The sequence below is a fragment of the Tardiphaga sp. 285_C5_N1_2 genome (assembly GCF_052076065.1).
In the GTDB taxonomy this organism is placed as follows: domain Bacteria; phylum Pseudomonadota; class Alphaproteobacteria; order Rhizobiales; family Xanthobacteraceae; genus Tardiphaga; species Tardiphaga robiniae.
Window position 1 is genome coordinate 3,628,764 of the sequence record NZ_CP197241.1, and the last position, 115,343, is coordinate 3,744,106.

The window sequence follows — 115,343 nt, forward strand, 5'->3', positions numbered from 1 at the left end:
GCCGACGATATCTCGCTGCCCATGCTGGCCGAGCAGGCCGGCATGAGCGAGCGCAGCTTCAGCCGGCACTATGCGGACGCCACCGGCATCACGCCCGCCCGCGCCGTCGAGCAGTTGCGCGTCGAAGCCGCACGGCGGCTGCTCTCGGAAACGAAACTGCCGGTGAAACGCATTTCGCAACGCTGCGGCTTCGGTTCCGAAGAAACCATGCGACGCAGCTTCCTGCGATTGCTTTCTGCTACGCCGCAGGATTATCGCGCGCGTTTCAGTTCCTGAATGTCGCGATCGGGCCTTCTACCACCCTGGTAAGCATGTCTGCCGCGCAAACCGTCCGGCTTGCTGCCGCAACAGGGCGGGATTAGGCTGGCATCAGCCAAACGCCAAAACACTGCCAGTCAATCCGGGAGCACTCACCATGTCACCAGCCGAAGCCCGCCTCAAGGAAGTGCCATCGCATATGAGCGAGGGTGAATGGGCCCAGCGCGTCAATCTCGCCGCTGCCTATCGCCTCGTTGCGCTCTACGGCTGGGACGATCTCATCGACACCCACATCTCCGCCCGCGTGCCCGGCCCCGACCATCACTTCCTGATCAATCCCTATGGCCTGATCTTCGAAGAGATCACGGCATCGTCGCTGGTCAAGGTCGATCTCGACGGCAACCAGCTCTCCGAAAGCGAATACAGCATCAACCCGGCCGGCTTCACCATCCATTCGGCAATCCACGAAGTCCGCGAAGACGCCGGCTGCGTGATGCATCTGCACACCCCGGACGGCACCGCAGTGGCCTCCTGCATGGAGGGCCTGCAGCCGCTGAACCAGACTGCTCAGCTCGTGATCCCCGAACTCGCCTATCACGACTATGAAGGCGTCGCGCTCGATCACGACGAACGCCCCCGCCTGCAGAAGGATCTCGGCACCAAGAACGCCATGCTGCTGCGCAATCACGGCACGCTGACCGTCGGCCGCTCGGTCGCCTCGGCGTTCGAGCGCATGTATTACCTGGAACGCGCCTGCACCATGCAGGTCCGCACCCGGATGCTCGGCCCGACCGCCTATCCGGTCGACCAGATCGTCATCGACAAGAACGCCGCGCTGGTGGGCAACCCCGACAAGGCCGAATTGCGCTCGACCAAGCTGGTCTGGCCGCCGATGCTGCGCAAGCTCGACCGCCGCGATCCGTCTTACAAGACCTGAGATTTGGTGCTATAGAGAGGTTACATACCTCTACACAGTGATTCAAAACGCCGTCCAATTCCGGACGGCGTTTTTTATGTTTGGTGCAGGCTGTCATTCCGGGGCGCGTGCGACGCCGCAGGCGAACCTCAGCCATTCCACTTGGAATGGCGGGGAATGACGAGCCTGGGATCACGGCCGCATGAACGCAAAATCCGTGTCGGGATCGCAATTATCGGCAACGAAACGCAGCTCCGATTGAACGTCAGCCGTGGTCCTTGTCTCCAGATACTTCGAGACCACGAGATTCACGAGGGAGCGACAGACGCTGTCCTGATCGACCCCGGCGGTCTGTGCTGCCACCATCGCGGCAGAGAAATGAGTATTGGCGATTTCGGCTGCGGACATTGCATCCTCCCTTTTTTGTCTTTCGATCAGGAAAGCCTGACGCAAGCCTTGATGTGGGTCAACGCGAAGGCAGTCGTCATCCCAACACTCCGTCATGGCCGGGCTAAAACGCGAAGCGCAGCTTCGCTAGATGTCCCGGCCATCCGCGCCTCAGCTCGCGGCCAAGACGTGGATGCCCGGCATATGCCGGGCATGACGGCTATTGCCAGCTTACTTCTTCACATCCGCCAGCGCCGCAATGATCCGCGCCCACGACCGGATGCCCTTGTGGAAGCTCTTGAGGTCGTACTTCTCGTTCGGCGAATGGATATTGTCGTCATCGAGGCCGAAGCCGATCAGGAGCGAGTCCAGACCGAGCGTGCGCTTGAAATCCGCGACGATGGGAATCGACGCACCTGAGCCGATCAGCAGCGCCTGCTTGCCCCATTCGTCGGTCAGCGCATCGCGCGCAGCGGCGAGCGGCTTCATGTTCCAGTCGAGCGCGATGGCCGGCGCATTGGAATGATCGAGAAACTCCGCCGTGCAATCGCCGGGCAATTGCGACGTGACGAAAGCCCGGAACGCATCGCGGATCTTGCCGGGGTCCTGACCCTCGACGATGCGGAACGAAACTTTCGCCGACGCATGCGAGGCGATCACCGTCTTGGAGCCCTCGCCCGTGTACCCACCGACGATGCCGTTGATATCGCAGGTCGGACGCGACGTGATCTGTTCGATCAGTTCGCGGCCCCGCTCGCCGGCCGGAATAGAGAGACCGATCGGCTTGAGGAAGCTCTCCGCGGTGAGACCGAGACCCTTCCACTGCGCCAGAATATCGGCAGGCAAATCCTTCACGCCATCATAAAAGCCGGGAATGGTGATGCGGCCATTGTCGTCATGCAGCTTGCCGAGAATATTGGTCAGCACGCGGATCGGATTGCGCGCACCGCCGCCATAGATGCCGGAATGCAGATCGCGGTTGGCTGCAGTGATCTTCACCTCTTCATAGACGAGGCCGCGCAGCGACGTGGTGATCGCCGGGGTCGACGGGTCCCACATGCCGGTGTCGCAGACCACCGCGAAATCGGCGGCGAGATCCTTCTTGTTGGCTTCGAGGAACGGCACGAAATTCTTCGAGCCGACCTCCTCCTCGCCTTCGATGCAGATGGTGAGATCGATCGGCAGCGAGCCCGTGACATTCACCCAGGCCCGGCAGGCTTCCACGAAGGTCGAAAGCTGGCCCTTGTCGTCCTGCGCACCGCGCGCAACGATGATGTCGCGGCCATCGGCATGTTTGGTGACGACCGGCTCAAACGGCGGACGATGCCACAGGTTCAGCGGATCGACCGGCTGAACGTCATAATGACCATAGAACAGAACATGCGGCCGCTTGCCGGTGTTGCCCTTGGCGGTCGCGACGATGGCGGGATGGCCCGCCGTCGGCCGTACCTCGGCGTTGAAGCCCAGGCTCTCGATCTCGCCGGCCAGATGCTTTGCCGCCGCCTTGCAGTCCTCGGCGTAAGCCGGATCGGCGGAAATCGACTGGATCCGCAACAGCGCGAACAACCGCTCCAGGGCCTTGTCGAAATCGGCATCGACGCGATCGAGAACGGATGCAAGCTGCGTATTGGACATGAGCGAATTTCCTTAAGCGTGGTGGTCCGGAATTTCGGTGGAATCTAGCAGCACCGGCGGGTGGTGCATATGCCAGATCAATCCGCCTGCGAGGATGGCCGTTGCCAGCAGATTATTGCCCCAGGCCTGCAGCATGGCCGGGAATACCGGGATCGACAGCGCCATCAGCATGCCAATGATGCCAAGCAGCCACCATGTCCCGGTCCGTACATTCGGCCTGGGATCATCGGCGGCGCGATGCATCAACACAGTGAGCGGCAGGAACAGCCACATGAAGTAATATTGCCGCGCCAGCGGCGATGCCACCGTCATCAGGCAGAACAGGATGCCGAGTTCTTCGGCACGTGAGCGCGGCGTGAGTTTCGATCGCGGCAGCAGCGACCAGATGAAGCCGAGGCCGATCAGACCGGAGACCGCGAGCACGATCAGGTTCGCGGTTTTATAGCTGACATCGATCACGTTCATCGTGGCCGATCCACGCTTGCGATCGTCCTGGAAATAATCGATCGGCCGCACCAGGCGATGCGTCATCGCGATGATCGATTGATTGACCCAGGACCAGTTCTGTTCGTCGCGCTGGCCGAAGCCTTTCTCGGAGCTGGAGCCGACCATTTCCGTGTACCAGGTCTTCACCTCGGCCGCATTGCGCTCGAAGCCGCGAAACGGCGCCGGCACGACATAGAGCAACAGCAGCGTGCAGATGATCATGCTGGCCGAGGCCGCCCAGTGCCGCCGCCAGATCAGATAGGGTAGCACCGCCACCGGAAACACCTTGATGGCCGTGGCGAGCGCAAACATGCTGCCGCCGAGCCACGGCCGATCCTTCTGCATCCACCAGAAGCCGAGCAGCATCATCGCCAGCAGCACGAGATTGGGCTGGCCGAGATCGTACATGTCGAACACGAAGGTGATGGTCGCAAAGCCCGGCAGCGCCGCAAGCCACGCCGCCGGAATTTTCTTCGAGCCGGTCATGGCATTGGACAGCTGGCTGGTGATCGCCCAGGCCGCCGAATTCAGGATCGAGAGCAAGAGATAAAGCGGGACCTTGCCGAACCAGCTCGGGAGCGCCAGCAAGACCGCGGACAGCGGTGGATAGATGAAGTCCAGCGCCCCATTGGTCTTCGCCTCATAGAGCGGCGCACCATGCAGCACCTGCCGCCCAGCCCAGAACCACAGCGCGTAGTCCTTGGTCTTGCCGTTGCCGAAGATTTCCGGAACGAGCACATCCGCCGTCAGCAGGACGCAGGTGATCAGGAACAGCACGTCGAGCGGCTGCCGCAAGGACGGCCACCGCAAAACCGGCATTTCGCCGTCACTTTTCGTCACTTCGCAGTCCCGCTTCAAAGACGCGCCAAGGCAGCGCGTTCAGACCGCGGTGGGTAGCAGATGGCGCCGGACCTGCAAAGGCGCAGGCCGGCGTATACCGACGTGGTGAATGGCACTTACCGCTTCAAAATCCCGCCCAGCGTCCCGCGTACGATCTCGCGGCCGATCGAACTGCCCAGCGAGCCGCCCACCTGCTTGCCGATATTGGCGACGATGCCGCCGACGACCTTGTTGGTCACGCTGCGGGTGACGCTGCGCGCAATCACCTGGCCGGTGGAGAGCCTGTTGCGGCCGGTATTGGTGCCGAAGATGGTGCCGACGATCGCACCGAGCTGGCCCAAAAATCCACCACCGCCGCCGCCACCCGCCGCGTCGCCAGCCTCAGCGGGCGTCGCCGCCGTCCCGGCGATGCGCTTCTGCAGCGTCTCGTAGGCGGATTCGGAATCGATCGCGGTGTCGTATTTGCCCTTCACCGGGCTGGCATTCATGATCGCCTTGCGCTCCTCAGGCGTGATCGGCCCGATACGTGCGGTCGGCGGACGCACCATGATGCGTTCGACCATCGCAGGCGTGCCGTTGCCTTCCAGGAACGAGACCAGTGCCTCGCCCTTGCCGAGTTCGGTAATGACCGTGGCCGTATCGAGTTTCGGATTGGCGCGGAAGGTCTGTGCTGCCGCCTGCACCGCCTTCTGGTCCCGCGGCGTGAAGGCGCGCAGAGCGTGCTGAACGCGGTTGCCGAGCTGGGCGAGTACGCGATCGGGCACATCGATCGGGTTCTGGGTGACGAAATAGACGCCGACGCCCTTGGAGCGGATCAGGCGCACCACCTGTTCGATCTTGTCGAGCAGCGCCTTCGGCGCATCGTTGAACAAGAGATGCGCTTCGTCGAAGAAGAACACCAGTTTGGGCTTCGGCAGATCGCCGACTTCGGGCAATTCCTCGAACAATTCCGAGAGCAGCCACAGCAGGAAGGTTGCGTAAAGCCGCGGGCTCGACATCAGCTTGTCGGCGACCAGGATATTGACCATGCCGCGGCCGTCGCGATCGGTCTTGAGAAAATCTTTCAGCTCCAGTGCCGGCTCGCCGAAGAATTTATCGGCGCCCTGGTTCTCCAGCACGAGCAATTGGCGCTGGATGGTGCCGATTGTCGCCTTGGTGACGTTTCCGAAGCTCAAGGCCGACTTGCGGACATCGGCAAGCGGATCGACCTCGTCCTTCTTGGCGGTCATCGGCACGATGGCATCGAGCAGCGCGCGCAGATCCTTCATGTCGAGCAGCGTCAGGCCGTTCTCGTCGGCGACGCGGAAGGCGACGTTGAGCACGCCTTCCTGCACATCGTTGAGATCGAGCAGCCGCGCCAGCAGCAGTGGCCCCATTTCCGAAATGGTCGCGCGCACCGGATGACCCTGTTCGCCGAACACGTCCCAGAACACGGTCGAGAACTGATCGGGCTGGAACGTCAGCGCCATCTCCTTGGCGCGCTGCAAAATGAAGTCCTTGCCCTCGCCGACTTCGGCGATACCCGAGAGGTCGCCCTTGATGTCCGCAGCGAAGACAGGCACACCGGCACGTGCAAAGCCCTCCGCCATCACCTGCAGCGATACGGTTTTACCTGTTCCCGTCGCACCCGTGACGAGACCGTGGCGATTGCCGAGGGCCAGCGTCAGCCATGCCGGTTGGTCGCCCTTGCCGATGAAGATCTTGCCGTCGGTATCGCCTGACTTCAGTTCGGTGGTCGCCATCGGATCGCCTCTGTCGCGCGCATCAAGAAAAAGATTTCAAAAAAATTTGCGGCTCACCATGATCTTACCGCATCTTGGCGAGCGATTGAAACGCAAAGCGTTCCCGCCACACCTGAAACCCGTCCGTCGTTCCCACGGACGAAACACAAGCCGTATCTTTTTGCTCTTTCCAAAGTACGGCGCTGTCGCATCTGCGAACAATTGACCAAAATTTCACGTTTGCTCTTGCATTGGTGCAACACTCGATACGCGATCACACTGAATCGCACGTCGGGCGAGTTGGCGCGCTTGTAATTCGAATCACAGCGGCTCAAGATCACTTTTCAACATAAGGGCATCGGCACTCAACCGATGTGAGGCGGGGCATCATGGACGAATTGATCAAAGCGCTGACCGCAAAGGTCGGCATCGACGAAGCTGTGGCTGAAAAGGCTGTCGGCATTATCTTGGGGTTCCTGCGCAAGGAAGCACCGGCCGCGCCGGTCAATGCGCTCATCGAAAAAATTCCGGGTGCGGATGCAGCCATCGCATCGTCAGAGGGCGGTGGTGGATTGAGCAGCCTGATGGGCGGCGGCATCATGGCCCTGGGCAGCAAGCTGATGGGTCTTGGCCTCGGCATGGGCGAGATCCAGAGCGTCGCGCGCGAACTGTTCAAGTTCGGCCGCGAGAAGATCGGCGCGGATGCCATGGACGAGATCGTTGCCGGCACACCTGGCCTGAGCCAGTTCTCCTGACCGTCTGTTACGTCAGCAGCCGCGCGTAAGCGTCCAGCATCTTCATACGTCCGATCTTCATACGTCTGAGTACCATGACATATCCCATCTCCAAGATTGACGGTTTGACGGCCTTCGCCGCGACCAAACTGAAAAAAGCAGGCATCCGCACCATGGAAGGGCTGCTGGACGCCGCTCACTCCGCGAAGTGCCGCAAGGAACTCGCTGCCAAGACCGGGTTCAGCGAACAGCAACTGCTCGAATGGGCGAACCTCGCCGACTACCTGCGCATCCCCGGTATGGGCAAGGCCAAGGCCGAACTGCTCCGCGCCTCCGGCGTCAACACGGTACGCGAATTGACCCACCGCAATCCCGCCCGCCTGGCTCAGGCGATGCGCGACGCCAACGACAAGCGCAAGCTGGTCCGGGTGATGCCCTCGGAGAAGTCGGTCGGCGACCTGATCGAAAAGGCGCGCCAGCTGCCGCTGAAGATTTCCTATTGAGACAACCCATTCTGTCAGCGAAGGCGCGGCAGCGCTCCCTCTCCCCGCGCTTTGCGGGGAGAGGGGTGGGGTGAGGGGCGAGGCACACGATCAACCTCTGCAAAGATCTCTCGGATCGATAAGGCGTTTATTCAAACCGACCCGATGGTGCGGCCCCTGCTCTTTCTATCGAGCATGGCCCCTCACCCGCCGCGAAGGCGCGGCGACCTCTCCCCGCGCAGTGCGGGGAGAGGTTGGGCATCGCCCCATCTTGACTCCCTCCCCCCGACCGCGCAAAGCGACCTCATGATCGCGCGTCCGACAACGTCTGCTCCGACGGTCCACCCGGTGCTGGCCGCGCTGCTGGCATCGCCGGTGCCTGCCGTGATGGGCATCCTGAACGTCACCCCGGATTCCTTCTCCGATGGCGGCCAGTTCGATGCCCCCGAGCGTGCGCTGGCACAGGCCAGGCGCATGATCGCCGAGGGCGCGGGGATCATCGACATCGGCGCCGAGTCCACACGGCCCTATGGGTCCCGACCGGTCACTGCCGATGAAGAGTGGGCGCGGCTCGTGCCGGTGCTGGCCGACGTCGTCGCGCTCGGCACGCCGGTGTCGATCGACAGCATGAAGGCGTCCGTCGTCGCCAAAGCGCTCGCCGCCGGCGTCGCCATCGCCAATGACATCTGGGGACTGCAGCGCGATCCCGACATGGCACGCGTCATCGCCGAGCACAGTGCGCCTGTGGTCGTCATGCATAACCGCGACACCGTCGATGGCAGCATCGATATCGTCGCCGACATCAAAGACTTTTTCGCGCGCTCGCTGGAGATCGCCGCCAGGGCCGGCATCCCCGCGGGCCACATCGTGCTCGACCCCGGCATCGGCTTCGGCAAGACACCTGAGCAGAGCATGATCGCGCTGGCGCGGTTCGACGCGCTAACCAGTTTCGGCCTGCCGGTGCTGATCGCCGCCTCGCGCAAGAAATTCATATCGACCGTCGTGCCGTCGGAACCGCAGCAGCGCATCGGCGGATCGCTCGCCGCGCATCTGCTGGCGGTGCGGCACGGCGCCAAAATCGTCCGCGCCCATGACGTCGCGGAAACCGTACAGGCCCTGCGCGTCACCGCAGCCATCGAGGACTTAAGATGACCGATATGATCTTCATCAAGGGCGTATCTGTGCATGCCCATCACGGCGTGCTCGATTACGAAGGCGTCGTCGGGCAGCGCTTCGTCATCGATCTCGAACTCGATGCCGATATCGACCTTGCCTCGCGCACCGACCGCCTTGCCGATACCGTGTCCTATGCCAATGTCGTCGCCACCGCGATCGCCGCTTTCAAGGACACCAATTACAAGCTGCTGGAGCGCGCCGCCGGAGCGGTGGCCGATGCGGTGCTCGCGGATTTTCCGCGCATCAGCTCCGTCAAGGTCACCGTGCACAAGCCGCACGCGCCGATCGCCGCGATCTTCGACGATGTCGGCGTGGTGCTGCGCAGATCGCGGGCGTAACCGATGGCCAGCGTCCTCATCGCGCTCGGCGGCAATGTCGGCGATGTCCGCACGACGTTCCGCAAGGCGATCGGCAATATCTGCGGCATGACGCAGGCCGCGTTGATCGAACGCTCGGCAGACTACAGCACGCCGCCGGTGGGCGACGTGCCGCAGGACCACTTCGTCAATGCGGCAATCGAGATCGAGACCGAACTCGATCCGCACGCACTGTTGTTCACGTTGCACAGGATCGAACACAAATTCGGCCGCAACCGCGTTGCCGAGGGGCACTGGGGTCCGCGGCCGCTCGATCTCGACATGATCGCCTATGACGACGTCGTCATCGCCACGCCGGAACTGCACCTGCCGCATCCCCGCGCCACGGAACGCACCTTCGTCCTGGTGCCGCTGGCCGAGATCGCCCCGGACCGGGTGATATCAGGCAAGACCGTTGCCGAGCATCTGAAAGCGCTTTCAACCGCCGGCATCGAGAAGCTGCCGGACCTCGATTGAGCGCCAACACGCCGGAACTATCCTCACAAGATCACTCGCAGATCCCACGGCGCGACCAGCTCGGACCAGATTGGTTTAGCTCTGTGCCCCGCCCCTCGCCCGTCGCGGACTTCGTCCGCGCCACCCTCTCCCCGCGCATTGCGGGGAGAGGGAAACGGCCGCGCTCCCCGGCTCCACGCGCCAATTCCGCGCATCCCCATGCTCGAACAGCCATTGGCAACCCCTTCTCGGCATGGCATTTTCCGGCTCAACCACGAAGCAATACCGGGAGTGAAGTTCCTCAATGTCGACTGCGACTGACGACCTGCGGCTGGCCGCCGATTTTGCGCCTGCGAGTTACGATGACTGGCGCAAGCTCGTCGATGGCGTGCTGAAAGGCGCGCCGTTCGAGAAGCTGATCAGCAAGACCTATGACGGCGTCAAGATCCAGCCGATCTATCCGCGCGCCCGGGATGCGGCGCCGATCGCCGGCCGCCCGCCCGCGGCGCCATGGCAGATCATGCAGCGGATCGATCACCCGGATGCCGGCAAGTCGAACAAGCAGGCCCTGCACGATCTCGAAAACGGCGCCACTGGTCTCACGCTGGTGTTCGAAGGCGCTAATGGCGCGCGTGGCTTCGGCCTCGTCGCCTCGCCCGACACCATCGAGACGCTGTTCGACGGCATCTATCTCGACGCCGGCATCGGCATCGAACTCCATGCCGGCCCGCAGTCGCGCATGGCCGTGACGCATCTGGCCGATTACATCAAGACGAAGGGCATCGATCCCGCCACATGCGATATCCGCTTTGGCCTCGATCCCATCGGCGCCACCGCGGTGTGGGGCACCAGCGCCTATAACTGGTGGGAGATGGCGCCGGCCGTCACCGACGCCATCAAGAAGCTCGCCGCGCAAGGCTTCAAGGGCCCGTTCGCCGTCGCCGACGGCCGCATCATCCACGATGCCGGCGGCTCCGAAGCGCAGGAACTGTCCTACGTCCTGGCGGTGATGGTGTCCTATCTGCGCGCGATGGAAGACCATAACATTCCGCTCGAGACGGCCCGCAGCATGGTCTATGCGCGTCTCGCAGCCGATGCCGATCAATTTCTCACCATGGCGAAATTCCGCGCACTGCGCCTGCTGTGGGCGCGCGTCGAGGAAAGCTGCGGCCTCGCGCCGAAGCCGCTGTTCATCGCCGCCGACACCGCATGGCGCATGCTCACCCAGCGCGATCCCTATGTGAACATGTTGCGCGCCACCATGGCGACTTTCGCGGCTGGCCTCGGCGGCGCCAACTCCATCTGCGTGCTACCGCATACGCTGGCGCTCGGCCTGCCCGATGGCTTTGCGCGCCGCGCTGCGCGCAACACCCAACTGGTGCTGCTGGAAGAGTCCAATCTCGCCAAGGTCACCGATCCCGCCGCCGGTGCCGGCGGCATCGAGGCGCTGACGCGCGAACTGTGCGACGCCGCATGGGCGCAGTTCCAGGACATCGAAAAAGCTGGCGGCGCCTTCCCGGCGCTTGGCAACAATGTGATCCAGCCGAAGGTCGCCGCCACCCGCGCTGCACGTCAGGCCAGCGTCGCCAAGCGCCGCGAAGTGCTCACCGGCGCCAGCGAATTCCCGAACCTGCATGAGGCCCGCGCCACCGTGCTGAAGGTCAAGCCGATCCCCGGCAAGCCCTATGGCAAGGACAAGATCAAGTTCAACCCGCTGGAACCGATCCGGCTGGCCTCGCCCTTCGAGGCGCTGCGCGACAAGTCGGATCACCTGCTGGCGCGCAAGGGTGCCCGTCCGAAGGTGTTCCTGGCCAATCTCGGCACGCCCGCCGATTTCACGGCCCGCGCGACCTTCGCCAAGAGCTTCTTCGAGACCGGCGGCATCGAAGCCCTCGACAGCGACGGTTTCTCCGATCCAGCCGTACTCGCCAAGGCCTGGAAGGCCTCCGATGCCGCGCTGGTATGTATCTGCTCGTCCGACAAGCTCTATGCCGGCCAGGCCGCGCCCGCAGCAAAAGCGCTTCAGGCCGCCGGCGCGAAGCATATCTATCTGGCAGGCCGCCCCGGCGACCTCGAGGCGCCCTTGCGCGACGCAGGCGTTAGGGATTTTATCATTGCCGGCGGCGATGCGCTGGCGATGCTGGTGCAGGCCCATGATCTACTAAATTCGGCCTGATGGAGTAAGCCATGACGGCAACGGCGAGCAAACCCGCGCTGACCGGCGGCTGCCAATGCGGCGCGATCCGCTTTGCGCTGTCGGCTGCGCCGACCCGGGTCAGCATCTGCCATTGCCGGATGTGCCAGAAGGCCACCGGCGCGCCATTCGCCTCGCTCGCCGATATCCCGAACGAGAACTTTGCGTGGACCCGCGGCAAGCCGGCGGCGTTCAAGTCATCTTCGATTGCGGAACGCGACTTCTGCGCCAAATGCGGCACGCCGCTGAGCTATCGCGCGATCGGCGGCTCCAAGATCGAGATCATGACCGGCGCCTTCGACCGCCCGGACCGCGTGGTGCCGACGCAGCAATTCGGCACGGAGTCACGCCTGGGCTGGGTCGGCAACGTGTCGAACCTGCCGAGCAAGACAACGATGCAGAATTTTGGCCCGGAGAAATGCGCTGAAGTGTTCAGCTATCAGCATCCGGATCATGATTGAGATCGATACTCTAATAGGTGCAGTGTGATGAGAGTTACCCCTGACGATCTCGACTTTCACCGCATTCACGAGCACTACAAGAATCGCCTTTCGACGAGCAAGAAACTGCGCAGTTTTATGAAGAAGGGAGACGCGAAGAATTACGTGAGACTCGCAATTGGTATTGCTGATCTGTCAGGGAACTATAGTGCGTCAGAACACAATTTAGGCCCTAAAATTTTAGCCGAAACCTCCAATGAAAGTGTTTTTAGCCTGGCGGAGCAGTTAAACGCTTGCCAATCAGCGCTTCGAATTCCTGAACTGATCTACCAAGCGGCCATTCGATATCTCAAAATAAGTGTAGGCTCAGAGATGGCAATGATGCTGCAGCCCGATCAATTTTGGGTCGCTAACACAAGATCTGTTTGGGCGCACTTCCTAGTCGAATACAACTTCGATTATCGCGCAGCGAAGGACGTGCTTCTCGCATATAGAGAAACTCAGACGCCAGAAATGAACTACAGCATGTGGAAAAAAATTTATTCCGATATGCGCTCAAATCTCTCGACTCTTGGGAAATTGGGTGATGAGGCATCCATGCGGGCTGGGCTAAAAACTGACGGTATGATTCAATATCTTTGGTATGACGCAATAGCCAACGAACTCTACGATCGGTTTCATAAATAAGTTCGAAAGAAACGTATGAGCAAGATTCCCGACTTCACCGACATCGCCTTCGCACCGATTTCCGCTGGCGCGCCATCGCAGGGCGAGCCATGGCTGACGCCCGAAGGCATTCTGGTGAAGCCGGGTTATGGCGAGGATGACGTCAAGGGCATCGACTTCCTCGACACCTATCCGGGCATCGCGCCGTTCCTGCGCGGGCCCTACCCGACCATGTATGTCAACCAGCCCTGGACTATCCGGCAATATGCCGGGTTCTCCACCGCGGAAGATTCCAACGCCTTCTATCGGCGCAATCTCGCCGCCGGCCAGAAGGGCCTCTCGGTCGCCTTCGATCTCGCCACCCATCGCGGCTATGACTCGGATCATCCGCGCGTGTCAGGCGATGTCGGCATGGCCGGCGTGGCGATCGATTCTATCTACGACATGCGCACGCTGTTCGCCGGCATTCCGCTCGACCAGATGAGCGTGTCGATGACCATGAACGGCGCGGTGCTGCCGATCCTCGCACTCTATGTCGCCGCCGCCGAAGAACAGGGCGTGCCGCCGGAGAAGCTGACGGGCACCATTCAGAATGACATTCTGAAAGAGTTTATGGTGCGCAACACCTATATCTATCCGCCGACACCCTCGATGCGGATCATCTCCGACATCTTCGCCTACACCTCGCAGAAGATGCCGAAATATAATTCGATCTCGATCTCCGGCTATCACATGCAGGAAGCCGGCGCGACGCAGGATCTCGAACTCGCTTATACGCTCGCCGACGGCGTCGAATATCTGCGCGCGGGTCTTGCCGCCGGCATCGATGTCGACCGCTTCGCGCCGCGGCTGTCGTTCTTCTGGGCGATCGGCATGAACTTCTTCATGGAAGTCGCCAAGATGCGCGCCGCGCGGCTGCTGTGGGCCAAGCTCCTGACGCAGTTCAATCCGAAGGACCCGAAATCGCTTTCGCTGCGCACCCATTGCCAGACCTCGGGCTGGTCGCTGACCGCGCAGGACGTCTACAACAACGTGATGCGCACCACCATCGAGGCGATGGCGGCGACGCAGGGCCACACCCAGTCGCTGCACACCAATGCGCTCGACGAGGCGCTAGCGCTGCCCACCGACTTCTCGGCGCGCATCGCCCGTAACACGCAGCTATTTTTGCAGCAGGAAACCGGCACCAACCGCATCATCGATCCGTGGGGCGGCTCCTATTACGTCGAGCGCCTGACCCACGACCTCGCGACCAAGGCCTGGGCGCATATCCAGGAAGTGGAAGAGCTCGGCGGCATGGCCAAGGCCATCGAGGCCGGCGTGCCGAAGCTGCGCATCGAGGAAGCTTCGGCCAAGACGCAGGCACGCATCGATGCCGGCCGTCAGGCGGTGATCGGTGTCAACAAATACAAGCCGGAGAATGAAGAAGCGCTCGACGTGCTCAAGGTGGAAAACTCCACCGTGCGCCGGCTGCAGATCGACAAATTGAAGAGGCTTCGTGGCGAGCGCAGCCAGGCCGACGTGGATGCCGCGCTGGCGGCGTTGACGCGCTCGGCAAAGGACGGCAACGGCAACCTGCTGGCGCTGGCGATCGACGCCGCCCGCGCCAAGGCCACCGTCGGCGAAATTTCGGACGCGATGGAGAAAGTGTTCGGCCGCCACCGCGCCGAGATCAAATCCATTACCGGTGTCTACAAGCGCGAGGCGTCCACCATGAACGACAAGGTCCAGAAGGTTCAGGCGCTGATCGACGCTTTCGAGGACGCCGAGGGTCGCCGCCCGCGTATTCTCGTCGCCAAAATTGGCCAGGACGGCCACGACCGCGGCCAGAAGGTGATCGCCTCGGCCTTCGCCGATGTCGGCTTCGACGTCGATATCGGGCCGCTCTTCGCTACCGCCGATGAAGCCGCGCGGCAGGCCGTCGAAAACGACGTGCACATCCTCGGCCTCTCCTCGCTGGCCGCCGCCCATCTGACCGCGGTGCCCGAACTCAAGGCCGCGCTCAAGAAGCAGGGTCGCGAGGACATCATGATCATCATCGGCGGCGTCGTCCCCCCGCAGGATTACGACGAACTCTACAAGGCCGGCGCGGAGGCGATCTTCCCGCCCGGCACAGTGATCTCCGAGGCCGCCGAAGAGCTGATCCACAAGCTCAATGCACGGCTGGGCCATAGCGAGGCGGCGGAGTAATCAAGACCACAATCAACCAATCGGGTGCCTGATGAGCTGGTCCATGGAAACTGGCACAATTCCGCCACCGTCCGTTGCAGAGCGTTTCTCGCATATCTACGAGAAAATTGCGCTGGTCAAAGAAGCTATCGCTGGTCGCACGTCGGCAGACCTCGCCAAGGACATGAGGACTTGCGTGGCCATGGAGCGATTTTTCGAGATTATCGGAATTGCTTCGGATCACATCCCGAATGAGATAAAGAAGCGCGAAGCTGAAGTAGACTGGACAGCGGTTGCCGAGATGAGTGATCGTCTCGGCAACGTCGCAATCAGAGTTGAGCCAGACACTCTTCTACATTGGGCTCACGATTTGATGCCTCCTCTCGAACGGTGCGCCGCGCGGCTCAGGTCTCCAGAATGAAACTTGCTTATATCCGTAATACTTCTCGTCTCGCAGGCTTGGCCTGTGCCTTCCTAATCACTTCCATAGCGATCTCCCTCGCCGCCGAGCCGACACCCGACATCCAGCTCAAGGCCAAATACACCGAGGTCGCCGTCTTCTTCGATGCCGCGATCAAGTCCGATGCGCCGCTGCTGACGAACCTCACGGCCGGCAGCAAGGCCTGGGCTACGAAGACGCTCAAGGAGCTTGCCGCGCAGCGCAAGGAGATGAACGATCTCCCTGCCGACATCCGCAACCGGCCCTGGGAATCGGAGCGTAGCTATACGCAGAGCTCGCTCGTCTCCGGCCGCTATGTCAGCATCATCCGCGCGGACTACAACTACACCGGCGGCGCGCATCCCAATCGTGCCAACGACACGCTGCTGTGGGACAGGCAGGTCGGCAAGATGATCAGCATTCGTCCTTTCTTCACCGAGCTCGCCGATAGCGGGCCGGCGATGACGGCGATCCGCGATGCGGTCGTCGCCGATCTGAAAATCGAGAAGAAAAAGCGCGACAACGACAATCCCGACATGAGCCTCGTCGATGCGCTGGAGCCGAAGCTGCTCAAGATCGGGCCGGTATCGCTGGCGCCGTCGACATCGGCCGGCAAGAGCTCCGGCCTCAGCTTCCATTACGGCCCCTATGCGGTCGGCTCCTATGCCGAAGGCGATTACGACGCCTTCGTGCCGTGGGAGACACTCAAGCCCTATCTGTCCGCCGAGGGCAGCGCGATCTTCGCCGGCGAGCGGCCGAAGGACGACGACAAGGGGCCGCAGTGACGAAAGCCCCCATCGACATCGACGCGCTCGCCAAAGACCTCCGCGCCGGCAGCCGCGCCGCGCTGGCGCGGGCGATCACGCTGGTGGAAAGCCGCCGTGCCGATCATCAGGCGGCCGCGCGCGAACTCGTACAGGCGCTGTTGCCCGACACCGGCCGTGCGTTTCGCGTCGGCATCACCGGCTCGCCCGGCGTCGGCAAATCGACCACCATCGACGTGCTCGGCATGTATCTGATCGAGCGCGGCCACAAGGTCGCGGTGCTGGCCGTCGACCCCTCCTCGGCACGCACCGGCGGTTCGATCCTCGGCGACAAGACGCGGATGAACGATCTCTCCGCCCATCCGAACGCCTTCATCCGCCCCTCGCCGTCCTCCGGCACGCTCGGCGGCGTCGCGGCGAAAACGCGCGAGGCCATGTTACTGTGTGAAGCCGCCGGCTTCGACGTGGTGCTGGTGGAAACCGTCGGCATTGGCCAGTCGGAAACCGCGGTCTGCGACATGACCGATTTCTTTCTTGCGCTGATGCTGCCCGGCGGCGGCGATGAATTGCAGGGGATCAAGAAAGGCCTGATCGAACTCGCCGATATGATCGCCATCAACAAGGCTGACGGCGACAACCTGAAGCGCGCCAATATCACCGCTGGGGACTATCGCGGCGCGCTGCATATCCTCGCGCCGCGCTCGGAGCACTGGCATCCGCCGGTCGTGACCTATTCGGCATTGACCAAGACGGGTATCGCCGAGCTCTGGGACAAAGTCGTCGCGCATCGCACCGCCATGAATGCCTCCGGCGATTTCGCCGCCCGCCGCCGCGAGCAGCAGGTAAGATGGATGTGGACCATGCTGGAGGATCGTTTGAAGGCGCGGCTGCGTAGCGATCCCGGCATTCGCGGCAAGGTCAAACAGGTCGAACGCGACGTCGCCGACGGCACGATGACGCCTGCCGTTGCGGCGGAGGCGATCGTCACGCTGTTGAAGGATTGAGATGGGCAGCGCCCCCCGCATCCTCATCACCGGCTTCGGCCCGTTCCCTGGCGCGCCGTTCAATCCAACGCAGGCGCTGGTGCGAAAACTCGCAACGCTGCGCCGCCCCGCTTTCGCTGACGTCACCCGTATCGCGCATATTTTCGACGTCACCTATGCCACCGTCGATCGCGAACTGCCCGAACTGATCGCACGCCATCGTCCGGATGCACTGCTGATGTTCGGCCTCGCCGCACGCACGCCCTATATCCGGATCGAGACGCGCGCACGCAACGCAGTGTCGATGCTGTGGCCCGATGCCGGCCACACAACGATACGCCGCGCCTGCATCGTGCCTGGCGCCGGTGCGCAGATGTTCGGCCCGCACACGGCGCGTCTGTTCCGGGCCGCCCTCGCCAGCGGTGCCCACGTGCGGTCCTCACGCGATGCCGGCCGCTATCTCTGCAATTACCTGTCCTGGCGCAGCATCGAGGCCACCCGCGCGCCGAACGGGCCACGTCTCGCGGCCTTCGTCCATGTGCCGCTGCTGGCGCAAGACACCGCCTCGCACCGCATGACCTCCGACGAACTCACCGATACCGGTGAAGCGATCCTGCTGGAAATGATCCACATGACCCGGGTCAAGCTGCGTGACGCAGCCCGGAATTCCAGGGTTTGAGACCGTTAAGACGACGCCCCGAGCCATTTTCTGAACATTAATTCACAAAATGGGGAAATTCCGCCGGTTTCCGCGACGCAGCCATGCCGAAAGTCAACTTGTGCATCGCAGCATGAAGACCCTAATGGCGGGAATGCTTTCAGGGACAGCTTTGTGACCGACATCAACGCCGACGCCCCCCTCGCGGTGTCATCGACCCATAGCCCAATGAAATTTGGCGAATTCGTCGTCGTGATCGCTTCGATCATGGCGCTGAATCCGCTTGCCATGGACATCATGCTGCCGGCGCTGCCGCATATCGGTGCAGCCTTCAAGGTTCCTGATGCCAACCACCTTCAGACCGTCCTCTCGGTCTTCCTGCTCGGCTTCGGCGTGGCCCAGTTCGCCATGGGCCCGCTGTCGGACCGCTACGGCCGGCGCCCCATCCTGCTCGGCGGCATGGCCGTCTATTGCGCCGCGAGCGTGCTCGCGCTGTTCGCACCGTCGTTCGAAATCCTGCTGCTTGCCCGCCTGCTGCAGGGCGTCGGCACCGCGGCGACGCGTGTGATCGCGGTGTCGATCGTCCGGGACTGCTATGCCGGCGGCCGCATGGCCAGCGTCATGTCACTGGCCATCATGGTTTTCATTTCCGTGCCGGTCATCGCCCCGTCTTTCGGGCAGGCCCTGATGGTGCTCACGGAATGGCGCGGCATCTTTGTCGTGCTGATGCTATACGGCCTGCTGACGCTGGCCTGGAGTGCCTGGCGAATGCCGGAGACGCTGCCGGTCGCCAAACGCCGCTCGCTCGCCATTCGTGATGTGCTCTATGCCTATCGGCAAACCGTCAGCCATCGGCAAACGCTCGGTTACGGCCTCGCTGCCGGCATCCTGCAGGGCGCACTGTTCGCTTTCGTGTTCACCTCGCAGCAGGTGTTCACCGAGATTTTCCATCTCGGGCCATATTTCCCGCTTGCCTTTGCTTCCATCGCTTTCGGCGTCGCCGCGGCCAGCTTCTTCAACTCGCGCGTAGTCCATCGCCTTGGCATGCGCGCAATCTCCCACGGCGCCCTGCTCGGTTTCGTCACTGCTGGCGCGGCGATGTTATTGGCCGTGGCGATGGGCTTCATGCCGCTATGGTTGTTCATCGCGCTGTCGATGCTCATGATGTTTGCCTTCGGCCTGATGTTCTCGAATTTCACCGCACTGGCGATGGAGCCGCAGGGCCACATCGCTGGCACGGCCTCCTCGCTCTACGGGACGCTGACCACGCTGCTGGGTATCGCCATCGGCACGGTTATCGGCCAGCACTATGACGGCACTCTGCTGCCGTTCGCGACCGGCCTTTTTCTTTGCACCCTCACTGCATTCGCGGTGATCCTCGTGGTGGAAAAGGGCCGCTTGTTCAGGTCTCACAAGATGGTGAGCTGAACGCTCTCGCGACGCAGCCAATGGCCGTCGCGCAATTTTGAAATGTCTGGGAATACGTCGGGGCGAACCCGGCGCCGCCATGAACGTTATCAATTTTTACCGGAGCAATCCGATGCCCTACGCACTGTTCTGTGACGACGCGAAACTGAGCAAATCCTATCCGACCGAGGCCGACGTGTGGAAACTTGCCGCCGAGAGCGGCCTTGTCACCGATGTCGAAGCCAAGAATTCGAAGCCGACACCGCGCCGCGTGCTCGACAACGACTATGAGATCCGTCCCTGCCAGGCGGAGCCCGGCGAATGCCCGGAAAAGAACGAGCGTGACGCCCAGGCCGAGAAGGATTTCCAGCTCGCGCTGACGGGACGATAGCGCGGGGGCGCCCTTGGGGCGCCCAGCGAAGCGACGTCCGAAATTATGCGCCTGCACGCTCCCCCGTTGGCCCAAACTCCGGGGGCGCGGTCTTAGCAAAGCCGACAGAACGCAAACCTCAGCCGGGGAATCCCGATCCACACTTGTCATTCCGGGGCGCACGCAAGCGGCGAAGCCGCTGAAGTGCGAACCCGGAATCTCGATGTGTTTGGCACGATCGGAGACTCCCATGCTGAGATTCCGGGTTCGCGTCCGGCAAGTGCCGGCCGCGCCCCGGAATGACAATTTGTGGCAGGGACTCGCTAAACATTTTTTCCTATCTAGTGTTGACAATATCCCGACATGGATTATATTCCCCTCCGTCCTGCCCCACCGAGAGGGGCGATCGCGATCGTCACGTTCGCGGGGTGGGATGCGGTGGACGCCGGAGATGCGGCGTCACGCGGTTCATGGGGGAACGTCTGTCTTCGGGCAGGACGGATCTGCGCCAGCACTGCCACTGGCAAGGAGACGGCCGGCCTTCGGATGGACAGACCCCTGGACAGTGTGACGGACGACCAAGTCGAAACGCGTTCGGCTTACTCGCTTGAGGCTCCCTTCCCATCGCCTTGGGACTTTAATTCGCGATCGGAGCGTTCGTCGAGGCAAAGTGCAAGCAACCGAAAAAACACCGCAGGCGGAACGTCGGGCAATCGCTCGGCGCCTCCGAAAGTCCTGATGCCCTCTAGATTGCGGAAGACCGCATTCGCATCAGGCCCAAGGGTGCAACGGGCACCCGGCGTTCCGCACGCCCTCTCACAAGGGGGCGGGAATGCAAGCGACGACGGCGCCCCCGCGCCGCAAACAATGGGGGCGATGACGCATGTCTGAAGAGCAGTGGCTGTTTGACAGTTGAATCTGAACTAGCGTGACGCGCGCACGCTCAAACCAAACGCCGTCATGCCCGGCGCATGCCGGGTATCCACGCCTTGGCGATATCCACAGCAAGGCGTGGATGGCCGGAACAAGTCCGGCCATGACGTGGGAGAGGCCTGGGTCATTGCGAAGCTGGCTTGGCGCTGTCCGCGCATGACGACCGAGAGCGTTACGCGAGATCGTAGGATTGGTAGAGCACGGGCGCATCGCTCCGGAGCGAGCCCATGCTGCGTTCCAGCGCGCAGGTGAGCGCATCATTAACCCTACCCTGCACATTCATCGCAGCCGCTCTCGCCTGGCAACGTCACACGCATCATCTTGCGTTACGTCATCAGCGGACATCCACCGGGACCTTGAACCATGGACCTGCATCGCCGCCATCTGCTGACTGCGTCCGGCGCGGGTCTCGCCGCCGGCGCATTCGCCGCATCGAGCGATGCGGCACGCGCCGCCACGCTCACCTCGACGCTCGGACGCGACGCCACGCAATATGGCGTGCGTGCCAATAGCCAGGACGATCAGACCCGCGCATTGCAACGCGCCATCGACGAGGCAGCGCGCGTGCAGGCGCCGCTCGCATTGCCGCCCGGCACCTATCGCACCGGCATGCTCAGGCTCGCGCGCGGCTCGCAGATCATCGGTGTGCGCGGCGCAACGACCCTCACCTTCAGCGGCGGCGCGTCACTGCTGTCAGGCGAAGGCGCGGACTATGTCAGCCTCAGCGGCCTCATGCTGGACGGCAACTTCGCCAAACTGCCGCCGCGGCGCGGGCTGCTGCACATGGTGCAGGCACGCGAACTCCGCATCAGCGATTGCACCGTCACCAATAGCGGCGGCGCAGGCATCTGGCTGGAGAGTTCGGCGGGCGCCATCACCGGCAATACACTCAGCAATATCGCCACCACGGCGATTGTCTCGTTCGATGCGCAGGGATTGATCGTCGCGCAAAACATCATTTCCGGAACCAGCAGCAACGGCATCGAGATCCTGCGCACCGCCATCGGCGATGACGGCACGCAAGTGATCGACAATCGTATCGAGGACATCAAGGCCGGCCCCGGCGGCTCCGGTCAGTATGGCAACGCCATCAACGCTTTTCGTGCGGGCAATGTCATCGTCTCCGGCAATCGCATCCGCAATTGCGATTACTCGGCGGTGCGCGGCAACTCCGCATCGAACATCCACATCACCGGCAACAGCGTGTCGAGCGTGCGCGAAGTCGCGCTCTATTCGGAATTCGCCTTCGAGGCCGCGGTGATCGCCAACAACACCGTCGATGGTGCGGCGCTCGGTGTCTCCGTCTGCAACTTCAACGAGGGCGGCCGCATCGCAGTGGTTCAGGGCAATATCATCCGCAACCTGCTCCCGAAGCGGCCGATCGGCACAGCGCCCGACGACGATGCCGGCATCGGCATCTATATCGAGGCGGACGCCAGCGTCAGCGGCAATGTCGTCGAGAACGCGCCGTCCTTCGGCATGATCGCGGGCTGGGGCAAGTATCTGCGCGACGTCGCCATCACCGGCAACGTGGTGCGCAACAGCTTTATCGGCATCGGTGTATCGATCGCACCGGGAGCCGGCACCGCGCTGGTCAGCAACAACATGATTTCAGGCGCGCCACGCGGCGCTGTCGTCGGCCTCGATCATGCAAAGCCGGTGACACCGGACCTCACCGCCGATGGCGCACAGCGCTATCAGCAGGTCGCGGTGTCCGGGAACACGGTGCGCTAAAGCACTGTCCGCAGCATCGGATAGCGCGCGCTCATCACCAGAGGATCAAGCGCCTTCTGCCAATCCAGATCTGCCGGCGTCACCGCCGCTTGGCGTGGCGGTGCCTGCCGCAACAAGGTTTCGATCGGGATCAGGACGGGCGAAGCCGCTTCAGCCACCGGCTCGATGTCGGGCTGCAAGGGCGCAACCGCTGCAATGGCAGGAGCCGCGACGGCAGCAGGCCGTGGTGGTTCAGGGGCGCGCGGCGCCCGGTAGATCACGCCTTCCGAAGACAGCACGCGCCTCACGGCGGCGGTCTCGCCCTCGACCATCAGCCGCCAGCGTTCAACCGCTTCCTTGGCTTCCTGAATGTTGTCGAGAAACTCGGCTTCGCTGTGAAAACGGCGCCACCGCCCGCTCTCGAACAGTTCTGTCAGGTAATCCAGTCGACTCTCGGCAAGAGCGCACCAGCGCTGGGCCAGTGGCCGACCGATGCCGGCATGCGGGTAAGGAAAATTCAGGTGAGATGACATGGAAATGTCCGCAAGAGAAAAAACGGACGCAAAGCAACAAACGAATCACTCACCAATACTTGGAGAGTTTCTGTGGAAAAGTTTTCGGGGTCCAGCGCAATGTGGTCAAACTTGGACAATTGCGTTGGAAACACGTGAGAAAGCCCCGTCAAACCTGAGGTATTGCAGTCAAGCCTTGCTTGAGCCTTGCTCGACGCCGGGCCATGCACCGGCAATCTATGACCTGAAGGTTAAAATTTTTGGTTAACAAAAACGAAAGACCCGTCCGGGGGGACAACCGGACGGGTCAAGCTATACCGGCGCGAATGTTTGGGCGCATGCGCCGGATATGGCCTCGTTGGGGAGGGAATGCCGCTCCCACATCCATATGTCCGGTCCACCCGGCCAAACGTTCAACGATCAGGAGATTATTTTTGGACGTCTGACGCCATCGACGGCGACGATGCCTCGACCGCACGCGTCGTCGGCGCCGGCGCGGTGACGAGAACAGGCGTGACAGGCGCAGGCGCTGTCGCCACGGGTTGCTGAGCGCCCTGCACTGCCGATACCGCACTATAGGCATCCGCCGCGCCGGCACCGAACAGGTCGTCACGGCCGGGCGCACCAAGATCACGCGCGGTTGTCATCAGGATGCTGCGGATTTCGTTCGGCCGCAGTTGCGGATTGCGCTCGATCATCAATGCGGCGAGCCCGCTGATATAGGCGGCCGAGAACGAGGTGCCCGACGTCATCTGATATTTGTTGTCCGGCGCGGGCAGGAAAATATCGACGCCCGGTGCAGCCACGGCGATATGGCTGCCACGGTTCGACGCAGTGAACAGCCTGTCATAGGCATCTGTGGCGCTGACTGCGATCACGCTGGGGCTTGCGGCGGGATAAAGCGGCGGCGATTTCGGGCCGGCATTGCCTGATGCCGCGACCATCACGATGCCCTTGCTGGCTGACGCCGCAATACCGCGCTCGATCAGCGGATCCTGCGGGCCGGCGAAGCTCATATTGATGACCTGGGCGCCATTCAATGCCGCGTGGTTGATGCCCTTAAGGATGATGAAAGACGAACTCTCGGCACCGCCCTGCGACACACCAAAAGCGCGAATGGCCAAGATGCGCGCGCGCGGCGCGCTGCCCATCAGCCGCGCATGCGATACGATCGCACCCGCAATGCCAGTGCCGTGGACATGCGCACCTTCCTTGCTGCCAAGCGCATCGAACGAACCCACGACGGCATCGGCGAGTTCGGGATGCGCGACGTCGATGCCAGAGTCGATCACAGCAACTGTGACATTGGCACCGGCGGACAGCTTGTGCGCCTCGGGCAGACGCAGCTTCGCCAGCGCATATTGCGCGGGATCGCCCTCGCCCAGTGCCGGCGTTGTCACCTGATCCTGCAGCACATAGCGGAAGTTGGGTTGCACAGCGCGCACGTCAGCCTCAGCGCGCATCTGGGACTCGACGGTCTCGACCGAGCGATTGTCGGTGATGCGGAACAGGCTGATATTGGCGCCGATCAGCGGAAAGTCCTGCGACGACAGACGCTCCAGGCGCAGACGGCGCGCCAGCGCATCCGTCTGGTCGGGCGTCAGCGCGCTGTCGAGTTCGGCGACAATCTGCCGGGGGACATAGCGCGTATTGAGGGCCGCCTGCGGGCCATTGCTGCGCGGTCCACCACCCGCATTCTGACTGCGCGGCGTCGGGCCACCGCCGCCCAGATCAGCAACGAATGGCTTCTCGTTGCATTCGCCGGATGCCGCGCGATTGGCATAGGCGCAGCTCGGATAGGTGTTGGGGGAATAGCGCACATAAGGAATGGTTGGCAGCACGCCCACGATCTTCGGCGGCGGCGTACGCCCTGGCCGCGAGGATATCGGCGGTGTCCGGCTGGCTGTCGTCCCGATCGCCGCACCGCGCGGACCGACGCTGGTAATACCGACGCGACCAGCAATGGGTCCGCGGCTCGCGATACTCGGACCGCGGCCGGCGATGCGACCTGCCCCGGCAGCGATGTTCGGATTGATGCGCGGCGTTGTGCTGGGTGCGATCGTGGGAACGCGCGATCCGATATTGAGGCTCGGCGAGCGCATCATGCTCTGCGCGCCAGCGACCGAAAGGCTGAACGGCCATGCGACGGCGAGCGAAAGCACAGCGGCCGTGCATTTCATTATCGGTCCGGAGGCACCACGATCATGTCTCATGGAACAGGCCTCGCACGCACAATGCGGATCGGATCAACCGACGGCGCCTATTGCGCCTGAACCGCCATGCTGACGATCTTCTCGTTCTCCAGCCGGCGGATTAGCCCGGCGATCTGGTCCTTGGTCATCACCCGATTGCCGAACTGCAGCCGGAACAGCCCGTCCTTGCCACTGTCAACAATCGTGCTCTGATAGCCGTCGAGCAACGCTGTGATGTCCGACACCCGCGCAGTCGGCGCAAAACGGACGAACAGGCGCGTCGGAGCTTCTACCGAGGCCGGTGCCGGCGCGAGCGACCGGGTGACAGTGGTCGGTGCACTCGCGGGCGACGGCGCAGCTTCATAGGACGCGGTCTGGAATGAGTGTGTATCGCGCTGCATCAGCACAGTGCCGATGACACCTGCCTGCAGCATGATCGCAAGCGCGCCAACAGCGGCCGAAGCCGCCAGCGTCCGCGGCGAAAGCGATGCGAAAAATCCGGAAATCCGCGCCGACAGACCGACCGACGTCGATCCGCTGCGCACCGGCTCGGCGTCAATCGCAGCAAACAGCTTCTGCATTGCCCGTGAGGACGGCGCACCGAGGCTCTCATTGAGGCCAATGGTCTCCGCGTATTCTTCCTGGATCACGGCATATTGCTTCGCCAGTTCCGGATCCTTGGCCAGTGCATCATCGACGCGGCGAGCATCACGCGCGTTGAGCGTGCCCGCGGCGTGCCAAGGCAGCAATGCCTCGATCTCGCCTGGCTCCTGGGTCGGCACTTTGTTGCTCATCGCCATCATGGCCAGCCTCGTTCAATGCCGGCTGCCTTGAGCAGATCGGCTAATTTCTTGCGCGCATAAAACAGGCGCGTCTTGACGGTGTTCTCGGGAATTCCGACGATCTCGGCCACCTCTTCCACGGACTTCTCGTGGTAGTAGACGAGATCGACGATTTCCCGATGCTCGGGCGAAAGGGATGTCAGGCACTTTCGCAACGCGTCACTGGTATCCTTTTTCTGAACCGACACTTCGGGATTATCGGACGTATCCTCGATCGCGTTGGCCGTCTCGTCGTCCAGTTCGGCGTCCTTGCGCTTGCGCAGCGCGGACAGCGCCTTGAACCTCGTAATCGCCAGGAGCCAGGTCGAGACCGCGGAACGGCCCTCGAATTTGCCTGCCTGCCGCCACACATCCAGGAACACTTCGCTGATAAGATCCTCAGCAATCTGTTCGTTCCGCACCAGCCGAAGGCCGAAGCGAAACACCCGGACGTGGTGCCTGCCATAAAGCACCTGCATGGCAAGACGGTCGCCTTGCGCAATCCGGGCGATCAGAATCTCATCCGATGCCGCCTGTGTTGCACTCACTGCCCGTCTCGCAAAGTTGGTCTGAATGAGGATGTAAGAGGTTCGATTGACAAGATAAAATCTTCTCGAATGGGCAGGAATATACCGGTCGCGGCTGTTTTAACCGCGCCGAACGGGCTTTTACCGCCCTTTTCTTGGGCGGAACGGGTAACAGGTAGCATAATGCTGGGGCATTTCCGACCCGAACGCCAGCGATTCACACGGCAACCTTACCAAGTCGTGGCTTCCGGAACAGCCTTGAGACGGCGGAACCTGCATTTTGCAGCCATATCCCGAAACCCTCGTCAATGAATACCGTAACTTGTCCCGGCGGCTTGTCCGCCACATCAAGTCAACTCGCCCGGGCCCGTCATCGGTCCGGGCATTTTTACTTAAACAACAAAGCTATGCTTGAAACCTTCTGGCAGTCCCGCAGTAAGCGATCTGTCGACAGATGTCGCCGGGAGCAGCTAATGAGTAGCCGGTTACCAGATTTGACTTGCGGCAATAGATACCAAACCTAAAGGCTTTGAGCACTAGAGTTCCATCAGCAAAACCCATCGATGGGCTCAATGACCGCAGCCGCTTCATCAGTCTTGAATCCAGTCAACGGCGACTTCGAAGCCGTCGATGGAGAGTTGCGGTCTGATATGCTGGCACGTCGCCTGAAGCGGCGACGGCAGATGCTCGCACTCGCGGCTGCCAGTCATGCCGTCAATGTCGTGCTGCTTTTCGTCTTCCTTGCAGCAGGCACTATCGATGGCACCATCGTCGCGGCCTATGCCGGCTGCGCTTTTGCCTCTGTCCTGATCTTCCTCGCGATCTCCGAGAGCGGCCTGACGGATGACTGGCGCGATCATTTCTTCGCGGCGCCCTACACGGCTGTCACTTACGCACTTCTGCTCGCCTTCGTTTACACCGCGCCCAATGTCGCCGTCGTGTTTCTCTGCGCATTGTTTCTTGTGGCCAATGTCATCGCCTTGCGTACCTCGCCCCGTGAAGGTGTCGGCGCCTGGACCGTCATGACCGGCGGCCTCGCGCTGCTGTATTTCTTCGTCGATCTGCCCTTGACGCTCCCCTCCGGCAACTCGATCGAACGCTTCGGCACCTTGCTGACATTCTCGATGACCATCGCCCGCAGTATGTTCATTGGCATTTTCTCCAGCTCACTACGCGACGCGCTGTTTCGGCGCCGCGTTGAACTCGAGGCCGCCTACAAGCGCATCGAAGAGCTCGCAGAACTTGATGAACTGACGGGGTCGTTCAATCGCCGCTGCATCATGCGGCTGCTTGACGATGAAATCATCCGCGCACAGCGCAGCAACACACCCTGCACCGCCGCGCTGATCGACCTCGACTGGTTCAAGCGGATTAACGACAATTTCGGACACCCAACCGGCGACGAAGTACTGCGGACCTTCGCCATCACCATTTTCGCCAATATCCGCAGCATCGACAAATTCGGCCGCTATGGCGGCGAGGAATTCCTTTTGGTGCTGCCGGACACGCCGCATGACAAGGCCGTGCAAATGCTCGACCGTTTGCGGGGGATTGTCGAAGCCCTGGATTGGAGCGCATTTTCCGACGGCTTGACCGTGACGATTTCGGGCGGCGTTGCCACATTGGGTCCGAACGACACGCCAGACACCTTACTCGCACGCGCCGACAGCGCACTCTATGCCGCCAAGGAGCGCGGACGAAATCGAATTGCAAGCGCCTGAACGAATTTTACGACCCCTGGCCGCAACATATTAGCGGCAGGACACGATTAGAATTACGGGATTTGATTTATGTCTTCGAAGTCACCGTTATCGGCAAATTTACTCGACGAACTTGACGCCGCACTGGCCCACGGAACGGTCGCACGGCGCGTGGAAACGCTGCGCCGCGTCACGGATCTGTTCGTCAACAATGCCGTGGATTACTCCGACGCGCAGATCGCAGTGTTCGACGACATCTTCGATTGCCTGCTGACGCATATGGAAGCGTCTGCAAGGGCCCTTCTGGCCGAGCGACTGGCACCCGTCTCTATTGCACCGCCCCGGGTCATCCGGACCCTCGCATTCGACGATTTGATCGAGGTCGCCGCACCCGTGCTCTCTCAATCGGAGCAGCTCGACGACCATGCCCTGATCGAGAATGCACGCACCAAAAGCCAGGACCATCTGCTGGCGATTTCGACGCGCAAGGTCCTGAGCGGCGCCCTGACGGATATTCTCGTCGAACGCGGCAACGACGCCGTCGTCACCAGCACCGTCAACAACCGCGGCGCCGACATTTCAGAGCGCGGTTACAATACCCTGCTCTCCCGCGCTGACGGCAACGATACGATTGCGACGTGTGTTGGCCTGCGTCCCTCCATTCCGCGCCACCATTATCTGAAGCTCGTCGCCAAGGCATCGGCCTCGGTCCGGGCGAAGCTGGAAGCCGCCCACGTCCACCACACCGCCGACATATCTCTGGTGGTTCAGCAGGTTGCCCGGCGGGCTCGTTCCGCACCAGGCAGCATCAGTCAGCAGACCGTCATCGCCCATGGTCTCGTACGCTCCCTGTTTGAAGACGGTCGGCTGGATGAAAACGAAGTGGCGAAATTCGCCGAAGCCGGCAAGTTCGACGAGGCTAACGCCGCGCTCGCGTGCCTGGCCAACGTGCCAATCTCCGTCGCGGAAACCATGATGGTCGAATCCCGCAGCGAGGGCATTTTCATTCTGTGCAAGGTCGCGAATTTTTCGTGGAAGACCGTCAAGACCATCATCAACATGCGCGAGCAACTCGCTGGAACACAGCTGTCTGACAGCGCGACCGACCGCGAGACCTATGAACGTCTGCGCATCTCCGCGGCACAACAGGTCCTGCGCTTCCACCGTATGCAGCAGGCGACGTCCGACCTACCTGCCGCCTGACGTTTGTCAGTCGACATGTTTCCACGCGAATGGCCGCAGTCTGGCCATTGAGACCGAGCGCCGCAACGCCAATTGCGCTGAGCAGCCATTCCGTCAGCAGGCATCGACTTGCCGGTGAAGGCGCTGATAGTGATGCCTCGATCACGGCGAATAACGCCGGAACGGGTTGGCATCAAGCAGGGCGGGATTCATGCGCGTCTTGATTACAGGCGCCGGTGGCTTCATCGGCAGAACGCTCACTTCTGCGCTGCTTCAAGCAGGCGCGCTCACCAATGCTACAGGCACAAGCGAAACAATCGAGGAGCTCCTCCTTCTCGACATGCATTTGCCGCCTGCATCCGACCCACATGTGAGGCACTTGCAAGCCGACATCGACGCACCCGATACGCTGAAGAAAATCGCTGCATGGAAACCCCATAGCGTGTTTCATCTCGCCGCTGTGCTGACCAGCGCCGCAGAACAGGACCCGGCGCGCGCGCTGGCGGTGAATGTTTCGGCGCTGGCGGAATTGATCGACGCCATTGGCACGAAGGATGCTCCGCCCCGCCTGATCTTTCCAAGTTCGATCGCGGTCTTCGGCGGGTTATTGCCTGATCACGTCGATGACGATCATTTGCAGCGTCCACAAACCTCCTATGGCACGCACAAGGCCATCGCCGAATTGATGCTGGCGGACGCCACGCGTCACGGAATGGTCGATGCACGTGCCCTGCGCCTGCCGATCGTGCTGGTGCACCCCGGCCCGCCAACACAGTCGGTATCCGACCGGATCGCGGGCATCGTTCGTGATGGCGTCGCCGGAAAGCCGTCGATTTGCCCATTGCGCGCGGACACGAAAGTGCCGATCGTTTCGGTGGAGACCGTTGCGCAGAATTTGATCACGCTTCACAATGCCGATCCAGCCAAGATGCGCGGCAAACGCGCGCTCAATCAGCCTGCTTTGACGATCAGCATGGACGACATCATTGAATCGATTGCACGTGTCACCAACACCACGCCGAACGTGACATATGCCCTCGATCCCGATCTCAAGAAGATCGTCGATAGCTGGCCGAAAGGTTTCATCTCCACCCGCGCGCCATCCCTCGGCGTCGTCGCCGACAAGAGTTTCGAGGACATCGTGAGCCAGTATCGCCAGCGTCTTGCCGAAAAATCTGCTGCATGACCGAGCCCGTGGCCGACATCTGCATCATTGGCGCCGGCTCATCCGGTATTGCCGTTGCCAAGGCCCTGCACGACAAGGGGCTCAGTTTCGACATCTACGAGAAGGGCTCAAATATCGGCGGGATGTGGCGCTACGGCAATGACAATGGCCTGTCCTGCGCCTATCGCAGTCTGCATATCGACACCAGCCGTAACAATCTCGGCTATTCCGATTTTCCGATTCCAGCCGACAAGCCCGATTTCCTGTCTCACCAACAATTGCTGAATTATCTGGAAGCCTATGCTGACCGGTTTGGCGCACGAACCCGCATCCGCTTCAACTGCGAAGTGACCTCGGTCGAAAAGAGCGACGACGGCTGGCACGTGACGACGAAGGAAGGCACCCGCGAATACAAGACGGTGATCGTCGCCAACGGCCATCTCTGGGATGCGCGTTGGCCGACCTTCTCTGGCACATTCAACGGCACGGCGATTCATTCCAGCCAGTATCGCACTGCGCAGCCCTTCGAAGACCAGAAGGTGCTAGTCGTCGGCATCGGAAATTCGGCCGTCGATATCGCCGTCGATCTCTGCAAGCGTGCCAGCAGCGTCGTGCTGTCCACGCGAACCGGCGCCCATATCATGCCGAAATACATGATGGGCATCCCGATCGATCGCTGGTCGGCCTTCTTCGCGCGCAAACTGAAGTTCCCGACACTGCTGACGCGCATGATCATGGCACGGCTGATCTATCTCGCCGTCGGCGATCAGACCCGCTTCGGCGTGTCAAAGCCGAAACATCCCATGTGGCGCGAACATGCGACGTTGAGCCAGGAGTTGCTGCCTTACATCGGCCATGGCTGGATCAGCATCAAGCCGAACGTCACCTCGTTGGAGGGGGACGCCATCGCCTTCGCCGATGGCACGCTGGAGAGCTTCGACGCAGTGATCTACGCGACCGGTTACAAGAGCAGCTTCCCGTTCCTCGCGCCCGAGATCTTCTCGGTGCCGGAAGACGGTGGCATGGTTGATCTCTATCGGCGCATTACACCGCCAAACCGACCAGGCCTGTTCTTTGCCGGATTAGTGCAGCCCATCGGACCGACCATTCCGCTGGTCGAAATCCAGGCTCGGTGGATCGCAGCTGTGCTGACCGGAAAGGTCGCCCTGCCCAGCCCTGGCGATATGGCGCTGGAGGTCCGCGACTTTCACCAGAAGAAGATCAGCACCTGGCTGAATTCCCCGCGCTACACGCTGGAAGTCGACTTCAAAGACTATACCGGCGAGCTAAACAGAGACATCGCGAAGGCGGCAAGCGGCCGTCCTGCGGCCGTGGCATCGGCCTGACCGGATTCATTTTCGCGGAGCGCGTGGCTCACGCGCCGCTCAATAGCGCAGCACTTTCGAACCGATAGCTGCACCCAGCGCCGCCACGACGAGGGCTGCGAGCGTGTACCAGGTCGCCACAAACAGCGGCGAGTCGTCTGCGCAATGCGCGGCGTAAAACGTCGCCCCTAGCCCGGCTGACATCAATCCCGCGAGCGCGCCGGCAACGGCGGGACGTGACGGCGCGCCGTGGCGCAGCGCAATCATCGCGCCGCCGAGGATCGGCAGCGACAGCAACGTGATCGCCGCCGAACACAGCGACGAGTTTCTGCCGATAATGCGCACCATCATCGGCGCGCGCTGCGGCATCGTCATTTCGACGATCAATGCGATGATGAGAATGAACGGCGACAATAGCAGCAGCCAGATCCAGCGCCCCAACGACGCCTCGGGCCGGGACAGATGGACACTGATCACAATGGCTGGAATGGCGAGCGCCAAGGTCACCAGAAACTTCGTATCGAAGAACGGATTGCGCATCGCCGACATGAAGTCCGGGCGAATGCCAAGCGTCACCAGCAACATCGCCGCCACCACCGGCAGCGTGACCAACAAGGCCATCGCGAGCTGCGTGCTCACGGGACGCGGCCTCTGATCATTGTCGGCGGCGAGCGTTTGAATCAGGCGATCGGTATCCATGGTCAATCCTTTCGCAGCTTGGCTGCGAGGCTCGCGAGCCCACGATGCAACGCCACGCGCACGGCGCCTTCGGTCATCGACAATTTCGACGCCGTGGTCTTGATGGATGCGCTTTCCACCGCGATCGATCGCAACACGTCGCGCTGCCGCGGCGGAAGATCGGCGAGATGATTGGATATCTCGACGGTGGGCAATGTTTCGGCGGGCGCTTCGCTCGGAATCGTCTCGGCAAAATCGTCGATATTGACGAAGGTCCGACGCCCGCGCCGGCGCAGCGCATCGATCAATTTGTTGCGAGCGATCGCAAACAGCCACGGCGCGAACGGCGCGTTCGCGTCCCAGGTCTGCCGCTTCAAATGCACCGCCAGCAAAATGTCCTGCACAATATCCTCGGCCTGATCGGGCGGCTGGCCAGCCCGTGACAGGCCCTGCCGCGCTCCGGCGCGCAGCACGGGCGTAACCGACTTCAGCAGGCGATGATAAGCAACGCTATCCCCCGCATTGGCCGACCGCATCAGATCGGTCCATTCGTCGTCACGTCCGCGCACGCGCGCTCCTAAAGCCAATTCGGCGGATAGTTCAATTTGTTACGTCAGCTGAGAGAAAAATCACGGAACCGTGAAGCCCCTCACCTGCGCCCCAATCCCGAGCCGCAGATTTCAAAGACATTCGGCTCATAACATCGAACCGTCAGAGTGACATCCGTCGCCTTGATTTCAAAGGCAGATTTTTGCCGACGTCTGTGGAGACGATGGCTGCGGCGGTGTTCATGCCCCGTTTTTGCCGGACTCGTCCGAAGATTCCCTTTTTTTGCCCCGGTGTGAACACCTGCGCAGTTTCCCTTGCGGCCATTGGGGGCCGGTATTTTGGGGAGATTTCCATGAACATCAGAGCCAGCGGGCGTGCGGCATTGGTCATCGCAGCCGGATTGTGGATCTGCACATCGGCACCGCTTCACGCGACCGAAAACGATGCCCCGGCATCCGAGCAGGCCGCAGCGGTCGGCAGCGCCGCAGACACATCCGCCGAACCTGCAGCGAAGGCCACCAAGCACCGCAGTGCCAGGAAGAGCGAAACGAAATCGCGCAAGTCCGACCGGCAGGCCACTAAGGCGTCGAAAAAGCCCGCTGAGGAGGACACTGCCAAGACGGAAGACGCGAAGCCGGGAAGCAGCGATACTGCCATCCCGTCATTGGTCGCCAATGCCAATGCGCAATGGCCCTCTGAGACCGCAGCAACCAACACCTACAACATGTCATCGCAAGCCGGCGGCGCGCTCGGCCAAATCGGCGGCCAGCAGGAACAGCCCGCAACGACGTCGCCGGATTCCGGCGCCAGCAACGCGCAGCTCGTTGCCGCTGACCAGCTCAACGAACTCGATCGTGCCATCAGCAACGACAAGCCGCCGCTGACGCTCGCAAAGGCCACCATCGATACGCCGGCACCGGAAGTCGCCAGCGAGAGCAGCACGACCTGGGACAAGACCTCCCTTGTTGGCAAGATCTTCATCGCATTTGGCGGTTTGCTGACCATGGCCTCTGCGGCCCGTATGTTTATGGCTTGAACCCCATCCCCCGAGCGGGCAAATTGCGCGGGGCCGCCGATCCTGGCGGCTTCGGCAAAAAATCCGCGGGATGGAACATGAGCAGCTACGAACACCTCATCGTTGAGCGCAAAGGCGCGGTCGGCATCATCACGCTGAATCGCCCGAAGATGCTCAATGCCCTTTCTTTCGGTGTGTTCAGCGAAATCAAGATCGCCATCGACGAGCTGGAAGCCGACATCGCCGTGGGCTGCATCATCGTGACCGGCAGCGAGAAGGCATTTGCCGCCGGCGCCGATATTAAGGAGATGCAGCCAAAGAGCTTCATCGACATGTTCTCCAGCGACTTCACGTCAATCGGCGGCGACCGTGTCGCCACCTGTACCAAACCGACCATTGCTGCCGTCTCAGGCTATGCGCTCGGCGGCGGCTGCGAACTCGCCATGATGTGCGACATCATGATCGCCGCAGACACCGCGAAGTTCGGCCAGCCGGAAATCACTCTTGGCACCATTCCCGGCATCGGTGGCACCCAACGCCTCACCCGCGCCATCGGCAAATCAAAGGCGATGGACCTCTGCCTGACGGGCCGCATGATGGATGCGGCGGAAGCCGAGCGCTCTGGCCTCGTCAGCCGCATTGTCCCAGCCGACAAGCTGATGGAAGAAGCCATCGCTATGGCGGAAAAGATCGCCGCCATGTCGCGCCCGGTGGCAACGATGGCAAAGAACGCCGTCAATCGCGCCTTCGAGACGCCGCTCACCGAAGGCCTCAAGGTTGAACGCGATCTGTTTCACGCGACATTCGCGCTGGAAGACCGTTCAGAAGGCATGGCCGCCTTCATCGAGAAGCGGAAGCCGGTCAACAAGAATCGCTAGGCTGAGCCGCTGCGCGCGAGCGCGGCGGAAACCAGCAGACGATAGGCGCGTTCGGCCCATGTGGCCGGACGATCGAGCCCGAGCCGCGCCAGCGCCGATTCATCTGACGCACTCGGTGCGTGTGTCATGCCCTGCCAGAACAGGCCTGCGAGTTGTTGTGGCGACACCGATGCGGCGCTCAGGACCTGCAGCGCAGGGATCAGGCGCTCCTCCACGTCAGTGAAATCGCTGCCAAACGGGAACATGGGCAGAAGACCGGCGTCCCGCGCCGGCTTGAGAGCAGCGGAGATTCGCTCGGGCACGTTGTCGCGATACCCGGCGGGAATGTCATAGCTCCTGGGAAGCTTTCCAGCATCCTTGGCCTGCTTCATCAGCTCCGACTGAAAGCGCGAGTCTGACACCTGAAGCATGGCCGCGATCACGTCGGCGTCCGATTTCCCGCGCAGATCGGCGACACCATACTCTGTCACGATGATATCGCGCAGGTGTCGCGGGATCGTGGTGTGACCGTAGCTCCAGCGAATATTGGAGGCAGGCTTCTTGCCGGCGCGCGTCGCTTCGAGAGTCAGGATCGAGCGTGCCCCCTCCAGAGCAAAAGCCTGTGAGACGAAATTGTACTGTCCGCCGACCCCGCTTACGACCTGGCCGTTCTCGAGACCGTCGGAGATCGCGGCGCCCATCAGCGTCGCCATCATCGTGTTGTTGACGAAGCGCGCATCGACGCGCGCACGGCGCTTGGCATCTTCGTCACCGTAGAGTTCGTTGGTGAATGACACCGGCATCATCTGGATTTTCGCCAGACGCTCCGGCGTCATGTCGCGCAGCGCCTGATAGAATGCCTTCGGCCCAAGAAAGAACGCGCCATGCACGATGGTGCCATCCACCTCGCGCTTGAGAATGCCCGCGTCGATCAAACCGAGAAATGCTTCGAACAGCATCTCGCTCACGCCATAGAGACCACGTTCGAAGGTCGCGACTTCCTTCGGAGGCGCATCGGGGGCAAGACGCTGCATCAGACTGCGGAACGCCGCATTGTCGTGGTGGCGAACGATCAGGCCCTGCGCCAGCGCATCGCCCACTTGCCCAATGCCGATCTGCAGCGTGCCGCCATCGCGCACCAGGCCTGCAGCGTGTAATCCAATCGCATATTTGGTGTCGTTGACCGGTTCGGACGGTGGCGCAAACAGCGGAAATTCAGCCTCCGGACTTTCGAGCACCGCCTGAAACTCATCGCCGGTGAGATCACCCTGCCCCGGCATGAAGGGCAATTCCGAATTGACCTGACCGATCAACTTGAACGAGACGCGCCCTTCGTTGCGCGCCCGCATCAGATCGAGCGTGGTGTCCGTATTGCAGCTCAGACTGTAGCGCGCCGCGCCATCGACCACACGCTTCGACACCAATTGCGTGATCACGTTAAGCCCGCGCGTCAGAAGATAGGACGACGCATGAGTGTAGTTCGCCGAAATATAGTGCTGCTGCGCGTCGGCAACCCGCAGCCATTTTCCCGCAAGGAAGAAGAATTCGTTGACCTGAATGTTTGGCGGGAGTTCGCCTTTGTGCAGCGCGTTTGCATAAGCGAGATCGGGATAGCCCCCGAACAACCGTTCGATCACCGGATTGATGAAGCGCTTCTCCAGCTCGCTGGATGGTCTCGGCTTCTCCAGTGTCAGGGCAGAGAAGAACGTCAGTCTGACATTGCGATCGGCCAGCGCGCGCTGATAGAGCGCATTGATGATATGGTTGGCCTTGCCAAGCCCGAGCGGCAGCCCGACCACGAGCGTCGTCCCAACGTCGCGAATGATGTCTTCGGCGATGGCGTCGGGATCAGTGAAGATCTTGGGCATAGGCATTCCGGCTGGGCAGGATCGGCAGCTCCTCAGCGCAATCGCGCAGCAAAGCCGGACAGAGTTACCACTGCGTGCGGTTATTCAGAAATGTGCCCGACATGCAACACACGCGGCCATGTGAAGCGGGTTTATTCGTCGCATTCACGGAGCGCCCCATCCTCCCTAGAGTCCTGATCAATCAAGCAAATCGGGGCAGCCAAATGCCCTGTGGGGAAAGCGCAAAAGCCCGGAGGTTCTTCGCCGGATGGTTTGCCTGCAAAGGCAACGCCCTCTAAACATACCTAGACGTCAGCGGGGGCGGACGTCCGAAGATTGCTTTGGGATAATATGGTTCGTCACGGCATATTTGGCCTCGCCGCAAGGCGCGCGCTTCGGACAGGCATGGCCCTGAGCCTGATTGGCTATGGCATTTTTGCTGCGGTCGATGCCCGAGCCGAAACGGTGTCGGAAGCCCTTGCCAAAGCCTATCAGTCCAATCCGCAGCTGAACGGCGAACGGGCCCGCCAGCGCGCCACCGATGAGAACGTTCCGCAGGCGATGGCCGGCTACCGGCCCCAGGTGGCAGCCACACTGAGCTATGGCCTTCAGGCCGTGCGCAACCTGCTCGTAGACAACACCATCCAGGGCGCAACGCTGAAGCCATGGACCATCGGCGTCACGGTCACCCAGACGCTTTATAACGGAAACAAGACAGCCAACAGTGTCCGCGTCGCGGAATTGCAGGTCCAGTCCGGCCGGGAAGCGCTGCGCAATGTCGGCCAGGGCGTGCTGCTCGATGCTGTCGTTGCCTATACCAATGTTCTCGCCAACCAATCGCTGGTCGAAGCCCAGCGCACCAACGTCACCTCCCTGCGCGAAACCCTCGGCATCGCCCAGAAGCGGCTCAACGCTGGGGACGTCACGCCCACCGACACGTCACAGGCCGAAGCGCGACTGGCGCGTGGCCAGGCCGATCTCAATGCCGCTGAGGTCAATCTCGCCATCAGCCAGGCAACTTATACGCAGGTGATTGGTGCTGCACCCTCGCGGCTCAGTCCGGCGGAACCGATGGATCGGCTGCTGCCGCGCAACCGCGACGATGCCGTCAATCAGGCTTTCAAGGCGCACCCCGCCGTGCTGGCAGCCGGCTACGATGTCGACGTAGCGACCACGACGATCAAAGTGGCCGAGAGCAGCCTTTTGCCTACTCTGACGCTGCAGGGCAGCGCCAGCAAATCCAGCCAATCGGATCCGACGCTTGGCACTTTTGGCACCGACCAGGCTTCGATTGTCGGCCAATTGACGGCGCCGATCTATGACGGCGGCCTCGGTGCTGCTCAGACGCGCCAGGCCAAGGAACTGTCGTCGGTCAGCCGCCTGGTGCTCGAACAGGTCCGCAATCAGGCCCGCACCGCAGTCGTCGGTGCATGGGTGTCAAATGAAGGCGCCAAGACCGCTGTCAGCGCTGCGGAAGCCGAAGTACGCGCCGCTGGCGTTGCACTACAGGGCGTACAGCGCGAGGCCCAAGGCGGTCAGCGCACCACTGTCGACGTCCTGAACTCACAGCAGGATCTCGTACAGGCAAAGGCACGCCTGATTGGCGCGCAACGTGACCGGGTCATCGCATCCTATTCGCTGCTCAGCGCAATTGGCAGGCTGGATGTGAAGACGCTTGGGCTGAACACGCCAGACTATCTACCAGAAGTTCATTACCATCAGGTGCGCGATGCCTGGCACGGGCTGCGCACGCCCTCGGGGCAGTAAACTATCCGGCCGAGCTCTTCTTCGTCATCGCCGTGGTCATCGCGGCGACCAGCGATGAGAGGTCGTAGGGCTTGCGTACGATCGGCACGTCATCCATCGACGCCGGGATCAGGCTGGTTTCGCCATAACCTGTGGCGAAGACGAAGGGGATGCCTCGCTCGCACAATGCCTGGGCCACCGGCACCGAACTGCCATTGCCGAGATTGACGTCGAGGATGGCAACATCAGGCCTCATGATCGCCAGCGCGATCAATGCCTCCTTGACCGAAGATGCTGTCTCGACCGATGCCGCGCCCTCGTGGGTCAGCATGGTCTCGACGTCCATGGCAATCAGAAGCTGGTCCTCGACCATCAACACCTTCAAGCCGCGCATCGACGCCATCGGCCTGTCGTCCTCGCGTCGGGCGCGCACGTTGCGCGCCGCCGCCGGCGCGGGCCAGACAACGAAGCGCGCCGGGATGAGCAACCGCACGCGCGCGCCGGCCGGCTCATAATCGACATCACTTTCACCCCCGAGATCATAGGGAATGCTGCGACTGATCAGCATCGATCCAAAGCCCGGCCGCAATGGCGGTGTGACAAGGGGGCCGTCGCGCTCAAGCCAGTGGATTTCGCAATCGCCGATATCGGTGCGTTTCCACTGGAGCGACAAGCGCCCCGTGCTTACGGAAAGCGCACCATATTTGGCGGCATTGGTGGCCAGTTCGTGCAGCACCAATGCGAGTACCGAATAGGCCCGAGCGTCGAGCGAAACATCGGGGCCGGTCACCTCGATCGCTTTCACCGATTCGCGATACGGCGAAAATTCCGCATCGAGCAATCCCTCTAACGCACCGCCACCGGCGCCGCGGATGACCTGATCATGCGCAAGCGACAAGGCCTGAATACGTCCCTTCAGGGAGGCGACATAATCCTCGATGCTGCGGCCATCCTCGACCGGGTGGGAGACCAGCGATTTGATCAGTGCCAGGATATTCTTGACGCGATGATTGAGCTCTTCATTCAACATTTTCTGGCGTAGGTCAGCCTTGTGCCGCTCATCCGCCAGTAATTCGTTGTGGCGAAGCACCACTTCCACCAAAGCCGAGCGCACGGCCTCGGCGGTGTCGCGCTCGTTTTGCAACCATGGCTGGGACTGGCGCTGTACGGTCTCCTTCCAGATCGCGAAGCTCTTGCGCGGTGTCAGCCGATCGCCCAATGGACCGATTTCGTACGTCTTGTTGGGATCACCCGCCCAGTTCAAGGTTTGCGCAACTTCGCTACGAAAGAACAGAAGATAATCGCGCGGCAGTTGCGACAAGGGCACGGCCAGCACGCCGGAAACGGCAACGGCATAGTCTTCAGCTGCCGGTAATCGATCTGACAATGCGCTCGTCGCCCACACCCTGCCCTCGGCCACTGAATTGATGAAGCCCATCAGCGCCGGCGCTGCCGCAGCCGGCGGCGCGCTGCCATAAGACGTCCAGGTCTTGTTGAGATATAGGCCAATACCGTCACACGGCATCAGTACGCTAAAATCGCGAATGCTTTCCTTGAGCAGGTCTTCGACATCGCCGTGATGCGAAACATTGTGCAACAGCTGGTCGAGATAGCGCCGCGCGCTTTCGCTAGCAGCCAGTTTGCGTTTTTGAAGAAGCCCGGCCAGTTGCATGGAAAAGAACTCGCCAAACATCTCTGCAGCAACGCGTTTCTCCATGGAAAGCGCGCGCGGTGCATAGTGATGGCAGGCGATCAGCCCCCAGAGCACGCCGTCGTGGATGATGGAAATCGACATCGACGCACCGACGCCCATATTGCGCAGATACTCGCAGTGGATCGGCGAAACGCTGCGCAGATGTGCAAAGGACAGGTCGAGCGGTTCACCGGATGTGTCGAACTCCGGCTCGATGGCCACGCGCTCACCGCTTGCATCCGAGACGATACGCACGGTGTTCTGGACGTAGAGCACCCTCGCCTGCTGCGGGATGTCGCCGGCCGGGAAGTGCTGCCCCAGAAAGCTCTCGAGATCGCCGCGGCGCGCCTCGCTGATCACCCGGCCGGAACCATCATGAGCGAATTGATAGACCATCACCCGGTCGTAGCCGAGTCCGCCACGCAGCAGCCGCGCCGCATTGTCAAACAGCACGTCGAGATCGTTGCATTGACCGATGCGGCCGATCAGCAAGCGCGACAACTCCAGAGGCGGTGTCGCCTCGCTGGCGTCCACAGGCTCGAATTCGATGATGTTGACGCCCTTGTGCCGATGCACAGCGACGTTGAACGCGGTCTGCGAATGCGCGACCTTGAAATCAATCAGCAGTCCCGGGCGCTGCTGGTTGCCCCATTTGGCGATGGCATTGCGAATGTCGTGCGCCGGCCCCTCGCCGATCAGATCGTCCAGCCTGCGGCCATTGATGTCGCCTGATCCCACACCCAGCATCGCGCCGGCATTGACCGAATGGCGCCGGACCATCCCGACAGAGCCATCGCAGGCGAGCAGACAACCATAGGGTTGAACACTGCCGGGGATGTGGATTGGCTCGCGGTCGCAATTGGTCAGGTCGACAGAGGCGGTCTTGGTGAGCATCAAAAAATCTCTGAAAAGATGCGGCGCTCGAAACGACGGCCGCCAGCATGGCACGGCTGCATCTTTGAAAAAAGATCAGTAAATACAGCGTTCAAGAGCACCTACCGAAACGCCACGGGGGCTGGAATAGCCCGGTGGGAAACCGGTCAACGGGCAAGCGCCGGTTTCGATCCATGCCGAGGCCGGTTTTTTGGATATGGCCATTGGGCTGCCTCAGGGACAGCCCGAGCCGCTTCCGTCGCAAGCTGGTTTAACGCGCCCGGCTTGAGAAGAACGAGATCAGCACCGGCAGGGTGATCAGGATCACCAGCGGCGCCAGCATCATGCCGGTGACGACGACAACCGCGAGCGGCTTCTGGACCTGAGACCCGATTCCCTCCGACAACGCTGCCGGCAGCAGTCCAACGCCCGCTACGATGCAGGTCATGAGCACCGGCCGCAGTTGCAACTCCCCGGTCCGGATCACAGCCTTGATGCGCTCGTAGCCCTCGTCGATCAGCTGATTGTATTGCGACAGGATCAGGATGCCGTCCATGACAGCAATACCGAACAGCGCGATGAAGCCGATCGCCGCCGATACGCTGAACGGAATACCCGTGATCAGCAAACCGAGCACGCCGCCAAAGATCGCCATTGGGATCACGCTCATGGCCAGCAGTGTGTCGGCCATCGATCCAAAGTTGAACCAGAGCAGCACGCCGATCAGAGCGAGGCTGATCGGCACCACGATGGAAAGCCGTGCGATAGCGTCCTGAAGATTGCCGAACTCGCCGACCCATTCGGTCCGCGAGCCCGGTGGCAGCTGAACGAGCGCTGCGACCTTGTCCTGCGCTTCCTGAATGGCGCTGCCGAGATCGCGTTCGCGTACCGAGAACTTGATCGGCAGATAACGCTCCTGGTTCTCGCGATAGATATAGGCCGCACCGGAGACAAGATTGATCGACGCCACTTCACTTAGCGGGATCTGCGCGATCGTGCCGTTCGGACCGGGCGCGCCGATGCGCAAATTCTGAATCGCCTCAGCGCTACGGCGATATTCCGGCGCTAACCGCACCATGATCGGGAAATGCCGATCGCTGCCGGGCTCATAGAGATCGCCAGCGGAGTCGCCGCCGATGGCCACCTTGATGGTGGCGTTGATATCGCCGGGCGACAATCCGTAGCGCGCAGCCTTGGCACGGTCGACGTCGATCTGGATTGTTGGCTGCCCCAGTGATGTGAACACGGCGAGATCCGTCACGCCCTGCACCGTCGACAGTACGGCCTTGATCTCGTTAGCGGTCTTGGTAAGTGCATCCAGATCGTTGCCGTAGAGCTTGATCGAGTTCTCGCCCTTCACGCCAGAGACGGCTTCAGAGACGTTGTCCTGCAGATATTGCGAGAAGTTGAACTCGACGCCGGGAAATTTCGTCTGCAGTTCCTTGAGCAGGCGCGCCGTCAGCGCATCCTTGTCCTGCGGCGCCGGCCATTCGGAGGCAGGCTTCAGCGGGGCGAAGAATTCCGCGTTGAACAAGCCAGCCGCGTCGGTGCCGTCATCGGGACGGCCGTGCTGCGAGACGACGGATTCTACCTCGGGCTGCTGGCGGATCAGCCTGCGCATCTCGTTGACGTAAGTGTTGCCTTCCTGCAGCGAGATCGTCGGCGGCAGCGTGGCGCGGATCCAGAGATTGCCCTCTTCCAGCTTCGGCAGAAATTCCAGGCCGAGGAAACGCGCCATGAAGAAAGTCACCACGACGAGACCGATCGCAATGCCCAGTACGATCTTTCGGCTGGCGACCGCCCAGTGCAGCACCGGCATGTAGAGGCGATGTAGCTGGCGCATGATCCAGGTTTCGGTCTCCTGGACATGCGCCGGCAGAATGATCGCGCTCAGGGCAGGCGTGACGGTGAATGTCGCGATCAGGCCACCGGCGAGCGCATAAGCGTAGGTCCGCGCCATCGGTCCAAAGATATTGCCTTCAACACCGGACAGCGTGAACAGCGGCAGGAACGCGGCGATGATGATCGCGGCGGCAAAGAAGATCGAGCGCGACACGTCAGCGGATGCGCTGAGGATGCCATGCTTCTTCATCCCCATGATGGTCTCGGGCGAGATGTGGCTACGCTCCGCTTCGGAAAGCTCCGTTGTCTGGGTCAGCCGTCTGAAGATGGCCTCTACCATGATGACCGTACCATCGACGATCAGGCCGAAATCGATGGCGCCCACCGATAGCAGGTTGGCGGATTCACCGCGTAGTACCAGAATGATGACAGCGAAAAACAGGGCGAATGGAATAGTGGCGCCAACAATCAGCGCGCTGCGCAGGTTGCCGAGGAACATCCATTGCAGCAGCACGATCAGCAAGATGCCGACGACCATGTTGTGCAGCACCGTATGCGTGGTGGTGTCGATCAGGTCCTTGCGGTCATAGATACGTTCGATCCGCACGCCGGGCGGCAGGATGCCTCCGCGATTGATCTGCTGCACCAATTGTTCGACACGCGCGATGGTCGGCGAACTCTTCTCGCCGCGGCGCATCAGCACGATGCCCTGGACGATATCGTCCTCCTGATTGAGACCGGCAATGCCGAGGCGCGGCTTCTCGCCGACCGACACCGTGGCGACATCCTTGACCAGAACCGGATTGCCGTTGGTCTGGGAGATCATCGTATTGGAAAGGTCGTCGATCGAGCGAATGAGGCCGACGCCGCGCACCACGGCCGATTGCGCGCCGATATTCACGGTGTTGCCGCCGACATTGATATTGGCGTTGCCGACGGCGGTCAGCAGTTGCGGCAGCGTCAAGCCATAGGCAACGAGCTTGCTGAAGTCGACCTGGATCTCATAGGTTTTTGTCTTGCCACCCCAACCAATGACGTCGATGACCCCTGGTACCGCACGGAAGCGGCGCTGCATGATCCAATCTTGCAGGGTCTTGAGATCGAGCACGCTGTAGTTCGGCGGCCCCACCAGACGATAACGGAAGATTTCCCCTACCGCAGAGATCGGCGATATCGTCGGCTGTGCATTGCCCGGCAAGGTCCCGAGCTGCGACAACCGGTTCAGGACTTGCTGCAATGCTTCGTCATAGGTGTAGTCGAACGAAAACTGCAATTTGACGTCGGAGAGACCGTAGAGCGAGATAGTGCGGATCGTTTTGAGGTTCTTGATGCCCGCGACCTGCGCTTCGATCGGAATCGTGATGTAGCGTTCGATTTCCTCGGCAGAGAGACCGTTGCTCTGGGTCACAATATCGACCATCGGCGGGGTCGGATCGGGATAGGCCTCGATATTCAGCTGATTGAAAGCAAACAGGCCACCGATGAAAACGACGGCGAACATCGCCACCATCAGGAAGCGACGGTCGACGGCCAGAGCAACAAGACGATCCATCCAGATCGGACCTTTCAGAAGAGCCGAAGCTGGGGGTTAGCTGGCGGAGGCCGCGCGATCGATAAACAGGCTGCCTTTGGTGACGATGCGTTCACCGGCTTTCAGGTTGCCATGGACCTCGACGAGATTGCCATTGGTCATACCGGTCTTGATCGTGCGCAGCTCGATGGTCTTGTCGTCATGCGCCACCCAAACGCGGACCTGATCGCCTTCATAGATCAGCGCCGTTTTCGGGACGCCGATCGTCGGCTGGTCGCCAGGCGCGTAGATCGTCACGGTGGTGAACATTTCGGGCTTCAGCAAACCGTTGCTGTTGTCCAGCGTAGCGCGGACCAGCAGACGGCGCGTCGCGGGATCGAGCGCAGTCGCGACATAGCTGATGCGGCCAGTGAGCACACGGCCCGGCAGCGCGAGTGCGGTGAAACTCATTTCCTGGCCGATCTGTACGGCAGCAGCTTCGGTCTCGCGCACGAAGGCCGTGAGCCACACCGATGAGAGATCGCCGATCACGAAGACCGGATCGGCAGCGCCGGCGCTGATGTACTGGCCGGGACCGATCTTGCGCTGAACAACCGTGCCGGCAAGCGGCGCGTAGATCGTCGTTTCCGGATTGATGCGGCCCTTCTCTTGAAACGCCGTGATGGCATCTTCCGAGAGGCCAAGAATGCGCAGGCGATTGCGTGCGGCTTCGAGTGCCGTGTCGGCGGTGCGCAGATCGTTCTGTGCCTGCAGCAGCGTGGCCTGGCTCTGCTGATAGTCTTTCAGCGGCACAGCCTTCCCTTCGAACAGGTCGCGGGCACGCTTGTCCTGGATCTGTGCGAGGTCGACTTGCGACTTCGCCTTGTTGAGAGCCGTGGTCGCGGCAACGAAATCATTCTGCGCACCGACAGTGTCGGCCGCTTCGATGACGAAGAGCGGCTGGCCCTTTTCGACGTGGTCGCCTGGTTTGGCGAGCAGCTTGGTGACGCGGCCGGCATAGGGTGAAAAGATCGGGGTCGAGCGGTCCTCATCGACGGCAATCTTGCCCTCGGTGACGTGTTCGGCGCGGAAGGCACGCACGGTGACCGGCTCGATGGTCAGGCTGGCCCATTCCGACGGCGACGTCGTATAGCGTTGCGGATTCTTCCGCGACTGGCTCGAAACATCGGAATGCCCCTTCGACGGGGTGGACAGCCGCGCGTAGCCGATGCCTGCGGCGACCAGCATGGCAGCAATGCAACCGCCCGCAATCAGGCGCTTTCCGCTAAACAGCTGAGATCGTTGATCTAAATTCGTCACTGTCCAGTCCTTGGTAGGAAACGCACTTATTCCGCGGCGATTTGTCCCATTCACGCGCTAATAGTGCGCATCTGGGCGTTCAGACAATCTAAAAACGCGTGTGCACTTACGAATCTTCGTTAAAATTTTGAAATCCTGCGAATGGGTTTCAATTGCCGGACGGCCATACCGCCGGATGGCTGCCGAGGGGCATGGCCGGACGCGCCCACGACGCCGGGGTTCGCGATAACACGGCTGCATGACGGACCGCCGACAACTGGCCAAATCCGGACGGCATATCCTCAGTAAAGGCTTTGACCATCTCTCCCTTCAGGTCTTCGACCACGAGACCCTCCGCGATCCGTCCCATATCCCACAGCCATTGACCGGTGCGGGCAAGAGAGACCTGCACGTGCCAGCTGCCGCCTTCACGCGCCTGACGTGCACGGGCGATCATGGCGCCGAACGCCATAAAGTAGCCTGTGGCGTGATCGAGCATCTGGGCCGGTAATTCCCTGGGCCCATCGACGCCGGCCGCCTGCCCTTCGGCATGGTTGAAGCCGGTCGCGCATTGCACGAGAGAATCGAAGCCGCGGCGCCCGGCCCACGGCCCGGAGCGGCCATAGGCGGAGAGCGAGACATAGACGACACCGGGACTGACACGGGCCGCCTCCTCCGGCGAGAAGCCGAGCGCCGCGAGCGATTGCGGGCGGTAGCCCTGCGAGAAGATATCCGCCTGCGCGAGCAATCCTCGCAAGGTGTCGCGCCCCTGCCCGCTCTGAAGATCCACGAAGCTCGAGAGCTTGCCGCGGCCGGTATCGATGCTGAGCCACGGGATCGCCGGCAGATCGGGGCTGGAGACCAGCATCACATCCGCGCCATGGGCCGCAAGCGTGCGACCAGCGACAGGACCGGCGATAACGCGTGAGAGATCGAGTACGCGCAAACCGGCAAGCGGCCGGGCGCCGATCGGCCACAGCTTCGGTTCGGCGTCGCCAATCCGGGTAATCTCGACCAGCGGCAGTTCAGCAACGGCTGTGGCCTGCGGCAACCCCATCCATTCGTCATGGGATCGCATCAGCGCTACGACACCGCCGGCTGCATAGGCCGCGGTCTCGAAGGCCTCGCCGTTCCATTGCATCAGAGCCGCCTGCACCGCTTCACGCGTCGGCGCGCATGACAGCACCTGGCAGACAGCGTCGCGATGATGCGGGAAATTGGTATGCACCCGCACGAACTTGCCGTCACCGGTCTTGTAGACACCAGCGATCGCATCCCAGGCGGGCGGCGGCGGATTGCCGTCGCAGCGCAGATAGCGTTCGCTGCGGCATTCGACGATGGCATGGCGCATATCGACGGAGACAGTCTGCGTCTGCCCGCTGCGTAGCCGCCAGATTTCGGCAGCCGCCATTCCGGCCGCAGCGATGCTGACCTGAGCGGCCGCACCGACATGGAATGACGATGGCAATTGCGGCTCATTGCCGGTCAGCGTGACACGCTGGAGAGCCGCAATATCACCGCCAACCTGCCGCCAGAGGTCGGCGAGCGGTTCACGAATGCCGTACATCAACGTCCTCCCCCTTTCCCACGCCACCGATTCAGCTCACGCTTCCAGGTGACCACATCCGTCATCGCATCATCTTGTACAAGCATGGAGGAGAGACCATGGCCACCATCGATCCATTGACAGCCGGCGCCGTGGTGCTGGCCACGGCTGCCACCGACGCGGTCTATGTGATGTTCACCTCTGCGGTGGTGGCCCGTCGGCGCATCCCTGCGGCCACCTGGAGCAGCGTCTGGTATGTACTCTCGTCCTATGCCGTCATCAGCTATACCGAAAACTGGATGTATGTGGGGTTCGCCGCCGTCGGTTCATGGATCGGCGCCTATGCCACTATTACTTTCCTGCACCGGCCGCCCGGCGGACCGCCAGTCGGTGCATCACCTGAATAGGTAAGAACGGCTGAATGGTTTCTGAACGGCGCTTAATGGAAATCTCGCGAGCGCGGCAGGATCCGTACATTGCGCGGATGGCGAATGCGCTGGGCGGGATTGTCGGGATGCTCGCGGCGATCGTCATTGATCGGTTCCGGACCTGACAGCGCCTGCTGCGGTGTGCCGAGTGCATCATTGCCAAGGTGCTTCAGATCGTCCGAGCGATCGATCAGCCGTTCGGCAACCAGATGGACGACCTTTTCTGGACTGCTCTGGATGCGCCCCTCGACCAGGATGAGTCTGGAACCCATGACCTCCCTGCGAAACTGCTCCATCACCTTCGGCCAGACCACGATATTGGCGATGCCGGTCTCGTCCTCCAGTGTCATGAAGACAACGCCATTGGCGCTGCCCGGCCGCTGCCGCACCAGCACGACGCCGGCACAACGCACCCGCCGTCTGTCATTGGCATGTGTGACGCTCGCGCAGGTCACCACTTTCTCGCGAGTGAAGTTCGCCCGCAAAAACTCCATCGGATGTCCCTTCAGTGACAGCCGGATAGTCTGATAATCGGCGACCACCTGTTCGGGCAAAGGCATCTCAGGCAGAGGCTTCGCATTCTCGTCCGGCTGCTCGCGTGCGGTCGCAACTTCGAACAACGGCAACGGCACATCATCGGGCAGTCGCCTTACCGCCCATAGTGCGGCACGGCGATCGAGCCCGATCGAGCGAAATGCATCGGCATCGGCCAGCATGATCAGCGCGCGTTTTGGCAAAGCGGTATCGCGGGCGAAATCTTCCAGCGAGGTGAAAGGCTGTCGCTCTCGCGCGGCAACGATGCGCTCGCCCCAGTCTTCTCCCGGCGGCTTGCCAACTTTTTCACGTTCGCGCTTCTCATCCGGATCCGCCCATTTGAATCCATCGATCTGGCGAAAGCCGAGGCGAACGGCGCAATAGTCTCCACTGGGTTCTTCCAGCGTATTCTGCGAATGACTGAAGGATACATCGATCTGGCGCATATCGACGTCGTTGTCGCGCGCGTCGCGCACGATCTGCGAAGGTGCGTAAAATCCCATCGGTTGCGAATTCAAGAGCCCGCAGCAGAATACATCCGGATGATAATGTTTCAGCCATGACGAGACATAGACCAATTGCGCAAAACTCGCCGCATGGCTCTCGGGAAAACCGTAGCTGCCAAAGCCCTTGATCTGATCGAAGCAACTGGTGGCGAAAGCCTTGTCGTAACCACGGTCGATCATCTTGCCGACCATCTTCTCCTCGAACGTATGCATGGTGCCGACATTGCGAAACGTCGCCATGGCGCGGCGCAGACCGTTAGCCTCCTCCGGAGTGAAATGCGCCGCTTCAATCGCGATGCGCATGGCTTGTTCCTGGAACAACGGCACGCCGAGGGTTTTGTGCAGAACCTTGCGCAACTCATTTTCATCCCCCCCTTTGGGGTGTGGATATTCGATATCTTCCGGCTTCATCGCCCGTCGTTTTAGATAGGGATGCACCATGTTTCCCTGGATCGGCCCCGGACGAACGATCGCCACCTCGATGACAAGGTCGTAGAATGTCTTCGGCTTCAGCCGCGGCAGCATATTCATCTGCGCGCGGCTTTCGACCTGGAACACGCCCAGAGATTCACCGCGTTGGAGCATCGCGAAAACCGGTGGGGCATCCTTGGCCTCCGCTTTGATGTCCTTGAGTTCGTAGCGCCTCTCCTTGTGACGAAAGATCAGATCAAAACATTTGCGGATGCAGGTCAGCATGCCCAGCGCCAGCACATCCACCTTCATCATCTTCATGGTGTCGACGTCGTCCTTGTCCCATTCGATGAAGGTACGATCATCCATTGCCGCATTGCCGATCGGCACATAGGTGTCGAGCCGGTCCTGCGTCAGCACATAGCCACCGACATGCTGCGACAGATGGCGCGGGAACTCGATCAGCTCGGTGGCAAGTTCGACGGCCCGCACGATCATCGGATTGGACGGATCAAGCCCTGCCTGCTTCACCTGCATCTCGTTGAGGCCTTTGCCCCAACTGCCCCAGACAGTATCGGCCAGCGCCGAGGTGACGTCTTCGGTCAGTCCCAGCGCCTTGCCGACATCGCGGATCGCCGAGCGCGGGCGGTAATGAATAACGGTGGCGATGATCGCCGCGCGATGGCGGCCGTAGCGGCGATAGACATACTGCATCACCTCCTCGCGCCGGACGTGTTCAAAATCGACGTCGATATCCGGCGGCTCAAGTCGTTCCTTGGAGATGAAGCGCTCGAACAAAAGGTCGACCTCGGCGGGATTCACCGAGGTGATGTCCAGCATGTAGCAAACTGCTGAATTGGCAGCCGAGCCCCGCCCCTGACACAGGATCTTCTGGCTGCGCGCATAGCGGACGATATCGTGGACAGTCAGAAAATAATGCGCATAGCCGAGCTCCTTAATGAGCGCGAGTTCCTTTTCCAAGGTGGCAACAAGCTTCGGATCTTCTGTCTTAGGAAAATGCCGTTTCATTCCTTCCCAGGTCAGATCTTCAAGATGCTGCTGCGCGGTCTTTCCCGGCGGCACCGGTTCGTCGGGATATTGGTATTGGAGTTGGTTCAATGAAAACGTGATGCGATCGGCAAAACGGATGGTTTCACGGATCGCATCGGGATAATCACGAAACAGTCTGACCATCTCGGCCGCTGACTTGAGATGCCGTTCGGCATTCATTTCCAGCACGCGGCCGGCCTGCTCGATGGTGGTCTTCTCGCGAATACAACTGACCACGTCCTGCAGGATGCGGCGATTTGGCGTGTGATAGAGCACATCATTGGTAGCAATCAGGGGCACGCGCGCAGTGGCTGCGATGCGCTGCAACTTGGCCAGACGGCGTTTGTCATCACCCCGATGAAACGGACTGGCGCCGAGCCATACACCGCCCGTCGAAAATTGAGACAGTGCGTCGAACGTGCGAAGGACAAGGTTGCTCTCAATACGATAGGCCGGCATCAAAACAAGCAGCAGCCCTTCGCTAAAGTCAGCGAGATCGCCGAGCTGCAGCAGGCATTCACCCTTGTTGCCGCGCAGCTTGCCCATGCTGAGTAACCGGCACAGTCGACCATAGGCAGCACGATCGCACGGATAGGCAAGGATGTCAGGCGTGCCGTCATTGAAGACCAGCCGTGTGCCGATCAGAAGCTTCGGTTTGTAGACAAGATCCTTGTGGTCCAGCTCGGCAAAGGCACGCACCACTCCGGCCATGGTGTTGTGATCGGCAATGCCGATGGCATAAAGCCGCTCGGCACTGGCCTGATGCACATAGTTCTGCGGATGCGACGCGCCGCGCAGGAACGAAAAATTGCTGGTAACACCAATCTCGGCATAATCAGGCGCGCCGACGCCGCCCGTGCTCATGCGAACAGCCCATGCACGAACCATTGCGGCGAAACGGCTTGATCGTCCGCGTCTCTGATCTCACCATAAAGCCCGTCGCGGAAGAGCCAGAAACGTTGACCTGCCTCATCCTCGACGCGAAAGTAATCGCGCGTGGGCTTCGCTTCCTGCGAACGCCACCACTCCATCGACACACGCTCCGGACCTTCCACATGAACGACATTGTGAGAGACGCGTCGCCAGGTGAACTTCTTCGGTGGCTTGTCTGGAAACTCCGCAAGCGGGACGTCGATCAGTTCGGGCTGCTCGAACAACCGTAATGGCCGCAAAGGCGGTTCGTCTTCACGCACTGGCCATGCTGCCTGCATGGCGGCAGCCAGATGATGCTGTGCCGGCACCCCCAGCATCGCGCGTTCGGGAATGTGGCTCTCGACGGGCAGATAAACCAGCACACGCCGCGACCCGATCCGCGCAGCAATACGGTCGATCAGGTCGGCCAGTTCGTCATTGGCGTGAACATTGGCATCGAGGTCGCGCTGCTGCTGCACGACGATTTCCGTGCGGCTGGCTGACAGGCGGATCATATCGAAACCGAAGCCGGGATCGAGTGGATCTGCAATCGCGTCCAGTCGCTCGCGGAACAACCGGTCGATCACCTCGCCCTTGATCACCGGCAGGCCGGTTTCCGCGGTGATCACCCGCACCGCGCCGTCGGTGCGGAAGAACGCCGCTTCCAGCCGCCGCGCGCCCTTGCCCTGCCTGTCCATCGCATCGATCAGCGTGCGTGCCAGCTTGGCCAGTGTCAGCGTAATCACGCCATCGGTGGCAATCGGTTCGGCGAAACGTTGCTCGACGATATAATCCGGCAGCGGCTTGCGCGGCGAGATCGGCGCATCGCTGTGCCCCAGCGCCTGTTCCAGCAGTGTCGTGAATTCCGCGCCGAAACGTGCGGTGATTTCGGGGCGCGAGCGCGAGGCGACATCGCCGATGGTCTTCAAGCCGGCGCGGCGCAATCCACGGATGATCGCCTCATCGGCGCCGAGCGTGAACAGCGGCAGCGGCGTCACTGCCTTGGCCTCCTCGCCCGCGGCGATGATCCGGCCATGTGCATATCGACTGAGCGTGCGCGCGCATGTCGATGTCCCCGCAATCGCTGCACTGACAATAAAACCCTGCCGCGACAGCGCCGCGCAGAGCTGCTCCATCAGTGCGGCCTCGCCACCGAACAGATGGGCACAGCCGGTGATGTCGAGAAACAGGCCATGCGGCAGATCCAGCGCCACCAGCGGTGTGAAGCGGTCGCACCAATCGGCGATGTCGGTCAGTACCTGCGTATCGGCGACAGGATCGGCATCGAACACCTGAATGTCCGGACAGACCGCACGGGCATTGGCGAGCGGCAGACCTGGTTCAAGGCCGAGCTTCGCCGCGGCATCGTCCAACGCGGAAATCTGCAGCGCATTGCTTTGCTTGGCGACGACAATACTTGCTTGCAGATTAGCTGGCACGCCGTTGCGCGCGAGCTGACGTTTGATGCGATCGGTTGGCAGGCGCGGCAGCCACAGGCTGAGGATGCGCCGATGTGTCACGGAAAACGCACTCATCACACTTCCATTCCATGATCCATTGCCCGTTCGGGCCGTGACGATTTCGAACCAGTTGCACGTCGAGCATGGGCACGCCCCATGATTGCCAGGGCCTGAATGGCGGCGAATGCGCGGAGCGGATGATCCAGCGCGTCTCTGCCGTACTCGAGACCGGAACGCCTGCAGTCCGCAGCAACAGGCACGTGACGCCAGAGCCGCGCGCTGCCAGCGTGAGCTTGCGGCTGGCGACGAGGTCGAACTGCTTGCTGTCGCCCCAGGTTTCCAGCACGACGCTGCCCAGCGCATCGCAGGCCAGCGCATCAGCCGTGGTCCGCAATGCCGTCTCGACATCGGGCGCGCGCACGGTGACCAGCAGGCGCGGATCGAGGCCGAGCTCGCGCCAGCCGCTCATGGCCAGCGCGCCGCATTCGCGTTCGGAGAAATCCTGCCGGATCCACAGCAGCGGCCGCTTTGCCGAGACACGGTGCGCGAGGCCGGCGACAAAGCCCGTGGCCGCCGCGCTGTGCCGGCCTTCGGCGAACACCTCATGCATGGTGCCACGTGCGAGCCCGCCTTGCAGCGCCGCGTCCGCCTCGGCATGACCGAGCGACACGCGATCCGGCGCATAGGTATCGCTGTGGGTCTCGATGCGTTCGATGCTGCCGCGCAATTGCGCGAGCGTGGTCATGCGTGCGCCGGTCATGCGCCGCTCCTCGAAATTGTTTTGCCATCACGGGTTTTTAGTGAACCCATTGCCGGCCCGTTTGTTCATGATATGTTCTAATATAAAGCTAAGATGGCAAGCCGAGTCAATCGGGATCATCAGCCACTTTTTTAGCATTTGAAATCAAAGGGATTTTTGAACATGGACCTGAAGCGCAAGCTGGAGATCCTGGCAGATGCCGCGAAATACGACGCGTCCTGTGCGTCCAGCGGTACCGAGAAACGGGACTCCCGCGACGGCAAAGGCATCGGCTCGACCGATGCAGGCATGGGGATCTGTCATTCTTACGCGCCGGACGGCCGCTGCATCTCGCTGCTGAAGATCCTGCTCACCAATGCCTGCAATTACGATTGCCTTTATTGCGTCAACCGGGCCTCCAGCAATGTGACGCGCGCCCGCTTCACCGTCGACGAAGTGGTGCAACTGACGCTGGATTTCTACCGGCGCAATTACATCGAGGGACTGTTTCTTTCCTCGGGCATCATCCGCAGCGCCGATTACACGATGGAACAGGTTGTCGCCGTCGCGCGGAAACTGCGCAAGGAGCATCATTTCCGCGGCTATATCCATCTCAAGACCATTCCGGAAGCCGACGATGTACTGATTACCGAGGCCGGCCAATATGCCGACCGCCTCTCGATCAATATCGAGGTGCCCGAGGAAGACAGCCTCGCCAAGCTGGCTCCGGAAAAAGACGTTCGCGCCATACGCCGCACCATGGGCCGTTTGCGGCTGAAGCTCGACGAAGCCCGCGAAGGTCGCAAGCCGACGCCGCGCGGCAAAGTCGGGCCGCGTTTTGCGCCGGCCGGCCAGAGCACGCAGATGATCATCGGCGCCGACAGCGCCAATGATTCAACCATCATCCGCACCTCGGCCAATCTGTACGGGTCATACAATCTGAAGCGTGTCTATTATTCCGCCTTCAGCCCAATCCCCGATGCGAGCCGTTCGCTGCCGCTGCGCGCCCCGCCGCTGATCCGCGAGCATCGGCTGTATCAGGCCGATTGGCTGATGCGTTTCTATGGCTTTGATGCCGACGAGATCGTCGATGACAATGACGGCATGCTGTCGCTGGACATGGACCCGAAACTCGCCTGGGCGCTGCGACACCGCGAGCGCTTCCCGCTCGACGTCAACCGCGCCAGCCGCGAAGACCTTTTGCGCGTGCCCGGTTTCGGCGCCAAGGCCGTGCAGCGGATCATCGAAACGCGCCGCATCTCGTCGATCCGCGTTGGCGATCTCGCCCGGCTGCATATCCCGCGGAACAAGGCACTGCCTTTCATCGTTCTTCCGGATCATCGCCCGGCCGTTAATTTGCTGGACGGCGCGAGGCTGGCGGAGCGGTTCAAACCGAAGGCGACGCAATTGGGATTTGGGTTCTAGAATTTCATTTCAGGAGACCCGATGCACACCATAGTGCTGGAGAGCGACACCGACTTTGAAGGCTGGCGCAAGGCGGCACGCAAACTGGCGCTCAACGACATTGCTCCCACTGACGTGACATGGACGGTTGCAGGCGCCGAGCCTGAATTGTTCTCCGCCTCGCCGGCAACGTCGCTATCCGACGCTGCAAAAGGCACGTTCAACGTTCCGGCCAAATTCGTCGAACTCGCCGAAACTGCGATCCTGCATCGCGATCCCGAACGCTTCGCCCTGCTCTATCGCCTCCTGTGGCGGCTGCGCGACAATCCCGATCTGATCCACGTCGCGATCGATTCCGACATCGCTAAATTGCAGGCGATGGCCAAGGCTGTCCGGCGCGACGAGCACAAGATGCATGCTTTCGTGCGGTTTCGCGAAATCGGCCGCGAGCCGAAGTCGCATTTCGTCGCCTGGTTCGAGCCCGAACATCACATCATCGAACTCGCGGCGCCATTCTTCGCGCGGCGCTTTGCCGACATGGCGTGGTCGATCCTGACGCCGGATCTCTGTGCGCATTGGGATGGCCATGCGATTTCCATCACGCCCGGTGTCAGCAAGTCGGATGCGCCGACGAAAGATCGGCTCGAAGAGGTGTGGCTGACCTATTACGCCAACATCTTCAACCCGGCGCGATTGAAGACCAAGGCGATGCAGAACGAGATGCCGAAGAAATACTGGCGCAACCTGCCCGAAGCCGCGCTGATCAAGCCGCTGATCGCGCAAGCTGAACGCATCACAGGTGACATGATCGCGGCAGAAGCCAGCGCGCCCAAGAAACCACAACGTCGGGAGGACACGATGGTCAAGTCGCATGCGACCAAAACGGCCGAACATACCGGGAAGGAAAGTCTTGCCGCATTGCGCGATGAAGCCGCCGATTGCCGTGCCTGCCATTTGTGGAAAGACGCAACGCAAACCGTGTTCGGCGAAGGCCCGCAGCATGCTTCTGTGATGATGATTGGCGAACAGCCCGGCGACAAGGAAGACCTTGCCGGCAAGCCATTCGTCGGACCAGCCGGACAGATGCTCGACAAGGCGCTGAAGGAAGCCGGCATTGTCAGGGACAAGGTTTATGTCACCAATGCGGTGAAGCATTTCAAATTCGTGCCGCGCGGAAAATTCCGTCTGCACCAGAAGCCGGCAACGCCGGAAATCAAGGCGTGCCGTCCCTGGTATGAGCGCGAAAAAGCGTCCGTAAGACCCGAGCTCGTCGTCGCGATGGGCGCGACAGCCGCGCAAAGCGTGCTCGGCAAGATCACGCCGATCGGCAAGACCCGTGGCCAGATTATCCAGGCTGACGACGGCACACAGGTTCTCGTGACCGTGCATCCATCCTATCTGCTACGACTGCCCGACGAGGATGCCAAGGCACGCGAATATGCGCATTTCGTCGACGATCTGCGCATCGTCGCCGCGCATCTCAGCAAATCAGCGCGCGCTGCCTGACGGTCAAATCACAAATTCACGCATCACACGCCGCGTATCCATCTCGAATTCGAGATCGACGACCGGCGGCCGCGCAAAATGCCAGGTCATGCCCTGCCGCGACGCACCGCGCTTGACCAGCTCATCGGCCACCACGGGATGGAAGTCCTGTACCGTGTAGATCTGCGTCGCAGTCGTGTCCTTCCATGAGAAGCCGAAGGCGCCGAGGCGTTCTTCCATATTGCTCATGGTCATCCGCGTTTTCTCCCGGAATGCGTCCGGCGAGGTCTCGCGATAGCGCGTGATCCGCTCGGGATATGTTCCAGGACCACCGCGCGCTTCAGCGCCACCCGCAATCACGAAAGTCGGCTTGGCACCGAGCGACGGCCGCGTGAACGAGAACGCGTAAAACGACGGTTCACTGGGCGGATCGATCTCGAGGCACACATTGCTGCGCGCGACGGGATTATTCGTGCCGTCGAAGATGCCCCATTCAGCAAGCGTCTTGACATAGTGCTCGTTGAACTTCCGGAAGCCAGCTTCGTCGACCACTGCAGGCGAGCGCAACTCGCAGGCGCAGAACGACGTCAGCGGGCGATCCGCCGCGAGAATGTAATCGGCAATACGCGCAAACCCATCGGCCAATGGCAGCCACGTGTCGAAACGAACGCGCTCGATCTCGAAATCCGCATTGGCGGCAACGCCGCTGGAATACTGAAAAACTGCGGGAAGATAGCGATAGTTGCCGGCCGGAAAATCGCGCGTCATGGGATGGGTCCTGTGGAGGCCATGCGGGCCGCCAAAAGATAATGGCGGATCGCATGAAGCGATCCGCCATCCAACCTCAAACCACGTGGCCCCGCAAGCTCAGCTTCGCAAGGCCGCGTCCGTGCGATCAGGCCGTCCGCGTGTGCTCCAGATCGAATTCCTCGATCTGCTTGGCACGTTCCGTTTCCTTGCCGGCGCGGTGATCGGTGGCGATGGCCACGTAAACCGCGGGCAGCACGAACAGCGTGAACAGCGTGCCGATCATCATGCCGGAGACGACGACGAGGCCGATCGAGAAGCGGCTCGCTGCACCAGCACCCGCCGCGGTGAGCAACGGCAACAGGCCGGTGACCATCGCAGCCGTGGTCATCAGGATCGGACGCAGACGCACGCGGGCGGCCATCTCGATGGCCGAACGACGATCGAGACCTTCCTTGAGCTGCAGTTCGTTGGCGAACTCCACCATCAGGATGCCGTGCTTCGAGATCAGACCAACCAGCGTCAGCAAACCGACCTGCGTGTAGATGTTGATCGTCGCCATGCCGAAGAACAGCGGGATCAGCGCGCCCAGGATCGCCATCGGCACCGTGATCATGATCACGAGCGGATCGCGCAGACTTTCGAACTGCGCTGCCAGCACCAGGAAGATGATGATCAGCGCGAAGCCGAACGCCACCGCGAGCTGGTTGCCTTCCTGTACATATTGTCGGCTGTCGGCGAGGTAGTCGTGATTGAAGCCCGACGGCAGTTGCTTGGCGGCGCCCTCAAGGAAGTCGACCGCCTGCCCCACCGTCACGCCGGGCATCGGCACCGCCTGGAAGGTCGCCGAATTCAGCTGGTTGTAGTGCGACAGTGCGTTCGGGTTGGTGCCCGTTTCGACCTTCACCAGCGTCGATAACGGCACCTGCTGACCCGTGATCGTCGGCACATAGTAGTTCGCCAGCGAATCCTGCGAGAGCCGCATGCCGCGCGGCACCTGCGGGATTACCTGATAGGAGCGCCCCTCGAGGTTGAAGCGGTTGGTGTAGTTGCCGCCGAGCAGCGTCGCCAGTGTATTGCCGATGCTCGACATCGTAATGCCGAGGTCGTTGGCCTTGGAGCGATCGATGGAGACGCGCACCACCGGCTGATTGAAATCGAGATCGCTGTCGCTGACGATGAACAGGCCGCTCTTGCGCGCGGTGTCCTTCAACTTGACCATCTCTTCATAGACCGACTGGAAACCGTTGGTCGAGCTGATCACCATCTGGATCGGCAGACCGCCGGGACCGCCCGGCAGCGCCGGAAGGTTGAATGCGAAGGCGTTGACGCCCTCGATCTTGCTGAGTTCGGCCTGCACCAGCGGCTTCAGCTGCGTGGACGAACGCTTGCGCTCGTCCCACGGCTTCAGCAGCATGCCGGCGATACCGTTGCTCGGACCGTTGGTGCCGTTGATGATGAAGCGCAGATCGGTTTCCGGGAACTTCTTGAACGCCTCGTCCATGCGATCGCCATAGAAATCCGCGTAGTCGATGTTGGCGTATTTCGGTGCCTTGGTCACCGCAAACAGAATGCCCTGATCTTCCTCGGGCGCCAGCTCCTTCGATGTGTTCATGTACATGAAGCCGACGAGACCGAGGATCACAACGGCGAACATGGCCGTGATGGGGCGATAGTCCAGCGAGCGATCGAGCTGCCGCCCATACCAGCGCGTGGTGGCGCCGAACACCTTGTCCACCTTCTTGGCGAACCAGCCCGGCTCTTCCTGCTTCAACAGCACCGAGCACATCATCGGTGACAGCGTCAGCGCGATAACGCCGGATACGATCACCGAGCCCGCCAGGGTGAAGGCGAATTCGCGGAACAGCGCACCGGTCAAACCGCCGATGAAGCCGATCGGCGCATACACCGCCGCCAGCGTGATGGTCATGGAGATGACCGGACCAACGATCTCGCGCGCGCCTTCCAGCGACGCCTGCACCGGCGATTTGCCCTCCTCCAGATGGCGGTGGATGTTCTCCACCACCACGATGGCGTCGTCGACCACGAGGCCGATGGCGAGCACCATCGCCAGCAGGGTCAGCAGATTGATGCTGAAGCCCATGACGAGCATGAGGCTGCAGACGCCGACCAGCGACAGCGGAATCGTCACCACCGGAATGATGACCGAGCGGAACGAAGCCAGGAACAGGAAGATCACCACGATCACGATGCCGACGGCTTCGATCAGCGTGTTCTGAACTTCCTCGATCGACGACGTGATGAACTTGGTGGAGTCGTAGGCTACCTTCATCTTCAGCGATGGCGGCAGGTTACGCTCGAGTTCGGGGAACAGCGCGCGCACGCCCTTGACGATGTTGAGCGGATTGCCGAGCGGTGTCGCCTGCACGCCGATAAAGATCGCGCGCTCGCCACTAAACGCCACGCTCGCGTCCGTACTCTGCGCGGCAAGCTCGATGGTGGCGATATCCTCCATACGAACAAAGCCACCGTCCTTGGCTTTCACCGTCATGCGCTTGAATTGCTCGACGTTCTGCAGGTCGGTATTCGCCGTCACGTTGGAGACGATGTAATAGCCCTTGGTCTGACCGGCTGCCGCCTGGAAGTTGTTGGCGCGGATCGCCGCAGCGACATCGTCCGGAGATACACCGCGGCCCTGCATGCGCAGCGGATCGAGCCACAGGCGCATGGCGAAGGTCTGACCGCCGAGGATTTCGGCCGACGCCACGCCGTCCACCGTCGACAGGATCGGCTGCACCGCGCGCGTCAGGTAGTCGGAGATCGCCGAGCCAGACAGTTCCTCACTGGAGAAGCCGAGATACATCACCGCCGTCGTCGATCCCGTGGACTTCAGAATGACGGGGTCATTCGCTTCGCGCGGGATCAGATATTTGACCGAATTGACCTTCGACAGCACTTCGGTGAGCGCAGCATTGGGATCGACGTTGAGCTTGATATAGACCGAGATCAGGCTCTGGCCCTGCGTCGACGCCGACGTCATGTAGTCGATGCCTTCAGCAGCCGCGACGGCCTGCTCGATCGGCGTGGTGATAAAGCCCTGCATCAGGTCCGGCGACGCGCCGGGATACACCGTGGTGACGGTGATCACGGTGTTCGACAGTTTCGGATACTGACGGATCGGCAGGCTGGTTGCAGCCTTGAAACCGATCAGCAGGATCAGCAGGCTGACGACCAGCGCCAGCACCGGGCGCTTGATGAAGATATCCGTGAAGACCATTGCGGTCGCTCCGTCATCGGCACCGTCTGCCAGCCATCACAGGCCGCGCGACGATGCGAGAAAATTCATTCAGATGAACCGGGACGGACCGCATTTCGCGGCCCGTCCATCGGGTTTCAGTTCAGCGGCGGCTTCGCCGGAATCTGCGGCAATGGATCGGTCGAGATCGACACCAGCGCGCCGGACTGCAACTTGAGCTGTCCGACCGCCACGACGCGATCGCCGGCTTTCAGGCCCTGCGTGATCACCGCACGGCCATCGATGCGATCGCCAGTGCGCACGAAGGTACGCACCGCCGAGAGCTCGGTCTTGCCATCGTCGGTCTTCTTCTCGGTGATCAGGTAAACCGAGTCACCATAGAGCGTGTAGTCGACTGCGGTTTCCGGCACGGTGATCACAGCCGGTTTGTCCGGCAGCACGACGGTCGTGGTCGCGAACATGCCCGGCTTCAGAATGCCTTCCGGATTCTGCAGCGTCGCCTGAACACGAATGTTGCGCGTATCCGCACTGATCTGCGGCTCGATCGTGGTGATCTTGCCCTCGAACTTGCGGCCCGGATAAGCGTCCACCGAAATGCGCACGGCCTGACCGACCTGCAGCTTGCCGGAGTCTTTTTCCGTGACCGTGAAGTTGTTGTAGACGGCGGACAGATCGGTGAGCGACACGATCTGCGTGCCGGCCGTCAGGTACTGGCCGACTTCGACCCGACGCGTGCCGAGCACGCCGTCGAACGGCGCGCGCACCTGCTTCTGCGAAATCACCGCTTCGGTCTTGGCGATATTGGCCTGTGCCTGATCATACGCCGCCTGCGTGGTGTCGACGGTGGCCTGCGGACCCACCTGACGCTCGGCGAGCTGTTTGGCGCGGTCGAGATTGATGCGCGCCACGGTGGCAGCCGCCTTGAAGTTGGCGAGGTCGCCCTGGTCCGGTCCGTCGAACAGTTGCACCAGCGGCTGGCCGGCCTTGACGGTCGCGCCCGCGGTGAACTGGATGTCGGTAATGCGGCCATTGACGTCGGAGGTGACGTTGACCTGATGCACAGCGGCGAGATCGCCGACGGCGCTGATCAGGTTGGGCACGACTTCGGATTTTGCATCCGCAACGCTCACCACAGTCGGCGGCGGCTTCATGGTGGCGAAGAACTGCTTGATCATGTGGGCGCGGAACGCGTTGAAGCCCACCAGGCCGCCCACCAGTATCGCCAGCAGGATGCCGACGATGATGAACCAACGCACCATCCGCGGACGCGGACGGGGCTTCTCGACAGTCGCACGCGGCGCCGTAGTGCTGTTGGGTTCGGTCGTGAGTGTCATGTCATGCGCTTTCTGTCGTAGTCGCTGGCATCAGGTACGCCGGAAGCTCGCGATCGATATACGTCGCGATCGCCGTGTCTTTCAGTCCGATACCGCGGAGAATAAACTCACAAAGTTGCCGCTCGTTGTCGGCGGTGCTGGCATAAGGCAAACAGGGAACCGAGGGAAGGCGCGATAATGCCGCCATCATCGCGGTGTGGTGCGCGAACCAGAAAAGACCCATCGGCTCTTTTCCGATCCGGACCGCGTCGTTTGTCCGGACAGCGTCTTCAAGTGACGCCGTAAAGGTCGGGCCGATCAGCTCGCCGATCTTGTCAAACAGCAGCCGGGCGAATTCGCCGTCCTGCAACTGGCTGATGACCATTAGCCGCAGGCGCTGTGCCTCTTCATGATCGGGATCGGGATCGCGCGGAATGTCGAGGAAGTGCCCGACCATGCCGCGAATCAAAATCACCAGCGTCTCGGTCGACGGCGGCAGACCGAGCAGCTTGTTCAGTCCGGGATCGGCTTCGCATTCCTCCGCCAGGATCTCGGCATAGAGCGCCGACTTGGTCGGGAAGTGCTTGAACAGCAAGCCTTCCGAAATCGACGCCGCAGCCGCCACGCTCTTGGTCGTAGTGCCGGCAAATCCATTGCGCGCAAAGCATCGCTTCGCCGCGCTGAGGATCAGCTCGCGCCTGAGGTCATGGGTCATTCGAAGTGTGCTCATAGCGTCGTGAGTAAGCACTCACCTCTATTCGTGTCAAGAAAATGGTGCATCGCATCCGGAGAATGACTGCAGGTGGTATCTGGCCGCCACAGTGTTGCATTCTCGCGACGCCAATGCGCCCGAGTTATGCGGTCCCCTCAAGATGAGGTGTGGCAGCGCGCCGTGAGGCACAAAGGGTGGTTTTTATCGCCATCCGCTCCGCCGGAACGCCGGTAATCCGCAACCGCGCAACGCCACACCGCAGACAAGTTTACGCAGTCTGCGACTGCTATGGGCGATTTCTGTCCCCGGGACCGTGCTTCCTGGGACGTGGCGCCGGCCGGTTTCCCCGCTTTTGCTTGTCCCAGTCCAGCCGTTTCCGTCAGAGCCTGTAGTGGGCCCGGACGGCTACCCAGGGCCTCCCGAGTGCGCGAGGGAACGTCTCCTCCCGCCCGTAGACGCCGCAATCCCAGCTCCACCTCAAGACGCCTCTAGAAGCGCCCTCGCGAACTGGATGAGCGGAGGACAATCCTTCTAGGTATATTGTCAAGATGTATAGGAAAAAATGTTTAAGCTCTACCCTCTCAATTGTCATTCCGGGCTCGCGCAAGAGCGCGCCCCGGGAATGTTGAGAGGTTCGTGCGTTTCGGCACTACACCGTGAGTTACACCACCGTCTTGTGACGCTCAATGCAGGTCGTCAGCACCTCGTCCATCGACTTGCTCCACCAGTTCTCTGAGAAGATTTCGATCTCGGAGTAACCGGCGAAGCCCTGCGCCTCGACAGCCGCGCGGGCGGATTTGATATCGATCACGCCGTCGCCCATCATGCCGCGGTCGTTGAGGATATCCTTGGTCGGCACCAGCCAGTCGCAGACGTGAAATGCGAGCAGACGATCCTGTCCTGCCCGCGCGATCTGCGCATGCAGCTCCGGGTCCCACCAGATGTGATAGACGTCGAGGGCGACGCCAAGCATACCGGTGCGGTTGGGATCGAGCCGGTCGCAGATGTCGAGCGCCTGTTCGGTGGTGTTCACGCAGGCGCGATCGGCGGCGTAAGCCGGATGCAGCGGCTCGATGGCCAGCGGCATCTTTGCCTGCCTGGCGTATTCCATCATCTCGGCGATGCCATCATCGACCTGCGCACGCGCATTGATGATGTTCTTCGACGGCGCAGAGCCCGGCCGCGAATATTGCGGCAGGCCGCCGACGACCAGCACGATGCACGGTGAGCCCAATGCCACCGCTTCATCGACGCAGCGCTTGTTGTCGTCGCGCTGCTGCTGGCGATGGGCTTCGTCCGAGACGAACATGCCGCCGCGGCAATAGCCGGACAGTTCGAGGTCGTGGTCCCGCAGCGCCTTCACGGCCTTGTCGAGGCCGACATGAGCGACCTGGTCACGCCACGGCGAAACGCCGCGGATCTTGTGCCGGGCACAGGCTTCTGCAATGGCGACAAAGTCGCCCTGCTTGCGGACCGTCGCCGTGTTCAGCGACAGCCAGCGATGGTCGTTGGAAAAGTCACGCATCTCAGGCTTCGATCCCACGTGTTGCCATGATCGCCTTCATGCGCTGCGTCGCCAGTTCGGGATTGGACAAGAGACCGGCCTTGTCGGCGAGACGGAACAGTTCGGCGAGATGCTGAGTCGAGCGCGTACTCTCCTGCCCGCCGATCATGGTGAAGTGATCCTGATGGCCGTTGAGATAGGCCATGAACACGATGCCCGTCTTGTAGAACCGCGTCGGCGCCTTGAAGATATGACGCGACAGCGGCACTGTCGGGCCGAGCACGTCGTGGAAGCCGGCCTCGTCGCCCGCAGCGAGACGCGACAGCGCATAGGACGCCGCCGGCGCGATGGCATCGAAGATACCGAGCAGCGCATGGGAGAAGCCCTTATCGTCTCCGGCGATCAATTCTGCATAGTTGAAATCATCGCCGGTATACATCTTCACTTCGGGCCTGAGACGGCGACGCATATCGATCTCGCGCTGTGCATCGAGCAGCGACACCTTGACGCCATCGACCTTGGCGGCGTTACGGTTGATGACGTCGACGGCAATGTCCATCGCGGTGTCGAGGCTCGGCGTACCCCAGTAATTGGCCAGCGCCGGATCGAACATGTCGCCGAGCCAGTGGATGATCACCGGCTGCGCCGACTGCGACAGGATACGGTCATAGACGCGACCGTAATCCTCGGCGCTCTTGCCGAGCTTTGCCAGCGCACGCGACGCCATCAGGATGATGCGGCCGCCGACCTTCTCGATCGCTTCGAACTGCTGTTCATAGGCCTTGATCACGTCGTCGATCGACTTGGCATCTTCCACCGCAAGGTGATCAGTACCGGCGCCGGAGAACACCAGCGCACCACGCGGCTTCGCCGCCGCGACGGAGCGCGTGATGAGTTCGAGCGAGGTCGGCCAGTCCATACCCATGCCGCGCTGCGCGGTGTCCATCGCTTCTGCGACGCCGAGACCGAGATCCCAGACGTGTTCACGAAATGCGATGGTGCGGTCCCAATCGATGGTCTGATTGAGCCACGGATCGCATTCCGCCAGCGGGTCGGCAACGATATGTGCCGCCGAGAAAGCGATGCGGTTCAGCGTGCCTTCCAGCTTGGCCGGAAACGTGCGCGACGCTGCGAGACGATAGGTCTCGATCGAACGATCGGCCTTCGGCAGTTTCAGCGACAGCGTTGAGCCGGTGGACGTGGGCATGACTGGCTTGTTCATGACGAACCTCAGACCTTGAGCGTGGGAACGTCGATCCAGCGACGCTCCTTCCAGCTTTCCAGCGCGCATTCGACGAGCTGCACGCCCTTGGCGCCTTCGAGCAGCGTGTACTTGTAGGGCGCATCCTCGCAGACGTGACGGATGAACATTTCCCACTGTTCCTTGAAGCCGTTGTCATAGACGGCGTTGTCTGGAACCTTCTGCCAGTCGGCATAGAAGTCGTGGGTACGCTTCTCGTCGGGATTCCAGATCGGGCGCGGCGTCGCCTGACGGGCCTGGATCATGCACTCGGTGAGACCGGCCACGGCCGAACCGTGGGTCCCGTCGACCTGGAAGGTCACGAGATCATCGCGATAGACGCGCGTCGCCCAGGACATGTTCATGTGGGCGATGACGCCGCCCTTCAGCTTGAAGGTGGCGTAGGCAGAGTCGTCGGCAGTGGCCGTGTACTTCTTGCCCTGCTCGTCCCAGCGCGCCGGGATGTCGGTGGTGCCCAAGCACGTCAGGCTCTCGACTTCGCCGAACAGGTTGTCGAGCACGTAACGCCAATGGCAGACCATATCGAGGATCATGCCGCCGCCGTCTTCAGCGCGGTAGTTCCACGACGGGCGCTGGGCTTCTTGCCAATCGCCTTCGAACACCCAGTAGCCGAACTCGCCGCGTACCGAGAGCATCTTGCCGAAGAAGCCAGAGTCACGGAGCATCGCAAGCTTCTTCAGGCCGGGCAGGAACAGCTTGTCCTGCACCGTACCGTGCTTAAGGCCCTTGGCATTGGCCTTCTTGATGACGTCGAGCGCGGCTTCGAGATTGGTCGCGATCGGCTTCTCGCAATAGATGTGCTTGCCGGCCTCGATGGCGCGGTTGAGCAGGCCCGGGCGTGCCTGCGTGGTCGCCGCGTCGAAGAAGATGCTGTCGTTCTTGTCGGCGAAAGCCTTGTCGAGATCAGTGGTCCAGCGCTCGATGCCGTACTTCTTGGCGAGGCCTTCGATCTTCTCGGCATTGCGACCGACCAGGATCGGATCCGGCATCATGCGGTCGCCGTTCTTCAGGGTCACGCCGCCCTGCGCACGGATCGCGACGATCGAGCGCACGAGATGCTGGTTGAGACCCATACGGCCGGTGATGCCGTTCATGATGATGCCGAGGCGGTGGACAGCCATAGTCAGGACTCCTGGAGAACTTTAGTTTGAGAATGATCGGATGAAGCGAGCTGGAGTGGCGCCAGCGCCGACCAGTCCGGATGTGCGCCGGATGCAAATCCGGCAGAGTTCAGCGATCCCGTGAGGAGATCGCCGTCGTGAATCGATAGACGGATGGTGTCGCCGTCGCGGCGGTAGAGATCGGCATGCGCCGTCAGGAAGGCCTCGGCCTCCTCCGCTGGTGCAGTACCGAAACCATCGACGTAGTGATGGCCGTTGCGCTCGGCATGGGTGACGCCAATCAGCGCGCCAAGCGCGAGATCCTGCTGCACGCCAAGCCCGGCCTGGCAGGTGAGATCCTCGCCGGTGATGAAATGGTTGAGACCCTGCGCGCTCCACGCGGCAGCACGGGTCGCATTTGCAATCGACTTGTAGAAGCCCTTGCAGGATTTCGAGGAGATGCCGCGATAGCCCAACGCCTTGGCGGCGGGGAATGCATCCCAATTGTCGTCAGCCTCATCAATGATGAAATTGCGCGACGACAATTGGCCGAGCGGCGACTCGCGCGTGATATCGCGCGGCATCGGCTGCTCGATGTAAAGTAGCCTGGATGCAATCGGCGCCAGTGCGCTGTCATTGTCGAGGCGATCGACCAGCGCGCCGAGCGCGTTGAGATCGGCATATTGCTCGTTGGCGTCGAGCGTCACCTGATAATCGTAAGGCAGCGTCGTCAGCGCATTTCCGATCCGGGTCAAACGTGCGGCGTCTGCCGCGGGATCGCCGTTCATCTTGAGCTTGAAGTATCGTGCGCCGCTATTCTCACGGGGGTCGGCGACACCGCCCTCGCCTTCGATCACATCATCGAGGCCGACGGTGTGGCGCAGCGCGACGCGCTCAAGCCGGTGACGGCTGGCCAGGAACGTCGCGATGTCGTCGGCGCCGAGATCGGGAGCAAGACGCGCGGTAAGACCGGCGACGTTGGCCTTCATGCCCGTGAAGAAATCCGTGCCCAAGCCACGCAGCAGTGCGTCGAGCACAGCCTTGTCGATTTCCGCCGGACCGAAGCTTGCAGCCAGCGGTGGAATGTCCAGTTCGGCGCCGGCCTTCATCTGGTCGCCGATGCAGGCCGCATACAGACCAAAGGCCGAAATGAAACCCGACTGCGCGCGATAGAGCTCTTTCGCGATGACCAGCGACTGCCGCAGCTCGTTCACGGTGTCGCCGATGGCCAGATGCGGCCGCTTGTCGAACCACTTCGGCACCATCAGCTCGGCTGAGGCGCCGACGAACACGCCTTTGCCTTCGACCTCGACCTCGACCCGAACGAACGCCTGCGGCGCTGCATTGACCGTCACGGCGCCAAAGCGAAACGGTCGCACGAACGCCACGTGGCGCTCGAACAGCGTAATGTCTCGCAAGGCGATCCGTGCCGACATGGACATGGGCGCTAGTCCAGCGTGCTGTTGGTCATGAAGTGCTTGCGGATGCGTGCGACCAGATCGGTGAAGATCGGGTTCGACATCGCATCGAGCGTGCGCTCGCGCCCGAGCGGCACGTCATAGATCGCGGCAATGCCGCCGGGGCGCTCGGTCATGACCAGCACCTTGTCGGCCAGAAACACCGCTTCCGGGATCGAATGGGTGATGAGGAGAATCGTCTTGCCGGTGGTACGCTGAATACGCGACAGCTCGACATTCATCTTCTCGCGCGTCATGGCGTCGAGCGCGCCGAACGGCTCGTCCATCATCATGATCTTGGGATCGTGCACCAGCGCGCGGCAGATCGAGGCGCGTTGCTGCATGCCGCCGGACAGCTGCCACGGCAGCTTCTTCTCGAAACCTTCGAGGCCCACCATCTTCAGCAGTTCCTTGGCGCGCGGGATATATTTCTCGCGCGACAGGTTCTTCATATCGATCGGCATCAACACGTTGTTCAGAATGTTCCGCCACGGCAGCAGCAACGCATTCTGGAACACGATGCCGACATCGCCATGGGGTTCGGTGACCTTGTTACCGTCGACGTGGATTTCGCCGGATGTCGGCGCAAGAAGGCCCGAGATCAGTTTGAGCAGCGTGGACTTGCCGCAGCCGGATGGGCCGACCACGACGAAGAACTCACCGTCATTGATGTGGAAGTCCAGGGGACGCAGCGACTGCACCTGGCCGTCGCCGGTCCCATAGGTTTTGGAGACGCCGGAGAGATTGATCCCCGACGCCTTTGATGGTGCGGACTGCTCGGATACGACGCGAAGATGCGCACTCGGTTGATCGACGCTCATGGTCCTCATCGCTGCAGTCATTACGGCTAGTCCTGTTGATTTCGTCAGTTCGGTCGAGATAACCGGGCCGGTTACTTCGGCAGATATTCGTTGGTGTAGAAGGCCTTCGGATTTTCCTTGGCCTTGGCTTCCAGACCGCCATATTCGACCATCAGCTCTACCGATTCCTTCATGTTCTGATCGGTGACCTGGAACGGGCGCTTACCCTTGGTTTCCGGCGTGGTGTAGAGCGGGATGGTGAGTTCGAAGCCCTGGGTCAGGGTCTCGATCTTGCCGCCCTTCGGGTTGGCATCGAGGATCGACTGCGCGGCAGCCTTCGGCTCCTTCGACGCAGCTTCGACGGCCTTGGTGGTGGCCGACATGAAGCGCTTCACGAGATCCGGATTGGCCTTGGCATAGTCGGTATTGGTGATGATGCCCGACGACACCAGATGAATGCCGTAATCGGCGAACTTGATCGGATACACATCCTTGCCGGTGGCATCCTTGATCTTCATGGACTGGTCCATGACGTAGCCGAGCAGCAGGTCAGCCTGGCCGTTGATGACGGCGTTGAGCTTGGTCTGTCCGTCGCCGGCGACGGTCTTGAAATCGGATTCCTTGAGGCCCGCCTTCTTGAGGAACAGCGGCCAGATCTGGGTCATGGAATCCGCCGGCGTGATCGCCACGGTCTTGCCCTTGATGTCGTCCGGCTTCCTGATGTTCTTGTCGACGAAGCCCATCACCGACATGGCCGAGGTCTGCAGCAGCACGCCGGTGGCGATCACCGGGGCGCCCTTCACGGCTGCGCGCATCATGGTGGGAACGTCGACATAGCCGAAGTTCACGCTCTTGGCGGCAACGGCCTGCACGGTGGCCGCCGAACCGCGGCCTTCCTGGATGTCGAGATCGATGCCTTCGGCTTCATAGATGCCCTTGGCCTTGCCGTAATAGAACGGCGAATGCTCACCATAGACATACCAGTTGAGCATCAGCGTCACCTTGTCGGCCGCAGCGGCCGGCGTGGCGAGTGCGAGCGTGACGGTGATCGCGGCAGTCGAAACAGCAGTAACCCATTTCAGCATTTTTAGCCTCCCATTGAAGCAGGTGATCGCGGCCCGTTTCGCCGGACCGCTTGTTTGGAAATTGCGCGTCCCCGATCAGGACCCGATGAAGACATCCGCGCGCTGACTGACATGCCAGGGAATCGCAAAACGTTCGATGCGATCGACCAGCCAGAACAGAATGACGCCGAGCAGCGCGAGGATCACGAGAGCCGCAAACATCGTCGGCAGATCGAAGGTGCCGATCGAGCGCTGCAGCACATAGCCGATGCCGGAATTGGAGCCGACGAATTCGCCAACCACCGCGCCGACGACGGCGAGTGTGACGGACACCTTGAGACCGGAGAAGATCGCCGGCAGTGCGTGCGGCAGGTTCACCGCGCAAAATACACGCAAGCGGCTGCCCTTCATGGCGCGGGCAAGATCGACCATGTCGGGATCGACCGACTTGAAGCCCTGCACCGCCGACACGACGACCGGAAAGAAGCCAAGCAGGAAGGCTGCAATGATCTTCGGCACGATGCCGAAGCCGAACCACACCACGAACAAGGGCGCGATGGCGACTTTCGGAATCGACTGCGAGAACACCAGCAGCGGATAGACATAGCTCTCGACGGTCCGCGAACCGGCGATCAGCATGGCAATCGGGATGCCGAACACGGCCGAAGCGAGAAAGCCGAGCAGCGTGGCGTAAGTCGTGGGCCCTGACTGCGCGAGCAGCTCGGGCCAATCGGTGTAGAGCACCTTCACGACGTCGCCGGGCGCAGGGATCTGATAGGCAGGAATGTTGAAGATGCGGATCGCGAGATCCCAGCCGACAACGATCATCACCAGCAACAGGAATGGGCGCAGCCATGAGGCGTTCAGCAGCTTCGATACACTGCCGGGTGCTTTCTTCTCACTCACGCGTCTCGTCTCCCAGATGCCGGCTTCGCGGTCGCATTTAACTCGTTGGATAAATACAGCGCATGGCTTCGCCATTGTCAATTGGGCGCTTAACTAGCGAAAATTACACAATGATTTCAGGCGCTTTGGCGCGTCGGGGTGTGGACAACCGATGCCGGGGGCAACTGGAATTCGGCGACCGAACGCCCGGTGAGCGCCGCCAGGACCAGCGCCACCATATGCGCCAGCCGCTCGTCCCTCGCCTCCTTCGCCAGCAGATCCCTGCCGAAAATCACGCTGAGCGTGGCGTTGTTGCCGATATAGAAAAAGCTCAGCGCGGCGATGGAAATGTAGAGCTGCACCGGATCCATCGCGACCTTGAAATCGCCTGACGCGACGCCGCGCAACACCACCGTGCGGATCATCTCCACGAAGGGCGAATGCATCGACTTCACCTTGGTGGAGCGCTTGATGTGCTTCGCGCGCTCCAGATTCTCGGTGTTGAGCAGCGCGAGGAATTCCGGGTTGCGAATAAAGTAGTTCCAGGTGAAGGCGATCAGGCTCTCGATGGCCTCAGGCGGATCGAGATGTTCGAGATCGAGCGTGCGTTCTTCGGCGCGGATCTGCTCATAGGCACCTTCGAGTACCGCAAGATAGAGCGCATCCTTGTTGCCGACGTGATAGTAGAGCATGCGTTTGTTGGCGCCGGCCTGCGCAGCGATGCGATCGACGCGCGCACCGGCGAGGCCCTTGCTCGCGAATTCCTTCTTGGCAGCCTCGAGAATGCGCAGACGCATCCCTTCCGGGTCACGCTGCCACTTCAATGCTTTCTTCGGCGCTTTTTTAGTTGTTTTTGCCAAACCCGGATCCCGTCGCTCAGCGGAATGACGCAACAGCCGCACGTCTATCGCGTGTAGCATGCGTTTGCCCGCTTGAGAACAAAGCATGTTCCGGGCCATATGCGCAAACGGGCATCGCCTTTTGCGGGTGTCGTCGCTATCACTGCCCTGCCCCAACCGGACCTGCTTGTGCCTGCCATCATCACAAACCCGTTCTTCTATGCCGTCGCCATTCCGGCGGTGATTTTCCTTGGCCTCTCCAAAGGCGGCTTCTCGGGCGTCGGCATTGCCGCCACGCCGCTACTGGCGCTGTATCTGCCGCCGCTCGAGGCGGCCGCATTGCTGCTGCCGGTGCTGATCACGCAGGACCTGATCTCGATCTATGTCTATCGCCGCGAATGGGACGCCTCGAATCTGAAGATCATGTTGCCGGGCGCCGTCGCCGGCATGACGCTGGCGTGGCTGCTTGCCTCTTATATTTCCGACAATGCCGTGCGTATCACCGTCGGTCTGATCGGCCTCATCTTCGTGATCGACGTCTGGCGCAAGCGCGCCAGAATCGAACCGACCCGCATGGGCCCGGCCGGTGGCGTATTCTGGGGCGCGGTATCGGGTTTCACATCCTTCATGACTCAGGCCGGCGGCCCGCCATTTCAGGTCTATGTGCTGCCGCAGCGGCTGCCGAAGCTGGTGCTGGTCGGGACCACGACGATCTTCTTCGCCGTCGTCAATGCGCTGAAGATCGTGCCCTATTTCGCACTCGGCCAATTCCACGCCGGCAATTTCGCGACATCGCTGGCGCTGCTGCCGATGGCCATCATCGCGAACTTCATGGGCATCTGGCTGGTGAAACACACGCCCACCAATCTGTTCTACAACATCGCCTATGCCCTGCTGCTGGTGATCTCGCTGGTGCTGCTGTGGCAGGGCTGTTCGATGTTGTGGCGGTAGGTGGCAATACGTAGGATGGGTAGAGCGCAGCGAAACCCATCGCTTTCATGCGTTTAAATGATGGGTTTCGCGAAGACGCTCTACCCATCCTACACCTCTACACATCCTTCCCCGTCCGCTCGATCAGCAGCGTCGGAATTCCGCAGGTGCCATCGCGGAGGCTGACAACACGGGTGCCCGGCTTGCGGCCACTACGCACCTCCGACACGTTGACATGCGCGGCGAGCAAGCGCTCGCGGACGGCATCCGCGTCAGCGACGCGCCAGGTCATGCCCCAGAGCTTGTCGCGATTCTTGTCGGCCTTGTCGTCGGGGCGATGCACGACCTCGACGATCAGATCGCCGCAGCGGAAGAACATCAGATGGCCCCACTCCGGATTGGAGCGATCCAGTGCCATGTCGAGGCCCAGTCGCGCGCCATAGAGCGCAGCGGCGCGCTCCGGATCCTGCGTGGCGACAACGATATGGTCGAGGCCAAGGAACGGCGCATCGCCCACCGGGGGCGACACCGGACGCTCGTCGGACAGTTCGAGAAAGAATTGCCGGACACCGCGCGTCGCGTCCGTCGCCGCACGGGTACGCTTCCAGGAGAGTGTGGCGCCGGTCTCGGTATCCCTGCTCTCGACCTCGGCGATGGGATCAGGCTTCAGCGCCAGGCGATCGAGCCGGTGATGCATCCCAGCGATATCGCCAGTCCGGAAACAGATACTGGCCAGCGTCGCACCCTGCTCCGGCAGCACGGCCCTGATGCGATCGGCGGCCGGGCCGTGACCGACAGGCGCCATCAGCTCGACCGACATGTTGGCCACCGTGAAGATCGCCATGGCCGCACCGTCGCTGGTGCTGCGCCAGGCGGGCGCGCGGGCGAACAGGGTCTGATAGGTGGCGATCCCCACCTCCAGATCCTCCAGCAAAATGACGACGTGATCCAGCCCGGTGATCATCGCATCCCTCCCGTCTTCGTGGCGTTGTTGTGATCGAACTATGCCAGTTTTCGAGCCGCAATGCTGAAAACCGACTCCGCCCGGCTGCGGCATCGCACAATTTCGGTGGTGACCTCGTCGCAACCGCTGTTAAGCTGACTGATGCGCCGTCTCCGGACGGGTGCAGCCATCCCTCAGGCGAGACGGACGGATTCATGAAGGCACTCTTTATCGGACAGACCTATATCGACGTCACGTTCATCACCGACCATATGCCGACCGGCGACGAGAAGCATGTCGCCTCCGACTATGCCGTGTCGTTCGGCGGCAATGCGGTCACCGCCGCCTTCTGCTGCGCCAAGCTGGGCATCGTGCCCGATCTCATCGCCACCGTCGCCAATGACTGGCTCGGCCGCATGTTCATGGACATGTCGGCGAAATACGCCATCGAGGTCCATCCGCGCAAAGTGGCGAGTTCGTCGCTGTCCTTCATCATGCCGAAAGACGGCAAGCGTGCCATCGTCCGCTGCCGTGACGACGAACACATCCATCCCTTCCCGCTGCTCAATCTCGGCGCCTGTCGCGCGCTGCATATCGACGGCCATCAGCCCGATGCCGCGATCCACTACGCGAAGCTCTGCCGCGAGGCCGGCATCCTCACCTCACTCGACGGCGGCGGATTGCGCACCAACACCCATGAGTTGCTTGAGTTCATCGACGTCGCCATCGTCGCCGAACGTCTCTGCGAGCAGATGGACCTGACGCCGGAGAAGATGCTCGACTATCTCAAGAGCCGCGGCTGCCGCGTCGGCGGCGTCACGCTCGGCGAGAAGGGCCTGCTCTGGTATGACGAGGCCGGCACAGTGCACACACTGCCCGCGCTGCCGATCCCGCGCGAGAAGGTGATCGATACCAATGGCGCCGGCGATGTTTTCCACGGCGCTTACGTCTATTCATATCTCGCCAATCCCGGCCATAGCTGGGCCGAGCATTTCAAATTCGCGCGGGCCGCATCGACCTTCAAGATCCAGCGCCTGGGCAATGAAGCGGGACTGCCGACATTGTCGGATATCGCGGCGGTGCGTGAGGAATATCGGGCGCAGGTGTGACCACCATGGGCCGGATTGTCGTCGCCGGCAGCATCAATATGGACGTGGTCGCGACAGCCGACCGCCATCCGGCAATCGGTGAGACTGTAGCAGGCCGCGAGGTGTTGTATTTTCCCGGTGGCAAGGGCGCCAATCAGGCCGTTGCTGCGGCGAAACTTGGTGCAGCGACCATGCTGATCGGCTGTACCGGCGCGGATGCCTTTGGCCGCGACACCAGGGCATTTCTGGCCATGCAGGGCGTCGATCTCGCTTACGTGCGTGAGGTCGCTGGCGCCGGCACGGGAACAGCGATCATCACCGTTGCGAAAGCTGAGAACACCATAGTTGTCATTCCCGGCGCCAATGCGTTGGTCAATGCGACCGATGTCGCCGCGCCTGCACTCCGAAAAGGCGATGTCGCCGTCAGCCAATTCGAGATTCCGCTGCCGGCCATCACGGCTTTCTTCACGCGGGCGCGCGCATCCGGTGCAACGACGATTCTCAATCCGGCACCGGCGATGCCGATTGAACGTGAGCTGATGGCTCTGGTGGATATTCTGATCCTCAATGAAAGCGAACTCGGCCTGCTTGCAAGTCTCGAACTGCACGACACTGATCCCGATGCGCGCTTCATCGCCGCCGCATCGACATTGCAAACCGATCATCGGCCGAACATCTGCATCACGCTGGGCAAGCGCGGCGCGATCGCGCTGATCGATGGCCGGGTCCACCTCGAAGCCGCCCGCATCGTGAAGGCCATTGACACCACCGGTGCCGGCGACTGTTTCGTGGGGGCTGTTGCCGCAAAGCTTGCGGATGGACATTCACTGCAGAGCGCCATTGGCTATGCTAATGTCGCCGCCTCGCTTTGCGTACAGCGGATGGGCGCCGGGCCGTCGATGCCGACAGCGAAAGAGGTGTCGGCGGCTGCCGGCTAGCGTCAACCCTTCCCCTTCGCCGTCATGAAGTCGAAATCGCAGCCGTCATCGGCCTGCAGGATCGTGGTGTGAAACAGATGCGCATAGCCGCGCTTCGCCCAGTCCGGCGTCTTCGCTGGCGGGAGCGCAGCCTGGCGCTTCGCAAGCTCGGCATCGTCGACCAACAGATCGATCGACCGTTTCGCCACATCCAGACGGATCATGTCGCCGTTCTTCACAAGCGCCAGCGGGCCACCCACGGCGCTCTCCGGCGTGATGTGCAGCACAATGGTGCCGAAGGCTGTACCGCTCATGCGCGCGTCTGAAATACGCACCATGTCCTTCACGCCGGCACGCGCCAGCTTCATGGGGATTGGCAGATAGCCGGCCTCAGGCATGCCCGGTGCGCCCTTGGGACCGGCATTGCGCAGCACCAGCACGTCATCCGCAGTGACATCGAGATCAGGGTCATCGACGCGGTTGGTCATGTCCTCGACGGACTCGAACACAACAGCACGGCCGGTGTGCTGCATCAGCTTGGGCGACGCAGCGGAATGCTTGATGACCGCGCTGCGCGGCGCCAGATTACCGTGCAGGATTGCCAGCCCGCCTTCGCGCTTGATCGGATTGTCCTTCGAGCGGATCACGTCCTGGCCCGGCACTTCTTCGGCATTCGCCACGATCTCGCGCAATGTCTCGCCGGTGACGGATTTCGCGTCGAGATCGATGAGATCGCTGAGCTGCGCCATCAGCTTCGGCACGCCGCCCGCGTGATGGAAGTGCTCCATATAGTGATCGCCGGACGGCTTCAGATCGACCAGCACCGGCACGTCGCGGCCGAGCTCGTCGAAAGCAGCGAGATCGATCCGGTTCGGCGTGCGGTTGGCCATCGCCGTGAGATGGATGAGCCCGTTGGTGGAGCCACCGATCGCCTGCAACACGACCTGCGCGTTACGGAACGAACCCGGCGTCAGAAATTCACTCGGCTTCGGCCCCTTGTTCTTGGCGAGCGTCGCGGCAACCTTGCCGCTGGCTTCGGCAGACCGAAAGCGCTCCGCATGCGGCGCGGGAATGGTCGCACTCATCGGCAGCGACAGACCCATCGCCTCGGTGATGCAGGCCATGGTCGACGCCGTGCCCATCACCATGCATGTGCCAACCGACGGCGCGAGGCGCGCATTGACGTCGTCGATTTCCTGCTGGTCGATCTCGCCGGCGCGGAACTTGCCCCACATGCGCCGGCAGTCGGTGCAGGCGCCGAGCACTTCTCCCTTGTGATGGCCGACCACCATTGGGCCGACCGGGATCACCACCGTCGGCAGATCGACCGACAGCGCTGCCATGATCTGCGCCGGCAGCGTCTTGTCGCAGCCGCCGATCACCACCACTGCATCCATCGGCTGCGCCTTGATCATCTCCTCGGTATCCATCGCCATCAGATTGCGCAGATACATCGAGGTCGGATGGGCGAAGCTTTCGCCGATCGAGATGGTCGGAAACACCATCGGTAGCGCGCCAGCCAGCATCACGCCGCGCTTCACGGCCTCGATGATCTGGGGCGAATTGCCGTGGCACGGATTGTAGTCGCTATGGGTGTTGGTGATGCCGACGATGGGCCGGTCCAGCGCATCGTCGGAATAACCCATGGCCTTGATGAAGGCCTTGCGCAGGAACAGCGAGAACCCGGCATCACCGTAACTGGTCAGCCCCTTGCGCAATCCGTCGGCCATGTCGCGTTCCCATTCCAAGCTTGTTTTGAATGCTTCTTATGAAGCCGCCAAAATTCTTGTCAATGCGCGGGACGGACTGGCTGGGCCCCTATTTTGGCTCCCACACCTTACTGAAATCACCAGCGAATTCGGCGCTGCAAAATGCCCCGCCCTGATAGAAATCACCGACCGGATCGGATTTCATCTTCGCCTGTTCCGCCATTGCGTGTTCGCGATGATCCTCGGCTTTGCCGACCGGGCGATAGCCGAGTTCATAGGCGCGGGAGTTATCCCACCAGGCACGCTCGTTATAGGAGGCGCCATACAGCACCTCGAAATGGATGGCGGGATGTTCGAGCCCGATCTGGCAGAGCTGCACCAGATCCTCAGGCTTCAGCCAGATCGACAGCCGGCGCTGATCCAGCGGCCGATCACCGAAATTGCCGATCCGCAGACATGTCACCGACAGCCCGTATTTGTCGGCATAGAGCGAGCCCACCGCCTCGCCGAACACCTTGCTGACGCCGTAGCGGCTGTCCGGTCGCGCCGTGACATCCGGCGGGATCTTGCTGTGGCGTGGATAGAAGCCGACCGCATGGTTCGACGACGCGAAGACGATGCGCTTGACGCCCTTCTTGCGCGCGGCCTCGAACAGATTGTAGCCGCCGATGATATTGGCCTGCAGGATGGTGTCCCAAGGTCCCTCCACCGAGAAGCCGCCGAAATGCAGGATGCCGTCCACGCTCTCGCAGATCGCCTCCACCGCGGCGAGATCGGCCAGATCGGCCTGCTTGAAATTTTCGTTTGGCTTGAGATTTGGCGGCGTTGTGAGATCGCTCAGCACGAGGTCCGGATAGATCAGCGGGAGCAATTCCCGCAAGCGCGTGCCGATTCCGCCAGATGCGCCCGTCATCAAGATCTTCATTCCGTCCCTCGTAATGTTGTCAGTTGTCAGACAACTATGGCGCGGTACAGGCGCAACGGCAAGGCAGTGGAACCGGCATTGCTTGCCGCCTACCCTCGCCGATGTTAGCAAACGCATCCGAGGAAACGACAGAGAACGAGACGCCAATGTCCGACATAACATCGCGCGGCTGGCAGCCAGCGACCTATTATCCCGACCCCGCCATTCACGCCCTCGATCCCCGCTTCGAAAAATACTGGATCAAGCTCGGCGCCATTGAACGCATCGCCACCGGCATGCGCTGGGCCGAAGGGCCGGTCTATTTCGGTGACGGCCGCTATCTGTTGTGTTCGGACATTCCCAACAACCGCATTATCAAATGGGAAGAGGAAACCGGCGCGATCAGCGATTTCCGCAAACCATCGAATTACGGCAATGGCAATACGCGGGATCGCCGGGGGCGCCTGATCACCTGCGAACACGGGCGCCGGATCACACGCACCGAATATGACGGCACCATCACAGTGCTGATGGATAATTTCGAAGGCAAGAAACTGAACTCGCCGAATGATGTGGTCGTCAAGTCCGATGGCTCGATCTGGTTCACCGATCCGCCATTCGGCCTGATGAGCGACTATGAGGGCAACAAGGCGCCATCCGAGATCGGGCAGAATATCTACCGCATCGATGGCGATACGTTGACGTCCACCATCGTCGCCGATGATGTGCTCGGCCCGAACGGACTGTGTTTTTCGCCCGACGAGAAGCTGCTCTATGTCGTGGAATCCCGCGGCGTGCCGAACCGCAAGATTCTCGCCTACGACGTTGCCGCCGACGGCAAGACGCTGAAGAATAAGCGCGTACTGATCGATGCGGGCCCGGGCACGCCCGACGGCATGCGCTGCGATATCGATGGCAATCTGTGGTGCGGCTGGGGCATGGGCAAGCCGGAGCTCGACGGCGTCTTCGTCTTCGCGCCCGATGGCGAACAGATCGGCCGCATCGCGCTGCCTGAGCGCTGCGCCAATGTCTGTTTCGGCGGCGTGAAACGCAACCGGCTGTTCATGGCATCGAGCCAGTCGATCTATGCGGTGTATGTAAACACGCAGGGGGCGTTGGGGGGCTGACGGGTACACCGCCCTCTCAACGTCATTGCGAGCGTAGCGAAGCAATCCAGTCTTTCCACGCTTGTGGCCTTCTGGATTGCCGCGTCGCTTCGCTCCTCGCAATGACGGCGGAGAGACCATCGTAGAAACAAAAACGCCGGCATGGATGGCTCCATGCCGGCGTTTTTAGTCACGAAGCTTGCGCTTCAACGACGCGGTCTTACGCCGCGGTGTAGCCAGCGATTGCCTTGACCTCGAGGAAGTCCTCAAGACCGTGCTTACCCCATTCGCGGCCGTTGCCCGACTGCTTGTAGCCGCCGAACGGCGCGGTGCGGTCGTTCGGAGCACCCTGCAGGTTGACGTTGCCGGCGCGGATGCGGCGGCCGAACTTGCGGGCGTTCTCGACCGTGTCAGCTGAGACGTAGCCAGCGAGGCCGTACGGGGTGTCATTTGCGATGCGGAGCGCATCGGCTTCGTCCTTGGACCCCATGATCACGAGCACCGGCCCGAAGATTTCCTCGCGCGCGATGGTCATGTTCTCGGTGACGTCGGCGAAGATCGTCGGACGCACATAGAAGCCCTTGTTGACGCCTTCCGGCAGACCGGGGCCACCGGCGACCAGCGTGGCGCCTTCCTCGATGCCCTTCTGGATCAGGCCCTGGATCTTGTCCCACTGGCCGCGATTGACCACCGGACCGATGACGGTGCCATCAGCGCGCGGATCGCCGGCCTTGGTCTTGTCCGCCTGGGCCTTCGCGATGGCGGCGATTTCCTTCATCTTCGCCTGCGGCACGATCATGCGGCTCGGCGCGTTGCACGACTGTCCGGAATTGTTGAACATGTGCGCGACGCCGCCGGTGACGGCCTTCACGAAGTCGGCGCCGTCAAGGATCACATTCGGCGACTTGCCACCGAGCTCCTGGCTGACGCGCTTCACGGTATTCGCGGCGCGCTTGGCAACGTCGATGCCGGCGCGGGTCGAACCAGTGAAGGAGATCATGTCGATATCGGGATGTTCGCTCATGGCGACGCCGACATCCGGGCCGAGACCGTTGACGAGGTTGAACACGCCCTTCGGCACGCCGGCTTCATGGAGGATTTCCGCGAAGATCAGCGCTGAGGTCGGGGTGTATTCCGACGGCTTCAAGAGCATGGTGCAGCCAGCGGCGAGCGCAGGCGCGACCTTGCAGGCGATCTGGTTCAGCGGCCAATTCCACGGGGTGATCATGCCAACGACGCCAATCGGCTCCTTCGTGATCATGGCGGCGTTGTGCGCCTCGTCGAACTTGTAGGTCTTCAGCACGTCGAGCGTGGCGACGAGGTGACCGAGGCCGGCACCGGCCTGCAGCTTCTCGGCCATCGGCAGCGGAGCGCCCATTTCGTCGGAGACCGACGCACCGATATCCGACATGCGGGTCTTGTAGACCGCGATGATCTTTTCGAGCAGCGCGATGCGCTCTTCACGGGTGGTCTGGGAGAACGTCTCGAAAGCGCGCTTGGCAGCGGCGACAGCCTTGTCGACGTCGGCCTTGGAGCCCAGCGCAATGTCGTACATCGCATCTTCAGTCGCCGGATTCACGACAGGGGTAGTCTTCTTGACGACGGGATCGACCCAGGCGCCATCGATGTAGAATTGCAGGCGGTTGACCATTGGTAACCTCTTTGATTGCGGGAACGTCTGTCGTCAGAAAATTCTGTGCAGCCGGGTCTATCTGGGAAGGAACGACACGTCCGGCAAGCACCCTTGCGCGGTCATTTCGCCTCATGAGCCCGTCATGCACGGGGTGCCGCGTGAAAGCAGCAAATGCATATAAATCCAGCCGCGTGGCAGGAGCAAGGCCCCGTGTTTTGCGCGCGTTCTAAAATCGAAATGGCACAGCTTGCCAGCAAAGCGCAGTGTGCATTGCAACAAAATTGAACGAAAAATCAGCGCGACTTTGCGCGGACAGCGATGGGCGCATCCGGGTCAGCTTCATCGTCCGCCATGGTGGAAATCGGCGACATCGGTGTGTCACGCAGCCGCTTCAGGCCGAGATGGCGTTCGCGCAGGATGACGAAGATGCCTGCGCCCGCGACGATCACCGCGCCGCCAACCACATAGGGCGTCGGCACTTCGCCGAACATCCAGAAGCCGAGCAAGAAGGCCCACAGCATCGCCGTGTAGTCGAACGGCGCCAGGAAGGACGCCGGCGCATAGCGATAGCTCTCGGTGAACAGCATCTGCCCGAGGCCGCCGGAAATGCCGATGCCGACCAGCAGTGCCAGTTCGAAATTCGTCGGCCAGCGCCAGCCAAATGGCGCCGTGAGCAGCGATGCCGCCATCACGATCAGCGTCATGAAGATAACGATCGCGGATGAGGACTCCGTTGCGGTCAGCCGGCGGATCTGGATGGTCGCACCGCCCGACGAGAAGGCATTGAGCAGCGCCAGCGACAGACCGACGATCATCGACGTGGTCAGCGCCGCGTGATCGTGGAAATACGGCGACAGCATCAGGATCACGCCGGAAAAGCCAATCGCCACCGCCGACCAGCGATAGGCATGGACCTGCTCTTTCAGGAAGATCGCGGCGAACACCACGGTGATCAGCGGCGCGATGAAGGCAATGGCGGTCACATCCGCGATCGGCAGCCGCGCCAGCGCGCCGAAGGTACAGAACGTCCCGATCACGCTGAACGAGCCACGCACCAGATGCGCGGAGACGCGGTTGGTGCGCAGCGCGCCGCGCAATTGGCCGCGCCAGCCGAAAAACAGCACGATCGGGATCAGCGCAAACAACCCGCGGGCGAACACGATCTCGCCGAGCGGCACTTCGCTGCCGAGATAGCGACCCTGCGCGCCCATGATGGCAAACGCCATGGTGCTGGCAATCTTCAGCGACACGGCTTTGAAGATGTTCATGAGTTCGGGGAAATGGAGATCAGGGGAATCGTGGGGGTCTTCATGTTGCAGCACACAATCACGTGAGCCTCCTCACGAAAACCGCCGATGCGACATGGCTTGGCGGGTTTCCATGCAAGGCTGCACCTCGCCACAACCCAACCTTGCGCGGGTTTAGCCCTTTTTGGCGGGCCTAATGGGCCCCTCCACCGCAGGGAGCGATTTCAGATAGAGCGCCATCGCCGAGCGGTCGTCTGCGCTCAACTGGGAGGTATTGCGGATCACGCGGGCCATGGAGCCACCGGCGGTGTCGCCGTCCGGCGTCTGCCCGGTTTCCAGGAAATACGCGATGTCCTTTTCGCTCCAGTCACCGAGACGCTTCTGGGTGATGTTGGGCACCCAACCCTCGCCGTCGGGGTTCGGACCGCCGGCAAAGCGCTGTGCCGTCACGATGCCGCCCAATGCATTGCGCGGGCTGTGGCACTCGGCGCAGTGGCCCAGCGCATTCACCAGATAGCTGCCGCGATTCCACTGCGGCGACTTCGAAGCATCCGCCTCGAAGGGTTTGCCATCGAGGAACAGCAGCTTCCAGACGCCGAGGTTGCGGCGGATGTTAAATGGAAATGGCACCGCATGATCCGGCGCCTTGCTGGCCACCGGTGGCAGCGTCTTCAGAAAAGCGAACAGGTCCCTGATATCCTCCACCTTCATCTGCTGGTAGGACGTGTAGGGAAAAGCCGGAAAGTAATGCGAGCCGTTCGGCGACGTGCCCTTCAGCAGCGCCGTCACAAAATCAGCCTCGCTCCAGCGGCCGATACCGGCCGTGGGATCGGGCGAGATGTTGGGCACATAGAACGTACCGAACGGCGATGTCAGCGGGAGCCCGCCCCCGAGCTTGAGCCGATCCTGCTGCGCCGGCGTCGCATGGCATGACGAGCAGCCACCGGCATTGAAGACCACTGCGCCATTGCCGGGATTGGGCGTGTGCGGCGGGAGCGTGCTCGCAGCCACCATTACGGGAATCGTCAGCCACCAGAACACGCCGAGGCCGATGACAGCCGCGACAAATGCGAGAATGAAAAGCCGTTTCAGCACGTGCATGTCCAATTGGTATCCGGGTCAAACTTCAGCACATAAAGCGCGTCGAACAGCCGCTGCCGGAACGAAACCGTGATCCATCCCTTAGGCTCCCGGGGGAATGAATTGGCGTCTCGGATGTTTCCAGCCATGACGACCTCACCATCATCAGGGAGAAACCCATGTCACCTCGTTCGATCATGCTCGCGTCCCTCGCGCTCGGCACCAGCATCGCGCTCGCCGGCCCCGCTTGCGCCGACAAGATGAAGGCGACCCTCAACAGCGCTTCCGAAGTGCCCGCCAATACCAGCGCCGGCAAGGGCACCGCCGATATCGACTTCGATCCCGCTACCAAGAAGCTGACCTGGAAGCTGACCTATTCCGGCCTCACGGGTCCTGCGACCATGGCGCATTTCCACGGCCCCGCCGAAGCCGGCAAGAATGCCGGAGTGGCCGTACCGATCACACCAGCCACATCCGGCTCCGAAGGCAGCGCCACGCTGACCGACGCACAGGCCGCCGACCTGTTGGCCGGCAAGTACTATGTCAACATCCACACTGAGGCCAACAAAGGCGGCGAGATCCGCGGACAGGTCACGAAGTAACATTCGAATCGACGATGGTTGAACAAAAGGGCGAGCGCTGCGGCGTTCGCCCTTTCATTCAGAGTTCACAATCGAGCTCAGATCTTCAGTCTGAACGTCTCGTGACAGCCACCGCATGCCTTGCCGATGCCGCCGACATTCGCCTTGAGGCTGTCGAGATCCTTGATCTTGGCCTTGGCGTCGGTGACGGCCTTGGTGAAGGTGACGATGTGGGCATCGAAACCGGCCTTGTCTTCCCAGACCTTCGGCGACGTCGAATAGTCACCCTCGGCCTTCAGACCCTTGGTGCTGTCCGGAAACAGTGTCGGCAGCTTCTTGGCGGTTTCGTCCAGCACGGTCAGCGCGGCCTCGACCGCGGCCTGATCATAGGGCTTGTCGCCCTTGGCCATCGCGCTGAGCGTGCCGCCAAGAGCGCGACCATTGGACTTCATCAGCGTCTGGCGTTCCTTGACGATCTCCTGCTGGGCCGAGACCGCCCCCACACCCAACAGCAAAGCTCCGACAACGAGAAGCGCACGTTTCATCAACCAATACCCCTGTTTGGAATTCGATTAGGACTAGTTCGCAACATGTAGATGAACCCCGCCGCCATCCGGCTATTCCCGGCGGCGGCGCTTTACAGCGTGTGGAGCCGTTCGTGCTCGCGGATCGCCATCCACACCCGCTCAGGAGTTGCGGGCATGTCGATGTGCTCGATTTTGTATTCGCGATAGAGACCATCGATGATGGCGTTCATCACGGCCGGACAGGAGCCGATAGCGCCAGCCTCGCCAGCCCCCTTCACCCCCAGCGGATTGGTCACGCAGGGGATGTTGTGGGTCTCGAACGAGATCGGCGCGCCGTCGGCCGCGCGCGGCAGCGCATAGTCCATGAAAGTGCCGGTGACGAGCTGGCCGTCCTCGGGATCATAGATCGCCTGCTCCATGAGCGCCTGGCCGATGCCCTGCATGGTGCCGCCATGAACCTGGCCGGCCAGCAGCAACGGATTCAGCGTGACGCCGAAATCGTCGACGATGACGTAATTGACAATGGCGATCTTGCCGGTCGCAGGATCGATCTCGACTTCGACCAGATGGGTGCCGTTGGGGAAGGTGCCGTCGGCGCTGCTGAAGGTTTCAGACGCATTGAGCTTCGACGGATTGGCCTTCTTTGCGAGATCGGCGAATGACACCGAGCGATCAGTGCCGGCGATCTTCACCACGCCGCCATCGATCTCGAGGTCGGCGGCGCTGGTTTCCAGCACATCCGCCGCCAGCTCCTTGAGGTTGATACCGAGCTGCCTGGTGGCGCGCTGCACGCTGACGCCACCGGTCGGGATCGATGCGGAGCCGCCGGTACCGAGACCGGTCGCCACCTTCGCCGTGTCGCCCTGGACGATGTGGACGCGGTCCGGTGTCACACCGAACTGTTCGGCGACGATCTGGGCATAGGCGGTGTGGTGACCCTGCCCGGTCGATTGCGTGCCGATCAAAATGGTGATGTCGCCATCGGCGCCAACAGCAACATTGGCGGTCTCGTCGCCCATAGTGCCGCAGACTTCCACATAGGTGGCCATGCCGATACCGCGAACCAGGCCCTCCTTCTTCGCGGCCTTGGCCCGCTTTGGAAATTCCTTCCAGCCCGCGACATCCATCGCGCGTTTCATATGCGCGGTGAAATCGCCGGAGTCGTACACCTTGCCGGTCGCGGTCCTGTACGGCATCGCCTTCGGCGGGATGAAGTTCTTGCGGCGGATCGCATCCGGCGACATGCCGAGCTTGCGCGCGCATTGATCGACGAGACGTTCGACGACGTAAGCCGCCTCCGGACGGCCGGCGCCGCGATAGGCGTCCACCGGCACGGAGTTGGTGAACACCGTGCGCACGCGGCAATGGAATGTCTGGATGTCGTAGAGACCCGGCAACATGCCGGCGCCGCCATGCGGGATGTAAGGTCCAAAGGTCGACAGATACGCGCCCATGTCGGCCATCAGGTCGACATCCATGGCGAGAAACTTGCCGTCCTCGCTCAGCGCCATGCGTGCATGGGTGACATTGTCGCGGCCCTGCGCGTCGCCGAGGAAGTGATCGGTGCGATCCGCCGCCCATTTCACATTCTTGCCGAGCTTCTTGGCGGCAAAGGCCACCAGCGCATATTCACGGTAGGGAAACAGCCGCGTGCCGAAACCACCGCCGACATCGGGGCAGATCACGCGCATCTTGTCCTTCGGCATTTTCAGCACGTTGTCGCAGAGGATGTCGCGCAGACGATGGCTGCCCTGGCTGCCGATGGTCAGCGTCATGTAATCGCGCTTGGCGTCGTATTCACAGATCGCCGCCCGCGTCTCCATATAATTGATGATGACGCGTGGATTGACGATCTTCACGTCGGCGATCACGGGTGCCTTGGCGAACACCGCATCAACTGCCTTCTTGTCGCCGATCGGCACATCGAACAGCACATTGCCGGCATGCTTGGCCCATACCTGCGGCGCGACCTTGGCGACGGCATTGACCAGACCGTTCACGGACGGCAGCGGCTTCCAGTCGACTTCGATCGCCTCAATCGCATCACGCGCCTGCGCTACAGTCTCCGCAACGACGAAGGCCACGGCGTCGCCGACATGGCGGACTTCCCCGGCGGCGAGGATCGGATAATCCGGCCCGGTGAAAGGATGATCTTCGAGATTGAACAGGCAGGGCAGACCGCCGAGGTCCTTGGTGTCTTCCGCCGTCAGAATCGCAGCGACACCCGGAAGTGTGCGCGCCTTGCTGACATCGATAGTGAAATTGGCATGGGCATGCGGCGAGCGCAGCACGAGGGCATGCAGCGTGACGGGCGCATGATCGTCGGTATAGCGGCCACGACCACGAATGAGGGCGTCGTCTTCTTTGCGCAGGACACTCTGTCCGACGCCGAATTTGATGGGGGCCATCGTTCCTCCGCATGCAGTTTAGACTCAATCTACACTGCGGGAGGATGGCGGCAAGTGGCACAGAGCGTCGCCCTGCCCGACTTTGGGACACGATGAAGCGAGCTATCTGGCGCGGACCAGGCTGTGCAGCCAGCTTTTGCCGAAAAGCATCAGGACCAATGCCGAATAGACCAGGACGGTCACGATGATGAGAACTCCCAGCGTCGCTTCGTCGCGGAGGCTGGTGAGGCCCGCAAACTGCTCCGCCGCAAGACGCGCGGTCCCCCACAGCACCGCAGCGAGGACCACGCCGGTCAACGCGAATTTGCCCAGCGCCAGCAGGAACGCTCGATCGAATTCGAGATAGCCGGCCCGCATGGCGAAGAAGATGACCAGCAACAGATTGATCCAGGCGCCCGCCGCGGTAGCAAGCGCGAGGCCGATCTGCGCCAGAGGCCCCATCAGCAGAATCTTCAGCGCGACGTTGACTGCGATACCGGTGAGCGCGGCAATCATCGGCGTCGTGGTGTCCTTGCGCGCGTTGAAAGTTGCGACCGCACTGCGAATCATCACGAAAGGGATGAGCGCTATGGCATAGGCGGCGAGCGTCGCCGCAGCGACGGCAGCATCGGCCTTGGTGAAGGCCCCGCGGGCAAACATCGCGCGCATGATGACATCGGGCACCACGAGGAATGCAGCGACGAAGGGCAGCGAGAACAACAGCGTGAACAGGAAGGCGCGGCGCTGCGCACCCATGGCGCCAACGTGATCGTCTGCCGCCATCCGCCGCGACATTTCCGGCAAGAGCACCGTGCCGATGGCGATGCCGATCACCCCGATCGGCAACTGGTTGAGACGGTCGGCATAATACAGCGCCGACAGCGCGCCGACCGGCAGGAAGGTCGCGATGATGGTGTCGGCAAACAATGCGACTTGCGTGCCCATGGAGCCCAGCGTCGCCGGGCCGAGCGCGCGGAAGAAGCCCCGCACGTCCTCATCGAGGCGCAGCGGCGCAAAACGAGGAAGTCCGCCATGGCGCTGCAGGTCTCCGGCGAGCAGGAAATATTGCAGAAAGCCCGAAATCAACACGCCCCAAGCCGCCGCGTGGCCTGCACTCGGAAAGAACGCAGCCAGCGCCAGTGTCGCCATCATGGAGATATTGAGGAAGATCGAGGCCGCCGCAGCACTGGCAAAGCGCTGCATGACGTTCAGCATGCCGCCATAGAGCGTCACCAGCGTGATCAGCAGCAGATAGGGAAAGGTGATGCGTGTCAGCTCGATGGCGAGATGACGCTGCGCGGGATCATCGGTGAAGCCCGGCGCCAGGATGCTCATGGCCTGCGGCATGAACAGAATGGCCAGGATGAGCAGCACGACCTGTGATGCAAACAGCAGCGTGAAGATGCGGTCGGCAAACAGATGCGCCGATGCTGGGCCGCCCTTACCGGTCACATGGGCATAGGCCGGGACGAAAGCGGCATTGAACGCGCCTTCGGCGAAAATGGCGCGGAAGTGATTGGGCAGCCGCAGCGCCACGAAAAAGGCGTCAGCCACCGGCCCGGCGCCAAGGATCGCCGCGAGCATGATGTCGCGCGCGAAACCGGTGATCCGCGAGAGGAGCGTATATCCGCCGACGGTGAAAATGCGTCCCAGCATCAGCCGCTTCTACAGCATGAAGCAGCGGTGCAAAATGCTCAACTTAGGTCGCCAGCGCGTCGCGCACAGCCTGGATGACACGATCCTGGGTGGCCTCGTCGAGATAGGCATGCACCGGCAAGCTGATGACGTCGGCCGACAGCGCCTCGCAGACCGGCAGGCCGCCATCGACGACCGGATAGTCCTTATAGGCAGTCTGCATATGCATCGACTTCGCATAATAGATCGCTGATGGCACGCCCTGCGCCTTCAGCGCATTGGCAAAGGCGTCGCGGTCGGTACCCTTCGGCAGGCGGATCACGTAGCAGGCCCAGATCGACGTATTGCCTTCGGCGACCCGCGGCACGGTGACGAGGTTACCGAGGCTGCGGGCGTAGCGGTCGGCTACTTTGTTGCGGGCGGCGATTTCGTCGTCGAAGATCTTCAGCTTTTCCAGCAGCACCGCGGCCTGGATGGTGTCGAGGCGGCCGGTGATGCCCAGACGGACATTGTCGTATTTGTCGGAGCCCTGGCCATGGATGCGGATGCTGCGCAGGTCCTCGGCGAGCTGGTCGTCATCGGTAAAGATCGCGCCGCCGTCGCCGAAACAGCCGAGCGGCTTGGCCGGAAAGAAGCTGGTGGTGGTGGCCAGCGCCCAGGTGCCGACGCGCTTGCCCTTATAGGTCGCCCCGAAGGCCTGCGCGGCATCTTCCAGCACGAACATCCCCTCGGCCTCGGCGATGGCGTTGATCGCGTCGAGATCGGCCGGCTGACCGAACAGATCGACCGGGATGATCGCCCGGGGCGTGAGGCCGGCCTTTTTGGCGGTGGCAATGCCACGCTTCACGGATTCAGGGCTGATATTGAAAGTGACTTCGTCGACTTCGACAAATACGGGCGACGCACCGACCAGCGCCACGGCCTCGCCGGTGGCACAGAAGGTGAAGGACGGGCACAGCACGGCATCACCGGGGCCGACCTTCTTGGCCATCAGCACCATCATCAGGGCATCGGTGCCGCTGGCGCAGCTGATCACGTGCTTGGCGCCGCAATATTTGGCGAGCTCGGCCTCTAACTTGGTGACTTCCGGGCCGTTGATGAACTGGCAGTGATTGAGCACGCGGGTGACCGCCTCGTCGATCGACGTGCCCAGCCGCTGACGCTGCGCGCCGAGGTCGATGAAGGGAACGGGGTCGATGCGGGTGTGCTGGTTCATGATGTCTGGCCTGCAGAGTGTCGTGTTGAAGTCTGGATATTGGACGCCGGCGCATGCTTGCGCCGGGTCGCGCTTGCGTCAGCCAACCACCTTGCGGGGCGCCGGGCGTGATGCTGTGGCCGCGCGCTTCTTTGGCGCTTCCAGGCACTGGATCGCGATCTCGAGGGAGGCGACGCCCTCCTCGCCGGTCACCGCCGGCACGCCGCCGGTGCGCACGGCATCGAGAAACGCCATCAACTCGGCGCGCAACGGCTCGTCCTGCCCGACCGGCAGATGCCGCATCGAATAGCTGCCATCGGTCTTGAAGCCGAAACATTCGGTGACCTGCCGGGTCAGCAGATCGCCCATCACATATTTGCCGCGCGTCGCGACCGTGACGGTGCGCGCCTTGAACGGCGTCAGCCAGTTGGTGTTGATATGGGCGAGCACGCCCGACGCCGTGCGGAACTGCAGCAGCGCGATGTCTTCGCGCTCGGCGACGGCGGAGGCGAGCTGCGGCTGCACCTCGACGATGTCGCTCTCGGTGAACCAGCGGATCAGGTCGATGTCATGCACGGCGAGGTCGATGACAACGCCGACATTGGACATGCGCGGCGGGAACGGGCCGACGCGCGTGATGCCGATCGACAGAATGTCCTCGCCCTCGATCGCCTTCTTGATGGTGGCGACGGCGGGGTTGAAACGCTCGACATGGCCGATCATCAGAGTCACGCCAGCCTTTTGCGCGGCATCGACGATCTCGCGTCCCTCTTCCACGGTCGATGCTATCGGCTTCTCGACCAGGACATGGATGCCCTTGGCGATGCAGGCGAGCGCGACTTCGTGATGCAAGTGAGTGGGCGCTGCGATGGTCACGGCATCGACGCCAGCGGCCAGCAGAGCGTCCAGATCGACAAAGGTCTTGCAGCCGATCAATTTCTCGGCGCGGGTGCGATGTTCGAGCATGGGATCGACGATGCCGACCATTTCGATGCCCGGCAGCCCGGCCAGCACGCGGCCATGATTGGTGCCCATGACACCTGCGCCCACGACGCCGACACGCAGCGTGCGCACCGCATCCTTCGCTGCGGAAGTTTCTTTCGACACCATTCAACAAACCTCAGAATTCTTAAGAGCCGGCGCGGCGATTCACCATACTGGCGCCGTAGGTTCTCCTAGCATGTCCGCCACAGATGTGGCGATTGCCCCGCGGAGCTACCCAAACACGTTTTGATTCAAAGAATTACACCAAGTCGTGAGACCGGCCAACCGCCCGTCATCAACCCGGCCTACGGGCGCCCGATCCATTGATATGACAGCACTTTTGCTGCATCCTTGGGATGTCGCGCCGCGCCGTTATCACCTGCCAATCGAGAGAAATTCCATGTTTCGCAAGCCGGTCGTCGCGCTGAGTCTCGTCATAGGCACTCTGGCGGGAACCGGTGCCGGAACCGCCGTCTGGGCGCAGACGCCCTCGCCCACGCCGCCTGCCGCGACACCGTCTGTCGTCGAGCGGACCGCCAAGGGCCCGACCGCGCGCAACTTCCAGGTCGGCGTTTATCTCAACGTCCAGCCCGACTGCACCTCGGGCACCCTGCCCGCCTTGCGCATGGTGACCCCACCCGCGAACGGCACCGTCAGCATCAAGCGCGGCAAGGTCAGCGCCACCAACTACAAACAGTGCCTTGCGCTCGAAGTGCCAGGGTTCATCGCCTTCTATCAATCGAAGGCGGACTTCGTCGGCAGTGACGAAGTGACCATCGAGGTGAAGTATCCGGCCGGGCGCACGGAGGTGCAGCGGATCAGAATCGATGTGGGTGGCAGCGGTGGCGGCGTGGTGCCAGCATTGCCGAAGACGCCGCAGGGGCAGAAGATCTAGGACGCAGGGCTCCGAGCCCCCCCCCCCGCAAGAGCCCCCCCCGAAACGAAAAGCCCCCGAAGATCGGGGGCTTTCTTTTTCTACTTCGAGAAGACAGCCAGGCCACCGGCCTGGCCGATCTCTTATGCTGTCATCGTGTGGTCGGTGTTCTTGAACACCATGTTCACAATATCAGCGTTGCTGGTTCCGTACCCGACCAGCGTTGCGACATCATGCGTGTTGCCCGAGAAATTGCCGGCACCGGTCGTATCGACCTGCACGAGGACATTGCCTCCGTTCTGCGTCAAATGAACGTAGTTATTGATGTTCGAACCATCCGCCTGCACGCCGGCGATGCCATCGAGCAAGCCCGATATGTCGATCTTGTCACCTTCGCCATTGCTGAAGTCGAGGATGCTATCGACATTCGACGCGCCGGTTTCAGCGAACTTGAAGGTATCGGCACCGGAGCCGCCGGACAGCGTGTCGTTACCGATGCCGCCAATGATCGTGTCGTTGCCGCCACCGCCATAGATGGTGTCATTCGAGGTCGAACCGGTCAGCGTATCGGCGAAAGCAGAGCCGATGACACCTTCCATGTTCTTGTAGGTGTCGGTCCCCAGCCCCACAGCCGACAGGTTGACGGAGGTGTTGCTGCTGCTCTGTGTCAACGTGAACGTAATGCCTGCGGTCGCATCGGAGAAGTCGAGCAAATCGACGCCTGCTCCACCGTCGATGCTGTCGTTCCCGCCGCCACCGCGGATCATATCGTCACCGGCGCCGCCGATGATACTATCAGCAGACGTGCCGCCAAGGATGTTCAGATGAGCCGATGCCCCAACTCCCGATGCGTTCAGCGTGAGCTGAAGTGATGTGTGCGCATCGACCGTCAGTGTACCGTTACCGATCGCTGTGGTCGCGTTGCTACCGAGCGTCACGTTGTCGAGGAGTCCGGCGCCGAGCAACAAGGTTTCAACACCGCTAACATGCGTGAAGGCTGCATCGACGACAACAGGTGTGTCGGTAATCTGGATCGTATCGTTCCCCGCGCCGAGATTGAACGTCTCGTTCGCGTTGAAGTGTGCGCTAAGCAGCTTGACGGTATCGTCACCGGCGCCGCCGATCACGTTCAGATGCGACGTGAGCGCGAAGAAGCTTGACGTTGCATCAACCGTCAGGCCGTGTCCCGATCCAGCCGCACTGGCATCAATGGTCAAGGTCTTTGCTGTCAGGCCGTTGATTTCGGTATTTGCATTGTTCCCGAGCGTGATGCTGTTGGTGAAATCGCCCAGCACTATCTGTTCTATGTTTGACTTGTTGACGAACATGTTGTCCGTAACCGTCGCAGCGTCAGTAATCTGGATGGTGTCGGCTCCGAGCCCGCCGTTGATTGTATCGTTGTTGTCGAGATTTGCGCTGAGATAGCGGAACGTATCGTTGCCCGAGCCGCCGACCAGATTGTCGGCTCCAGAGCCGGCGATCACGACGATACTCTGACTGTAGAGGTTGCTGCCAGTGCTCTCCGTGAGCGTCAGATTTCCGGTCAAGCCGCCATGATCGATCGTGAGTCCTCTATCAAAGGCCAATTTAGCGTTGGCACTTAAAGCCACAGAGTAATTGCCGGCCGCACTCAATTTGAGGATTTCAAATCCTGATGTGTTCGAGAACTGCGAGTCACCAATCGTGCTTGCGTTTGTGATCTCGATCGTATCCGTGCCGTTACCGCCACGAAGCGTGTCAGCGGCCTTGTACGTAAAGGTCGCGTTCGAGCCGACGGTGCCTTTAACGGTGTTTGCGCCGTCCATGAGATAGACATTGTCGGTAGCGGTCGTGAGCGTAAACGGCGACGGCGAGCTAAAGCCAATCTGCGCGTATGCGATCGCGGTGCTGGTGCCGCCGTTGGCCATTCCACCGCCGTCGTTCAGCGTGATGACGAGTGACTCCCGAGTGCCAGTATAACCGGAATTCAAAGTCGCCGAATAATAGATATCCTGCAGTAGAGCCGTAGCGGCGGCCGGGGTCGCGTTGGCGTTGAAGGCGATCGTCAACAACAGATCGTTGCCGAACGTACCCGGGAAGCCAGCGTCCGTGTTGCTGTAGGTGAACGTTCCGATCTCGACACCACCATACGTAATGTGGCTTCCATTGACGCCAATCTGGCCGGCCCCCGTCCCGTTGTCCTTGATCGACAGGGTTTCTTTCGTCGCATCAAAGGAGTCAGCCCTCACCGTGAGCGTCCCCGTCGCGAAATTGACGGAATCAACGTCGGTGATCTTGACGCCCGGAGCAATTGCGATCGCAGTTGAGCCCAGAACGTAAGGCGTCGTCGTCGTACCCAGGGCAATGACTGGCGCGTCGTTCTTGCCGGTCAGCGTCACGTTGACTGTCTGCGAGGTGATAGCACCGGCGGAGTCGACGATATTGACGGTATAGGTCTGTACGGTTTGGCCGGCTGGAAGCGCCTGCAACGCGTTCTCGCTGGCGTTAAACGTCCAGTTAACGGTTCCAATCACGTTGCCTGTCGAATCGATGCCGGGAACAGCCGAGAAGTTTCCGATATAGCCGGCAGGCGATGCATCTACCGTAACGCTGTGGGTATCCAGGGCGTCCGCATCGGTAAACTTGATCACGCCCGTTGCGGTCTCTGTCGGAACCAGTGTGACGGAGACGTCGTCCAGCGCCCAATAGTTCAGGTTGTTCGTAACAGCGAACTGGAGCTTCGTCGCCGCGCCCGGTCCACCCACAACGTCGAACGTGTACAGCGTAAAGGCATAAAGATCGTTGGCCGACGGGCTGTTGGGATCGTTCGACGGTAGCGTTGCGGAGAACGGTGCGTTGGTCAGCGCAGACCCCACGACCGGCACGCCACCCCAGTTCACCACAAAGGAATTGGCGCCCGAATCGAAGTACTGGGCACTTCCGCCAGCCGAGATGCGGTTCGCCACCCAGTAGCTCAGCGTGTAGTGCTGCCCTGTGACCGTCGCGATATCCTGGCTGATCGTTCCAGGTGTATTGGCCGGCGCCCAAAGATCGGCGCCCCGGTTGCCGGTGTGGACCGAGCCATTCTGGTTTGTCCAGACCTGAAGCCCCCCGGTTACCCCACCCCTCGTCCAAACAGCGTTTGCCGATGAGAAACTGCTGCTCGCCTCGAAGCCAGGATTTCCAACAAGATTCGTCAGTGCGGTGGCGTCCTCGGTCACCGATCCGGTCGTCACACTGGTCGCCGTCACAACCTGCGGCGGCTGGTTGACGGGTGCATCCGACGTACCCAGGATATTGACCGTCAGATCATGCGCAGTGCCGTCGGCTGAGTGGACCGTCAGCTTGTCGGTATAGGTCTGGCCAGCCACGAACTCGTCGTGCGCCGAGTTCATCACATAGGTCCAGGTGCCGTCGGCGTTGACGTTGAAAACGCCGTAATTGTTGCTGCCCGCCGCGTTGGCCTGCGGCACGAGCGTGTCGGCGCCGTCGACGTCATTGACAACAAGCGTGCCGCCGGTCGACTGAGCCACGTTTGACTCAGTCAGACTCGTCGTATCGGTGCCGGTGAACACCGCCGGATCGTTGCCGCCGGTGATGTGGAACGTCAGGAAACCGCCGTGGGCACTGTTGCCGTCCGACGCGCCGTACTTGAACACGTCGGTGGCGGTGACGCCAGCGGCGAGCGCATCGTAGGCCGCGTTCGGCGTATAGGTGTAGGTGCCGTCCGTATTGATTGTGAGATCGCCATAGACGCCGTGCGCGACCGTCGTGGCGCCGTTGAGATAGGTCGGGCCTGACTGCGCGTCGGGCCGGATCGTGATCACCGTGAGCGGGTCGTTCTCCGCGTCGTGATCGTTGGCCAGAACACTGCCGGCAAACGTTTTTACCGTACCCGCGTCGATAGCCGCGGTATCGGTCAGGTTCTGATCGTCGTTGACCGGGACCGGCGTATCGTTGACGCCGGTGAGGTGGATCGTCAGATATTGCGCGGCCTCGCCGCCGTTCCCGTCCATCGCAACATACTTGAAGACGTCGGTCTTCTGGACGCCGTCCGCCAGCGCATCGAAGGCGGCATTCGCCGTATAGGTGTAGCTGCCGTCCGAATGCATCACGAGATCGCCGTAGATACCATGCGAAGTCACATTGCCGCCCGGAGCGATGGCAATGGGACTTTCATCGGTCGGGACGCCGTTCGCCGCCCGGATGGTCTTGACGCTGAGCGTGTCGCCATCGACGTCGTGATCGTTGCTCAGGATATTTCCGGTCTTGCTCAGCAATCCAGCGTCCGCACTCGCTGTTTCGATGAGCGTCGCATCGTCCGCCGTCAGCACGGGCAGATCGTTCACCGCATTGACCGTCACGGCGATCGTGCCCGTCGAAGTCGCGGTATCGGTTACGAGACCGGTGGTGAGCGTGGCGTGATCGACGACCGTCACGCTGACACCGAGGTTGAACGCGCCATTGTAGTTGTTTGGCGGGGTCATGGTCAGATGTGCCAGGTCGATCCCGGCGGGATTATCGATCACCCAGACGCTGCCCTGCAGCGAGCCCTGATTGAAGGTCGCGCCGGCGGGATAGCCGCTGAGTTCGATATGGGTGGCCTTCTCCGAACCGTCGGTATCGTCCAAGGCAATGTGGATGGCAAATGTGTTGTCTTCGTTGCCGCCCGACGCCGACAGCACCGCCGCATCGGCGATGGGACGAACGTTGATCGTCACGGTGGCCGGCGCCGTCCTGGACCCGTCGGAGACCTGATAGGTCAGGACTGAGTAGCCGCTCTCGTTCGCGACGGGGGTGTATGTCAGGTCGCCAGCGGGCGTGACCGACGTGGAACCGGCGGGGCCCCACGGATTACCGGTCACGAGGCCGACGCGCGTCAGGGCGTCGCCGTCCGGATCGCTGTCGTTGGCCAGCAGATGGGCGTTCGTCAGGACCTGGTCTTCGTCGATGAAGTAGACCTCGTTCTGCGTCACCGGTGCGTCGTTGCCACCATGGATGGTGATCGTCACCGTCTGGCTGGCGCTGCCGCCGTGCGCATCGGCCACGGTCGCGACGAAGTTCAACGTCACGACTTCGCCAACATGCAGCGCCTTCGTTGCAGCGAGGCCGTTGTCGAGATCGTAGCTCCACACACCGGTCGCCGGGTCGATCGACATCGTGCCGTATGGCGACGCTGTCGTGTTCAGCGACCAGGTCAGATGACCCGCGTCATTGGTGTCGACATCCGTGGCCGTGAGCTGGCCGCTGATGATCTGGTGCGTACCGCCCGGCAGCAGGCCATGCGCCGCGTCCCATTGCTGCGACGGAGATGCAAATGAATCCTCGTATCCGGCATAGTACGGCCGACCACTTAGACCCGCCGCCGCGATCTCCGCGATCAGCTGATCATGCAGCGCCACATCGGCAACACCGTTCGGCGGTCCGTTCGAGCCGCCGGCGCCACCGGGTAGGAACTTGTCGTCGATCGAGGCCTTATCGAGATTACCGAGCAGATTGTCGTGCATCGACTGCGCACGGTCCGGCAGGTTTCCATAGTCCGGGCCATCAGCTTCGTATTTCACGACCACGCCACTCAGCGGTGCGCCACCGTCCTGGACGTATTTGGCATATTCGATCGCAAGGCGAACACCGGCCGCATTGATGGCCGTATCGTAATAGCTGTAGTGATCGTCGACATAATCCCACACCGCAGCGATCGCATCGGCGAAGCCGGCGGCATGGCCAAGCGCAGCCTGCACGCCCACCAGAACCGCATGCATGTCGGCCGGCGTTGCCGCCAGCAGCGCACCGATTTGCGTGTCGATATTCTGATCAATCTCGAACTTGTGGTCCGCGGCGGTGGTCGCCGTCACCGCGTGGTCGAGGAAACCAGCGGCATAGATGTCGGCATGCGTCTGCAGCGGTGCCGAAGTGATGACCGGCGCGTCGTTCACGCCCTCCACCGTGAAGGTGAAGGTGCCCGGGACCGGCGTCGAGCCGTCCTGGTTGCCATCCTCAACAGTGACCTGGAAGGTCGTCGTCGAATCTTCCGAGCCGTCATGGGTGAACTTGATCAGGCCGGCGGCAAGCTCGGCGGCCGTGAATGACGTCGCCGGAGCGCCGCCATTCGTGATGGTGCCGTGCTGGACGTTCGATACGTGGAAGACGACCTCGGAGGCGGTGTTGTCCGGATCGGTGTAGCCGAGTTCGGCGGCCGTGAGGGTATGGATGCCGCCTTCGGTGACGGTTGCCGCAAGCGGACCCGCCAGCGACGGCGCATCGTTCATCGGCAGCACATGCACCGTTGCCGTGTGCGTGATGCTGTTATCCAGACCGTCATTGACAACCACGGTCACAGTGCGGTCGCCCGTGCTCGGGGCATCGCCGGTGTACTGATAGACAACACCGCGCATGATGGTCTGGTAGACGGCGTTGGACGCATCGCCGGTCACCGTGAGAACGCCGGTGGTCGCGTCATAGCCATAGGTAAGGCCGGCCGTCGTCAGAGCGTTCGTCGCACTCGTATTGAACGAAAGGCCCTCGACACCGAGCCCATCCGGCTGCGTTGTCAACGTGACCTTCATCGAATGCATCGTCGTGGAATCGACGTCGGTAATAGTTGCGCTGCTCAAGATCCACTGCGGCAACGACTCGACGGCGGTGACAGCGATGTCATTGCCTGCCGACGCAGCACCGTTCAGATCGACGACCGGCGCGTCATTGGTGCCATGGATCTTGATCTCGACCACATGAGTGTCCATGCCGCCATGACCGTCCGAGACCTGGATCGTATAGCTGAGGACGGATTCCCAGCCATTGGGCAGGAAATCGAAGGCCTGGCCCTGCGAATTGAAGGTCCATGCAAGATCGCCGGCGGCGCTGCCAGCCGGGGTCACGTCACCGGTTGCAACCGTCATGAAGGCCAGCAATTGCGCATTGGTGAAGTGCGATTCAATTCCAGAGCCCGATGCTGTCACCGACAACACGTTCGCGGTGACCGTGTCGGAGAGATCGACGTCCGTCACGCTCAGTGTGCCGTTGGCGATCAGCCCGGCATTGGTTTCGGTCAGGAACACATGATCGCTGTCGCCGCCGTCAATCGAGATCACCGGCTTGTCGTTGCTGCCGACCAACGTGACCGTGATGTCGCGATAGGCCGACGAACCGTGCCCGTCGCTGACGAGGATGCGGAAGACCTCTTGCTTGGTCTCTCCAGCGCCAAGGAAATTCAGCTGTGCATCGGTGACGTGATACTGCCAATCGACGAAGCCATTGCCGTCATTCAACGTCTCTTCCGCGACCACTGCAGTCACGTATCCGATATAGCCCGTGCCCTGAGGCGTCACGGTCAGCGTATGGGTGTCGCCCTGATCGTCATAGATCCAGAAGCCGCCGCCGTTGTAGCCGCCGCCCGAGGAGCTGTCGTTAAAGCGCGTGCGATCTGCCGTCGATCCTGTTTGCGGATCGGTTTCCGCATATTCGGTCATCGTTCCGGTGTCGGGAAAACCTATCGAGGTCCCAACAGCGTCGTTGCTGCCGTGAATTGTGAACTGATAGATCCCGGACTTGCTGTCGCCATCGGAGTCCGTGACCGTGAATGGCACCGACAGGGTTGCGATCTCACCTTCGCTCAGGCCGTTGAAGCCCCAGCCCGGATTGACCGTCACCTTGCCCGTGACCGGATCGTAGGACATCGACGGCACGCCGAGCATGGTACCGGTCGGGGTGGAAATGGTGGCGTGTGCAGTGTCGAATGCCACAGAGCCCGGGCCATCGGCACCGAAGCGGTAGTTGGTCCCGCTGACCAGCGACACGACGGACGAGCCATCCTCGCCGATATCCGCGTGGAAGAGCGGCAGTGACGTCGACGACGCCTGAACCAGGCTGACATTCGCCAGATACGTGCCGGTGTTGTCGCCCGCGTAACCAACCTCCTTGAAGGTGACGGTGTTCGCACCACCGGCCGCAATGAGGTCGAGCGTCTGGATGGCCATGGTCGAGCCCGGCGCATAGGTGCCAACGAGCTGCCCGTTCCAATAGACCTGGAGTCCCGAGGACGACGGATCGTACGTGCCGATCTCGAAGCTCAGCGTATAGTGCTGGCCGGCCGTCAGACCGTTGAGGCTCTGGGAGACTGCGATGTTGCCCGGCGATGCACCGAGGTCAACCATCGGTTCGCCATTCGACGTTACAACCCCGAAATAGCCGCTTGGGACGCGCTCGAGCTGAACACCGGTCTGGCCGGCTTCCGTACCGGTGATCTTCCAACCGGTAGCGCCCGTCGCCCAATCACCGTACGAGGCGTCATGCCAGGAGCTGCCGCCCGAGAAATCGCCGTTGGTGAGCAGGTTGGCCTGCGTCGCGTTCCCGATGATCACCGGCACGTCATCGCCGACAACGACGCGCAGATAGCTCTCCACATAGTCGCCGTCACCATCGGTGACGCGATAGCTAAGATTGAATCCTTCACCGAGTTCGCCGGCGCCATTCGGATGATGGATGGCCGCGAACTGCTCCACCTGATATTCGCCGGTGGTCGGATTGAGAGTGACCGTGAAGACCTTCACGTTCACGTTGTTCTGCAGTTGATAGACCTCAAAAACGTTGCCGTTGATAACGCTGGTATATCCACCGGTCGGCAGCGTCGCGCTGACCCACGACAGATGACCGTTGCTGTCCGCACCGAAGTTGTGGCTCAACGTACCCGACGCCGTTGCCGTATCGCCGGGCTCAGGATTGCCGTTGATCAGCGCATCGTCCTGTACGCCTGCGCGCTGAACTGTCGTCGCCGGAATGGTCGGGACCGAATCCGTCACGTTGATGTGGATCGCCTGATCCACATAGTCGCCGTCCCCGTCGGTCGCGCGCACCGTGAAGCCGAGATCGAGCGTGTTCGAATTCGCCGCGTGATCGAGATTCTGGAACAGCGTGAAGATATAGGTCGGGTTCGAGGGCGAGCTGAGCGCCACGATGAAGACCGGATTGTCGACCGTGTCGCCATGCTTGAAGGCGACGAGCTGCTTCTCGCCATACTGGGTGGTCCGCAGCACGTAGTCGAGCGCCACGCCGTCCGATGTCAGACCGGCCGGATGCACAGGCTGGCCATTGCTGTCGGTCGCAAAGTCGAGATGCGCGCCGACCTTGTCACCGCCGATCGTGATCTTCAGGCTGCCATAGGCCACCTGTGCCAGGGGCGTGCTGGTCTCGTCGACTGCCACAGTCGCCGCAGCACCAGCCAGGACGGGAGCATCGTCGGTCACGGTCACGATGAGCTGATCGTGCAATGCAACGGTATCGCCGTCGCCATCGCGAACGGTAACCGCCGAAGAAAGATCGAGCGCAAGCGTATCTGTTCCGCCGGTAACGGCGATGTCCTGATGACCCGAATTTACCGTCGTCTGCCCGTTCGGGGCACCCGGTCCGGTCAACTCGAAGTGCACGTTGGGCGGCGTCGAGATTTGTCCAACGTTGATAAAGATCGTCGTGTTCGCAGCGATCGACAGCGGATAATCGGTGCCGCCGGACGTGTTATCCAGGACCCAGTTAACCGCTGTGTTTCCGCTGTTCGTGATGCTGATGATGACATCGCCGTCTGGCAGGCGGCCTTCAAAAGCACGAGGATTGCCGTTGATCGCCGCAACCGCATAGATTTCGCCTGGCTGGTCGATCGCTGCGACCGGAATCGAGGCATTGTCGATCACGTAATTCGCAACGTGATCAATTTGCCCCTTGAGCGTGAACGTATAAGCGCCGGTCGAGGCATTGACCGCGAAGGTGAAGATCTGGTTCGAACCAGCCCAAGCAATGAGCGTGTTTCCGACGACCGTGTAGGTCAGCGCAACACCGCCCGAAGTCAGTGAAGTCAGTGACGCCGACAGGCCCGTGGTCTCCACCACAAAGGTACCGGGCGAATCCGCTCCCATTGAAACCAGTGACGACAGATTCCCGACGAGGATCGAATCGTCGGTACCTGCATCGCCATTCTTGTTATCGGCGTTTCCGGCCTGCGTGCCGGTCGACAGATCGCCGGTAGCGGTGCTCAGTTCGCTTTCATAGACCGCTCCCGTAAGCACGGCAGCAGTCGCGGTCGGCGCGTCGTCATCGATGGTGACCGTGAAGTGTCCATTCGCCTTGTCACCGTCACCATCCTTGGCGGTGAAATTGAACGTGAAGACGAGATCATCGTCCTGACCCGCGATCGGATGATCGAGGTTTGCATTCTGCGTGAAGGTGTAGGCACCGTTCGCCGAGGCGCTCGACAGAACGGCCGAGAACACCACTCGGGCATCGCTGAGCGACGTCGGCGCGGTTGCGCCGGTGTAACCGATCAACGTCACGGCATCGATCATCGCATAGTGAACAGCCGCGCCATTCGACGTCAGCGAAGCGGTAACGTCGTTGCCATTAACATCCTTGACAACGAGGTTGGCCAGACCGTTCGAATGGTCGGTGAAGGTGACGGCGGCATCGACCACGATCGGGCCGCTGCTGGTATTTTGCGTGACGACCAGGTTGTCGGCCATCACGTAACCGTTGAAGCCGTTACCAGTATAGATCTCGAGCCTGTCAATCAGGACATTCGCGAATGGTGTACCCGCGGCATCGAAATGCGTGGGCGTGCCCGACACAAGCGATGCGACATTGGCCACGCTCAGCGTATAGGTCGCGACGAGATTGTTGTTGGAATCGTAGCCCTTCAGAATGACGGTCGGTGTCGTTTGAGCACCCGACAGTCCCAGGTCGATCCCGTCCAGCTTGAACGGCAAGCTGTCATTGGCATTGATGATAATCGGATTGTTGATGCCGCCGAACACGATCCCCGAGGCAGATGGATGATTGACCGTGCCCTGGGTGACGATCAGATCGGCAGTCAGGTTGCTATTGCCGCTGAACGTAAATGTCTGCGTCGACGTACCGCCCGTAACGGTCGCCGCCTTGCCGTCGGCGCCGAACGCAATCGCCAGGGAGCCGGACGTGGTGCGCGTGCCATTGTCGCCCTGGGCAATCGTCAGATCGCCCGGATAACCGTCGTCCTTGTTGCCGCCGGCCAGATTGCCTTCGTCGACGAAGCCCGCCACAGCGGTCCCGAGGACGACGGTGTCATCGTTGACATTGACGGTCAGCGAGCCGGTCGCCGTATCACCATCGCCGTCGGTGACAGCGATGTTGAAGGTCAGCGCCTTGTTCTCTTCCGTCGTGCTGCTGACTGCGTGGACGATCGGTGCGTTGACGGTGAAGCTATAGGATCCGTCGGCATTGATCACCAGAACGGCTGCGGAGCTGTAATGCGCGCTGGTTGCTGTCCAGGTCGTGGCGCCATTGGCGCCCACCACCGGCGAGCCCCAGGTCGCGGTCTCGGTCTGCGCGAAGCCATTGGCGTCCTTGTAGATGACGCCGAAGGTTGCCGACGTCATCGCAACGGATTTCACGCCGTCTGCACCGGCAGTGAACAGGCTGCCGGCAGCGCCGGAGACCGTCTTGACGTCGGGGCTCACATCGCCCGACCCATTTGCGGTGTTGGCCGGGAACAGCGACTGCGCTTCATCGTCAAGCGTCGTCGCGGCCGTCACGATGCCCTTCGACACCGGTGTGTCGTCATTGACGTTGACCGTCAGCGAGCCGGTGGCGGTGTCACCATCGCCGTCGGTGACCGTGAAGTTGAAGGTCAGCGCCTTGTTCTCTTCCGTCGTTCCAGGCGTTGCATGCGCGATCGGCGCGTTCACGGTCAGCGTGTACGAACCGTTCGCACCAATGACCAGAACCGCTGCTGAGCCGTAATGCGAGCTAGTCGCCGTCCAGGTGGTGGCGCCATTGGCGCCCACGACGGGCGAGCCCCAGGTCGCGGTCTCGGTCAAGGCGAAGCCGTTGGCATCCTTGTAGACAACGCTGAAGGTCGCGGATGCCATCGCGACAGATTTGAAGCCATCAGCACCGGCTGTGAACAGGCTGCCGGCGGCTCCCGACGTGGTGTTCGTATCCGGGCTCACATCGCCAGATGCACCTCCGGCATTGGTCGGCGTAAAGACCGTCTGCGCCTCGTCGTCGAGCGTCGTTGCGGCCGTCATGATACCCTGCGATACTGGCGTATCGTCATTGACGTTAACCGTCAGCGATCCCGTGGCTGGATCGTTATCGCCGTCGGTCACGGTGTAGTTGAAGGTCAGCGACAGGTTTTCTTCATTGGCTCCAGCCGTCGGATGCACCAATGGCCTGGAGGTTGTGAAGGTGTAAGAGCCGTTTGCGCCGATCGCCAGCGTTGCCACGGTGGCGCCACTGACGGCACCGATCGCGGTCCAGGTGGTCACGCCACCCGATACACTTGCCGATCCCCACGTGACGGATTCCTGGTGAGCAACGCCGTTGGCATCCTTGTAAATCGCACTGAATGCCGTTGTCGTCCCAAGCGTCACGCTCTTGAACCCGTCCGCGCCGACCGAGAACAGCGCACCGGCTGCGCCCGTTGCCGAGGTGGCATTGGTGACATCGCCGGCGCCACCCGCGTTGCCGCCAGCAAACGCATCGTCGTCCAGCACCGTCGCCGCGGTGACCGCTCCCGTCGTAACTGGCGAATCGTCATTGACCGTGACGGTGAATGTCGATGCCGCTGTGACATCGCCATCAGCGTCCGTGGCCTGATAGCCGAAGCTGAGGGTGATATCGTTCTCGTTGTTACCTGCCGGGTGATCGAGATGCTTCAGCAGGTTGAAGGTATAGTTGCCCGAGGATAGATCGCTGAGCGAGACCGTGAACACCTGGTTGCCAGCCGATGGCGGCGTCGAGCCATTCACCGGGTTGCTGCCGGTGTAGCCATAAACCGTATTACCGACGACCCACAGTTTGACCTGCGCCCCATCGACGGTCAGAGGGCCGACATTGGACATCGCATTCTGGCCATCGCTGATGCCAGAGAACGCAACCGAGCGATCGGCCGCCCCGGAATTGTTGTTGTCAGCTCCCCAAGAGATAGCAAGCGATCCCATCGCTGACGTTGCGGCACCGGCGAGATCTCCGGTGGCAGGCTGCGTGTTGCCGCCCGTCAGACCGTCCTCATCGACCGAAACCGCCTGCGCCGTTCCGATAGACGGCCGGCCGTTATCATCGCTGATCGTAACCGTGAAGCTGCTGCTGTCGGTGTCACCGTCCGCATCCGTGGCGACGAAGCCAAGCTGCAGCGACAGTGCACTGCCCTGGCCAGATCCGACGTGATCCAGATTATCCAGCACCTCGAAGGTGTAGGTACCGTTGCCCGTATCGGACAGCGTGATGTGGAACACCTTGCGATCGTTGATCGTCAGCGAGCCGCCGTTGTCGTTGGCCATGCCCCAGATCTCCGTATCGGAGATCCGCAGGAACTGCACGGTCACACCGTCTGACTTGAGCACGGGACTTCCGGAGCCCGTGGTATGCACGCTGTCGCCGGAGTCGATGGATGACGAGAACGCGACCGAACGGTTTGCAGTGCCGCTGTTGTTGTCGTCCGCGCCCCAATTGATGTTCAGCGACTTGTTCAACGCAGTCTGGGGCACGAATTCCTCGCCCCCGCCCACAATGGTCGTATCTTCGGTCAACGTTGAAGCAACCGGTGCGCCGATTTCCGGCACGTCGTCGCGGATCGTCACGGTAAAGTTGCTGCTGCTGGTATCGCCGTCACCGTCAGTCGCGGTGTAGCTGAAGGTCAGGTTAACCAGATTGGTGCCGCTGCCGGTAGGATGATCGAGGTTACCGAGCAGCTTGAAGGTGTAGGAGCCATCATTGGCATCGCTGAGCGTCACTTCGAAAATGCGCGTGCCGCTTGCCAGGTTGGCGCCGATATAGCCGACCAGCTTCTGACCGTCGAATGCGTATTGAACCGTCTGGCCATCCGAGCGGAGTGTCAGGTTCTGGCCATTGCTGTTCTCTGCATCGACGTTGTCCGCCGCCGAGTTGAAGCGGAAGCCCACAGCGCGATCGCCGAGCCCGCCTCCGGCGGACGGATTCGCGTCATCCGCGCCCCAGGAGATGTTGAGATCACCGGTAGCGGTCAGACCGGGCGCATTCGGCGATGTGCCATTCGAGAGATCATTTTCATTGATGGTCCGGCCATCGCCGGTATGCGCCTCGGGCGCGTCGTCCACGATGGTGACCGCGAAATTGGCCGTCGCGGAGTCACCGTCGGAATCGGTGGCCTTGATGCCAAAGGACAGAGTCCGGCTGTCATCATTCTGCCCCGACGCAGCGTGATCGATATTGTCAAACAGCGTGAACTTGTAGCTGCCATCACCACTATCGGACAGTTCAACGGTGAACACCGTGCGAACGCCAGCCTTGGCAGTCAGTACCGTTCCGTCCGCCGAGATCGAATAGACGATCGCGGTGCCGTCCGACGTCAGACCCGTGGCCCCGGCTGCGGTCGTGAAGACGACCGAACGGTTGTTTGTTGCGCCCGAATTATTGTTATCTGCGCCCCAGTTGATGTTGAGATCACCGAGCTGAACGGTCGAGTTCGGCGCATCCGGGAATGTCGTGTCATAGAACGTGGTCGGCAGACTGTCTTCACGAACGGATTCGGACTCCGTGTTACCGATCGTCGGCACATCATCCTTGACCGTAACGCTGAACACGCTGCTACTCTTGTCGCCGTCCGAGTCGGTGGCCGTATAGTCGAACGTGAATGTCAGCGTGTTCTGGCCATCGGCGGTCGGATGGTCGACATGTCCGAGCAGCGTGAACGTGTACGAGCCGGTGTTGTCATCGTCGAGAGAGACGACGAACACACGGTTGAAGAACGGGTTATTGCCGGTATAGGCGACGAGATCCTCGCCAATAATAGTATAGTGGACGGTTGCTCCGTCGGATGTCAGATTCACGAGATTATTATTGACATCGCGCACCGCGACGTTGTCCGCAGCCGCCGTGTGCTCGAACGACACGGAACGGTTGGCAACATTCCCGCCATCGTGATCGTCGGAGTTCCAGTCGATGTTCAGCCGGCCGCCGACCTGCAGGTCGAAGAAGTTCGGTGACGTCCCGCTCAGGAGATCGTCCTCGTCCACGCCGCGCGTGTCGCCCACGCCAGCCACCGGCACGTCGTCGGTCACATGAACGGTGAAGCTGGCCGGCGCCGTCGTGTCGCCGTCACTGTCGGTCGCCGTGAAGCCGAAGGTGAGCGCCAGGTCGTTCTTGGCGTTGCCTGAGGCATGATCGAGATTGTCGAAAAGCTTGAATGTATAGGTACCATTAGCCGTATCGGACAGCTGAACAGTGAAGACCGTCGTTCCACCTGCCTTGGCCGTCAGCAACTGGCCATTATCCGAGAAGCTATAGGTCAGCGCCGTCCCGTTCGATGTCAGATGCAGCGCGTTCAGGCTCGTCAGCGTCGCGGCGGTGAAGGCCACCGAACGATCGCTCGCCCCTGGTCCTGACACCTGGTTGTTGTCATCCGAATTCCAATCCACCGCGAGTGAGCCGGTTGCGGTCGCGGAGATGAATGCGTTCGACGACGACGGACTGGTGCTCTCGACGAGAGTCAGAATATCCGGGGTACCGATGCTCGGCGAGTCGTCGGTGACATTGACCGTAAAGGATGCAGGCGACGTGGTATCGCCATCGCTGTCAGTTGCCGTGAACGAGAATGTCAGCGGCAGGCTGACGCCATTTGCGCCGGCGTGGTCGAGATTGTCGAGCAGATTGAACGTGTAAGTACCGTTGCCGGTATCCGAGAGCTGCACAGTGAACACCGTGCGCGCGCTCGCTGTCGCTGTCAGCAACGTGCCATTGTCAGACAGCGTGTAGATGATCGTCTGGCCGTTGGAGGTCAGACCCGACGGCGCCGCGCTGGTGGTGAAGGCGACGCTACGATCATTCGTGCCACCTGCGTTGGCATCATCGGAATTCCAGTCAACATTCAGCGAGATACCGTTCAAGGCCTTCGCGATGAATGCGTTGGAGCTCTCGGCTGATGTACTCTCGATGAGGGTTTCGCCAGCAATGGCGCCGGTCGTCGGCACGTCGTCGTTGATGTTGACGGTGAAGGACGAACCGACCGGGTCGCCATCAGCATCCGTCGCCGTGAAGTTGAAGCCGAGTGCGATCGACGCACCATTGGCTCCGACGTGGTCCAGGTTATCCTTCAGGGTGAAGGTGTAGGTGCCGCTATCGACGTCCGACAGCTTCACGGTGAAAACGACGCGTTCGCCCGCCGAGGCAGTCAACAGCGTTCCGTTTTCCGACAGCACATAGGTGATGGCCTCACCATTCGAGGTGAGCCCGGAAGGCGCTGCGGCGGTCGTGAAAGCGACCTTGCGGTCGATCGACGCGCCGTTGTTGTTTACGTCGTCGGCGCCCCAATTGATATTCAGCGAAACACTATCGAGCGAAGTCGACACAAAACCGTTCGTCGCACCGCTCTGCGTCTGCTCGGACAGCGTCTGGCTCTCAATTTCACCTGCCGTAGGCACATCGTCGGTGATATTGACCGTGAAACTCGCTGGAACCGTCGAGTCGCCATCGCTGTCGGTCGCAATGAAGCCAAATGTCAGCGCCTGGCTGCCTTCGGAGCTGCCCCGATGGTCCAGATTGTCCAGCAAGGTGAAGTCGTAGCTGCCATTTCCGCTGTCGGACAACTGCACGGTGAAGATCGTGCGCGCGCTATGGCCTTCGCTGGCCGCAGTCGTCGCCGTCAGCGACGTGCCGTCGGCAGAGATCGTGTAGATGATCGTTGCGCCGTCCGAGGTCAGACCCAGCGCTTCGAGCGCGGTTTGGGTTGCTGCGGTGAATGTAACCGAGCGATCATGCGTGGCGCCCGGGGTGTTCGGATTCTGATTGTCCGAACGCCAATCGATGTGCAGCGATACGGCGCCCGTATCCTTCGGCGTAAACGAACCGCCGACCACCAGCAAGGAGGGCATGTCCCCGCCACCTTCGCTCGGCGGCGTTTCGCCGTTGCCTTCGCTCAGTGTGCTTGCGTCGGCCGGACCGGTCACAACCGGCACCGTATCCGCGATCACCGCATGCAGCGTGCCGTTCACCGTATCGCCATCGCTGTCCGTCGCAGTGAAGTTGAAGGCCAGATCGATGTTCTGGAACGTGGCTGAACCATTATCGTGATCCAGCGAACGATACTGGGTGACGACATAGCTGCCGCTATTGCTGGCGTCGGACAGGGTCACGACGAAGACGACGTTGTTGGCAATTCCACCTTCGCCACCCTCGCCTTCACCGCTCGGCGTGCCGCTCTGCTGCAGGTCGGCGAGGCTGGTCGGCGCGGTCGCACCTGTATAGGCAACCAGCACAGTGCCGTTTTCGAGCAGCACGTAGTGGACGGTCTCCCCATGCGACGTCAGCGTACCGATGGCCGTTGCGCCGTCGCCGGTGGCCGTCACCTGCGTGTTGGCAAACACGACCGAGCGGTCGCCCGTTGCGCCGGTGGTCGCGGATACGCCGCCATCGACATGATCGTTGTAGCGATCGGCACCCCAGGAGATTCCCAGCGAGCCCGTCTGCGTCGCCGGATTGCCGGACAGCGGATCCGTCAGCGCGGCATCGGCAGGCGTGCCGATCACTGGCGTATCGTCGTTGATGCCGATCGGAATCGTGACGGCCACAGTGTCGCCACTACCATCCGTCGCGATCACGTTGATCGAGAGATTGATCGTGTCTTCGGTGCCGCCGATCGGATGATCGAGCGGACGCAACAGCGTGAAGGTATAGTTGCCCTGCAGCGATGAAGCATCCAGGGACACCGTGAAGACCTGATTGGCGGCGACATTGAAATCGCCACCGACATAGCCGATCAGCACGGGCTGGCCGTTCACGGTGGTGAAAGCGAGCTGAACGGTCTGACCATCCGAGGTCAGGCCGGCGAGCGTCGGCTGATTGAGCGAGAATGCGAAGCTGCGATTCGAACCATCGGTACCGAAATCGACATTGAGCGAACCGGTCACGGACGTCGCGGTGCCGCCCGTGTCACCGGTGCCGCCGAGATTGCCTTCCGCAAAACCGTCTTCGTTCAGCGTCACAGCCGTCACGCCGCCGGGAATCGGCGACGGGTTAGGCGTTCCATCGTCGAGATTATCGAAGCCGCCACCAGTGTCTTCGCCCGTCAGCAGCGCGAGACGCGCGCCGGAGGCAGCAAGCGCGCCGACGGTCGCATCACCGAAATTCGCGCCGCCCGTCGGGCCCGTTGCACCGCCGGCTGCGGGCAGAACGGACTGATCGGTGGTGATCGGAAATGTTTGCGCGAACTGCTCGCCTGTCAGCGTGCGATCGGAGCCCATGTCGAATGCGAGATCGGTGAGCGGCTTGCCCATCGAGTCGAACACCGGATCGACAGTCACCGTCGACTGATTGTCGAACAGGATGATCAGCTTTTCACCGACCTTGACGAAGGTCAGCTTCTCGCTCGCGATATCAGCAAAATCGAGCTTGGTGTTGCCGTCGAGATGGACCGAAATGGCCTGCCCATTTTGCGGCTTCTCGAGCTTCAGGTTCTTCGGAGACGGCGGGGTCTGCGTGGTGGAACCGGCGAGCTGCGCGAGCAATACGGGAGCGTTCATGACTACAACCTCAAGCTGATCGGACCGAAAAACGTCCAAGTCCTGCGAGGGTTAAAATATTCTTAAGAACGCAGAGACGTCAATGAATACCTGTAAAATTTGAAGCGTTTTCGTTGCATTGGTTAAGTTCAAAAATGAAACAGCGTATTAATAAAGATGAACAATTCCGCAGTAATACTTCGTCTAGACAGTCTATTTTTGGGAATGCCCGGAAAAATCCACAAATCGCGGCGTATCTATTGTAAAAATAAGAAAGTATTCGAAAAAACGACTTATTTTATACTTTGTAAGATGACTTCTCATATCGCACTGAACAACGAAATCAGCTCACAACCACAGGCACGTCCGCCAATATTGGACGGGCGCCTGAATTTGCTTTCGCGAGCCGATATCGACAGCGGCGCGAACCGCTGCGTGGTGATCGCCCTTCGCGAGTAAATTTCGAAATGGGACAGTTGCTTAAAGCGCATTCGTGTCACGGCCAGATGGCAGGGTCGCCATTTGCCGTGCGCATTCCGCGAATCTCTGGGATCGCGCACTTGTTCTCCGGACACAGACGTGAATCAGCAAGCTGCGCAGATACGCAACTCGCTATCGCAGGACTGCTATCGGAGGACTGCTATCGCAGGAGATAAGTGATAGGATAAAAGTCTAGATGCGGGTAACGACGCACGCGACCGGGCTATACTTGGCCCGATACAACAGCGCGTGCTCGCGAATGCCATCCAGCCATACGCCACGGCCAGCATAGCGATATCCCTCACCCATCGGGATCAGGCGAACAGGCATTGCACGGTGCGGGGTCAGGTACAGATGGCCGGTGACGATATCACCCGGAAAGGTCACACGGCCGGAGGTCAGCTTGTAGACCGCCCCATTCTGACAATCGACGGAGAAGGCAGCGCCTGGAAGCAGGCCTTCGGCATGCGAGACAGTTGCACCGGAAGCCATTCCGGCAGCCACCAACAAACCCAACAGCGTGTGCTTGAAGCGCATCTCAATCCCCTCGTCGACCTCACCCTGGCGCATTAAGAGCCCAAGATGCACGGAAGTACAAGATCGCGAAGCGCATAAAACATCGATATCAGGCCGATTGTCGACGTTGTGTTGTCGAACTATCTCAGAGCGCCAGCGGCAAGGAAGAGCCCCCGCCGAAGCCGTCCACCTCGGCCGCGGGCAACATGTCGGTCTCGCTCTCATGATGCGGACGCGCGGCATAGGGCGCGGCGAACAGGCTGACGCCTTTGTGGTCGATAGCGAAAAGCGGCATGAAATGCGGCAGATCACGTGTTTCCGACAGTCGGGAGTAGCGATTGTCGAGAACCAGCCAGCGGCCATCGACACGGACGGTCAGCACCGCATGGTCCTGGCGCACCGCCATGTCGCGCACCAGCATCATCTTGATATCGGCCTCCGGCACGCCCGTTGCGACGAGCATGGCGAATTTGGCGATCGCATAATCTTCGCAATCACCGATGCCCGCAGACAGCGTCTCAAGCGGCGAACTCCACAGATCGGCGACGCCGTGCTGCTGATAGTCTCCGACATAGCGGATCGCATAGTTGACGTCGCGATTGATCGCCTCGACGCGTGTGCGCAGACCCAACTCGGCGGCAGAACGCGTGACGGCGACAAACTTGCGCGCGCCGGCGGCGCAGTTCTCGCTATCAGCCTTGCAATCCTCGATCGATTTCAAGTCGGCGCGCATACGCTCTTCCACACCGCGCCATTTCGTCCATAGCAACCCTTCAGGCGCGCGGAACGTGAACAGGCCGAACGGCTCCTCGCTGGTGGCAGGCAGGATCGCGGCCGGAGACGGCGCATCGCTGATCACCTTGGCATCTGATCCCTGCGACGCGTCCAAGGATGCGAGTTCGATATTGCCGGGCTTTGCACGGTTCTCGCTGTCACGCTTGGCCAGCACCTGATTGATCGTGAAGAACCGAACCGGCGGCGCGGTCATGCCCGCGATCACCGATTCCATCACGGGGCGCTCAAGCACCGTCTTCTTCGCGCGTGACTTTGCAAATGCTCCATCGCAAGCGCTGACGCTTACAACACCGGCGAGCACGAACCCCAGCGCACGCGGGAATGCCCGCGTCTGATCGATACGCAACATGACTGACGCCCCGTTGTCCGGAGCATCGGCCGACGTCATTGCGTCGATCCCCGTCCGGATCTTGTGGCATCAGGGATAAATCGGGGGCTGCTTCGGGCCGGTTAAAACACGTCAACCTGGGCTTGTATGTCGTTGAACGCGCTCAATCGCCTACCAACGCATTCGCTCGAATTTTAGCGAAGCCTGCGTTTTAAGAGTTCGTTGACTCTGACGGGCTGGGAGCAAGGTAACATACGGAGCAGCGGAGATGCTCCGTAGCGCTATCAGCGTTCGCGAAACGCCTCGTCACGCAGCATGCGCGCAGGCTTCACGAGATAATCCAGCACCGACTTCTTGCCGGTCAGGACTTCCACTGTCGCCACCATGCCGGGAATGATCGGCAGCGGCTGCTCGGCAGTGCCGAGGTGGTTCTTTTCGGTGCGCACCATGACGCGGTAGAACGTCTCGCCGCGCTCATTCTTGTCACCCTTCTCGTCGGTGATGGTATCGGCGCTGATACGTTCGACCCGGCCGTGAAGCGATCCATAGACCGAAGAGTCGTAGGCGCTGAGCTTCACCACCGCCTCATGGTCCGGACGGATGAAGGCGATGTCCTGCGGACGAATGCGCCCCTCGACCAGCAGCGTATCCTCAAGTGGCACGATCTCCATCACGCTGGCGCCTGGTGCAACGACCGCACCAATGGTGGTGACGTTAAGTCTGTTAACGATGCCGTAGACCGGCGACCGCAGTTCGGTGCGCCGAACGCGATCCTGCGCGGACTTGATGTTTTCGTCGAGGACCGCGAGATCGCCGCGCGATTTCGCGAGATCATCTTCCGCCGTAGAACGAAATGCCGTGGTGATATTCAAAAGCCGCGACTGCGCTTCCTTCACGGCGGCCTCGGTCTTGACCATGGTTGCCTGCACTACCGCGAGCTGGCCGCGCATGTCGGTGGCCTGTCGGTCGGACCGCAGCATCTCGATCTCGGGAACGACCTTCTGCTCATAGAGCCGGCGCGTCAGCAAGGTTTCGCGGGTCAGCAGCGTCAGCGTCTCGGAGAAGCGGGTTTCCGACGCACGGAGCTCGTCGATTTCCTTTTTTTTCTGCCACTCCTGCTGGGCAATCACGTCGATGTCCTGCGCAAGCTTGCGCATATGGGCGTCGAACACGCTGCGTTCGGTCTGAACCGCACGCGGTGCAAGCTTCGTGAGATCTTCCGGAAACTCGACGCTGGTCTTGCCGAAAGTCTCTGCCTCCAGTCGGATCACGCGGGCAGCCATGGCACCGCGCCGCTCGCGGATTTCGCCAAACTGCGCCGCGAAGTTGGTATCTTCGATGCGCGCCAGCGGCTGATCCTTTCTGACGATGGCGCCTTCCTGAATCAGCAATTCGCTGATGATGCCGCCTTCAAGCGATTGCACCACCTGGGTCTGGCGCGACGGCACCACCTTGCCATTGCCGCGCTTCACTTCATCCAGCACGGCGAAGTGTGCCCAAAGCAGGAACACGACGAGCAGACCGGTGACGGTCATCAACAACATCCGCGCCGTCCGCGGCGTGCGCATTTCCATGGCCGCACGAACGTCGTTCGAAAATGCGAAATCAGACTGCGACATTGATCGGCCTCCCCGCGGCTTGAGGAGCCTGCGGCTGCGGACGCAAGCGCGTCAGGATCTGATCGGCGGGACCGTCGGCGACGATCTTGCCGTTGTCGAACACGAGAATGCGATCGACCAGCGACAGGAGCGACGGACGATGCGTCGAAACGATAATGGACATCTCACCCTTGGCGAGTGTCTTGAGGCGATCGAGGAATTCACCTTCACTGCGCACATCGAAATGCGCCGTGGGTTCGTCGAGAAACAACACGCGCGGCTTGCGGATCAGCACACGTGCGAGGCCGATCGCCTGCTTCTGGCCGCCCGACAGGCTACGGCCGCCTTCGGCAACCATCATATCGTAGCCCTGCGGATGACCGGCGATGAAGGTCTCGACGCCGGACAGCCGTGCAGCCGCGAGCACTTCCTCATCGGTCGCATCGGGACGGCCAAGCGTGATGTTGTCGCGCAGCTTGCCATAGAACAGATCGGTGTCCTGCAGCACGAAACCGATGCCGGCGCGCAGGTCCGCCGGGTCGTATTGCCGGATATCGATGCCGTCGATCAGGATGCTGCCTTCGCTCGGCGGATAGAACGCCGTCGCCAGACGGCCGACTGTGGTCTTGCCTGAGCCGACCCGGCCGATGATGCCGATCTTCTCGCCAGGCTTCACGTGGAAAGAGATGCCGTCGAGGGCTTTGGCCGGGCTGTTCGGATAGGAAAAGCTGACATTGCGGAATTCGATGCTGCCCTTGGTGATCTCGCGGGCCACGAAGATTTTTTCCGGCGGCCGCTCGCGCTCCGTCGCCATCAGGCGATCGATCGACCGCAGGGCCGACATGGTTTGCGTCGCGCGCGTCATCACGGCCGCGATGCCCGCGATGGGACCGAGAATGCGGCCCGACAACATATTGGCCGCAACCAGCGCACCGACCGACAGCTTGCCGTCAAGAATGAGGAACACACCGACCACGACCAGCAACAGGCTGCACAACTGCGTCGCCACGCTCGCACTGGTCATCGCCAGCGACGACCAGAACTGCACACCTTCGCTTGAACGTGCCGTCGCTGCAACGGAACGTTCCCACACTGTCTGTACGCGGCTTTCGCCGGCGACAGCGCGAACGGTCTCGATACCGTTCAGCGACTCGATGAGGATGCCGTGACGTGCGGCCGATTCCGCCTGCAGACGCTTCATCGCACGATCGAGCGGCCGCTGGATCAAGAGGCCGACGAGGATCATGACGGGCAGCATCGCGAGCGGGATCCAGGCCAGCGGCCCGGCAATCACGAACAGCACCGCAATGAAGATGATCGCGAATATCATATCGGTCGCCGACACGACCGTGCCCGATGTGAAGAATTCGCGCACCGAGTCGAAGTCGCGCATCTGATTGGCGAGAATGCCGACCGAGGGCGGACGCTTGTCCATCTTCAGCGCCATCACATGTTCGAAGATGTTCGACGCCAGCACCACGTCGATCTTCTTGCCGGTCATGTCGATGATGCGGCTGCGGACCACCTTGAGCAGGAAGTCGAAAGCGATCGCCAGCGACAGACCGATACCAAGTGCGACCAGCGACGGGATCGCGCCATTCGGGATGACGCGGTCATACACGCTCATGGTGAACAGCGGCGCGGCGAGCGCCAGCATGTTGACGATGAAAGCTGCAATGGCGACATGGCTGTAGTTAGAGCCGAACCGGCTGACGACCGACCAGAACCAGTGCGCCTTCGGCAAATCGCCGGCGGCGACAGCGCGCGGATCGCTGACGGACGCGGGACGGACGAAATAGACGAAGCCGGCATATTTCTCTTCGACGGCTTCGATCCGCTCCATGGCGATTGCACCGTCACCGACGGGGGTTGCCAGTGTCAGACGGCCACTCGCCAGATCGATGCCGCGCAGAATCCGCGTCGAACCATCGTGAAACAGAAGCACAGCAGGCAGGACCAGCGCAGGGATATCCTTGAGCGGTCGCTCGTTCAGTTCGGCCTCGAGGCCCGCCCGCTGCGCCGCGCGCTCATACAGAGCCGTTGTCAGCACGCCGCGCTCGACCGGGAGACCGGCAAGCAGCGCACTGCGGCTGACAGCTCTGCCGTGGTGAGCGGCGAGATAAAGCAGGCTGTCCGTTAACGGATCAGCATGCTGATGCTCGACCTCCGCTACGGGCGCAGCCGGCAGGTCCATTGCAATATCGAACTGGGGTGAGCGAATGTTCAATGCAGCCTCGGAAATTCCAGGCGCCTTGTATGACCCGTGCGCGGATCTACTGGCCTTACAAAATATGACTTGCCAGCTTTACAGGCGATCCTTGCGGAGCGCCTGTACTATTTCGCGGTTCAGACGAATTGCTGAACTTACGGTAAACCCGACCGCGGATTATAAATCCGCGTGCTTAATTGGTTAACGGCGCCCCGCAGAAGCATCGGCCGACACGCTGCCCTGCCCGACCTGGCCCGATGTCACGAACAATGCGTTGGCGTTCGACAGATCTTGCGAGGCCCAGCGATCACCGA

81 protein-coding genes (2 of these 81 cut by a window edge) are annotated in these 115,343 nt (G+C 61.5%); 34 read left to right on the forward strand and 47 right to left on the reverse strand.

Features of this window, described 5'->3' with window-relative positions:
- Together AB7951_RS17410 and AB7951_RS17415 are read left to right on the forward strand one after the other, a co-directional pair.
- Positions 1-276, forward strand: the 3' end of a protein-coding gene (locus AB7951_RS17410) for a GlxA family transcriptional regulator (RefSeq protein WP_120291178.1). 729 nt of this gene lie to the left of the window's left edge; 276 of the gene's 1,005 nt are visible here — the last part of the coding sequence; its start codon lies off the left edge, out of view; the stop codon is at positions 274-276.
- A 139-nt stretch (positions 277-415) separates the two neighbouring features.
- Positions 416-1,195: a class II aldolase/adducin family protein gene (locus tag AB7951_RS17415; RefSeq protein ID WP_089267004.1), complete on the forward strand. Its 780-nt coding sequence runs from the start codon at positions 416-418 to the stop codon at positions 1,193-1,195.
- A 171-nt stretch (positions 1,196-1,366) separates the two neighbouring features.
- Here AB7951_RS17415 and AB7951_RS17420 read toward each other — a convergent pair whose 3' ends face one another.
- The 4 genes from AB7951_RS17420 to AB7951_RS17435 form a co-directional block, all read right to left on the reverse strand.
- Positions 1,367-1,582, reverse strand: coding sequence for a hypothetical protein (locus AB7951_RS17420; protein WP_120291176.1), 216 nt, complete (start codon positions 1,580-1,582; stop codon positions 1,367-1,369).
- A 210-nt stretch (positions 1,583-1,792) separates the two neighbouring features.
- Positions 1,793-3,196, reverse strand: coding sequence for a M20/M25/M40 family metallo-hydrolase (locus AB7951_RS17425; RefSeq protein ID WP_120290785.1), 1,404 nt, complete (start codon positions 3,194-3,196; stop codon positions 1,793-1,795).
- A gap of 12 nt (positions 3,197-3,208) precedes the next feature.
- Positions 3,209-4,501, reverse strand: a complete 1,293-nt coding sequence (locus AB7951_RS17430; RefSeq protein ID WP_120291174.1) for a glycosyltransferase family 87 protein — start codon at positions 4,499-4,501, stop codon at positions 3,209-3,211.
- Between the two features lie 137 nt (positions 4,502-4,638).
- Entirely contained in the window at positions 4,639-6,264 is a 1,626-nt protein-coding gene (locus AB7951_RS17435; protein WP_120290783.1) for a helicase HerA-like domain-containing protein, read from the reverse strand.
- A 368-nt stretch (positions 6,265-6,632) separates the two neighbouring features.
- On the opposite strand from AB7951_RS17435, the gene AB7951_RS17440 reads away from it, so the two are divergent.
- The 16 genes from AB7951_RS17440 to AB7951_RS17515 all read left to right on the forward strand — a co-directional run bounded on the left by AB7951_RS17440 (position 6,633) and on the right by AB7951_RS17515 (position 22,204).
- Positions 6,633-6,998 carry a hypothetical protein gene (locus tag AB7951_RS17440; protein WP_068734292.1) on the forward strand — a complete coding sequence of 122 codons (366 nt, stop codon included), beginning with the start codon at positions 6,633-6,635 and terminating at the stop codon, positions 6,996-6,998.
- Positions 6,999-7,072: 74 nt separating this feature from the next.
- Positions 7,073-7,480 (forward strand): DUF4332 domain-containing protein, encoded by a 408-nt coding sequence (locus AB7951_RS17445; protein WP_068734294.1) that lies wholly within the window; start codon positions 7,073-7,075, stop codon positions 7,478-7,480.
- Between the two features lie 285 nt (positions 7,481-7,765).
- Positions 7,766-8,611 (forward strand): dihydropteroate synthase, encoded by an 846-nt coding sequence (gene folP, locus AB7951_RS17450; protein WP_120290781.1) that lies wholly within the window; start codon positions 7,766-7,768, stop codon positions 8,609-8,611.
- A complete protein-coding gene (folB, locus tag AB7951_RS17455) occupies positions 8,608-8,973 on the forward strand; it encodes a dihydroneopterin aldolase (protein WP_089266999.1) in 366 nt (121 codons plus the stop codon). The genes folP and folB overlap by 4 nt, the downstream gene beginning before the upstream one ends.
- 3 nt (positions 8,974-8,976) lie before the next feature.
- Complete coding sequence (folK, locus tag AB7951_RS17460) at positions 8,977-9,468, forward strand: 2-amino-4-hydroxy-6-hydroxymethyldihydropteridine diphosphokinase (protein ID WP_120290779.1); 492 nt, start codon at positions 8,977-8,979, stop codon at positions 9,466-9,468.
- 283 nt (positions 9,469-9,751) lie between these two features.
- A complete protein-coding gene (locus AB7951_RS17465) occupies positions 9,752-11,623 on the forward strand; it encodes a methylmalonyl-CoA mutase subunit beta (RefSeq protein ID WP_120290777.1) in 1,872 nt (623 codons plus the stop codon).
- Positions 11,624-11,634: 11 nt separating this feature from the next.
- Entirely contained in the window at positions 11,635-12,102 is a 468-nt protein-coding gene (locus AB7951_RS17470) for a GFA family protein (RefSeq protein WP_120290775.1), read from the forward strand.
- 27 nt (positions 12,103-12,129) lie between these two features.
- The gene (locus tag AB7951_RS17475) at positions 12,130-12,768 is read left to right on the forward strand and encodes a hypothetical protein (RefSeq protein ID WP_120290773.1); all 639 of its coding nucleotides are present in this window, start codon (positions 12,130-12,132) and stop codon (positions 12,766-12,768) included.
- A 15-nt stretch (positions 12,769-12,783) separates the two neighbouring features.
- Positions 12,784-14,937, forward strand: a complete 2,154-nt coding sequence (gene scpA / locus AB7951_RS17480) for a methylmalonyl-CoA mutase (RefSeq protein ID WP_120290771.1) — start codon at positions 12,784-12,786, stop codon at positions 14,935-14,937.
- A 43-nt stretch (positions 14,938-14,980) separates the two neighbouring features.
- Positions 14,981-15,337: a HepT-like ribonuclease domain-containing protein gene (locus tag AB7951_RS17485; protein WP_158596821.1), complete on the forward strand. Its 357-nt coding sequence runs from the start codon at positions 14,981-14,983 to the stop codon at positions 15,335-15,337.
- Positions 15,334-16,140 carry a DUF3298 and DUF4163 domain-containing protein gene (locus tag AB7951_RS17490; protein WP_120290767.1) on the forward strand — a complete coding sequence of 269 codons (807 nt, stop codon included), beginning with the start codon at positions 15,334-15,336 and terminating at the stop codon, positions 16,138-16,140. Before AB7951_RS17485 ends, AB7951_RS17490 begins: the two co-directional genes overlap by 4 nt.
- Complete coding sequence (gene meaB / locus AB7951_RS17495; protein ID WP_120290765.1) at positions 16,137-17,123, forward strand: methylmalonyl Co-A mutase-associated GTPase MeaB; 987 nt, start codon at positions 16,137-16,139, stop codon at positions 17,121-17,123. Before AB7951_RS17490 ends, meaB begins: the two co-directional genes overlap by 4 nt.
- Before the next feature lies 1 nt (position 17,124).
- Positions 17,125-17,781, forward strand: coding sequence for a pyroglutamyl-peptidase I (locus AB7951_RS17500; protein ID WP_120290763.1), 657 nt, complete (start codon positions 17,125-17,127; stop codon positions 17,779-17,781).
- A gap of 153 nt (positions 17,782-17,934) precedes the next feature.
- Positions 17,935-19,188, forward strand: a complete 1,254-nt coding sequence (locus AB7951_RS17505) for a multidrug effflux MFS transporter (RefSeq protein WP_439061354.1) — start codon at positions 17,935-17,937, stop codon at positions 19,186-19,188.
- A 112-nt stretch (positions 19,189-19,300) separates the two neighbouring features.
- Positions 19,301-19,558, forward strand: coding sequence for a hypothetical protein (locus AB7951_RS17510; RefSeq protein ID WP_120291172.1), 258 nt, complete (start codon positions 19,301-19,303; stop codon positions 19,556-19,558).
- Positions 19,559-20,833: 1,275 nt separating this feature from the next.
- On the forward strand, positions 20,834-22,204 hold the full coding sequence (locus AB7951_RS17515) for a TIGR03808 family TAT-translocated repetitive protein (protein ID WP_120290759.1): 1,371 nt from the start codon (positions 20,834-20,836) through the stop codon (positions 22,202-22,204).
- Here the strand turns inward: AB7951_RS17515 and AB7951_RS17520 are convergent.
- From AB7951_RS17520 to AB7951_RS17535, 4 genes are all read right to left on the reverse strand, one after another.
- A complete protein-coding gene (locus tag AB7951_RS17520; protein ID WP_120290757.1) occupies positions 22,201-22,716 on the reverse strand; it encodes a TIGR03809 family protein in 516 nt (171 codons plus the stop codon). The genes AB7951_RS17515 and AB7951_RS17520 overlap by 4 nt on opposite strands.
- Before the next feature lie 407 nt (positions 22,717-23,123).
- Positions 23,124-24,875 carry a S8 family serine peptidase gene (locus AB7951_RS17525; protein ID WP_439061353.1) on the reverse strand — a complete coding sequence of 584 codons (1,752 nt, stop codon included), beginning with the start codon at positions 24,873-24,875 and terminating at the stop codon, positions 23,124-23,126.
- Positions 24,876-24,955: 80 nt separating this feature from the next.
- Positions 24,956-25,690 (reverse strand): hypothetical protein, encoded by a 735-nt coding sequence (locus tag AB7951_RS17530; protein ID WP_093761866.1) that lies wholly within the window; start codon positions 25,688-25,690, stop codon positions 24,956-24,958.
- On the reverse strand, positions 25,687-26,256 hold the full coding sequence (locus AB7951_RS17535) for a sigma-70 family RNA polymerase sigma factor (RefSeq protein ID WP_089266985.1): 570 nt from the start codon (positions 26,254-26,256) through the stop codon (positions 25,687-25,689). The genes AB7951_RS17530 and AB7951_RS17535 overlap by 4 nt, the downstream gene beginning before the upstream one ends.
- Before the next feature lie 551 nt (positions 26,257-26,807).
- Between AB7951_RS17535 and AB7951_RS17540 the strand changes: the two genes are divergently transcribed.
- The 4 genes from AB7951_RS17540 to AB7951_RS17555 all read left to right on the forward strand — a co-directional run bounded on the left by AB7951_RS17540 (position 26,808) and on the right by AB7951_RS17555 (position 31,628).
- The gene (locus AB7951_RS17540) at positions 26,808-27,956 is read left to right on the forward strand and encodes a sensor domain-containing diguanylate cyclase (RefSeq protein WP_120290753.1); all 1,149 of its coding nucleotides are present in this window, start codon (positions 26,808-26,810) and stop codon (positions 27,954-27,956) included.
- Positions 27,957-28,025: 69 nt separating this feature from the next.
- Positions 28,026-29,138, forward strand: a complete 1,113-nt coding sequence (locus tag AB7951_RS17545; RefSeq protein WP_120290751.1) for a DUF2336 domain-containing protein — start codon at positions 28,026-28,028, stop codon at positions 29,136-29,138.
- A gap of 190 nt (positions 29,139-29,328) precedes the next feature.
- Positions 29,329-30,303 (forward strand): NAD-dependent epimerase/dehydratase family protein, encoded by a 975-nt coding sequence (locus AB7951_RS17550; protein WP_120290749.1) that lies wholly within the window; start codon positions 29,329-29,331, stop codon positions 30,301-30,303.
- A complete protein-coding gene (locus AB7951_RS17555) occupies positions 30,300-31,628 on the forward strand; it encodes an NAD(P)-binding domain-containing protein (RefSeq protein WP_120290747.1) in 1,329 nt (442 codons plus the stop codon). Before AB7951_RS17550 ends, AB7951_RS17555 begins: the two co-directional genes overlap by 4 nt.
- 39 nt (positions 31,629-31,667) lie before the next feature.
- On the opposite strand, the gene AB7951_RS17560 is transcribed toward AB7951_RS17555, so the two are convergent.
- Both AB7951_RS17560 and AB7951_RS17565 read right to left on the reverse strand, forming a co-directional pair.
- Entirely contained in the window at positions 31,668-32,306 is a 639-nt protein-coding gene (locus tag AB7951_RS17560) for a DUF1109 domain-containing protein (protein ID WP_120290745.1), read from the reverse strand.
- A gap of 2 nt (positions 32,307-32,308) precedes the next feature.
- Entirely contained in the window at positions 32,309-32,854 is a 546-nt protein-coding gene (locus AB7951_RS17565) for a sigma-70 family RNA polymerase sigma factor (protein WP_231077390.1), read from the reverse strand.
- A 332-nt stretch (positions 32,855-33,186) separates the two neighbouring features.
- Between AB7951_RS17565 and AB7951_RS17570 the strand changes: the two genes are divergently transcribed.
- Both AB7951_RS17570 and AB7951_RS17575 read left to right on the forward strand, forming a co-directional pair.
- Positions 33,187-33,870, forward strand: a complete 684-nt coding sequence (locus tag AB7951_RS17570) for a hypothetical protein (protein ID WP_120290741.1) — start codon at positions 33,187-33,189, stop codon at positions 33,868-33,870.
- 77 nt (positions 33,871-33,947) lie between these two features.
- Positions 33,948-34,727 (forward strand): enoyl-CoA hydratase, encoded by a 780-nt coding sequence (locus AB7951_RS17575; protein WP_120291170.1) that lies wholly within the window; start codon positions 33,948-33,950, stop codon positions 34,725-34,727.
- On the opposite strand, the gene AB7951_RS17580 is transcribed toward AB7951_RS17575, so the two are convergent.
- Positions 34,724-36,574, reverse strand: coding sequence for an acetyl-CoA hydrolase/transferase C-terminal domain-containing protein (locus AB7951_RS17580; protein WP_120290739.1), 1,851 nt, complete (start codon positions 36,572-36,574; stop codon positions 34,724-34,726). The genes AB7951_RS17575 and AB7951_RS17580 overlap by 4 nt on opposite strands.
- A 330-nt stretch (positions 36,575-36,904) precedes the next feature.
- On the opposite strand from AB7951_RS17580, the gene AB7951_RS17585 reads away from it, so the two are divergent.
- A complete protein-coding gene (locus AB7951_RS17585) occupies positions 36,905-38,320 on the forward strand; it encodes a TolC family outer membrane protein (protein WP_089266977.1) in 1,416 nt (471 codons plus the stop codon).
- Position 38,321: 1 nt separating this feature from the next.
- On the opposite strand, the gene AB7951_RS17590 is transcribed toward AB7951_RS17585, so the two are convergent.
- The 4 genes from AB7951_RS17590 to AB7951_RS17605 form a co-directional block, all read right to left on the reverse strand.
- Entirely contained in the window at positions 38,322-40,886 is a 2,565-nt protein-coding gene (locus AB7951_RS17590) for an HWE histidine kinase domain-containing protein (protein ID WP_120290737.1), read from the reverse strand.
- A gap of 250 nt (positions 40,887-41,136) precedes the next feature.
- Positions 41,137-44,259 (reverse strand): efflux RND transporter permease subunit, encoded by a 3,123-nt coding sequence (locus tag AB7951_RS17595; RefSeq protein ID WP_089266975.1) that lies wholly within the window; start codon positions 44,257-44,259, stop codon positions 41,137-41,139.
- A 36-nt stretch (positions 44,260-44,295) separates the two neighbouring features.
- The gene (locus tag AB7951_RS17600; protein ID WP_439061350.1) at positions 44,296-45,465 is read right to left on the reverse strand and encodes an efflux RND transporter periplasmic adaptor subunit; all 1,170 of its coding nucleotides are present in this window, start codon (positions 45,463-45,465) and stop codon (positions 44,296-44,298) included.
- Between the two features lie 220 nt (positions 45,466-45,685).
- A complete protein-coding gene (locus tag AB7951_RS17605; RefSeq protein ID WP_439061349.1) occupies positions 45,686-47,083 on the reverse strand; it encodes a CoA transferase in 1,398 nt (465 codons plus the stop codon).
- Positions 47,084-47,181: 98 nt separating this feature from the next.
- On the opposite strand from AB7951_RS17605, the gene AB7951_RS17610 reads away from it, so the two are divergent.
- Entirely contained in the window at positions 47,182-47,469 is a 288-nt protein-coding gene (locus AB7951_RS17610) for a hypothetical protein (RefSeq protein ID WP_089266972.1), read from the forward strand.
- A 32-nt stretch (positions 47,470-47,501) separates the two neighbouring features.
- On the opposite strand, the gene AB7951_RS17615 is transcribed toward AB7951_RS17610, so the two are convergent.
- Genes AB7951_RS17615 through AB7951_RS17625 form a run of 3 tightly spaced genes read right to left on the reverse strand, consistent with a single transcriptional unit; the run spans position 47,502 to position 53,123 of the window.
- Complete coding sequence (locus AB7951_RS17615) at positions 47,502-50,855, reverse strand: error-prone DNA polymerase (protein WP_439061348.1); 3,354 nt, start codon at positions 50,853-50,855, stop codon at positions 47,502-47,504.
- Positions 50,852-52,438 carry a Y-family DNA polymerase gene (locus tag AB7951_RS17620; RefSeq protein WP_439061347.1) on the reverse strand — a complete coding sequence of 529 codons (1,587 nt, stop codon included), beginning with the start codon at positions 52,436-52,438 and terminating at the stop codon, positions 50,852-50,854. Before AB7951_RS17620 ends, AB7951_RS17615 begins: the two co-directional genes overlap by 4 nt.
- Entirely contained in the window at positions 52,332-53,123 is a 792-nt protein-coding gene (locus AB7951_RS17625) for an ImuA family protein (protein ID WP_175366676.1), read from the reverse strand. Before AB7951_RS17625 ends, AB7951_RS17620 begins: the two co-directional genes overlap by 107 nt.
- 162 nt (positions 53,124-53,285) lie before the next feature.
- On the opposite strand from AB7951_RS17625, the gene AB7951_RS17630 reads away from it, so the two are divergent.
- Both AB7951_RS17630 and AB7951_RS17635 read left to right on the forward strand, forming a co-directional pair.
- Complete coding sequence (locus tag AB7951_RS17630) at positions 53,286-54,527, forward strand: putative DNA modification/repair radical SAM protein (protein ID WP_441255947.1); 1,242 nt, start codon at positions 53,286-53,288, stop codon at positions 54,525-54,527.
- 21 nt (positions 54,528-54,548) lie between these two features.
- Positions 54,549-56,012: a UdgX family uracil-DNA binding protein gene (locus tag AB7951_RS17635; RefSeq protein ID WP_439061345.1), complete on the forward strand. Its 1,464-nt coding sequence runs from the start codon at positions 54,549-54,551 to the stop codon at positions 56,010-56,012.
- 3 nt (positions 56,013-56,015) lie between these two features.
- Here AB7951_RS17635 and cnbZ read toward each other — a convergent pair whose 3' ends face one another.
- From cnbZ to AB7951_RS17695, 12 genes are all read right to left on the reverse strand, one after another.
- Positions 56,016-56,759, reverse strand: coding sequence for a 2-amino-5-chloromuconate deaminase CnbZ (cnbZ, locus tag AB7951_RS17640; protein WP_309949107.1), 744 nt, complete (start codon positions 56,757-56,759; stop codon positions 56,016-56,018).
- Between the two features lie 127 nt (positions 56,760-56,886).
- On the reverse strand, positions 56,887-59,976 hold the full coding sequence (locus tag AB7951_RS17645; protein ID WP_089266965.1) for a MexW/MexI family multidrug efflux RND transporter permease subunit: 3,090 nt from the start codon (positions 59,974-59,976) through the stop codon (positions 56,887-56,889).
- 116 nt (positions 59,977-60,092) lie between these two features.
- A complete protein-coding gene (locus AB7951_RS17650; protein WP_089266964.1) occupies positions 60,093-61,289 on the reverse strand; it encodes an efflux RND transporter periplasmic adaptor subunit in 1,197 nt (398 codons plus the stop codon).
- A gap of 1 nt (position 61,290) precedes the next feature.
- Positions 61,291-61,998: a TetR/AcrR family transcriptional regulator gene (locus AB7951_RS17655; protein ID WP_439061344.1), complete on the reverse strand. Its 708-nt coding sequence runs from the start codon at positions 61,996-61,998 to the stop codon at positions 61,291-61,293.
- A 643-nt stretch (positions 61,999-62,641) separates the two neighbouring features.
- Complete coding sequence (locus AB7951_RS17660; protein WP_439061343.1) at positions 62,642-63,505, reverse strand: sugar phosphate isomerase/epimerase family protein; 864 nt, start codon at positions 63,503-63,505, stop codon at positions 62,642-62,644.
- A gap of 1 nt (position 63,506) precedes the next feature.
- On the reverse strand, positions 63,507-64,706 hold the full coding sequence (locus tag AB7951_RS17665) for a dihydrodipicolinate synthase family protein (RefSeq protein ID WP_439061342.1): 1,200 nt from the start codon (positions 64,704-64,706) through the stop codon (positions 63,507-63,509).
- A gap of 8 nt (positions 64,707-64,714) precedes the next feature.
- Positions 64,715-65,866, reverse strand: a complete 1,152-nt coding sequence (locus AB7951_RS17670; protein WP_089266960.1) for a Gfo/Idh/MocA family protein — start codon at positions 65,864-65,866, stop codon at positions 64,715-64,717.
- Positions 65,867-65,868: 2 nt separating this feature from the next.
- Positions 65,869-67,281, reverse strand: coding sequence for a hypothetical protein (locus tag AB7951_RS17675; protein ID WP_439062637.1), 1,413 nt, complete (start codon positions 67,279-67,281; stop codon positions 65,869-65,871).
- 11 nt (positions 67,282-67,292) lie between these two features.
- Complete coding sequence (locus AB7951_RS17680) at positions 67,293-68,144, reverse strand: ABC transporter ATP-binding protein (RefSeq protein WP_439061341.1); 852 nt, start codon at positions 68,142-68,144, stop codon at positions 67,293-67,295.
- Positions 68,145-68,194: 50 nt separating this feature from the next.
- Positions 68,195-69,187, reverse strand: coding sequence for an ABC transporter substrate-binding protein (locus AB7951_RS17685; RefSeq protein ID WP_089266958.1), 993 nt, complete (start codon positions 69,185-69,187; stop codon positions 68,195-68,197).
- A 75-nt stretch (positions 69,188-69,262) separates the two neighbouring features.
- Positions 69,263-69,994, reverse strand: a complete 732-nt coding sequence (locus AB7951_RS17690) for an ABC transporter permease (protein ID WP_246297556.1) — start codon at positions 69,992-69,994, stop codon at positions 69,263-69,265.
- 194 nt (positions 69,995-70,188) lie between these two features.
- Positions 70,189-70,848: a TetR/AcrR family transcriptional regulator gene (locus tag AB7951_RS17695; RefSeq protein WP_439062636.1), complete on the reverse strand. Its 660-nt coding sequence runs from the start codon at positions 70,846-70,848 to the stop codon at positions 70,189-70,191.
- A 231-nt stretch (positions 70,849-71,079) separates the two neighbouring features.
- On the opposite strand from AB7951_RS17695, the gene AB7951_RS17700 reads away from it, so the two are divergent.
- Entirely contained in the window at positions 71,080-71,841 is a 762-nt protein-coding gene (locus AB7951_RS17700) for a TSUP family transporter (RefSeq protein ID WP_441255948.1), read from the forward strand.
- Between the two features lie 97 nt (positions 71,842-71,938).
- Here AB7951_RS17700 and AB7951_RS17705 read toward each other — a convergent pair whose 3' ends face one another.
- A complete protein-coding gene (locus AB7951_RS17705; RefSeq protein ID WP_439061340.1) occupies positions 71,939-72,784 on the reverse strand; it encodes a VOC family protein in 846 nt (281 codons plus the stop codon).
- Between the two features lie 194 nt (positions 72,785-72,978).
- On the opposite strand from AB7951_RS17705, the gene AB7951_RS17710 reads away from it, so the two are divergent.
- The gene (locus AB7951_RS17710; RefSeq protein WP_089266953.1) at positions 72,979-73,872 is read left to right on the forward strand and encodes a sugar kinase; all 894 of its coding nucleotides are present in this window, start codon (positions 72,979-72,981) and stop codon (positions 73,870-73,872) included.
- A gap of 5 nt (positions 73,873-73,877) precedes the next feature.
- The gene (locus tag AB7951_RS17715; protein ID WP_439061339.1) at positions 73,878-74,789 is read left to right on the forward strand and encodes a ribokinase; all 912 of its coding nucleotides are present in this window, start codon (positions 73,878-73,880) and stop codon (positions 74,787-74,789) included.
- A gap of 2 nt (positions 74,790-74,791) precedes the next feature.
- Here the strand turns inward: AB7951_RS17715 and AB7951_RS17720 are convergent, their stop codons facing one another.
- Together AB7951_RS17720 and AB7951_RS17725 are read right to left on the reverse strand one after the other, a co-directional pair.
- The gene (locus AB7951_RS17720; protein WP_439061338.1) at positions 74,792-76,498 is read right to left on the reverse strand and encodes an IlvD/Edd family dehydratase; all 1,707 of its coding nucleotides are present in this window, start codon (positions 76,496-76,498) and stop codon (positions 74,792-74,794) included.
- Positions 76,499-76,586: 88 nt separating this feature from the next.
- The gene (locus AB7951_RS17725) at positions 76,587-77,402 is read right to left on the reverse strand and encodes an NAD-dependent epimerase/dehydratase family protein (protein ID WP_439061337.1); all 816 of its coding nucleotides are present in this window, start codon (positions 77,400-77,402) and stop codon (positions 76,587-76,589) included.
- A 146-nt stretch (positions 77,403-77,548) separates the two neighbouring features.
- Here AB7951_RS17725 and AB7951_RS17730 point away from each other — a divergent pair, with 146 nt between their 5' ends.
- On the forward strand, positions 77,549-78,508 hold the full coding sequence (locus AB7951_RS17730; RefSeq protein WP_439061336.1) for an SMP-30/gluconolactonase/LRE family protein: 960 nt from the start codon (positions 77,549-77,551) through the stop codon (positions 78,506-78,508).
- 199 nt (positions 78,509-78,707) lie between these two features.
- Here the strand turns inward: AB7951_RS17730 and AB7951_RS17735 are convergent, their stop codons facing one another.
- The 3 genes from AB7951_RS17735 to AB7951_RS17745 all read right to left on the reverse strand — a co-directional run bounded on the left by AB7951_RS17735 (position 78,708) and on the right by AB7951_RS17745 (position 82,462).
- Positions 78,708-80,138, reverse strand: a complete 1,431-nt coding sequence (locus tag AB7951_RS17735; RefSeq protein WP_068738114.1) for an aldehyde dehydrogenase family protein — start codon at positions 80,136-80,138, stop codon at positions 78,708-78,710.
- Positions 80,139-80,413: 275 nt separating this feature from the next.
- Positions 80,414-81,388: a DMT family transporter gene (locus AB7951_RS17740; protein WP_439061335.1), complete on the reverse strand. Its 975-nt coding sequence runs from the start codon at positions 81,386-81,388 to the stop codon at positions 80,414-80,416.
- A 153-nt stretch (positions 81,389-81,541) separates the two neighbouring features.
- Entirely contained in the window at positions 81,542-82,462 is a 921-nt protein-coding gene (locus tag AB7951_RS17745) for a cytochrome c (RefSeq protein ID WP_120291162.1), read from the reverse strand.
- A 164-nt stretch (positions 82,463-82,626) separates the two neighbouring features.
- On the opposite strand from AB7951_RS17745, the gene AB7951_RS17750 reads away from it, so the two are divergent.
- Entirely contained in the window at positions 82,627-83,049 is a 423-nt protein-coding gene (locus AB7951_RS17750) for a CHRD domain-containing protein (protein WP_184515328.1), read from the forward strand.
- Positions 83,050-83,126: 77 nt separating this feature from the next.
- Here the strand turns inward: AB7951_RS17750 and AB7951_RS17755 are convergent, their stop codons facing one another.
- From AB7951_RS17755 to AB7951_RS17775, 5 genes are all read right to left on the reverse strand, one after another.
- Entirely contained in the window at positions 83,127-83,573 is a 447-nt protein-coding gene (locus AB7951_RS17755) for a c-type cytochrome (protein WP_439066375.1), read from the reverse strand.
- Positions 83,574-83,665: 92 nt separating this feature from the next.
- On the reverse strand, positions 83,666-85,963 hold the full coding sequence (locus AB7951_RS17760) for a xanthine dehydrogenase family protein molybdopterin-binding subunit (protein ID WP_439066374.1): 2,298 nt from the start codon (positions 85,961-85,963) through the stop codon (positions 83,666-83,668).
- A 102-nt stretch (positions 85,964-86,065) separates the two neighbouring features.
- A complete protein-coding gene (gene murJ, locus AB7951_RS17765; RefSeq protein ID WP_439066373.1) occupies positions 86,066-87,598 on the reverse strand; it encodes a murein biosynthesis integral membrane protein MurJ in 1,533 nt (510 codons plus the stop codon).
- Between the two features lie 43 nt (positions 87,599-87,641).
- Entirely contained in the window at positions 87,642-88,793 is a 1,152-nt protein-coding gene (locus tag AB7951_RS17770; protein ID WP_439066372.1) for a DegT/DnrJ/EryC1/StrS family aminotransferase, read from the reverse strand.
- Between the two features lie 78 nt (positions 88,794-88,871).
- Entirely contained in the window at positions 88,872-89,882 is a 1,011-nt protein-coding gene (locus AB7951_RS17775) for a Gfo/Idh/MocA family protein (RefSeq protein ID WP_439066371.1), read from the reverse strand.
- A gap of 202 nt (positions 89,883-90,084) precedes the next feature.
- Here AB7951_RS17775 and AB7951_RS17780 point away from each other — a divergent pair, with 202 nt between their 5' ends.
- Positions 90,085-90,651: a hypothetical protein gene (locus AB7951_RS17780; protein WP_439066370.1), complete on the forward strand. Its 567-nt coding sequence runs from the start codon at positions 90,085-90,087 to the stop codon at positions 90,649-90,651.
- Positions 90,652-90,773: 122 nt separating this feature from the next.
- Here the strand turns inward: AB7951_RS17780 and AB7951_RS17785 are convergent, their stop codons facing one another.
- From AB7951_RS17785 to AB7951_RS17810, 6 genes are all read right to left on the reverse strand, one after another.
- Positions 90,774-109,124: a T1SS-143 repeat domain-containing protein gene (locus AB7951_RS17785; RefSeq protein ID WP_439066369.1), complete on the reverse strand. Its 18,351-nt coding sequence runs from the start codon at positions 109,122-109,124 to the stop codon at positions 90,774-90,776.
- Positions 109,125-109,775: 651 nt separating this feature from the next.
- Positions 109,776-110,120, reverse strand: coding sequence for a hypothetical protein (locus tag AB7951_RS17790; protein ID WP_089268234.1), 345 nt, complete (start codon positions 110,118-110,120; stop codon positions 109,776-109,778).
- A 124-nt stretch (positions 110,121-110,244) separates the two neighbouring features.
- Positions 110,245-111,282, reverse strand: a complete 1,038-nt coding sequence (locus AB7951_RS17795) for a transglutaminase-like cysteine peptidase (protein ID WP_439066367.1) — start codon at positions 111,280-111,282, stop codon at positions 110,245-110,247.
- Between the two features lie 224 nt (positions 111,283-111,506).
- Complete coding sequence (locus AB7951_RS17800) at positions 111,507-112,841, reverse strand: HlyD family type I secretion periplasmic adaptor subunit (protein WP_116660556.1); 1,335 nt, start codon at positions 112,839-112,841, stop codon at positions 111,507-111,509.
- Positions 112,828-115,014 (reverse strand): type I secretion system permease/ATPase, encoded by a 2,187-nt coding sequence (locus tag AB7951_RS17805; protein WP_439066366.1) that lies wholly within the window; start codon positions 115,012-115,014, stop codon positions 112,828-112,830. The genes AB7951_RS17800 and AB7951_RS17805 overlap by 14 nt, the downstream gene beginning before the upstream one ends.
- Before the next feature lie 216 nt (positions 115,015-115,230).
- Positions 115,231-115,343, reverse strand: the 3' end of a protein-coding gene (locus AB7951_RS17810; protein ID WP_093761952.1) for a TolC family outer membrane protein. Its footprint extends 1,471 nt past the window's final position; only the last 113 of its 1,584 coding nucleotides appear in the window; the start codon falls outside the window, past its right edge; its stop codon occupies positions 115,231-115,233.

Coding starts and splice junctions, on each gene's coding strand:
- AB7951_RS17770 (WP_439066372.1), bottom strand. CDS start 88,793: ATGAACCAGCACACCCGCATCGACCCCGTTCCCTTCATCGACCTCGGC.
- AB7951_RS17575 (WP_120291170.1), top strand. CDS start 33,948: ATGAGCAGCTACGAACACCTCATCGTTGAGCGCAAAGGCGCGGTCGGC.
- folP (WP_120290781.1), top strand. CDS start 7,766: ATGATCGCGCGTCCGACAACGTCTGCTCCGACGGTCCACCCGGTGCTG.
- AB7951_RS17580 (WP_120290739.1), bottom strand. CDS start 36,574: ATGCCCAAGATCTTCACTGATCCCGACGCCATCGCCGAAGACATCATT.
- AB7951_RS17515 (WP_120290759.1), top strand. CDS start 20,834: ATGGACCTGCATCGCCGCCATCTGCTGACTGCGTCCGGCGCGGGTCTC.
- AB7951_RS17775 (WP_439066371.1), bottom strand. CDS start 89,882: ATGGTGTCGAAAGAAACTTCCGCAGCGAAGGATGCGGTGCGCACGCTG.
- AB7951_RS17425 (WP_120290785.1), bottom strand. CDS start 3,196: ATGTCCAATACGCAGCTTGCATCCGTTCTCGATCGCGTCGATGCCGAT.
- AB7951_RS17720 (WP_439061338.1), bottom strand. CDS start 76,498: ATGGCCGACGGATTGCGCAAGGGGCTGACCAGTTACGGTGATGCCGGG.
- AB7951_RS17470 (WP_120290775.1), top strand. CDS start 11,635: ATGACGGCAACGGCGAGCAAACCCGCGCTGACCGGCGGCTGCCAATGC.
- AB7951_RS17750 (WP_184515328.1), top strand. CDS start 82,627: ATGTCACCTCGTTCGATCATGCTCGCGTCCCTCGCGCTCGGCACCAGC.
- AB7951_RS17590 (WP_120290737.1), bottom strand. CDS start 40,886: ATGCTCACCAAGACCGCCTCTGTCGACCTGACCAATTGCGACCGCGAG.
- AB7951_RS17705 (WP_439061340.1), bottom strand. CDS start 72,784: ATGATCACCGGGCTGGATCACGTCGTCATTTTGCTGGAGGATCTGGAG.
- AB7951_RS17440 (WP_068734292.1), top strand. CDS start 6,633: ATGGACGAATTGATCAAAGCGCTGACCGCAAAGGTCGGCATCGACGAA.
- AB7951_RS17725 (WP_439061337.1), bottom strand. CDS start 77,402: ATGAAGATCTTGATGACGGGCGCATCTGGCGGAATCGGCACGCGCTTG.
- AB7951_RS17795 (WP_439066367.1), bottom strand. CDS start 111,282: ATGACGTCGGCCGATGCTCCGGACAACGGGGCGTCAGTCATGTTGCGT.
- AB7951_RS17690 (WP_246297556.1), bottom strand. CDS start 69,994: ATGATCGTTGTCGGCTGGGATCTCGCGATCCGCATCTTCAACATTCCT.
- AB7951_RS17735 (WP_068738114.1), bottom strand. CDS start 80,138: ATGGTCAACCGCCTGCAATTCTACATCGATGGCGCCTGGGTCGATCCC.
- scpA (WP_120290771.1), top strand. CDS start 12,784: ATGAGCAAGATTCCCGACTTCACCGACATCGCCTTCGCACCGATTTCC.
- folB (WP_089266999.1), top strand. CDS start 8,608: ATGACCGATATGATCTTCATCAAGGGCGTATCTGTGCATGCCCATCAC.
- AB7951_RS17445 (WP_068734294.1), top strand. CDS start 7,073: ATGACATATCCCATCTCCAAGATTGACGGTTTGACGGCCTTCGCCGCG.
- AB7951_RS17615 (WP_439061348.1), bottom strand. CDS start 50,855: ATGAGCACGGGCGGCGTCGGCGCGCCTGATTATGCCGAGATTGGTGTT.
- AB7951_RS17560 (WP_120290745.1), bottom strand. CDS start 32,306: ATGGATACCGATCGCCTGATTCAAACGCTCGCCGCCGACAATGATCAG.
- AB7951_RS17780 (WP_439066370.1), top strand. CDS start 90,085: ATGACAGCACTTTTGCTGCATCCTTGGGATGTCGCGCCGCGCCGTTAT.
- AB7951_RS17630 (WP_441255947.1), top strand. CDS start 53,286: ATGGACCTGAAGCGCAAGCTGGAGATCCTGGCAGATGCCGCGAAATAC.
- AB7951_RS17625 (WP_175366676.1), bottom strand. CDS start 53,123: ATGACCGGCGCACGCATGACCACGCTCGCGCAATTGCGCGGCAGCATC.
- AB7951_RS17435 (WP_120290783.1), bottom strand. CDS start 6,264: ATGGCGACCACCGAACTGAAGTCAGGCGATACCGACGGCAAGATCTTC.
- AB7951_RS17650 (WP_089266964.1), bottom strand. CDS start 61,289: ATGACACTCACGACCGAACCCAACAGCACTACGGCGCCGCGTGCGACT.
- AB7951_RS17685 (WP_089266958.1), bottom strand. CDS start 69,187: ATGCTGAAATGGGTTACTGCTGTTTCGACTGCCGCGATCACCGTCACG.
- AB7951_RS17500 (WP_120290763.1), top strand. CDS start 17,125: ATGGGCAGCGCCCCCCGCATCCTCATCACCGGCTTCGGCCCGTTCCCT.
- AB7951_RS17675 (WP_439062637.1), bottom strand. CDS start 67,281: ATGTCGGCACGGATCGCCTTGCGAGACATTACGCTGTTCGAGCGCCAC.
- AB7951_RS17415 (WP_089267004.1), top strand. CDS start 416: ATGTCACCAGCCGAAGCCCGCCTCAAGGAAGTGCCATCGCATATGAGC.
- AB7951_RS17520 (WP_120290757.1), bottom strand. CDS start 22,716: ATGTCATCTCACCTGAATTTTCCTTACCCGCATGCCGGCATCGGTCGG.
- AB7951_RS17665 (WP_439061342.1), bottom strand. CDS start 64,706: ATGAACAAGCCAGTCATGCCCACGTCCACCGGCTCAACGCTGTCGCTG.
- AB7951_RS17475 (WP_120290773.1), top strand. CDS start 12,130: ATGAGAGTTACCCCTGACGATCTCGACTTTCACCGCATTCACGAGCAC.
- AB7951_RS17485 (WP_158596821.1), top strand. CDS start 14,981: ATGGAAACTGGCACAATTCCGCCACCGTCCGTTGCAGAGCGTTTCTCG.
- AB7951_RS17420 (WP_120291176.1), bottom strand. CDS start 1,582: ATGTCCGCAGCCGAAATCGCCAATACTCATTTCTCTGCCGCGATGGTG.
- AB7951_RS17715 (WP_439061339.1), top strand. CDS start 73,878: ATGGGCCGGATTGTCGTCGCCGGCAGCATCAATATGGACGTGGTCGCG.
- AB7951_RS17785 (WP_439066369.1), bottom strand. CDS start 109,124: ATGAACGCTCCCGTATTGCTCGCGCAGCTCGCCGGTTCCACCACGCAG.
- AB7951_RS17710 (WP_089266953.1), top strand. CDS start 72,979: ATGAAGGCACTCTTTATCGGACAGACCTATATCGACGTCACGTTCATC.
- AB7951_RS17645 (WP_089266965.1), bottom strand. CDS start 59,976: ATGGTCTTCACGGATATCTTCATCAAGCGCCCGGTGCTGGCGCTGGTC.
- AB7951_RS17550 (WP_120290749.1), top strand. CDS start 29,329: ATGCGCGTCTTGATTACAGGCGCCGGTGGCTTCATCGGCAGAACGCTC.
- AB7951_RS17660 (WP_439061343.1), bottom strand. CDS start 63,505: ATGCGTGACTTTTCCAACGACCATCGCTGGCTGTCGCTGAACACGGCG.
- AB7951_RS17585 (WP_089266977.1), top strand. CDS start 36,905: ATGGTTCGTCACGGCATATTTGGCCTCGCCGCAAGGCGCGCGCTTCGG.
- AB7951_RS17635 (WP_439061345.1), top strand. CDS start 54,549: ATGCACACCATAGTGCTGGAGAGCGACACCGACTTTGAAGGCTGGCGC.
- AB7951_RS17730 (WP_439061336.1), top strand. CDS start 77,549: ATGTCCGACATAACATCGCGCGGCTGGCAGCCAGCGACCTATTATCCC.
- murJ (WP_439066373.1), bottom strand. CDS start 87,598: ATGCTGGGACGCATTTTCACCGTCGGCGGATATACGCTCCTCTCGCGG.
- folK (WP_120290779.1), top strand. CDS start 8,977: ATGGCCAGCGTCCTCATCGCGCTCGGCGGCAATGTCGGCGATGTCCGC.
- AB7951_RS17760 (WP_439066374.1), bottom strand. CDS start 85,963: ATGGCCCCCATCAAATTCGGCGTCGGACAGAGTGTCCTGCGCAAAGAA.
- AB7951_RS17680 (WP_439061341.1), bottom strand. CDS start 68,144: ATGACTGCAGCGATGAGGACCATGAGCGTCGATCAACCGAGTGCGCAT.
- AB7951_RS17545 (WP_120290751.1), top strand. CDS start 28,026: ATGTCTTCGAAGTCACCGTTATCGGCAAATTTACTCGACGAACTTGAC.
- AB7951_RS17655 (WP_439061344.1), bottom strand. CDS start 61,998: ATGAGCACACTTCGAATGACCCATGACCTCAGGCGCGAGCTGATCCTC.
- AB7951_RS17740 (WP_439061335.1), bottom strand. CDS start 81,388: ATGAACATCTTCAAAGCCGTGTCGCTGAAGATTGCCAGCACCATGGCG.
- AB7951_RS17525 (WP_439061353.1), bottom strand. CDS start 24,875: ATGAAATGCACGGCCGCTGTGCTTTCGCTCGCCGTCGCATGGCCGTTC.
- AB7951_RS17540 (WP_120290753.1), top strand. CDS start 26,808: ATGACCGCAGCCGCTTCATCAGTCTTGAATCCAGTCAACGGCGACTTC.
- AB7951_RS17570 (WP_120290741.1), top strand. CDS start 33,187: ATGAACATCAGAGCCAGCGGGCGTGCGGCATTGGTCATCGCAGCCGGA.
- AB7951_RS17490 (WP_120290767.1), top strand. CDS start 15,334: ATGAAACTTGCTTATATCCGTAATACTTCTCGTCTCGCAGGCTTGGCC.
- AB7951_RS17530 (WP_093761866.1), bottom strand. CDS start 25,690: ATGATGGCGATGAGCAACAAAGTGCCGACCCAGGAGCCAGGCGAGATC.
- AB7951_RS17595 (WP_089266975.1), bottom strand. CDS start 44,259: ATGGATCGTCTTGTTGCTCTGGCCGTCGACCGTCGCTTCCTGATGGTG.
- AB7951_RS17605 (WP_439061349.1), bottom strand. CDS start 47,083: ATGTACGGCATTCGTGAACCGCTCGCCGACCTCTGGCGGCAGGTTGGC.
- AB7951_RS17465 (WP_120290777.1), top strand. CDS start 9,752: ATGTCGACTGCGACTGACGACCTGCGGCTGGCCGCCGATTTTGCGCCT.
- cnbZ (WP_309949107.1), bottom strand. CDS start 56,759: ATGACGCGCGATTTTCCGGCCGGCAACTATCGCTATCTTCCCGCAGTT.
- AB7951_RS17610 (WP_089266972.1), top strand. CDS start 47,182: ATGGCCACCATCGATCCATTGACAGCCGGCGCCGTGGTGCTGGCCACG.
- AB7951_RS17695 (WP_439062636.1), bottom strand. CDS start 70,848: ATGCGTCTGCGCATTCTCGAGGCTGCCAAGAAGGAATTCGCGAGCAAG.
- AB7951_RS17510 (WP_120291172.1), top strand. CDS start 19,301: ATGCCCTACGCACTGTTCTGTGACGACGCGAAACTGAGCAAATCCTAT.
- AB7951_RS17755 (WP_439066375.1), bottom strand. CDS start 83,573: ATGAAACGTGCGCTTCTCGTTGTCGGAGCTTTGCTGTTGGGTGTGGGG.
- AB7951_RS17430 (WP_120291174.1), bottom strand. CDS start 4,501: ATGCCGGTTTTGCGGTGGCCGTCCTTGCGGCAGCCGCTCGACGTGCTG.
- AB7951_RS17670 (WP_089266960.1), bottom strand. CDS start 65,866: ATGGCTGTCCACCGCCTCGGCATCATCATGAACGGCATCACCGGCCGT.
- AB7951_RS17790 (WP_089268234.1), bottom strand. CDS start 110,120: ATGCGCTTCAAGCACACGCTGTTGGGTTTGTTGGTGGCTGCCGGAATG.
- AB7951_RS17555 (WP_120290747.1), top strand. CDS start 30,300: ATGACCGAGCCCGTGGCCGACATCTGCATCATTGGCGCCGGCTCATCC.
- AB7951_RS17805 (WP_439066366.1), bottom strand. CDS start 115,014: ATGGACCTGCCGGCTGCGCCCGTAGCGGAGGTCGAGCATCAGCATGCT.
- AB7951_RS17800 (WP_116660556.1), bottom strand. CDS start 112,841: ATGTCGCAGTCTGATTTCGCATTTTCGAACGACGTTCGTGCGGCCATG.
- AB7951_RS17620 (WP_439061347.1), bottom strand. CDS start 52,438: ATGAGTGCGTTTTCCGTGACACATCGGCGCATCCTCAGCCTGTGGCTG.
- AB7951_RS17600 (WP_439061350.1), bottom strand. CDS start 45,465: ATGCTGGTCGCCGCAGGCATCGGCTACGCGCGGCTGTCCACCCCGTCG.